This window comes from Ruegeria sp. CK2, assembly GCF_056536585.1.
In genome coordinates this window covers 57,672-170,046 of sequence record NZ_JBQFPW010000010.1, presented here as the reverse complement: position 1 = coordinate 170,046, position 112,375 = coordinate 57,672, and the positions used below count along the sequence as shown (strand labels likewise).

General features: G+C 55.4%; 114 protein-coding genes (2 of these 114 only partly in view). 43 read left to right on the top strand and 71 right to left on the bottom strand.

Going from position 1 to position 112,375, the window contains the following annotated elements; genetic code table 11:
- The 3 genes from ACR0BU_RS16105 to ACR0BU_RS16095 form a co-directional block, all read right to left on the bottom strand.
- Positions 1–956, bottom strand: partial view of a TRAP transporter large permease gene (locus ACR0BU_RS16105; RefSeq protein WP_298936335.1) — the 5' portion only. The gene continues 385 nt to the left of window position 1, outside the view; only the first 956 of its 1,341 coding nucleotides appear in the window; it begins with the start codon at positions 954–956; the stop codon falls past the left edge of the window.
- The gene (locus ACR0BU_RS16100) at positions 956–1,522 is read right to left on the bottom strand and encodes a TRAP transporter small permease (RefSeq protein WP_299081428.1); all 567 of its coding nucleotides are present in this window, start codon (positions 1,520–1,522) and stop codon (positions 956–958) included. Before ACR0BU_RS16100 ends, ACR0BU_RS16105 begins: the two co-directional genes overlap by 1 nt.
- A 68-nt stretch (positions 1,523–1,590) precedes the next feature.
- Positions 1,591–2,607: a TRAP transporter substrate-binding protein gene (locus ACR0BU_RS16095; protein ID WP_298936333.1), complete on the bottom strand. Its 1,017-nt coding sequence runs from the start codon at positions 2,605–2,607 to the stop codon at positions 1,591–1,593.
- Positions 2,608–2,762: 155 nt separating this feature from the next.
- On the opposite strand from ACR0BU_RS16095, the gene ACR0BU_RS16090 reads away from it, so the two are divergent.
- Entirely contained in the window at positions 2,763–3,719 is a 957-nt protein-coding gene (locus ACR0BU_RS16090) for a LysR family transcriptional regulator (RefSeq protein WP_299081431.1), read from the top strand.
- Positions 3,720–3,867: 148 nt separating this feature from the next.
- Here ACR0BU_RS16090 and ACR0BU_RS16085 read toward each other — a convergent pair whose 3' ends face one another.
- From ACR0BU_RS16085 to ACR0BU_RS16065, 5 genes are all read right to left on the bottom strand, one after another.
- A complete protein-coding gene (locus ACR0BU_RS16085; protein WP_480738055.1) occupies positions 3,868–6,660 on the bottom strand; it encodes a bifunctional aconitate hydratase 2/2-methylisocitrate dehydratase in 2,793 nt (930 codons plus the stop codon).
- Between the two features lie 149 nt (positions 6,661–6,809).
- Complete coding sequence (locus ACR0BU_RS16080; RefSeq protein WP_480738054.1) at positions 6,810–8,342, bottom strand: alkaline phosphatase family protein; 1,533 nt, start codon at positions 8,340–8,342, stop codon at positions 6,810–6,812.
- A gap of 71 nt (positions 8,343–8,413) precedes the next feature.
- On the bottom strand, positions 8,414–10,249 hold the full coding sequence (locus ACR0BU_RS16075) for a carbamoyltransferase family protein (RefSeq protein WP_298936328.1): 1,836 nt from the start codon (positions 10,247–10,249) through the stop codon (positions 8,414–8,416).
- 4 nt (positions 10,250–10,253) lie between these two features.
- A complete protein-coding gene (locus ACR0BU_RS16070; protein ID WP_298936327.1) occupies positions 10,254–10,403 on the bottom strand; it encodes a DUF5989 family protein in 150 nt (49 codons plus the stop codon).
- Between the two features lie 17 nt (positions 10,404–10,420).
- Positions 10,421–10,825 carry an SxtJ family membrane protein gene (locus ACR0BU_RS16065; protein ID WP_298936326.1) on the bottom strand — a complete coding sequence of 135 codons (405 nt, stop codon included), beginning with the start codon at positions 10,823–10,825 and terminating at the stop codon, positions 10,421–10,423.
- A 207-nt stretch (positions 10,826–11,032) separates the two neighbouring features.
- Here ACR0BU_RS16065 and ACR0BU_RS16060 point away from each other — a divergent pair, with 207 nt between their 5' ends.
- The 4 genes from ACR0BU_RS16060 to ACR0BU_RS16045 are packed head-to-tail and all read left to right on the top strand — an operon-like array spanning position 11,033 to position 14,949.
- Entirely contained in the window at positions 11,033–12,157 is a 1,125-nt protein-coding gene (locus ACR0BU_RS16060) for an ABC transporter permease (RefSeq protein ID WP_480738053.1), read from the top strand.
- A 1-nt stretch (position 12,158) separates the two neighbouring features.
- The gene (locus tag ACR0BU_RS16055; RefSeq protein ID WP_298936324.1) at positions 12,159–12,974 is read left to right on the top strand and encodes an ABC transporter ATP-binding protein; all 816 of its coding nucleotides are present in this window, start codon (positions 12,159–12,161) and stop codon (positions 12,972–12,974) included.
- Positions 12,975–12,979: 5 nt separating this feature from the next.
- The gene (locus ACR0BU_RS16050; RefSeq protein WP_480738052.1) at positions 12,980–14,296 is read left to right on the top strand and encodes an MlaD family protein; all 1,317 of its coding nucleotides are present in this window, start codon (positions 12,980–12,982) and stop codon (positions 14,294–14,296) included.
- A complete protein-coding gene (locus ACR0BU_RS16045; RefSeq protein ID WP_298936322.1) occupies positions 14,293–14,949 on the top strand; it encodes an ABC-type transport auxiliary lipoprotein family protein in 657 nt (218 codons plus the stop codon). The genes ACR0BU_RS16050 and ACR0BU_RS16045 overlap by 4 nt, the downstream gene beginning before the upstream one ends.
- 39 nt (positions 14,950–14,988) lie before the next feature.
- On the opposite strand, the gene ACR0BU_RS16040 is transcribed toward ACR0BU_RS16045, so the two are convergent.
- From ACR0BU_RS16040 to ACR0BU_RS16030, 3 genes are read right to left on the bottom strand one after another with little or no spacing between them, the layout of a single operon-like run.
- Entirely contained in the window at positions 14,989–16,971 is a 1,983-nt protein-coding gene (locus ACR0BU_RS16040) for a vWA domain-containing protein (protein WP_480738051.1), read from the bottom strand.
- Positions 16,968–17,507, bottom strand: coding sequence for an RNA polymerase sigma factor (locus ACR0BU_RS16035; RefSeq protein WP_480738050.1), 540 nt, complete (start codon positions 17,505–17,507; stop codon positions 16,968–16,970). Before ACR0BU_RS16035 ends, ACR0BU_RS16040 begins: the two co-directional genes overlap by 4 nt.
- Before the next feature lie 60 nt (positions 17,508–17,567).
- Positions 17,568–19,148: an FMN-binding glutamate synthase family protein gene (locus tag ACR0BU_RS16030; RefSeq protein ID WP_480738049.1), complete on the bottom strand. Its 1,581-nt coding sequence runs from the start codon at positions 19,146–19,148 to the stop codon at positions 17,568–17,570.
- A 228-nt stretch (positions 19,149–19,376) separates the two neighbouring features.
- Between ACR0BU_RS16030 and ACR0BU_RS16025 the strand changes: the two genes are divergently transcribed.
- Both ACR0BU_RS16025 and crcB read left to right on the top strand, forming a co-directional pair.
- Positions 19,377–19,790: a fluoride efflux transporter FluC gene (locus ACR0BU_RS16025; RefSeq protein ID WP_480738048.1), complete on the top strand. Its 414-nt coding sequence runs from the start codon at positions 19,377–19,379 to the stop codon at positions 19,788–19,790.
- Positions 19,787–20,149, top strand: coding sequence for a fluoride efflux transporter CrcB (gene crcB, locus ACR0BU_RS16020; protein ID WP_480738047.1), 363 nt, complete (start codon positions 19,787–19,789; stop codon positions 20,147–20,149). The genes ACR0BU_RS16025 and crcB overlap by 4 nt, the downstream gene beginning before the upstream one ends.
- Here crcB and ACR0BU_RS16015 read toward each other — a convergent pair.
- From ACR0BU_RS16015 to ACR0BU_RS15990, 6 genes are read right to left on the bottom strand one after another with little or no spacing between them, the layout of a single operon-like run.
- Positions 20,146–21,669, bottom strand: a complete 1,524-nt coding sequence (locus ACR0BU_RS16015; RefSeq protein WP_480738046.1) for a DHA2 family efflux MFS transporter permease subunit — start codon at positions 21,667–21,669, stop codon at positions 20,146–20,148. The two genes, crcB and ACR0BU_RS16015, sit on opposite strands and share 4 nt — an antisense overlap.
- Positions 21,666–22,649 (bottom strand): HlyD family secretion protein, encoded by a 984-nt coding sequence (locus ACR0BU_RS16010; RefSeq protein ID WP_480738045.1) that lies wholly within the window; start codon positions 22,647–22,649, stop codon positions 21,666–21,668. Before ACR0BU_RS16010 ends, ACR0BU_RS16015 begins: the two co-directional genes overlap by 4 nt.
- Positions 22,650–22,682: 33 nt before the next feature.
- Positions 22,683–23,009 carry a cytochrome o ubiquinol oxidase subunit IV gene (locus tag ACR0BU_RS16005; protein WP_298936312.1) on the bottom strand — a complete coding sequence of 109 codons (327 nt, stop codon included), beginning with the start codon at positions 23,007–23,009 and terminating at the stop codon, positions 22,683–22,685.
- The gene (locus tag ACR0BU_RS16000; protein ID WP_480738044.1) at positions 23,002–23,634 is read right to left on the bottom strand and encodes a cytochrome c oxidase subunit 3; all 633 of its coding nucleotides are present in this window, start codon (positions 23,632–23,634) and stop codon (positions 23,002–23,004) included. Before ACR0BU_RS16000 ends, ACR0BU_RS16005 begins: the two co-directional genes overlap by 8 nt.
- Positions 23,631–25,721: a cbb3-type cytochrome c oxidase subunit I gene (locus tag ACR0BU_RS15995; protein ID WP_480738043.1), complete on the bottom strand. Its 2,091-nt coding sequence runs from the start codon at positions 25,719–25,721 to the stop codon at positions 23,631–23,633. Before ACR0BU_RS15995 ends, ACR0BU_RS16000 begins: the two co-directional genes overlap by 4 nt.
- On the bottom strand, positions 25,718–26,680 hold the full coding sequence (locus ACR0BU_RS15990) for a cytochrome ubiquinol oxidase subunit II family protein (RefSeq protein ID WP_480738042.1): 963 nt from the start codon (positions 26,678–26,680) through the stop codon (positions 25,718–25,720). Before ACR0BU_RS15990 ends, ACR0BU_RS15995 begins: the two co-directional genes overlap by 4 nt.
- 183 nt (positions 26,681–26,863) lie before the next feature.
- Between ACR0BU_RS15990 and ACR0BU_RS15985 the strand changes: the two genes are divergently transcribed.
- The 9 genes from ACR0BU_RS15985 (at position 26,864) to ACR0BU_RS15945 (ending at position 39,606) form a co-directional block, all read left to right on the top strand.
- Positions 26,864–28,099 carry a lytic murein transglycosylase gene (locus tag ACR0BU_RS15985; protein WP_480738041.1) on the top strand — a complete coding sequence of 412 codons (1,236 nt, stop codon included), beginning with the start codon at positions 26,864–26,866 and terminating at the stop codon, positions 28,097–28,099.
- 464 nt (positions 28,100–28,563) lie between these two features.
- The gene (locus ACR0BU_RS15980) at positions 28,564–30,192 is read left to right on the top strand and encodes a peptide ABC transporter substrate-binding protein (protein WP_480738040.1); all 1,629 of its coding nucleotides are present in this window, start codon (positions 28,564–28,566) and stop codon (positions 30,190–30,192) included.
- A 65-nt stretch (positions 30,193–30,257) separates the two neighbouring features.
- Positions 30,258–31,181 (top strand): oligopeptide ABC transporter permease OppB, encoded by a 924-nt coding sequence (gene oppB, locus ACR0BU_RS15975; protein WP_298936305.1) that lies wholly within the window; start codon positions 30,258–30,260, stop codon positions 31,179–31,181.
- A 10-nt stretch (positions 31,182–31,191) separates the two neighbouring features.
- Positions 31,192–32,121, top strand: a complete 930-nt coding sequence (locus ACR0BU_RS15970) for an ABC transporter permease subunit (protein ID WP_480738039.1) — start codon at positions 31,192–31,194, stop codon at positions 32,119–32,121.
- A gap of 1 nt (position 32,122) precedes the next feature.
- Entirely contained in the window at positions 32,123–33,928 is a 1,806-nt protein-coding gene (locus ACR0BU_RS15965) for an ABC transporter ATP-binding protein (protein ID WP_298936303.1), read from the top strand.
- A gap of 292 nt (positions 33,929–34,220) precedes the next feature.
- The gene (gene galU, locus ACR0BU_RS15960; RefSeq protein ID WP_298936302.1) at positions 34,221–35,114 is read left to right on the top strand and encodes a UTP--glucose-1-phosphate uridylyltransferase GalU; all 894 of its coding nucleotides are present in this window, start codon (positions 34,221–34,223) and stop codon (positions 35,112–35,114) included.
- A 71-nt stretch (positions 35,115–35,185) separates the two neighbouring features.
- Positions 35,186–36,622 (top strand): mannose-1-phosphate guanylyltransferase/mannose-6-phosphate isomerase, encoded by a 1,437-nt coding sequence (locus ACR0BU_RS15955; protein WP_480738038.1) that lies wholly within the window; start codon positions 35,186–35,188, stop codon positions 36,620–36,622.
- 256 nt (positions 36,623–36,878) lie between these two features.
- Positions 36,879–37,949, top strand: a complete 1,071-nt coding sequence (locus tag ACR0BU_RS15950) for a DUF2793 domain-containing protein (protein WP_480738037.1) — start codon at positions 36,879–36,881, stop codon at positions 37,947–37,949.
- A gap of 352 nt (positions 37,950–38,301) precedes the next feature.
- Positions 38,302–39,606, top strand: a complete 1,305-nt coding sequence (locus tag ACR0BU_RS15945; RefSeq protein WP_298936299.1) for a UDP-glucose dehydrogenase family protein — start codon at positions 38,302–38,304, stop codon at positions 39,604–39,606.
- 72 nt (positions 39,607–39,678) lie between these two features.
- Here ACR0BU_RS15945 and ACR0BU_RS15940 read toward each other — a convergent pair whose 3' ends face one another.
- From ACR0BU_RS15940 to ACR0BU_RS15930, 3 genes are read right to left on the bottom strand one after another with little or no spacing between them, the layout of a single operon-like run.
- The gene (locus ACR0BU_RS15940) at positions 39,679–40,758 is read right to left on the bottom strand and encodes a helix-turn-helix domain-containing protein (RefSeq protein ID WP_480738036.1); all 1,080 of its coding nucleotides are present in this window, start codon (positions 40,756–40,758) and stop codon (positions 39,679–39,681) included.
- A gap of 47 nt (positions 40,759–40,805) precedes the next feature.
- Positions 40,806–41,549, bottom strand: a complete 744-nt coding sequence (locus ACR0BU_RS15935) for a hypothetical protein (protein ID WP_480738035.1) — start codon at positions 41,547–41,549, stop codon at positions 40,806–40,808.
- Complete coding sequence (locus ACR0BU_RS15930) at positions 41,546–42,070, bottom strand: RNA polymerase sigma factor (RefSeq protein ID WP_480738034.1); 525 nt, start codon at positions 42,068–42,070, stop codon at positions 41,546–41,548. Before ACR0BU_RS15930 ends, ACR0BU_RS15935 begins: the two co-directional genes overlap by 4 nt.
- 96 nt (positions 42,071–42,166) lie before the next feature.
- Between ACR0BU_RS15930 and ACR0BU_RS15925 the strand changes: the two genes are divergently transcribed.
- From ACR0BU_RS15925 to ACR0BU_RS15905, 5 genes are all read left to right on the top strand, one after another.
- Positions 42,167–43,111, top strand: a complete 945-nt coding sequence (locus ACR0BU_RS15925; protein ID WP_480738033.1) for a c-type cytochrome — start codon at positions 42,167–42,169, stop codon at positions 43,109–43,111.
- A gap of 265 nt (positions 43,112–43,376) precedes the next feature.
- Complete coding sequence (locus ACR0BU_RS15920) at positions 43,377–44,069, top strand: phosphatidylserine decarboxylase (RefSeq protein ID WP_298936294.1); 693 nt, start codon at positions 43,377–43,379, stop codon at positions 44,067–44,069.
- 3 nt (positions 44,070–44,072) lie between these two features.
- The gene (gene pssA / locus ACR0BU_RS15915) at positions 44,073–44,810 is read left to right on the top strand and encodes a CDP-diacylglycerol--serine O-phosphatidyltransferase (protein WP_299890902.1); all 738 of its coding nucleotides are present in this window, start codon (positions 44,073–44,075) and stop codon (positions 44,808–44,810) included.
- A gap of 15 nt (positions 44,811–44,825) precedes the next feature.
- On the top strand, positions 44,826–45,461 hold the full coding sequence (locus tag ACR0BU_RS15910) for a class I SAM-dependent methyltransferase (protein ID WP_480738032.1): 636 nt from the start codon (positions 44,826–44,828) through the stop codon (positions 45,459–45,461).
- A gap of 293 nt (positions 45,462–45,754) precedes the next feature.
- Positions 45,755–47,740 (top strand): DEAD/DEAH box helicase, encoded by a 1,986-nt coding sequence (locus tag ACR0BU_RS15905; protein WP_480738031.1) that lies wholly within the window; start codon positions 45,755–45,757, stop codon positions 47,738–47,740.
- 73 nt (positions 47,741–47,813) lie between these two features.
- Here ACR0BU_RS15905 and ACR0BU_RS15900 read toward each other — a convergent pair whose 3' ends face one another.
- The 5 genes from ACR0BU_RS15900 to ACR0BU_RS15880 all read right to left on the bottom strand — a co-directional run bounded on the left by ACR0BU_RS15900 (position 47,814) and on the right by ACR0BU_RS15880 (position 54,755).
- Entirely contained in the window at positions 47,814–48,905 is a 1,092-nt protein-coding gene (locus tag ACR0BU_RS15900) for a TIGR03032 family protein (protein ID WP_480738030.1), read from the bottom strand.
- A gap of 15 nt (positions 48,906–48,920) precedes the next feature.
- Positions 48,921–49,418: an invasion associated locus B family protein gene (locus ACR0BU_RS15895; protein ID WP_298936288.1), complete on the bottom strand. Its 498-nt coding sequence runs from the start codon at positions 49,416–49,418 to the stop codon at positions 48,921–48,923.
- Positions 49,419–51,986 (bottom strand): autotransporter family protein, encoded by a 2,568-nt coding sequence (locus ACR0BU_RS15890; protein WP_480738029.1) that lies wholly within the window; start codon positions 51,984–51,986, stop codon positions 49,419–49,421. It lies immediately after the preceding gene.
- Between the two features lie 362 nt (positions 51,987–52,348).
- Positions 52,349–53,632 (bottom strand): adenylate/guanylate cyclase domain-containing protein, encoded by a 1,284-nt coding sequence (locus tag ACR0BU_RS15885; protein WP_299890892.1) that lies wholly within the window; start codon positions 53,630–53,632, stop codon positions 52,349–52,351.
- Positions 53,633–53,864: 232 nt separating this feature from the next.
- Positions 53,865–54,755, bottom strand: a complete 891-nt coding sequence (locus ACR0BU_RS15880; RefSeq protein ID WP_300069765.1) for a LysR family transcriptional regulator — start codon at positions 54,753–54,755, stop codon at positions 53,865–53,867.
- A gap of 109 nt (positions 54,756–54,864) precedes the next feature.
- Here ACR0BU_RS15880 and gstA point away from each other — a divergent pair, with 109 nt between their 5' ends.
- The 3 genes from gstA to ACR0BU_RS15865 are packed head-to-tail and all read left to right on the top strand — an operon-like array spanning position 54,865 to position 56,079.
- On the top strand, positions 54,865–55,476 hold the full coding sequence (gene gstA, locus ACR0BU_RS15875) for a glutathione transferase GstA (RefSeq protein ID WP_299081533.1): 612 nt from the start codon (positions 54,865–54,867) through the stop codon (positions 55,474–55,476).
- The gene (locus ACR0BU_RS15870) at positions 55,473–55,853 is read left to right on the top strand and encodes a nuclear transport factor 2 family protein (RefSeq protein WP_298936282.1); all 381 of its coding nucleotides are present in this window, start codon (positions 55,473–55,475) and stop codon (positions 55,851–55,853) included. Before gstA ends, ACR0BU_RS15870 begins: the two co-directional genes overlap by 4 nt.
- Positions 55,854–55,857: 4 nt before the next feature.
- Positions 55,858–56,079, top strand: a complete 222-nt coding sequence (locus ACR0BU_RS15865; protein WP_299890886.1) for a tautomerase family protein — start codon at positions 55,858–55,860, stop codon at positions 56,077–56,079.
- Between the two features lie 16 nt (positions 56,080–56,095).
- Here ACR0BU_RS15865 and ACR0BU_RS15860 read toward each other — a convergent pair whose 3' ends face one another.
- From ACR0BU_RS15860 to pobA, 10 genes are all read right to left on the bottom strand, one after another.
- A complete protein-coding gene (locus ACR0BU_RS15860) occupies positions 56,096–57,487 on the bottom strand; it encodes a TRAP transporter large permease (RefSeq protein WP_480738028.1) in 1,392 nt (463 codons plus the stop codon).
- Positions 57,480–57,977 carry a TRAP transporter small permease gene (locus ACR0BU_RS15855; RefSeq protein WP_299081545.1) on the bottom strand — a complete coding sequence of 166 codons (498 nt, stop codon included), beginning with the start codon at positions 57,975–57,977 and terminating at the stop codon, positions 57,480–57,482. The genes ACR0BU_RS15860 and ACR0BU_RS15855 overlap by 8 nt, the downstream gene beginning before the upstream one ends.
- 54 nt (positions 57,978–58,031) lie before the next feature.
- Positions 58,032–59,066 carry a TRAP transporter substrate-binding protein gene (locus ACR0BU_RS15850; protein ID WP_299890880.1) on the bottom strand — a complete coding sequence of 345 codons (1,035 nt, stop codon included), beginning with the start codon at positions 59,064–59,066 and terminating at the stop codon, positions 58,032–58,034.
- Between the two features lie 74 nt (positions 59,067–59,140).
- Positions 59,141–60,202 carry a 3-carboxy-cis,cis-muconate cycloisomerase gene (locus tag ACR0BU_RS15845; protein WP_298936277.1) on the bottom strand — a complete coding sequence of 354 codons (1,062 nt, stop codon included), beginning with the start codon at positions 60,200–60,202 and terminating at the stop codon, positions 59,141–59,143.
- Positions 60,199–60,984, bottom strand: a complete 786-nt coding sequence (pcaD, locus tag ACR0BU_RS15840; RefSeq protein ID WP_299081550.1) for a 3-oxoadipate enol-lactonase — start codon at positions 60,982–60,984, stop codon at positions 60,199–60,201. Before pcaD ends, ACR0BU_RS15845 begins: the two co-directional genes overlap by 4 nt.
- On the bottom strand, positions 60,984–61,817 hold the full coding sequence (locus tag ACR0BU_RS15835) for a 3-oxoadipate:acetyl-CoA acetyltransferase (RefSeq protein ID WP_480738057.1): 834 nt from the start codon (positions 61,815–61,817) through the stop codon (positions 60,984–60,986). The genes pcaD and ACR0BU_RS15835 overlap by 1 nt, the downstream gene beginning before the upstream one ends.
- 7 nt (positions 61,818–61,824) lie before the next feature.
- The gene (gene pcaG / locus ACR0BU_RS15830) at positions 61,825–62,424 is read right to left on the bottom strand and encodes a protocatechuate 3,4-dioxygenase subunit alpha (protein ID WP_480738027.1); all 600 of its coding nucleotides are present in this window, start codon (positions 62,422–62,424) and stop codon (positions 61,825–61,827) included.
- A gap of 2 nt (positions 62,425–62,426) precedes the next feature.
- Positions 62,427–63,152 (bottom strand): protocatechuate 3,4-dioxygenase subunit beta, encoded by a 726-nt coding sequence (gene pcaH, locus ACR0BU_RS15825; RefSeq protein ID WP_299890874.1) that lies wholly within the window; start codon positions 63,150–63,152, stop codon positions 62,427–62,429.
- On the bottom strand, positions 63,149–63,532 hold the full coding sequence (gene pcaC, locus ACR0BU_RS15820; protein WP_298936273.1) for a 4-carboxymuconolactone decarboxylase: 384 nt from the start codon (positions 63,530–63,532) through the stop codon (positions 63,149–63,151). Before pcaC ends, pcaH begins: the two co-directional genes overlap by 4 nt.
- 23 nt (positions 63,533–63,555) lie before the next feature.
- Positions 63,556–64,725: a 4-hydroxybenzoate 3-monooxygenase gene (pobA, locus tag ACR0BU_RS15815; RefSeq protein ID WP_480738026.1), complete on the bottom strand. Its 1,170-nt coding sequence runs from the start codon at positions 64,723–64,725 to the stop codon at positions 63,556–63,558.
- Positions 64,726–64,821: 96 nt separating this feature from the next.
- Here pobA and pcaQ point away from each other — a divergent pair, with 96 nt between their 5' ends.
- The 3 genes from pcaQ to ACR0BU_RS15800 all read left to right on the top strand — a co-directional run bounded on the left by pcaQ (position 64,822) and on the right by ACR0BU_RS15800 (position 68,223).
- On the top strand, positions 64,822–65,739 hold the full coding sequence (gene pcaQ / locus ACR0BU_RS15810; RefSeq protein WP_480738025.1) for a pca operon transcription factor PcaQ: 918 nt from the start codon (positions 64,822–64,824) through the stop codon (positions 65,737–65,739).
- 158 nt (positions 65,740–65,897) lie between these two features.
- Positions 65,898–67,064: a helix-turn-helix domain-containing protein gene (locus ACR0BU_RS15805; protein ID WP_480738024.1), complete on the top strand. Its 1,167-nt coding sequence runs from the start codon at positions 65,898–65,900 to the stop codon at positions 67,062–67,064.
- A 298-nt stretch (positions 67,065–67,362) separates the two neighbouring features.
- Positions 67,363–68,223, top strand: coding sequence for a MipA/OmpV family protein (locus ACR0BU_RS15800; protein WP_480738023.1), 861 nt, complete (start codon positions 67,363–67,365; stop codon positions 68,221–68,223).
- A 501-nt stretch (positions 68,224–68,724) separates the two neighbouring features.
- On the opposite strand, the gene soxZ is transcribed toward ACR0BU_RS15800, so the two are convergent.
- Positions 68,725–69,054 carry a thiosulfate oxidation carrier complex protein SoxZ gene (soxZ, locus tag ACR0BU_RS15795; protein WP_480738022.1) on the bottom strand — a complete coding sequence of 110 codons (330 nt, stop codon included), beginning with the start codon at positions 69,052–69,054 and terminating at the stop codon, positions 68,725–68,727.
- A 16-nt stretch (positions 69,055–69,070) separates the two neighbouring features.
- Positions 69,071–69,508 (bottom strand): thiosulfate oxidation carrier protein SoxY, encoded by a 438-nt coding sequence (locus ACR0BU_RS15790; protein WP_480738021.1) that lies wholly within the window; start codon positions 69,506–69,508, stop codon positions 69,071–69,073.
- A gap of 179 nt (positions 69,509–69,687) precedes the next feature.
- Between ACR0BU_RS15790 and ACR0BU_RS15785 the strand changes: the two genes are divergently transcribed.
- The 9 genes from ACR0BU_RS15785 (at position 69,688) to pqqE (ending at position 76,769) form a co-directional block, all read left to right on the top strand.
- Positions 69,688–70,434, top strand: coding sequence for an ABC transporter ATP-binding protein (locus ACR0BU_RS15785; RefSeq protein WP_480738020.1), 747 nt, complete (start codon positions 69,688–69,690; stop codon positions 70,432–70,434).
- A complete protein-coding gene (locus tag ACR0BU_RS15780) occupies positions 70,431–71,222 on the top strand; it encodes an ABC transporter permease (RefSeq protein ID WP_299890855.1) in 792 nt (263 codons plus the stop codon). The genes ACR0BU_RS15785 and ACR0BU_RS15780 overlap by 4 nt, the downstream gene beginning before the upstream one ends.
- Complete coding sequence (locus tag ACR0BU_RS15775) at positions 71,219–72,820, top strand: sensor histidine kinase (RefSeq protein ID WP_480738019.1); 1,602 nt, start codon at positions 71,219–71,221, stop codon at positions 72,818–72,820. The genes ACR0BU_RS15780 and ACR0BU_RS15775 overlap by 4 nt, the downstream gene beginning before the upstream one ends.
- A 9-nt stretch (positions 72,821–72,829) precedes the next feature.
- Positions 72,830–73,513, top strand: coding sequence for a response regulator transcription factor (locus ACR0BU_RS15770; RefSeq protein ID WP_300069710.1), 684 nt, complete (start codon positions 72,830–72,832; stop codon positions 73,511–73,513).
- A gap of 102 nt (positions 73,514–73,615) precedes the next feature.
- Positions 73,616–73,717: a pyrroloquinoline quinone precursor peptide PqqA gene (pqqA, locus tag ACR0BU_RS15765; protein WP_120634970.1), complete on the top strand. Its 102-nt coding sequence runs from the start codon at positions 73,616–73,618 to the stop codon at positions 73,715–73,717.
- Positions 73,718–73,742: 25 nt separating this feature from the next.
- Positions 73,743–74,639, top strand: a complete 897-nt coding sequence (gene pqqB / locus ACR0BU_RS15760) for a pyrroloquinoline quinone biosynthesis protein PqqB (RefSeq protein ID WP_480738018.1) — start codon at positions 73,743–73,745, stop codon at positions 74,637–74,639.
- Positions 74,636–75,385: a pyrroloquinoline-quinone synthase PqqC gene (gene pqqC / locus ACR0BU_RS15755; protein WP_299081588.1), complete on the top strand. Its 750-nt coding sequence runs from the start codon at positions 74,636–74,638 to the stop codon at positions 75,383–75,385. Before pqqB ends, pqqC begins: the two co-directional genes overlap by 4 nt.
- A complete protein-coding gene (gene pqqD / locus ACR0BU_RS15750) occupies positions 75,385–75,657 on the top strand; it encodes a pyrroloquinoline quinone biosynthesis peptide chaperone PqqD (RefSeq protein ID WP_299081591.1) in 273 nt (90 codons plus the stop codon). The genes pqqC and pqqD overlap by 1 nt, the downstream gene beginning before the upstream one ends.
- Positions 75,657–76,769, top strand: coding sequence for a pyrroloquinoline quinone biosynthesis protein PqqE (pqqE, locus tag ACR0BU_RS15745; protein WP_480738017.1), 1,113 nt, complete (start codon positions 75,657–75,659; stop codon positions 76,767–76,769). The genes pqqD and pqqE overlap by 1 nt, the downstream gene beginning before the upstream one ends.
- A gap of 3 nt (positions 76,770–76,772) precedes the next feature.
- Here the strand turns inward: pqqE and ACR0BU_RS15740 are convergent, their stop codons facing one another.
- The 7 genes from ACR0BU_RS15740 to ACR0BU_RS15710 are packed head-to-tail and all read right to left on the bottom strand — an operon-like array spanning position 76,773 to position 82,009.
- Positions 76,773–77,375: an ABC transporter ATP-binding protein gene (locus ACR0BU_RS15740; protein ID WP_480738016.1), complete on the bottom strand. Its 603-nt coding sequence runs from the start codon at positions 77,373–77,375 to the stop codon at positions 76,773–76,775.
- Positions 77,372–78,121 (bottom strand): ABC transporter permease, encoded by a 750-nt coding sequence (locus ACR0BU_RS15735; protein WP_480738015.1) that lies wholly within the window; start codon positions 78,119–78,121, stop codon positions 77,372–77,374. Before ACR0BU_RS15735 ends, ACR0BU_RS15740 begins: the two co-directional genes overlap by 4 nt.
- A gap of 6 nt (positions 78,122–78,127) precedes the next feature.
- Positions 78,128–79,093 (bottom strand): ABC transporter substrate-binding protein, encoded by a 966-nt coding sequence (locus ACR0BU_RS15730; RefSeq protein ID WP_299081603.1) that lies wholly within the window; start codon positions 79,091–79,093, stop codon positions 78,128–78,130.
- A 25-nt stretch (positions 79,094–79,118) separates the two neighbouring features.
- A complete protein-coding gene (locus tag ACR0BU_RS15725; protein WP_480738014.1) occupies positions 79,119–79,367 on the bottom strand; it encodes a PepSY domain-containing protein in 249 nt (82 codons plus the stop codon).
- Between the two features lie 14 nt (positions 79,368–79,381).
- Positions 79,382–79,819 (bottom strand): cupredoxin domain-containing protein, encoded by a 438-nt coding sequence (locus tag ACR0BU_RS15720; RefSeq protein WP_298936253.1) that lies wholly within the window; start codon positions 79,817–79,819, stop codon positions 79,382–79,384.
- 19 nt (positions 79,820–79,838) lie between these two features.
- A complete protein-coding gene (locus ACR0BU_RS15715) occupies positions 79,839–80,810 on the bottom strand; it encodes a YVTN family beta-propeller repeat protein (RefSeq protein ID WP_480738013.1) in 972 nt (323 codons plus the stop codon).
- Between the two features lie 11 nt (positions 80,811–80,821).
- The gene (locus tag ACR0BU_RS15710; RefSeq protein WP_480738012.1) at positions 80,822–82,009 is read right to left on the bottom strand and encodes an ABC transporter substrate-binding protein; all 1,188 of its coding nucleotides are present in this window, start codon (positions 82,007–82,009) and stop codon (positions 80,822–80,824) included.
- Between the two features lie 306 nt (positions 82,010–82,315).
- Between ACR0BU_RS15710 and ACR0BU_RS15705 the strand changes: the two genes are divergently transcribed.
- From ACR0BU_RS15705 to ACR0BU_RS15695, 3 genes are read left to right on the top strand one after another with little or no spacing between them, the layout of a single operon-like run.
- Positions 82,316–82,855 (top strand): SRPBCC family protein, encoded by a 540-nt coding sequence (locus ACR0BU_RS15705; RefSeq protein ID WP_300069685.1) that lies wholly within the window; start codon positions 82,316–82,318, stop codon positions 82,853–82,855.
- A complete protein-coding gene (locus tag ACR0BU_RS15700; protein WP_480738011.1) occupies positions 82,821–83,786 on the top strand; it encodes a YncE family protein in 966 nt (321 codons plus the stop codon). Before ACR0BU_RS15705 ends, ACR0BU_RS15700 begins: the two co-directional genes overlap by 35 nt.
- Entirely contained in the window at positions 83,783–84,601 is an 819-nt protein-coding gene (locus ACR0BU_RS15695) for a quinoprotein dehydrogenase-associated SoxYZ-like carrier (RefSeq protein WP_480738010.1), read from the top strand. Before ACR0BU_RS15700 ends, ACR0BU_RS15695 begins: the two co-directional genes overlap by 4 nt.
- A gap of 1 nt (position 84,602) precedes the next feature.
- Here ACR0BU_RS15695 and ACR0BU_RS15690 read toward each other — a convergent pair whose 3' ends face one another.
- The 7 genes from ACR0BU_RS15690 to ACR0BU_RS15660 form a co-directional block, all read right to left on the bottom strand.
- Positions 84,603–85,157: a PQQ-dependent catabolism-associated CXXCW motif protein gene (locus tag ACR0BU_RS15690; protein WP_480738009.1), complete on the bottom strand. Its 555-nt coding sequence runs from the start codon at positions 85,155–85,157 to the stop codon at positions 84,603–84,605.
- Positions 85,154–85,996, bottom strand: coding sequence for a substrate-binding domain-containing protein (locus tag ACR0BU_RS15685; protein WP_480738008.1), 843 nt, complete (start codon positions 85,994–85,996; stop codon positions 85,154–85,156). Before ACR0BU_RS15685 ends, ACR0BU_RS15690 begins: the two co-directional genes overlap by 4 nt.
- On the bottom strand, positions 85,980–86,483 hold the full coding sequence (locus ACR0BU_RS15680) for a c-type cytochrome, methanol metabolism-related (protein WP_298936247.1): 504 nt from the start codon (positions 86,481–86,483) through the stop codon (positions 85,980–85,982). Before ACR0BU_RS15680 ends, ACR0BU_RS15685 begins: the two co-directional genes overlap by 17 nt.
- A gap of 68 nt (positions 86,484–86,551) precedes the next feature.
- Positions 86,552–88,354: a lanthanide-dependent methanol dehydrogenase XoxF5 gene (xoxF5, locus tag ACR0BU_RS15675; protein ID WP_299081632.1), complete on the bottom strand. Its 1,803-nt coding sequence runs from the start codon at positions 88,352–88,354 to the stop codon at positions 86,552–86,554.
- Positions 88,355–88,485: 131 nt separating this feature from the next.
- The gene (locus tag ACR0BU_RS15670; RefSeq protein ID WP_298936245.1) at positions 88,486–88,842 is read right to left on the bottom strand and encodes a c-type cytochrome; all 357 of its coding nucleotides are present in this window, start codon (positions 88,840–88,842) and stop codon (positions 88,486–88,488) included.
- A 58-nt stretch (positions 88,843–88,900) separates the two neighbouring features.
- Complete coding sequence (gene fghA / locus ACR0BU_RS15665; RefSeq protein WP_298936244.1) at positions 88,901–89,731, bottom strand: S-formylglutathione hydrolase; 831 nt, start codon at positions 89,729–89,731, stop codon at positions 88,901–88,903.
- A gap of 1 nt (position 89,732) precedes the next feature.
- The gene (locus ACR0BU_RS15660) at positions 89,733–90,845 is read right to left on the bottom strand and encodes an S-(hydroxymethyl)glutathione dehydrogenase/class III alcohol dehydrogenase (RefSeq protein WP_480738007.1); all 1,113 of its coding nucleotides are present in this window, start codon (positions 90,843–90,845) and stop codon (positions 89,733–89,735) included.
- Between the two features lie 163 nt (positions 90,846–91,008).
- On the opposite strand from ACR0BU_RS15660, the gene ACR0BU_RS15655 reads away from it, so the two are divergent.
- Both ACR0BU_RS15655 and ACR0BU_RS15650 read left to right on the top strand, forming a co-directional pair.
- The gene (locus ACR0BU_RS15655) at positions 91,009–91,623 is read left to right on the top strand and encodes a hypothetical protein (protein WP_480738006.1); all 615 of its coding nucleotides are present in this window, start codon (positions 91,009–91,011) and stop codon (positions 91,621–91,623) included.
- A gap of 31 nt (positions 91,624–91,654) precedes the next feature.
- Positions 91,655–92,443, top strand: coding sequence for a pentapeptide repeat-containing protein (locus ACR0BU_RS15650; protein WP_480738005.1), 789 nt, complete (start codon positions 91,655–91,657; stop codon positions 92,441–92,443).
- 10 nt (positions 92,444–92,453) lie between these two features.
- On the opposite strand, the gene ACR0BU_RS15645 is transcribed toward ACR0BU_RS15650, so the two are convergent.
- On the bottom strand, positions 92,454–93,488 hold the full coding sequence (locus tag ACR0BU_RS15645) for a quinoprotein relay system zinc metallohydrolase 2 (protein WP_480738004.1): 1,035 nt from the start codon (positions 93,486–93,488) through the stop codon (positions 92,454–92,456).
- Positions 93,489–93,610: 122 nt separating this feature from the next.
- Here ACR0BU_RS15645 and ACR0BU_RS15640 point away from each other — a divergent pair, with 122 nt between their 5' ends.
- Positions 93,611–94,423, top strand: a complete 813-nt coding sequence (locus ACR0BU_RS15640; protein WP_480738003.1) for a quinoprotein dehydrogenase-associated SoxYZ-like carrier — start codon at positions 93,611–93,613, stop codon at positions 94,421–94,423.
- A 20-nt stretch (positions 94,424–94,443) separates the two neighbouring features.
- Here the strand turns inward: ACR0BU_RS15640 and ACR0BU_RS15635 are convergent, their stop codons facing one another.
- The 14 genes from ACR0BU_RS15635 to ACR0BU_RS15570 all read right to left on the bottom strand — a co-directional run bounded on the left by ACR0BU_RS15635 (position 94,444) and on the right by ACR0BU_RS15570 (position 107,419).
- Complete coding sequence (locus ACR0BU_RS15635; RefSeq protein WP_298936342.1) at positions 94,444–94,770, bottom strand: hypothetical protein; 327 nt, start codon at positions 94,768–94,770, stop codon at positions 94,444–94,446.
- 116 nt (positions 94,771–94,886) lie between these two features.
- A complete protein-coding gene (locus ACR0BU_RS15630; RefSeq protein ID WP_480738002.1) occupies positions 94,887–95,561 on the bottom strand; it encodes a hypothetical protein in 675 nt (224 codons plus the stop codon).
- Positions 95,562–95,594: 33 nt separating this feature from the next.
- Complete coding sequence (locus ACR0BU_RS15625) at positions 95,595–97,862, bottom strand: hybrid sensor histidine kinase/response regulator (protein WP_480738001.1); 2,268 nt, start codon at positions 97,860–97,862, stop codon at positions 95,595–95,597.
- A 2-nt stretch (positions 97,863–97,864) separates the two neighbouring features.
- Complete coding sequence (locus tag ACR0BU_RS15620) at positions 97,865–99,022, bottom strand: FIST N-terminal domain-containing protein (protein ID WP_480738000.1); 1,158 nt, start codon at positions 99,020–99,022, stop codon at positions 97,865–97,867.
- A 9-nt stretch (positions 99,023–99,031) separates the two neighbouring features.
- Complete coding sequence (locus ACR0BU_RS15615; protein ID WP_298936234.1) at positions 99,032–99,751, bottom strand: response regulator; 720 nt, start codon at positions 99,749–99,751, stop codon at positions 99,032–99,034.
- A gap of 100 nt (positions 99,752–99,851) precedes the next feature.
- Entirely contained in the window at positions 99,852–101,051 is a 1,200-nt protein-coding gene (locus ACR0BU_RS15610) for a hypothetical protein (protein WP_480737999.1), read from the bottom strand.
- Positions 101,048–101,722 (bottom strand): hypothetical protein, encoded by a 675-nt coding sequence (locus ACR0BU_RS15605; protein ID WP_480737998.1) that lies wholly within the window; start codon positions 101,720–101,722, stop codon positions 101,048–101,050. Before ACR0BU_RS15605 ends, ACR0BU_RS15610 begins: the two co-directional genes overlap by 4 nt.
- Positions 101,719–102,618 carry a vWA domain-containing protein gene (locus ACR0BU_RS15600; RefSeq protein ID WP_480737997.1) on the bottom strand — a complete coding sequence of 300 codons (900 nt, stop codon included), beginning with the start codon at positions 102,616–102,618 and terminating at the stop codon, positions 101,719–101,721. Before ACR0BU_RS15600 ends, ACR0BU_RS15605 begins: the two co-directional genes overlap by 4 nt.
- On the bottom strand, positions 102,615–103,577 hold the full coding sequence (locus ACR0BU_RS15595; protein ID WP_480737996.1) for a VWA domain-containing protein: 963 nt from the start codon (positions 103,575–103,577) through the stop codon (positions 102,615–102,617). The genes ACR0BU_RS15600 and ACR0BU_RS15595 overlap by 4 nt, the downstream gene beginning before the upstream one ends.
- Positions 103,570–103,941 (bottom strand): hypothetical protein, encoded by a 372-nt coding sequence (locus tag ACR0BU_RS15590; protein ID WP_299890798.1) that lies wholly within the window; start codon positions 103,939–103,941, stop codon positions 103,570–103,572. Before ACR0BU_RS15590 ends, ACR0BU_RS15595 begins: the two co-directional genes overlap by 8 nt.
- Entirely contained in the window at positions 103,938–104,915 is a 978-nt protein-coding gene (locus ACR0BU_RS15585; RefSeq protein ID WP_480737995.1) for a DUF58 domain-containing protein, read from the bottom strand. Before ACR0BU_RS15585 ends, ACR0BU_RS15590 begins: the two co-directional genes overlap by 4 nt.
- Positions 104,840–105,796, bottom strand: a complete 957-nt coding sequence (locus ACR0BU_RS15580; protein ID WP_480737994.1) for an AAA family ATPase — start codon at positions 105,794–105,796, stop codon at positions 104,840–104,842. Before ACR0BU_RS15580 ends, ACR0BU_RS15585 begins: the two co-directional genes overlap by 76 nt.
- Positions 105,797–105,881: 85 nt before the next feature.
- Entirely contained in the window at positions 105,882–106,808 is a 927-nt protein-coding gene (locus ACR0BU_RS15575; RefSeq protein ID WP_298936224.1) for a hypothetical protein, read from the bottom strand.
- Between the two features lie 104 nt (positions 106,809–106,912).
- Complete coding sequence (locus tag ACR0BU_RS15570; RefSeq protein WP_298936223.1) at positions 106,913–107,419, bottom strand: hypothetical protein; 507 nt, start codon at positions 107,417–107,419, stop codon at positions 106,913–106,915.
- A gap of 335 nt (positions 107,420–107,754) precedes the next feature.
- Between ACR0BU_RS15570 and ACR0BU_RS15565 the strand changes: the two genes are divergently transcribed.
- Positions 107,755–108,444 carry a GntR family transcriptional regulator gene (locus ACR0BU_RS15565; RefSeq protein ID WP_480737993.1) on the top strand — a complete coding sequence of 230 codons (690 nt, stop codon included), beginning with the start codon at positions 107,755–107,757 and terminating at the stop codon, positions 108,442–108,444.
- Here the strand turns inward: ACR0BU_RS15565 and ACR0BU_RS15560 are convergent.
- The 5 genes in view from ACR0BU_RS15560 to ACR0BU_RS15540 are tightly spaced (at most 4 nt apart) and all read right to left on the bottom strand, a layout consistent with a single transcriptional unit that may run on beyond the window.
- Positions 108,439–109,395, bottom strand: coding sequence for an ABC transporter ATP-binding protein (locus ACR0BU_RS15560; RefSeq protein WP_480737992.1), 957 nt, complete (start codon positions 109,393–109,395; stop codon positions 108,439–108,441). The two genes, ACR0BU_RS15565 and ACR0BU_RS15560, sit on opposite strands and share 6 nt — an antisense overlap.
- Positions 109,392–110,369: an ABC transporter ATP-binding protein gene (locus ACR0BU_RS15555; protein WP_299081681.1), complete on the bottom strand. Its 978-nt coding sequence runs from the start codon at positions 110,367–110,369 to the stop codon at positions 109,392–109,394. The genes ACR0BU_RS15560 and ACR0BU_RS15555 overlap by 4 nt, the downstream gene beginning before the upstream one ends.
- A gap of 4 nt (positions 110,370–110,373) precedes the next feature.
- Positions 110,374–111,276 (bottom strand): ABC transporter permease subunit, encoded by a 903-nt coding sequence (locus ACR0BU_RS15550; protein ID WP_298936220.1) that lies wholly within the window; start codon positions 111,274–111,276, stop codon positions 110,374–110,376.
- A complete protein-coding gene (locus ACR0BU_RS15545) occupies positions 111,276–112,283 on the bottom strand; it encodes an ABC transporter permease subunit (protein ID WP_298936219.1) in 1,008 nt (335 codons plus the stop codon). Before ACR0BU_RS15545 ends, ACR0BU_RS15550 begins: the two co-directional genes overlap by 1 nt.
- Positions 112,283–112,375, bottom strand: the end of a protein-coding gene (locus ACR0BU_RS15540) for a M24 family metallopeptidase (protein ID WP_480737991.1). Its footprint extends 1,002 nt past the window's final position; the window shows 93 of its 1,095 coding nt (coding positions 1,003–1,095); the start codon falls outside the window, past its right edge; its stop codon occupies positions 112,283–112,285. Before ACR0BU_RS15540 ends, ACR0BU_RS15545 begins: the two co-directional genes overlap by 1 nt.

Genomic DNA, 112,375 nt, shown 5'->3' with positions numbered 1-112,375 from the left:
GCCGGAACCTGATTTTCAACCAGAAGTCGCCCGAACACCGTTGCAGTGAACATGATCAACAGAACCCGGCCGGTCAGCCAAGTGGTAGTTTCCAGAGCACCAAACAGGCTGCTCCACGACAGCTCCCGATAGATGAACGCGCCTACGATCAGCGTGTAGAAGATCGCAACGATGGCGGCTTCGGTTGGAGTGAAATAGCCCGAATAGATCCCGCCCAGGATCACCACCGGTGCCATCAGCGCCCAGAAGCCGCGATACATCTCGCACCACATATGGCGTGGTGACCAGCCATCGGTGCTGCCAGTATAGTTGTTCTTTTTCGCGAGAACGTAGTTCATCAGCAGCAAACTGCCTGCGATCAGGAAGGCGGGCATAAACCCGGCAATGAAGAGTTTCGGGATCGAAACGGTCTGGAACTGGCCGAACTCTTCCACAGCTTCGGGTGGGGGCGGCATGCCCAATGCCGCGATGCCGAAAATGATCAGCGGGATGGAAGGCGGGATAACGATGCCAAGGCCACCTGATGAGGCGGTGATTGCCGATGCAAAACCCTTGGAATAGCCGCGATCAATCATGGCCGGGATCATCAACATGCCAACGGCGGCAGTCGTCGCCGGGCCAGAGCCCGAGATAGCGCCAAAAAACAAACACGCCATGACGGTTGCAGCCGACATACCGCCGGTGAACGGACCAGCGAAGCTTTCGGCGACATTGATAAGCCGTCGCGACAGCCCCGATGCTTCCATCAGCGCACCCGCCAGAATGAAAGCGGGCAACGCCATCAGTGGGAAGGACCCGACCGAGGTAAAGGCGATCTGCACGAATTTGATTGGGTTTTCACCCAGATAAAGGAAGGTGATCAGGGTCGAGACGCCAAGCGCCACAGTGATCGGAGCACCGATGAACAGCAGAAACAGGAATCCGCCAAACAGCAGTGGGATAATTTCTGCGCCCATTACTTGTCTCCCTCAGAACTGGAACTGCCATGGCTATGGCTTTCGGCTTCGGCTTTGACAGCGTCGAGATCGATCGAGTCTGGATCGATCATCTCTTCATCCAGCACGAGTTTGCGATAGTTCACCTGGATCACACGGATGGTCATCAGCGTGAAGGCGATGGGCAGAACGATATAAACCCAGCTAAGATGGAACCCGAGAGTTTGCGACGACTGGAACTTGTTCATCTTGTTGAAGATGAAGTCGATTGCCAGATAGACGAAAACGACGTTGAAGAAGATCCAGAAGAGATCCGCGAAGGCCTCAATGTATTTGATCGCGCGGGGCGACAGGAACTTGAACTGAAATGTCACCCGGTTATGGGCGCCCATCTTTGCAGCATAACTGGCGCCAAAGAAGACAAACCAGACGAACATGTAGATCGACAGTTCTTCGACCCAGGAAAACGAGAATGCAAATAGCGTTCTCACGATAACCTGAAGAAACAACAGACAAACGAACATCGCCAACAATGTGCGGCAGATATAGCTTTCGATGTTGTCGACAAATCCCCAAAACTTCGACATCTGACCCTCCCTTTTTTGTAGGGGGCACCGTCAGGCACCCCCCATTTCATTGACCTTTTGGCCTTAGCTTATTGCGAAACCGGTTCGCGGCCGATTTCAGCCAGCACGGCGTTGAGCTTTTCGACGCCACCGATGCTTTCATAGAACTTCGGCCACACGGCGGTGGTTGCAAGTTCGATGAATTCAGCTTCGTCGTTCTCAGGATCGACGATTTCCATGCCTTTTTCGATCAGGATCTCTTTGATCTCGGCCTCTTTCGCGCGCAGGAAGTCTGCAGAAGCCTGTGTTGCGGCCTTGCCAGCCTCAAGCACGATTTCCTGATCCTCGGGGGACAGTTCCTGGAACACCTGCTCGGAAATGATGAGCGGCTCGATCGAGAAGATGTAACGGATGTTGGTCACATACTTCTGAACTTCGTAGAACTTCATCGCGTTGATGGTGGTGTAAGGGTTGTCCTGACCGTCGACAACTTTGGTCTGCAGACCGGCAAAGGTTTCCGACCACGCCATCGGCGTCGGGCTGATGCCCCAAGATTTATACGTGTCGATCATGATCTCGTTCTTGGGAACGCGAATGACCAAACCTTCAAGATCCGCTACCGACTTGACCGGTTTTTTCGAGTTGGTCAGACGACGGAAACCAGTATAGGTCCAGGCGATGATGCGAACACCGGCATCATTGATGGTGTTCTCGGTCAGTTCCTGGCCAATCGGGCCCTGGGTCAGTTTCTCGGCGTCCTCGAGGCTGAGGATCACGTAAGGCAGGGTGAACACGCCAACGGTCGGCGAGAACGGAGTGATGTTGTTGATCGCCAGCAGCGACATATCAAGCGTGCCAATGGCCGCGTCGTTTACGGTATCCTGCTCGGAACCGAGCTGACCGTTCAGGAAGAGAGTTGCCGTATGATTGCCACCCGATAACTCTTCGAGTGCGGCTTTGAAGCCTAGTCCCGTTGCCTCCTGGCTTGAACCCCCGCTGTCGCCAACCGCGATCTTGAAGTTTTTGGCATCTGCTGCGCCGGCAACCATAAGCGCCGCCACGGATACCGCAGCGGTAAAGGCGCCAACCTTCTTGATGAATGACATGGATTTCCTCCCAGTTGTCAGATTTTGAGGTGCGCGCCGACCTTGGGGAGATGTGGCCAGTCCGATTCTGCCTCAGCAGATCAACACTAGCTTGCATGAAATGTTTCTTAGTTGTTAATCTTTGCGCAATAGGTTTCACAAATATCGAACTTAAAATGAATCGCGATACGCTTGCCACGCGAATAGGCGACACGGACATCCGGTTGCTTAGGATATTCAGAACCGTCGTGGAAAGCGGCGGGCTGACAGCGGCCGAGATCGAACTAAACATCGGTAAATCGACTATTTCAAAGCATATCTCGGACCTTGAGTTGCGTTTGAAACTGAAGCTTTGCAATCGCGGTCCGGCCGGGTTTTCCCTGACGGAAGACGGAGAACAGGTATTGGCTGCGGCAGAGGAGTTGTTGATCGCCGTATCGCATTTCCGAACCGAGGTTAACGAGATAAAAGAACAACTTGCAGGAACTATCCGTGTTTCGCTGTTCGATCAATGTGCCTCAAATCCCGAGTCTCAACTTGCCTCGGCGATCCACAATTTCAACGAGGCCGCCCCCGCGGTTCAGATTGAATTGTCACTGGAACCCCCAAACGTGATCGAGAAAATGGTCATTTCAGGCCAGCTGGATTTGGGTATCATTGCGTTGCACCGACCGTCAACGAGCCTTAACTACGTTCCACTCTATGGCGAAGACATGTTTCTTTATTGCGGGGTAGATCATCCGTTATTCGCGACCCCAGACGCCCAACTCAGCACCAGTGACCTGCGCAGATACAACTATGCCGGTGTAAGCGTGAATTCGCCAAATCTGATCGTAGGCCAACAACTTGGGTTCAAGCGCGCAGCAAAAGTCCAGAACGAACAAGCCCTGGCCATCCTCATTCTGTCGGGCCGTTATATCGGATTCTTACCGGACCATTTGGCCCAGGGGTTTGTTGGTCGTGGGTTAATGAGGAAGATTTTGCCAGAAGAAACCCAGTATCGCACACGATTTGCTGCGGTTACACGAAAGCAGCCCGCCCCTACTCGTGTCACCAAACTGTTCCTTGATGCATTGAAGAGCGCGCATTTGCGAAAAGAACCAACTGTCGTTTCAAGCTTTGCGGAACGCTAACTGTATTTGGTTGTTTTTGGGCAGTCACCAACACTTAGATACCGGGGCTCCAAATGGGGATGGAGGCGCTCAACGACATCAATATGTGCCCGGCTTCCATCACGGATACCGAGCACGGGTATTGGAGATAGGGCGTTACCCCTGCGCTTTAGAAATGCACCGACTTTGCAGCAGCAGTGTTTTCCATTGGCGGTGCAAATTTCGTCAGGTCGATACCTTCTACGGCAGATTTGTACTCTTCAATTTTCGGAGTTCGGCCAAGGATCGCTGCAAGGACTACAACCGGCGTAGAAGCCAGCAGGGATTCGCCCTTCTTCTCACTTGAATCCTCGACAACACGACCCTGGAACAGGCGCGTGGACGTCGCCAACACCGTGTCACCCTTGGCCGCCTTTTCCTGGTTGCCCATGCACAGGTTACAGCCAGGGCGTTCGAGATACAAAATGTTCTCGTATTCGGTGCGGGCCGCGCCTTTAGGGAACAAATCATCAAACTCGAAGCCCGAGTATTTTTGCAGGATGCTCCAGTCGCCTTCCTCTTTCAGCTCATCAACGATGTTGTAAGTCGGCGCGGCAACAACCAATGGCGCCTTGAATTCGACTTTGCCGTTCTTCTTTTCCAGGTTTCTGAGCATTTGTGAAACGATGACCAGATCGCCCTTGTGGACCATACACGAACCCACAAAACCCAGATCGACCTTTTTCTCACCCTGATAGTAGGACACCGGCCGGATTGTGTCGTGGGTATATCGCTTGGACACATCCGCGTTGTTCACATCCGGGTCCGCGATCATTGGCTCGTCAATTTCGTTCAGGTCAACGACCAGTTCGGCAAAGTATCTGGCGTTGTCATCCGGCGTCAAAGCGGGTTTCTCGCCCGATTGGATCTCAGCGATGCGCGTGTTTGCCTTGTTGATCAATCCCTGAAGGGTGCCAGCGGCATTATCCATGCCTTTATCGATCATGATCTGAATGCGATTTTTCGCGATCTCAAGCGACTCAATCAGTGTTTCGTCCTGAGAAATACAGATCGAGGCTTTGGCCTTCATCTCGGCGGTCCAGTCGGTGAACGTAAATGCCTGATCCGCCAGCAAAGTCCCTATATGAACCTCGATAATCCGGCCCTGAAAAACGTTGTCACCAAACTTCCGCAGCATTTGCGCCTGGGTTGCGTGAACCACGTCGCGGAAGTCCATGTGATCCGCCATTTGGCCCTTGAAGGTCACCTTGACGGATTCAGGGATTGGCATCGTCGCTTCGCCCGTGGCCAATGCCAGAGCAACTGTCCCAGAATCCGCGCCGAATGCAACGCCTTTGGACATGCGCGTATGGGAGTCTCCGCCAATAATGATGGCCCAGTCATCCACCGTAATGTCATTCAGAACCTTGTGAATCACGTCCGTCATCGCATGGTATTCGCCCTTGGGATCCCGTGCTGTGATCAGGCCGAATTTGTTCATGAACGACATCAGCTTAGGGATATTCGCCTGCGCCTTGGAATCCCAAACCGAAGCCGTATGGCACCCGGATTGATACGCACCGTCAACGATTGGGGAAATGACCGTTGCCGCCATGGACTCCAGCTCTTGCGACGTCATCAGGCCTGTCGTGTCCTGAGAACCGACGATATTGACGCTGACGCGGGCATCCGATCCGGCGTGCAGAACCTTGCCATCGGTGACGCCAACCGCGTTCTTGTTGAAAATCTTCTCGACAGCCGTCAGGCCCTGCCCCTCGTGCGAGATTTCTCTGGACGGCGCAAAGGCTGACTTCAGCTCAATACCCAAAGTCTCTGCTGCAAATGTCTGAAGCTTTTTGCCAAACACAATCGCATATGATCCGCCCGCCTTGATGAACTCGACCTTCTGCGGCGAGAATGACGAGGACACGTCAACCAATTCTTCATCACCGGCCGCGTTGCACAGCGTTTTGTCTTTTGTGTTGATGGTCAGAACCGTCCCGGTGTCGACCGAATAGGTCTGTTCGAGAATTGGGTTGCCATCATTGTTCAGGATCGGGTTGCCGTCGGAATCCACTTTCTTGACCCAGTTTTTGAGATCAATACCGATCCCGCCGGTCACGCCAACCGTCGTCAGGAAAATCGGTGAAATACCGTTTGTTCCGGCGACAATCGGGGCAATGTTGACGAAAGGCACGTAAGGGCTGGCCTGTTTTCCCGTCCAAAGTGCCACGTTGTTCACACCGGACATGCGCGAGGACCCAACGCCCATAGTGCCCTTCTCGGCGACCAACATGACACGCTTGTCTGGATGCTGTCTTTGAAGCTCCTGAATTTCAGCCTGAGCTTCGTGTGAAATCAAACATTTACCATGCAATTCACGATCCGAGCGTGAATGGGCCTGATTGCCAGGCGACAACAAGTCGGTCGAGATATCACCTTCGGCCGCGACGTAAGTGACGACCTTGATCTCATCTTCTATTTCAGGAAGCTTGGTGAAGAATTCAGCCTGCGCATAACTTTCCAGAATACTCTTGGCAGTTTGATTTCCTGCCTCGAAAGCCGCCCTGAGCCGATCCGTGTCAGCGTCATATAGAAAGACTTGGGTTTTCAGAACATCTGCGGCTTGGTCGGCGATCGAAGGGTCATCACCCAATGCCAGATCAAGAAGAACTTCGACCGAAGGGCCCCCTTTCATATGTGACAACAGCTCGAACGCGAAAGGCTGAGGAATCCCTTGAACGTCGGCCTCGCCAAGAATGATCTCTTTGAGAAATCTGGCCTTTTCTCCTGCTGCGCTGGTTGTGCCCGGCAGCGTGTTGTAGATGAAATGGTCCAACGACTCGGCTTTGTGCGTGTTTCCAGCGTCTCTGATTTGACCAATGATCTCTCGTGTCAGCGCGCCATCTTCGATTGGCTTGGGGTTCAGCCCCTGTGCCTTGCGGGTTTCGATCTCGTTCAGGTAATCTGTGTAAAGGCTCATGGCTGCTTCCGGCGAATTTGATTGGGCACCAAGCGGTTAAACGCCCGGCGAGTAACATTGTATGCGGCGGTATACTAAATAAACCTGAGTTGCAAGATCGACGCCACACTACTTTTTGACGAGCCAAAGACCTGCCGTTGTGAATGACGTCAGTACCGAAGCTGAACTTTTGGGCCGTTGGGCGTGATCGAGTGCAGCGACAATGTATGATCCATGTTGCGCATCCGATGTCTTAGCATCTGCCGCCCAAGACGGGCGAGATCGTCGGCAAATTCGGCGTTTGCGGCTACATTCTCGAACTCTCCCCGGCCCTGATGATCAAACAGGATCGGTGGCAGGTCGGCCGCGAACTCAACCAGCGTAAACCGCTCGTCCCGCAAAATAGAAAGACAAGACTCGCTGTTGCTGGTTCCCAATTGCCGTTGCCATTGGGTCGGGTTTTCAGGTTCAGAAAAATCAAGCTCGCTGAACGAGTAGTTGCGCCAATCGTGGGGCATGTCGCCATACAACAAGGGAAGCAAAGACCGGCCATCCATCGCATTGGGTGCTTTTTGACCAACCCAATCCAGAATTGTGGGCGTCACATCAATCGACTCGGTTGGGACCGTGACCGTTGATCCTGCTCGCGCTTGATTGCCGGGATCACGGATGATCAAGGGCGTATGATATGCAGCGTCATAGGCCGTCATTTTGCCCCAGCTATGGCGATCCCCCAACATCTCTCCATGGTCGGCGGTGATGACAACCAGTGTATCATCGTATTGACCGCTCTGTTTCAGATACTCAACCACGCGCCCAACATGGTGATCGACCTCTGTCGCCAAGCCCATGTAGATGGCCCTCAATGTGCAGATGCTCTCATCCGTTGGCTCAACTTCATCGAACCCGTGCACAAATCGCATTGGGGTGTAAGCGTCGAGAGTTGGCCCGAAGAACGGATGCAATCCCTTTTCGTCGGCAATAGTGGCAAGGCGTTGGGGCACAGGAATGCCCGCCGGATCATACATGTCGTTGTACGGTGCCGGGGCCACCAAGGGCGGATGCGGGCGAATGTAAGTAAGGTGGGCAAACCAGTTCTTGCCTCGATGCGGCGCGATACCATCCAGAAACGCATCGGTCAGAAAAGCTGTATCACTGTCTTCCGCCCGATAAAGAGCGGGATCATTCAGCTTTGGCTTACGTCCATCCGCCGAAACGGGCTTATAAACATCCCAATAAGTGTCAAACTGATAGCCCTTTTTCATCAAATGCGATTGCCAGGAAAAAGACTCCTCAAGGCGCATTTCAACAACCTCATGGAACCCATCCATGCACTGCTCATAGGATTTCAGTATCGGATCATTGGGATCATGCACCCGAGGATCTGCCGATGTGTCGGTATAGCCAAACAACATCGGCAGATATCCGGCCTTGCGCATTTCGGTCGCAATGTTCGGTGTATCGTGTCGCAACGGCGTTCCGTTGCGCACGGACCGATGGTTCATCGCATATTGCCCAGTCAAAAGTGACACGCGCGATGGTCCACAGGGATTAGTGACCGAGTAGTGACGCGTAAATGTCACCGCCTCGTCCATAAAAGCCTGCAGGTTAGGCAGATCAACGTGATCGGCCAACGCTCCGGACAGGCAATCGGCCCGGAGCTGATCGATGATAACGAACAAGACATTTCCAGCCTGACCCATACCACGGACCCCTATTCCGCACCCTTTTTCAGATACGGACTTTGTCGTGGTTCAATCGGTCATGCAACTGGTTAGTCCAGCTCGTATTTGGTCTCGTAGTTCTCCCGAAGGGCCGGATCCTGTTCTTCCTTGCGCAGCAAGCAATTCCCGATGGACAGCACTTCGATATCCGTGCCCATGAAACACCGGAACGCATCGGTTGGCGTACACACGATCGGTTCACCCCGCACGTTAAACGATGTGTTGACCACCAGTGAACAGCCGGTCAGATCCTTAAACTTCGAGATCAGCGCGTGATAGGCCGGATTGGTTTCTTTGTGCACGGTCTGGATGCGGGCGGAATAGTCGACATGGGTCACTGCCGGAATGTCGGACCGCTTTACATTTAGCTTATCAATGCCAAACAGAGCGTTTTCCTCATCCGTCATCTTGCGCCGGATGCGATCCTGAACGTCAGCAACGATCAGCATGTAGGGGCTGTCCCCATCCAGTTCGAACCAGTCAGACACATCTTCGCTTAGAACGGATGGTGCGAATGGCCTGAAACTCTCGCGGTACTTGACCTTGAGGTTGAGGGTCTTTTGCATCGACTCGGATCTCGGATCGCCCAGGATCGAGCGGGCACCCAAGGCACGAGGACCGAACTCCATACGCCCCTGGAACCAGCCAACCGCTTTGCCATCTGCCAACGCCTGTGCGGTTTGATCGACCAGCTCTCCGTTCGCATAGGTGGAGAATTTTGCACCCGCTTGGGTCAGTTCTTTGGCAATTGCATCATCCTCATACAGTGGGCCAAGATAAGACCCCTGCATTTGATCGCCAGAAGGCACTTCACGCGGTTGCTGCATCTCTTGATGCCAGGCGGCATAGGCAGCGCCCAATGCACCACCTGCATCGCCGGCGGCGGGTTGTACCCAAACATTGTCAAAGGCACCGTCGCGGAGGATCTTGCCGTTGGCGACGCAGTTCAAGGCCACCCCTCCTGCCATACACAGATTGCGTATGCCATGCTCGCGCGCCAGATCACGGGTGATGCGCAGCATGATTTCCTCGGTCACGGCCTGCACCGAAGCCGCAATGTCCATATGGAATTGCGACAACTGTTCCGTTTCAGGCTTGCGCACAGGATGGCCAAACAAGTCTTCCAACGCCTTGTTGGTCATCGTCAGACCGGCGGTGTAGTTGAAATACTTCTGGTTCAGACGGAACGAACCGTCCTCTTTCAGGTCCACCAGATGTTCGAGGATAAGGTCCTTGTATTGCGGCACCCCGTAGGGTGCCAAACCCATGACCTTGTATTCACCGGAATTGACCTTGAAGCCTGTGTAGTAGGTGAAAGCCGAATAGAGCAGACCCAGTGAATGCGGGAAGTGCAATTCCTTGACCATAGTTAGGTCATTGCCGCGCCCGATACCCACAGTTGTTGTTGCCCATTCCCCGACACCGTCCACGGTCAGCACGATCGCCTCTTCAAACGGAGAGGGATAGAATGCGCTGGCCGCATGGCTGACGTGGTGTTCCGTGAACAGAATTTTTTCGACCGAGAAATCCGGGTCGATCCTACGCAGCTGTTTGTTCAGCAGATCCTTGAGAAACAACTTCTCTCTCAACCAGACCGGCATCGCCATTCGGAACGAGTTAAAACCACGCGGTGCTACTGCGATATAGGTTTCGATCAGGCGTTCGAACTTCAGAAACGGTTTGTCGTAAAAGACAACATTGTCCACATCGGCAAGGGTAACTCCTGATTCGGCCAACACATATTCGATGGCCTTTTCAGGAAAACCCGGGTCGTGTTTGCGACGGGTAAAGCGTTCTTCCTGCGCGGCGGCAATGATCTTGCCGTCGCACAGCAAAGCTGCTGCGCTGTCATGATACAGCGCTGATATGCCTAAAATATAAGTCATAGGATCAGAACAGCGTATAGATGAACGGCGCAATCGCCGAACCTTGGCTAAGTACAATCAGACCGCCGAACAAACCCAACACAATCAGGATGGGCAACAGCCAAAACTTTTTTCTGACCCTCATAAATGACCAGAGCTCGGAAACGAATGACACGCCTGGTTCTCCCTTCTTTAAAACTGCTGTTTCATGCTGCCGGGCTGATCCGTGCGATCAACCCAATAGCTTTTTGCTGAACTGTCTAGTTTTTCAGACAAAAGATCTTTGCCAAACAGGCGTACGACGACGCCAAACGGCACAAATGTGGTTATGAAAACAAGGAACATCACGACTGGTGCAACGATGGCGCCCAGCAACATACCAAACTTGAACCAAAGCCGGTTGGGCTTGGTCAGCGTTTTCGGGGCAATAAAGGTCAAAGCCAGAATAATCGCAGCGATGACCAGCGGAATCCAGCGCACTGTACCACCGCCCCACAGCGGCCACAGGGCAATGATCAGGAAGACTACAGTGAAGACGATCCCAAAGCCCCGCTCGGACCCGATTTCGACATCAACATTTGCTTGATGGTCAGACATGAAACACAACCGAATAACAAAAACACAATAACAGGGCCAAAGATAACATCGCCACCCAGCGACACAAGGGAATAGATCACAGAGCGCGCTGGAAAATCGTTAATTTCTGTCGCCCGGTGTCGCACGAACGCCATTCTGAGCACTCAATTCCAGATTGGGTGGCACAAACCCGTTGCAGCCCATGTGCGTTTCACTTCACATATGGCCATGACGCCGCCTAACATAACATCCGAGCAAGACAGCGACGGCACGTTGGTACGGATTGCAGGTGACATGCTAACGCAATCACTGGAAACCGTTGAAAACGACTTTGCCGCAATCCGTCCTTCTGATGGCCCGGTGACGCTGGATTTGACAGACGTCGAAGCATTGGACACCGGCGGTGCATGGTTGGTCGCTGATCTGGCCGGGCGATTCACGTCCAAAGGTGCGACACTTCAGTTCAAGGGGGTTCAGCCAGCCCATGCAGCCCTGATCGATACTGTCTCTCACAATATCCCCGATGACCCTGGCAAGCTGCCCCAACCACGTGGTTTCACAGATTGGGTCGAACATATTGGGCAAGGTACTTACGGGACCTGGCAGGACACTCTGTCCATATTGGGGTTCCTCGGGCTGACACTCGACCGGCTGGTGCGTACGCTTCTGCGACCTTGGCGCCTGCGTCGCGCCGCGTTGGTCACGCATATGGAAGAAACCGGATTCAAGGCCCTGCCCATTGTCGCGCTCATGGGGTTTCTGATTGGCGTCGTTCTGGCCTTTCAGGGCGCAACCCAGCTTAAACAGTTTGGCGCGGAGATTTTCGTGGTCGAGCTGATCTCAATCTCGATTCTGCGTGAACTTGGCATTCTGCTCACGGCAATTATTGTTGCGGGCCGGTCTGGTTCGGCCTTTACGGCCTCGATTGGCTCAATGAAAGTGCAGGAAGAGATTGATGCCATGCGCACATTGGGGCTGGACCCGATCGAAGTGCTGGTCATCCCCCGTGTGCTTGCCCTTTTGATCATGCTGCCAATTCTAGGATTTGTCGCTGACATGGCTGGCCTTTTTGGCGGCGCCTTGATGAGCTGGATTGATCTTGGCGTCAGCCCCGGCATGTTCGTGACTCGTCTGAAAGAAAACACCGATGTATGGCAACTGGCCGTTGGTCTGATCAAAGCGCCGTTTTTTGCCCTTGTCATAGGCGTCATAGCCTGCTGGCAGGCCATGCAGGTCAAGGGCTCGTCCCAAAGTGTTGGTCAGCGTACAACGGCGTCGGTGGTACAATCCATCTTTATGGTGATCGCAATCGATGCGCTTTTCTCGATCTTCTTTTCTCAGATCGGGGTCTGACATGGACGGCACGGTTCAACAGCAGGAAACGAAGTCAGACGCTCAACGTGATGCCGTGATCCGCGTCCGGGGTCTGCGAAATCAGTTCGGTCCGCAAGTGGTACATGATGATCTGAACCTTGATGTTTGGCGGGGCGAGGTTTTGGGCATTGTCGGCGGTTCGGGCACTGGTAAGTCCGTTCTGTTGCGCACGATTGTAGGGCTGAACAAACCTGCGGCAGGCAGTATAGAGGTTCTGGGGGTAGACGTTCTGAACGGGCCGGAAGAAGACCGACGTCGGATCGAACGGCATTGGGGTGTTGCCTTTCAGGACGGCGCGTTGTTCTCCTCATTGACGGTTTTGCAAAACGTCATGGCTCCCCTGCGCGAACACACCGGCATCAGCGAAAGCCTGATGGAGGCGCTTGGAGCGCTCAAAATCAGCCTCGTTGGCTTGCCACAATTAAGCTGCGGCAAGTTTCCGTCCGAACTGTCGGGCGGCATGCGTAAACGTGCCGCTTTGGCGCGCGCGCTGGCTTTGGACCCGGAAATTGTGTTCTTGGACGAACCTACGGCCGGCTTGGACCCGATTGGTGCCGCCGCCTATGATGACCTGATTGGCGAATTGCAGCAGGCGCTTGGACTAACGGTTTTTATGGTAACTCACGATCTGGACAGTCTTTACGCCATCTGTGACCGTATCGCAGTGCTTGCAGAAAAACGCGTGCTGGTCGAAGGTCCGATAGAAGACATGACCAAGGTCGACCATCCTTGGGTGAAAGAGTACTTCACAGGCCCCCGTGCCCGCGCGGCACAACAGAAGGGGCAGGACAGGTAGAGGCGATGGAAACCCGAGCAAACTATATCCTGATCGGAGCGTTCACCCTTGCGGGGATTCTGGGCGCGTTCGGCTTTTTCCTGTGGCTCGCCAAATTCGAGGTTACCCGCCAATACGCTTACTACGATGTGTTGTTCGACAATGTCTCTGGCTTGTCGGCCGCCGGAGGCGTTAACTACAACGGCCTACCGGTCGGGCAGGTGATCTCGCTTAATCTGGACAACGACGACCCATCCAAAGTTCGGGTTCGGATCGAAGTGGATGCCGATATCCCCATCACCTCGGAGACAATAGCGCAGCTACAGTCCCTTGGCGTCACAGGCGTCGGTTACGTCGAACTTACCGGAGGATCCGCAACCGCAGAGCGATTGGCACAGGACAGCGTGATCAAAAGCAAACGCAGCACGATCCAATCCTTGTTTGAAGGTGCGCCAAAAGTTCTGGACGAGGCGGTAACTTTGCTGGAAAGCCTTAACAAGGTGGTTGATGACAAGAACCGCGACGCCGTCAGCAGCATTCTGGACAACCTAGCCTCTGCCACCGGGAAACTGGATAAAACGCTGACCAGCTTCGAGTCGGTGGCTAGCGATGTTGGCCAGGTCGCCAAAGATATCGGTGAGTTTTCAAAGCGCTTGGATCCGTTGATCGACACAGCGGAAACAACACTAAAAACAGGTACAGATACTCTCAAGTCTGTTAAAACGGCGTCGGATTCAGCCAAGCTGGCCCTCGATGAGGCAAAGACCACTTTAACGACGGCGGACCGGGTCCTTCAGGAAGACATCCGGCCCTTTATCGAACGTGGCTCGCAGCTGGCTGAACGCCTGACACGCCTGTCAGACGAAGGCAGTGTGACGCTGGAGGTTGTCACCGAAACCGTGCTGAACGCAAACAAGACGCTGGGGTCGATCACCTCGGCTATGGACACGGCGAAAAGCACGCTTACATCGGCTGAACGCGCATTCGACTCGGCAAACCGGGTGATGGATGAAAACGTGGCCCCGGTCGCGGAAGACATCCGCAAGGCGGCAAATCAGGTCACAGAAACCGTGTCGAACATCACGGACAAGATCGACAAGATTTCAGACGACATTCTCAGCGCCTCAAATTCCGCGTCGGAGTTGCTGGGAACAATTGATGGCATTGTCCAGACCAACCGCCGACAGGTATCAGATTTTCTACGTGTGGGCCTGCCCCAATTCGTACGGTTCGTCGAAGAATCTCAACGGCTGGTCATCAGCCTTGATCGTCTTGTAGACAAGATCGAACGCGACCCAGCACGTTTCCTTCTGGGCACCCAAGCATCGGAGTTTCGTCAATGATTAGGCCTTTTGTTCTGACCCTGATGATAGCGACGCTTGGTGGATGCGCCGGTTTGGGAACATTGCAGCAAGCCGCCAAACCCAATGATCTGTATCTGTTGACCCCCAAAAGCACCTTTTCTTCGTCGCTGCCGAAAGTGCAAAAACAGATTGTGGTCCAAGAACCAACCGCAACAGCTGCGGTGAACACGGATCAGATTGCAGTTCAGCCGACCCCACTGCAGGTGCAGTATTTGCCTCGCGCCCGTTGGGTTGACCGGGCTCCGCTCATCGTTCAGGCGCTGATGGTTGAAAGCTACGAAAACTCTGGCAAAGTGGCCGCCGTTGGGCGCTCGACCGTTGGACTGCGCGCGGACTACGTCATAGTACCCGACCTGCGCGAGTTTCAGGGCGTTGTGGTTTCCGAGACTGAAGAGGCAAAAACCGTACGTGTTGAAGTGCGTATGAACATTAAGATCGTCGACGAGTTTGAAGACAAAATCATCGCATCAAGCTCGTTTCAGGAAAACGTGGTGTCAGAAAGTGACGCGACCCCGGATCTGGTCAATGCTTTCGACGTTGCGTTGGGAAGAACCATGCGAGATGCCGTGGAATGGAGCGTTCGCAAGATCAATTCTCATGCAGCCAACAACCCACGTGCATCCGTAAACTGAGTGTGCAGCGGGTCACTGCACCGCGACCCGCCACCCGATTTAACGGGAAAGGGCTTCGGCCAGACGCATCAGTGTGATGGCCTCGACCCGGTATCCAAACGAATCCTCGCCCTTGGCCGTATTCGCCAGTGCTATTGCATCTTCGTACGACCAGTCACCCAGATAGCTACCCCCGCGCAGCAGCTGGCCGAACCCGGCAATCGCATACGAAAATTTGACGTCATCATTCGCCGGGGCCTGAGCAGGCAAGATCGGTTGTTGGATCAACTGGCTATCTCCAGCTTCGGGTGTCTTGTAGCGCAGCTTAAAGTATCCGATCTCATCAGACCCCGATGGTTCCGGATCCGAGGCGTATCGCAAAGAGCTATTGCGAATGGCATCTGACCCAACCGGGGTGACCTCATAAATGGCGGTCACACTGTGACCCGCTCCGATATCGCCCGCATCGACCTTATCATTCGAGAAATCCTCGCGTCGCAGGGCGCGGGTTTCATACCCGATCAGACGATATTCGGCGATCTGTGCCGGGTTGAATTCCACCTGAATCTTCACGTCGTTGGCAATTGGGAACAACGCACCTGTCAACTGGTCCACCAGCACCTTGCGTGCCTCACTAAGCGTGTCGACATAGGCCGCCTGCCCGTTTCCGTTCTGGGCCAGCGCCTGCATCGTCGCGTCATCCAGGTTGCCCCGACCAAAGCCCAGAACGCTTAGAAACGTGCCGCTGTCGCGTTTGCTTGCGATGAAATTCTTCAACGCATCTGGGTCGGACAGACCAACGTTGAAATCCCCATCCGTGGCAAGGATCACGCGCGTAACATCGCCTTCCTCAGCCATACCTTCAGCCACCTGATAGGCTTGCTGCAACCCTGCCTGCCCGGCGGTCGACCCTCCTGCTTCCAGCTGCTCCAATGCGTTCAGGATCTTCGTACGCTCAGAAGCTGCCGTTGGTTCAAGGACCTGCCCGGCGCTGCCTGCATAGGTTACGATAGACACCTGATCCTCTGGCCGAAGTTCGGACAGCAGCAGGCGGAAAGATTGCTTGAGCAACGGCAGTTTGTTGGCGTCCTGCATGGACCCGGATGTATCAATCAGGAACACAAGGTTGAGCGGTGGACGATCTTCGATCTCAGGCAATGCGCCCTGAATTCCGATATGGACAAGCTGTGTACCTTTATTCCAAGGCGTCGGAGACACGGTGATCGTTGACCGGAAGGGCGTGTCTCCATCAGGAGCGGGATAGGCGTACGGGAAATAGTTCACCATTTCTTCCACCCGCACTGCATCCTTGGGTGGCAGATAACCGTTCATCAGCGAAGACCGGACGATCGAGTAAGACGCGGTATCAACGTCGATCGAGAAGGTCGAGACCGGTTCATTAGCAGTGATTTTCAGCGGGTTTGTGTCAACGTTTGCATAGGCTTCAGTGTTTTGATGCGGAACCAAACCGGGTAGCGACCGAAGATCCGCAGCGTCCGCCGACTCATAAAGCGTGCTACTGCTGATACCGGCAGTCTGGCCATTTTGAACCTCGGGCACCGCAGCACTCAACTTCTGTCGCCTCGGCGAAGGTGCCAAAACCGGCTTTGTTTCGGTCACCAGCGGAGCTTGTGCATCCGAATCTTCTGCGCTTTCGCCAAGCCTGTCAGTCGACATGTCGGCTTGTTCACTTGTCTTTACTGCTTCTGATTTTGGTACTGCGCCCCGGCTTTCGGTCCACGTGGTTGGATCAACCACATAGTCCCGCGTCTGCGGCACGATCATAACCAAAGCCACGGCTGCGATTGCAGTGGTTGCGGTCAACACACCGCGATGTGAGAGGGTATTCAACATGGATTTTGCTCCTTCTGTCATGCGGACCATCAAGCCTCGCTTAACAGTGGGACGCATCCCGGCACGCGATCCTTGGGCACGCATAAAATTTTCCTGTGCCAATTCCAGATTTTCTGCACGGCGACGGGCATCGGGTGCTGGCGTCGCTGCATCCATCAAAGCTTTCAGATCGTCAAATTCGTCAGTCATTGCGCCAGCTCCTCTTGTCGCATGGCTCGCAAGCGTTTGCGTATCTCGGACATCCGCCACGACACTGTTCCTTCCGAGATGCCCAGAATGTCTGCCGCGTCCGCATGGGTCATTTCTTCGTCGAGTGTCAGGGCCAACGTGTCTTGCAGTTCGTCAGGCAAGGACCGCATTGCATGGTGTAACCAGTCCATTGCCTCGGCCGTTTCTGCTGCCTCGGCCCGGCGCAGGCGTTCGACGTCCCCCCACCCGGCGGCGGCACGGTCATGGCTGGCATGGCGGCGGCGGGCGTCTTCTGCGTCGTTGACGACGACGCGATAAAGCCAGGTGGTGAATCTCGCCTGAGCTCGGAATCCGCTGATTTTAACCGGGAGTGCTGCGCAAATGTCCTGCGTCAGATCCTCGGCCCGCTCCGCGCGCCCGGTCAACCGGAACGCCAGGCGAAACACCCGGTCGTAATGCCGCGCCAAAAGCGTGGCAAACGCATCCGTATCGCCACCAGCAGCCGCCAAGGCCAGATCTTCGTCCGAAGTTTTCATCCGCATCACGTTTGTAAGACGGATCGAAAAGGTCAATCCTTGGCGATGTCAGAAAAATATTTAAAAACGTTCGGCAGAGGCGCGTTTCCAATCCGCTGCGAACTCCTCAGGGACCACATCTGTCAACAATGCCCCATCCTCGATGAACGAATAAAGCTCGGCATAAGAACGTTCGCGTTCATCTGCCGTGCGCCGTCGAATATCACCCGGTTGAAGGTCCGAAACTTTCGCTTTTCCCATCGCGCCCAACAGCTCTCGGAAGCTTTCCAGCGTGGCGTCATGAAAACGATGCACCCGCTGGCGCTTTTGCGGCACATTCACGGCGCGACCCCGGATTGGATCTTGGGTTGCCACACCTGACGGGCAGCGGTTTGTGTTGCAATGCAAAGCCTGAATGCAGCCCACCGCAAACATCATGGCGCGCGCCGCGTTGCACATATCGGCCCCCAGCGCGCATTTTTCGATCATGTCATACCCGGTGGCAACCTTGCCGGAACAGATGATCCGGATCTTGTCGCGCAGGCCAACACCTCGCAGGCTGTTGTTTACAAAAATCAGCGCCTCGTTCAGCGGCATCCCCAGCCGATTGGTAAATTCAACCGGGGCAGCGCCCGTGCCACCTTCGGCCCCATCAACGGTGATGAAATCGGGCAGAATACCCTTCTCAAGCATGGCCTTACAGATCGCCAGAAACTCGGACCGGTTGCCGATGCAGAGTTTGAACCCGATGGGCTTCCCCCCGGACATCTCTCGCAAATGCTGGACAAAGTTCATCAGACCCGTTGGGCCGTCAAAGGCTGAGTGTATGGGTGGCGAGATGACGTCCTGATGCTCCGGCACGCCTCTGATTTCGGCAATTTCCTTGTCGACCTTCGCGGCAGGCAATACACCACCATGTGAGGGCTTTGCACCTTGCGACAGCTTGATCTCGATCGCCTTAACCACGTCCTTCTTGGCCTTTTCGGCAAAGGCATCTTTGTCAAAACCACCCTCGGGTGTACGGCAGCCAAAATAGCCGGTCCCGATCTGCCAGATAATGTCCCCACCCTCGGCCAGATGATGCGGCGACAACCCACCCTCACCCGTGTTGTGGGCAAACCCCCCATCTTTGGCGCCGCCATTCAGGGCGCGGATGGCATTTGCGCTCAGTGCTCCAAAGCTCATCGCCGAAACGTTCAGGCGCGATGCGCTGTACGGCTTGTCGCATTGCGGCCCGCCCAGCGTGACGCGTTCTTCGCTTTTCGGGACGTCCTTTGGTGCCATCGAGTGGCTGGCGCGGTGGTACCCGACGGTCATGATGTCGTATTGAGTGCCGAAGGCTTGTGTATCCACCTGGCCTTTGGCACGCGAATAGACCAGACCGCGGATGATACGGTTATACGGTCGACCGCTTTCGTTGGTTTCCACGAAGTATTGACGGATCTCCGGGCTGACAAACTCCAGCATATAGCGGAAATGCCCCAGAACCGGATAATTGTTCAGGACGTTGTGTTTGGTCGTCAGCATGTCGTAGAGGCCAACCACCGCATACGGCACAAGGAAAAGCAGCAACCAATGGGCCGGAGGCCAGTAAAACCCCCAAATTGCCACCAGTGGCAGACACACATAACTCAGAAAATAATAGAGCCTGCGTATAATCATTCCTGAACTCCCTGGGTGGCGCCTAAAAGGCGTGGCCTTAATGGATTGGAGATGCTGAACTCACAGCAACAAATCCAACGTGGAACAGTTATGCGTTGAATTGCAAGCGTTTGGTAAAACCGGTTGCCCTTTCGGGTGTGGCAGAAAACGGGTTATCTGGCTCAGCAGCTGTTGATCCGATCCCGGGCAATCTGTATGCGGAACAGATCACGGAACGAGGCCACACGCTTGGCAAAGACTGAACCCCCAGCAGCGACCAACAGTCGGATCCTGATGTTTCTGGCCGTCTTTGCCGGGGGCGCGCTCGGGTCCTTGCTCCGCGAGGCGTTTTCGTTAGAAATCCCCGGGGCATCGTTTCTGACCGCAACTTTTGGCATCAATGTTGCTGCGTGTTTCATTCTGGGCTGGCTGTACTCAATACGCCATCGGGTCCATGCCCATGTTCTGCATTTGGGTGGGGTGGGGTTTTGCGGGGGGTTGTCGACATTCTCGTCCTTCGTGGCCGAGCTTGAAAGACTGGCAACCACCAACATCTGGACGATCCCTGCCGCCGCAGGGCTGGAGATTTTCTTTGGCCTTGCTGCCGCCATTTTGGGCGAGGCTCTGGGGCGACGTTTTGGTTCAGAAAGCCGCCCTGGATGACAGACCTGTTTCTTCACGCAGTGTTTGGTTTGGGCGGTGGCCTGGGCGCAGTATTGCGGCATTGGCTGGCTTTGCGGATCAGTCATGATCTGCCGTTGTCTACCCTAATCGTTAATGTGCTTGGCAGCCTACTTCTGGGCCTTTGGATTGGCTATCTGGGTGGGCCGGTCTCGATGGGCGAAGAAGAAAAACGGCTGGTCTTTGGATTTTGCGGTGGCTTCACGACGTTCTCCAGCTTTGCTTACCAATCCCTTGAGCTGCGCCGGGAACGCACGATTGCACTGGCCGCAGGAAACATCGTGATCAGTTTGATCCTGTGTTGGTTTGCGCTGTGGTTAGGCCTTGCCCTGATGCGCTAATGAGCATGCACCGTAGGCTGGGTGCCCGGTTTCGATGCGCGGCAGAAGAAGAGTAGCGGTATCGTAGCAAGTGCCAACAGACCCAGATTGTTGAACACTGTCAGATACGAAATAAGCTCTGCCTGACGCGCAATTTCCTGGCCTAGGATTGCCGCGCCCTCGGCGCTATCGGGGGTCAGACCCAGGGGCTGCAGATAGGCCTGAGCCGCCGGGTTGTAGGGTGTCACATTCTGGCTCAGTACTGCGGTATTGGTTTGCAAGCCCCGGACCACCCATGTGCCGACCAAGGATATCCCGATTGACGATCCCAGCTGACGGGTGACATTGAACAAACCCGAAGCTTCATCCTGCCGGGTTTGGCTGATGCTCTCGAACGCCAGTATCGACATTGGCACAAACACCAAACCCATGCCCAGCCCGCTGACTGCCCCCGGCCAGGCAAGTTGCCAAAACCCTGCATTCATGTTGAGCGCGCCCAGCATGAAGTTCCCGAGGGCTGTTAACAGCAACCCGACACCAGCCAAGACGCGTGGGTCAAACCGGGTGACCAGAACAGCACCAGTCAGCACCATCGAAAGCCCCGCTGCTATACCGCGGGGAATGAACAGATGGCCCGAGACGATAACAGGGTAGTCCAAAAGGTTTTGCACAAAGGTCGGCAAGATGGCGATGCCGCCAAAGAGAGAGATAGCAAAACCGGCGATGATCAGGTTGCACAACGCAAAGTTGCGATCCGCGAAGAGGCGAAGGTCTACGACCGAAGTCTTGGCCGTCAGGCCGTGGGCAATGAAACCCAAGGCACCGAGAACCGATGCAATCGCTGCGACTTGTATAACCCGCGACGATAGCCAATCCTTGGTCTCTCCCTGGTCGAGAACGAACTGCAGGCAGCCAATGCCAAGCGCCAGCAGCGCCAAACCCTTCCAATCGATCTTAATCTCTTCGGTTTCGTCATCCGGGAGCTCTCCGGCCAGTAGAAGCAATGCCATCGCTGCGACGGGTAGATTGACGAAAAAAACCATCCGCCATGTGAAATACTCAGTCAGGATCGCACCCACGGTCGGCCCGAGCACCGGGGCAACGACAACTCCAAGACCAAACACCGCCATGGCCTGGCCGCGTTTCTCGCGCGGGAAGGCGTCAAACAGGATGGATTGCGACAGAGGGATCAGGAAGGCACCAAACATGCCTTGCGCCAGCCTGAACACCACAATGGTCTCAAGACTCCAGGACAGGCCACACATGATCGACATCACTGCAAACCCGGTGACCGCTGTCAGGATCAAACGACGTCGTCCAACGCGCCGTGCCACAAAACCGGTCAGCGGCATCACGACGACGGCCGAGACGATATAGCTAGTTAAGATCCATGTTGCCTGATCAGACGTCGCACCAAAGGCCGCCTGAATATGAGGCAACGCCACATTAACGATCGTGCTGTCCAATACTTCGAGCACGGCGCTGAGCACGACGGCAACCACGATCACCTTATTAATGGCGCTGGTCGCGGACGGCGTCATTTTCCGTCCGAAGACCCGGTTGTGTCGACAATAACCTTGCTGCTGCCGCCAACACGCAATGGGGCATCGGTCGGATCAAGATCGATCCTCACTGGGAAGCGCCGGGTTACTTTAACCCAGTTTCCACTGGAATTCTCGGATGGCAGCAGGGAAAAGGTGTCGCCCGATCCCCTACCGATGGATGCGACTTTGCCGGTCAGAGCCACGCCCGGCAACATGTCGACGTGAACCGTCACGGGTTGACCGGGACGAATACGGGGCAGCGAGGTTTCCTTGAAATTGGCATCCACCCACCAATCCGTTGATTCAACAATCGAAAACTGAGGCGCGTTGGCAGACACGGATGATCCGGGGCGCAGACTCAGATTGGCAATCCAGCCATCAGCTGTTGCAAATACCTTGGTCCACGCTTGGTTGGCTTTGGCGATCTCAAGCTGCGCTTGCGAAGACAGTATATCATCCTGCTTCGCCGCCAAGCCGCTCTGCAATGCCAACAGACTGGATTGGCTGGTGGTCAACCGCGCCGACGCCTGCGCAAATGCCGAAGTTGTCTGATCCAGCGAGGCTTGTGCCAAGTCTCCGCTGGCGTGCAACGCCTTGGCGCGTTCCAGGCTTTTATCTGCCGTCTCATATGCGGATTGCGCACTTGCGACCGATGCCTCGGCGGCTGTGATTTGCGTTGAATAGGATTTGGCCTGTTGTACCGAACTGTCCAGATCCGCCTTGGCCTGATCCACTGACGCCTTGAATTGCGTGTCATCTATCGAGAACAAGAGATCACCAGTCTTGATCGGCTGGTTTTCGACGACATGCACGTCTGCCACCTGCCCTGTCACCTGTGCCGCCACATAAATGATATTGGCACCGATATATGCGTCTTTGGTCGACGGGTATCTTTCGTCGTAGCGCCAATACAGCACCAGCCCAACGGTGATGGCACCCAGCATGACAACAACAGCAACAGATTTGAGGGATTTCAAGCGCGCTTCCTTCCGTCTCATGACGCGGAGTTTTTACATCATGTCCATATGCATGCGGATCGACAGATTGCCCAAGATCCAGATTGTCCCGAGGATGATGATCAGCAGGACAAGTGTCGAAAACAGGATCAGGTCCAAATCTTCCCGGCTGCTGCGACGCCGGTCGATATGCAGAAAATAGACGAGCTGCACGATCAATTGGGCAAGGCCCAGTAGGCCAATGGTCAGGTAGACCCCCACCGTTTCGATGCCATACTGATAGGCGACGCCAAACATGAGCAGTGTCAGTAGAAGCGAACCGCCATATCCAATGACATAGCGCCGCCGTTCGCGCCGGTGCATTTCGGTCCGGTTATCCATACGTCAGCCCTCCGAAATACACGATCGTGATGATGCCGATCCAGATCAGGTCCAAGAAGTGCCAGAACAGCGCCAACCGAACCACGCGAGAGATGACCAGATCGGTCATGCCCATCACACGCAACTGAATGCCGAGCACAATCAGCCATAGGCATCCTGCCGCCACATGCAGCCCATGTAGCGGCACCAATCCGAAGAAGGCCGAAAGAAAGCCACTATGTTGAGGGATGCCACCTTTTTCGGCCATTGCAATGAAATCTCGGATTTCCAGTGCCAGAAAACTAAGGCCAAGCAGCAATGTGACGCCAAACCACAGGACGATGCGCGATCTTGGCAGGTTGTATTTCAACGCCAACATGGCAAGACCAACCGTAAGGCTGCTTGTCAGCAGGATCAGCGTTTGTGCAAACACGCTTTTCAGGTCGAACAGTTCATGCGGGCCGGGACCGCCCGCCTGCGCATCAATCATCGTGATGTAGATGGCGAACATCAGGCCGAAATAGACCAGATCGCTCATCAAAAAGACCCAGAAACCAAACGTCACCACCTCGGCGGCTTTATCGGCGCTGGCGTGGCGACGGCCCAGATTAATGCCAGGATAGCTGTGAGTGGGTGCGCGCTTCATGTCACCGCCTCCAGATCAGGGCGGGCAAGGCCGCGGTTCTCAGGTGCGGTTTCGTGGTCACGGTTCACAGCGGCCGAGGCATGAACCAGATCCAACCAAGCCTCATGCTCTTTGCGAACCTCTTCGGCCGGGATCACAAGTTCGGTGTTGGTATCAAAGCTCCAGGCAATTATGGCCAAGACAATCAGCGCCGTTATCAATATGGCCAGCCACCAGATCCACCAGACCAATGCAAACATCCAGATGCCGCTAAGGACGCAAAGGATGAAACCAATGCCCGTGTTCCGCGGCATCTCGATATCCTCGTAGGCTTCGGGTTTTGGATAGGCCCTGGCCTGTTCTTTGGCGGCCGCAAAGTCATCGCGATCAGTGACCTGCGGAATGATTGCAAAGTTGTAAGGTGGCGGTGGGGACGGAATAGACCATTCCAAAGTGCGCCCGTCCCACGGATCGCCAACGGGCGCTGTAGTCTTATCCCGGTCGCGGATGCTAACCCAAAGCTGAACCAGTACCGAAAGCAGCGCCGCCAGGATGACCAACGCTCCGATCACGGCGACGATCATGTAGGGATGAAAGCTGGGGTCTTCCCAACTGAAGGACCGGCGCGGCATGCCCATCAGGCCTACAAAGTAAAGCGGCAGGAAAGTCAGCATGAAACCAACAGTCCAAAGTGCAACGGTCACACGGCCCCAGAACTCATTCAGGCGGAAACCGAATGCCTTGGGAAACCAGTAGTTGTAAGCTGCCAGCAATCCGAACAGAACACCCGGAAGCAGCACATTGTGGAAATGGGCGACAAGAAACAGGGTGTTGTGAACCTGATAGTCGACAGTTGGATTGGCCAGGATCACGCCGCTAAGCCCACCAATGACGAAAAGCATCAGAAACGCCAACCCGTAAAGCATCGGAACCGTGAAACGAATTCGCCCACGCCATAGCGTTGCCATCCAATCATAGACTTTTACGCCAGTCGGGATGGCAATCAGCATAGTGGCAATTCCAAACACCGCGTTGATCAGCGCGCTTTGACCCATCGTAAAGAAGTGGTGCAGCCAGACCGTGAAGGACATGATCGCAATCGACATAGTCGCGATGACCAATGAGTTGTAACCATAAAGCCGCTTGGCCGAGAAGGTCGCAAAGATCTCGGAATAGATACCGTAGGCGGGCAGGACCAGCAAATACACTTCGGGGTGACCAAACAACCAGAACAGGTTGGCGTAATTCATCATGTTGCCACCAAGGTCGTTGGTGAAAAAATGGAAATCCAAGTATCTGTCTGCTGCCAGTAACAGCGCGGCAACGCCCAGAGGCGGCATCGCAAAGATAAGCAGGATCGAACTGCAGATGATCGTCCAGCAATACATCGGCAGCCGCATGAACTTCATCCCCGGTGCGCGCAGCTTGTAGATGGTCACCGCAAAGTTAAGCCCCGTCAGCGTCGTACCGACGCCTGAAACCACAATCGCCCAAATCCAGTAATCCGGACCCACACCGGGATTAAACGCAGCGCCGGTGTAGGGCGGATAAGCGGTCCAGCCCCCAGTCGAGAATTCTCCGACCACCAGCGATACCATAAGCATCATGCCAGCGGAAACTGTCAGGCCAAGACTGATCTGGTTCAAGACCGGAAAGGCAACGTCCCGCGCGCCGATCATCAGCGGCACCACAAAGTTCGCGATGCCAAAAACAAAAGGAACCGCGACAAAGAATATCATGATCGTGCCGTGGGTACTGAACAGTTCCGCAAAGTGTTCAGCCTCCAGAAACCCATCTCCTGGACCGGCGGCCTGCTGGGCGCGCATCACGACACCTTCGAGTACCCCGCGCGCAAGCATCACGATCGCAAACACGATGTACATAATTCCAATTTTTTTGTGGTCAGCGCTGGTGAGCCAATCGCGCCAGAGCGGACGCCACAATCGAAACCATGTGAGCAGGCTGACCACCGCAATAACACCAACAATCACGATGCCGGCGGCAGTATTGGCAACGATCTCATTTGCGTTGGGGTCTTGAATCAGACCAACAATGGGCAACGCATCCCAGTTCAGACGGCCAAAGAACCCAGACTCAGTCGCTGTCATTGGCTTGCCTCCTGCCCATATTCGACGGTTCCGGGTTGTTGATCCACCGAGAGCGGCTCTCCGCTGTGATATCGGTGCAGGATTGAGTGGAACAGATCGCCGTCTTCGAGATTGAAGTACAAAGCGTTGGTCGGCATCTGGGCGGTCCCAAGCGCTTTTTGAACCTCATCCCGGTCCGTTCGCATCGACAGTATCTGATACGTCTGTTGATCAAGTACTATGCCGTTCTTTCGAACTTCCTCTACCCATGCACTGAAATCATCTGGTTGCATGGCAAGTGTTTCAAATTTCTGCTTGGTAAACCCGCGGCCATTATATTGCGTGTTTTCGCCTTGCATCTGTTTTGGCCTATCCGCCACCAGATGCAACTGCGTCGTCATTCCCGGCATGGCGTAAATCTGACCGGCCAGCGCCGGGATCATGAAGGACTGCATGACCGTATCCGTTGTCAGTGTCACAGCAACTTGCTGCTTGACCGGAATTCCCAGCTCACCCACGCTTGCGATACCCAGATCGGGATAAATGAACAGCCATTTCCAATCCAAACCAACAACCTGAACCTTCAGCGCGGGTTCCTCACCAAACGAGGCGGCGTAGGGATCCAGCCGATGCGTGGATTTCCACAAAGAAACGGACAGAATGATCACGATAAGTACAGGCACACCCCACATCAGAAACTCAAGCTTTGCCGAGAAATCCCAATTGGGAGTATAGGATGCGTTACCACCCTTACGGCGGCGATACCGCAGCGCAATTAATGGCACCAGAACCAGCACAGGGACGACCGCGACCAGAATCAAAACGGTCGCCCGCAACATATGGGTTCTTTGCGCAGCTGCGATTGGCCCTTGCGGATCCATAAAACTATCACTGGCCGCGGCCATCTGTGCCGAGATCACCAAAAATGCAAGGGCCAACAGTATGGGAACTGGTGCAGGGGACGTTTTGGTGGTGGCCATGACTGACAGTCCTCTCCTGCACTCAACTTGGTACAACTATCGGCAGAGACTGCCATTTTCTCAAGGCTTTTCCTGACCATCGGTTGTCAAACTTCAGTATTCCCGCCAGGAAACCCTACCTTAGCATCAGAGGATTGACCTTCCCGTTGACTTAGTGCCGTGGCCGCGACACATATTGCAGGCATGCGCACGCTTCTTTTTTCAGTCGGTCTTGCACTGTTGGCCCACAGCGCCTTGGCCCAGGACCGCGCAGCTGTTGAACGGCAGTTTCAATCCTGGCTACAAGACACAATCTGGCCGCAAGCGCGCGCACAAGGCGTGTCGCGGCACACGATGACACAGGCCTTTTCCGGGGTTTCACTGAACTGGGATCTGCCGGATCTTGTAGCACCTGGCAGCAAGGCCAAAACGCCCAAAACACAAAGACAGGCCGAGTTCGGCTCACCCGGGAAGTATTTCAACGCGGGGTCGGTTCAGGGCGCCACTTCGATGGGACGGAAAATGGCGAACCGCCACGCTACAGCGCTTGCGCGCGCCGAAGCCAAAACCGGCGTCCCAGCCCGCATCATATTGGCGATCTGGGGACGAGAAAGCGGTTATGGCCAGGTCCCTATCCGTCACGACGCCTTTCAGGTCCTCGCCACCAAGGGCTTCATGAGCACGCGTGCAGAGTATTTCACTGAAGAATTGATTGCCGCGCTTCAGATAGCTGATGCTGGTCACATAAAAGGCCGCGCGATGAAAAGCAGCTGGGCGGGTGCGCTGGGGCAGCCGCAATTCATGCCCTCAAGCTTTCTGGCATTCGCCGCAGACGGCAATGGCGATGGGCGCGCTGACATTTGGGAATCCCAAGACGACACGATCGCCTCAATCGCCAATTATCTGGCACAACACGGCTGGGTCGCGGGACGCGATTGGGGGTTCGAAGTCACAGTCCCTCAGGCCGTCTCATGTGCATTGGAAGGACTGGATCAGGGGCGCCTTATTCGCGACTGGGAAGCAATGGGAGTTACGCGTGTCTCGGGCAAGGCCTTTCCCGCACATGAGCGAACCGGAGAGGGGTATCTGATGATGCCTGCAGGGCGCAATGGACCGGCCTTTCTGGTTACACCAAATTTTTACGTGCTCAAGGAATACAACAAGAGCGACCTCTATGCGTTGTTCGTCGGCCACGTGGGTGACCGGATTCAATATGGCGTCGGCGATTTCCGCGGCGCATGGGGGCAAGTCGGTGGGCTCTATCGATCCGATGTTGCCAGGATGCAGAAAGCCCTGGAGCGGCAGGGGCACGACGTCGGAGGCGCAGATGGTTTGCCGGGTTTCAAAACCCGCCGATCCGTCGGGCGCTGGCAAGAGGCGACCGGTCGCAAACCCACGTGCTTTCCCGAAAAGAAGATGAAGACCACATTGATTCCCTGACATCTGTGGGAAACTATCTACCGGCTTTCGGACCGCCCTACCCCAGCTTCTACCGGTGATTCGCTAGATTTCGGACGCCACATGACCGTTGGCGCATGGGAAATTTCGATGCCCGAAGCAGCCCTGACAGCTCACCTTTAACAGATGTGTCAAAGCAAGGCGCTGATTGATCACAAAGTTTCAGAGCTGCCCGGCGAAACCGAAATTTTCAGCCTTCGGTTGATCAACCTCCACACCAAGGCTTTTACCTTTACTAAAAAAATGTCACGTTTCCGCGCAGTGAAAGAAAGCTTTCGCAGTTACGTTCCTGACAGCAAATGGAAGGCCGCGACGCAGTGCTCATTGCGACTTGGCAAAGCCAAATTCAATCAAGACTGTATCCCGGCCCATGTCGGACAAAACCGGTTGCCGGATGTCATCCCTGCGGGTGGCGGCTATCTGGCTCCAAAAATGGGAGAAAAATCATGAACAAAGTTATCCGAACGTCGCTGGCTGGTCTTTTGACCTCAACCTTTATGACAGGCGCTGCATTTGCAGCTGGCACCCACCCGGAAACGGGCGAGGCACTGGCAGATGATCAGACCTTTATTTATCGAATTCTGGATGAACACAGCTCGGTCGATCCTCAGGTTGTCGAAGATGTGTCAGGTGCCGAGATTGTTCGCGACCTGTTTGAAGGTCTCATGAATCAGGACGAAGACGGAAATCTGGTCCCTGGCGTTTCCACGGGCTACACAACGAATGAATCAAAAGATGTCTATACATTTGCGCTGCGGGACGACGCCAAATGGTCCAACGGCGATCCTGTTACCGCAGGCGATTTCGTCTATGCTTGGAAACGCGCTGTCGATCCCGCATTGTCGTCACCCTACGCATGGTTCATGGAGCTGATGTCGATCGAAAACGCCGCATCAATCATCGCGGGTGAGACACCCGTTGATGAACTGGGCGTCAAAGCCATAGACGACAAGACGCTAGAGGTCACCCTTAGTGCCCCTTTGCCTTACTTCCCGCAAATGACCACGCATTCGACTACATTCCCCGCCCCGCAGAAAGTCATCGAAGAGTTTGGTGACGCATGGACCAAGCCAGAAAACATTGTCTCGAACGGTGCTTATGTTCTGACCGAGCATTTACCGCAGGAACGTTCAGTCCGTGAACGCAACGAGATGTACTGGGACAACGACAACACAATCATCGATACAGTTGTGTCGCTGGTCATCAATGATGAAAACGTTGCCCTAACCCGTTATCTGGCAGGTGAGCTTGATCGCACTGAGATTCCCGCAGGTCAGTATCCGCGTCTTAAGCAAGAACACCCTGTAGAGGCCATCAGTTTCCCGCGGCTTTGTAACTACTACTACACGTTTAACGTGTCTGATGGCGGCCCCGAAGCTTTCAAAGATCCGAACGTTCGTCAGGCGCTTTCCCTCGCTGTAGACCGGAAAATTATCACTGAGAAAGTATTGGCCGGCGGCCAGCCTCAAGCTTACACTTTCGCCCCGGAAGCGACCGCTGGGTTTACCGTGCCAGCAGTTGAAATGGCATCAATGAGCCAGGCCGAGCGGGATGAGCTCGCTAAAGAACTGTTGGCCGAGGCGGGCTACGGCCCCGACAATCCGTTGAGCTTCGAAATGGTCTACAACACGGCAGAGAACCACAAGAAAGTCGCCGTGGCGCTGAGCCAGATGTGGAAGCAGAAGCTGGGTGTCCAGGCGGAACTCGCCAATATGGAATGGAAAGTGTTCCTGGAAGAGCGCGGCAACCAGAACTTTGATCTTGCCCGTGGCGCATGGTGTGGCGACTACAACGAAGCCTCGACCTTCCTGGATCTGTTACAGTCCGATTCTGGCTACAATGACGGGAAATTCGCCAATGCCCGCGTTGACGAGCTGCTGGCCGAGGCCAAAACGTCAGACGATCCGGCGCCCCTGTACACCGAGGTCGAGCGTATCATCGCTCAGGAAACCCCAGTGATCCCGATCTACCACTATGCTGGTGTCTACATGATGGACAGCGATGTCGGGAACTGGCCGGTGAACAATGTCGAGCAGAACTGGTACTCGAAGAACCTGTACAAGCTCGCCGAATAATCATCCTTTGATCACGCTCTGCCCCGGAACACTTTCCGGGGCAGCGCCAATAATGGGGGCATGAAATGCTTGCCTATAGTTTGCGGCGACTGCTGGTTGCCATTCCGACGATTCTATTGCTGATCGTCGCTTGTTTCTTTCTTATGCACTTTGCGCCTGGTGGGCCCTTTACCTCGGAACGGCCTCTGCCACCCGCAGTTTTGGCCAATATCGAGGCGCGATACGGGTTGGACCAACCGCTGTGGAAGCAGCTTTGGGATTATCTGTACAACATCGTCGTGCATTTCGATTTCGGCCCGTCTTTTAAGTTCAAGGACCGGGACGTGAATGACATCATCGCACAGGGCTTTCCAATCTCTCTGACCTACGGGTCATTGTCGTTTCTCGTCGCGACCGCCGTGGGCGTCAGCCTCGGCATTGCTGCAGCCATAAAACACAACAGCTGGATCGACTATTTCGCCGTGGGTCTGGGGATTGCGGCGCAAGCGCTGCCAAACTTTATCATGGGTCCAATCCTGATCCTGACCTTCACTTTGTGGCTGGGATGGCTGCCAGGTGGTGGCTGGAACGGAGGACAGTGGCAGTACCTGATCATGCCGGTGATCGCATTGGCGACATCTTACATGGGATCCATAGCACGGATCACCCGGTCTTCGATGTTGGAGGTTTTGAATTCGAACTTCATTCGCACCGCCCGCGCCAAGGGCCTGCCGACCAGAACGGTAATCTGGCGCCATGCGCTGAAACCCACGTTGTTGCCCGTTGTGTCCTATTTGGGACCGGTCTTTGTCTACGTGCTGACCGGTTCGGTTTTCGTCGACATCTATTTCTCAACCGGTGGTCTGGGTCAGGCCTATGTCGGCTCGGCCCTGTCGCGAGACTATGCGGTGCTGTTGGGCGTCACGATCCTGTATGGCGCGTTGACTGTCGTGGTGAACCTGCTGACCGACCTGGCTTATGCCTGGTTCGATCCAAAAATCCGCTACTGAGGGGCTGGCAATGCTTGGAAAATCACAAAAAGCCGCCCATCTGGCCGAAGAAATCACCGATTTCACGGTCGTTCAGGGGCGCTCACTCTGGCAGGACGCGCGCATGCGGTTCGTCCGCAACAAAGCCGCGATGGCGAGTGTCTTTGTTCTGGGCCTGATCGTCCTGTTCACGATCATCGGTCCCTATTTCGCCGTTTGGGACAACGAAGAAATCGACTGGAACGTTATGGGGGACGTGCGCGGTATGGGCATGCCCTCGCTCGAAACCGGACACTATTTTGGCGTCGATGATCTGGGGCGCGACCTGTATAGCCGGGTCATCCAGGCGACGACCACATCTCTGTTGGTGGGTCTGATAGGGGCTGCAACGGCACTGATCGTCGGCACTTGCTATGGCATCGCCGCAGGTTACATCGGTGGTCGCGTTGATGGTGCGATGATGCGCTTTGTCGACATTCTGTTGGCGATCCCAGCCACACTTATCATCATTTTGCTGCTGGTTGTGGCGGGTCGGTCGTTCTTTATGTTGTTCATTGCGCTTGGGGCCGTGGGTTGGCTGACCATGGCGCGAATTGTAAGGGGGCAAACTCTGACCCTGAAGAACCGCGAGTTTATCGAGGCCGCCCGCGCGGCGGGTGTCAGCGAGTTCACCATCATGTACCGCCATATCCTGCCCAATCTTCTGGGAGTGGTAATCGTGTACGCCTCGCTGCTGGTGCCAGAAATGATCCTCACCGAAAGCTTCATCTCATTCCTCGGTCTTGGGATTTCGGAACCTTATACGTCGCTGGGGCGTCTGATCGCCGAAGGGGCCGGAACCATGGGATACGGCACTCTGTGGCAACTGATGTACCCGCTGACATTCTACGTCGCCATTATCATCACGATGTTCTTCATCGGGGATGGATTGCGTGATGCTCTGGACCCAAAGGATCGCTGATATGTCACTGTTTTCTGTAAAGGACCTGAGCGTCAAATTCGACACCGCCGATGGTGTTGTCGAGGCTGTCAAAAACATCAGCTTTGACATCAATCCAGGTGAATGTCTGGGCATCGTCGGTGAAAGCGGGTCAGGCAAAAGCCAAACCTTCATGGCAGCCATGGGCCTGCTACCGCCGGCTGGTCTTGCGACTGGGTCAGCACTGCTGAATGGTGAGGAAATTCTGAACCTGCCCGTCAACAAGCTGAACCAGATCCGTGGTGATGATGTGGGCATGATCTTTCAGGATCCACTGACGGCACTGACTCCGCATCTGCGGATTGGTCAACAAATGCGAGAAGTGTTGCAGGTTCATGAAGGTATGCAAGGCGCAGCGGCGCGCGCGCGTTGTCTGGACTGGCTGGATCGCGTCCGTATCCCGGAAGCCAAGCGGCGACTGGATCAGTATCCACACGAATTGTCCGGCGGAATGCGCCAGCGCGTCATGATTGCCATGTCGATGCTGTGCAATCCAAAACTGCTGATCGCCGATGAACCTACGACAGCGCTTGATGTCACCGTACAGGCGGACATTCTGGACCTGATGGTTCGGCTGCAGAAGGACGAAGGTACCGCGATTGCCCTGATCACACATGATATGGGCGTTGTGGCACGCATGTGTGATCGCATTCAGGTGATGCGTTTGGGTGAGTTTGTCGAAGCTGGCGACACGCGCGAAATCTTCCAGGCACCAAAACATGACTACACCCGGACCCTGCTTGAGGCGATGCCTCGGATCGACGCGGGAGATGCGCCTAAAGCCCTAGCCAATGTCGAAGAACCAATGCTTAAGGTTGACGACGTCAAGGTTCACTTCCCAATCCACGTCTCAGGTGGGCTGTTTGGGCACAAGGTTCCGCTCAAGGCGGTTGACGGTGTCAGCTTTGACATCCGTAAAGGCGAAACACTGGGTGTTGTTGGCGAGTCCGGCTGCGGGAAATCCACTTTGGCACGGGCTGTTTTGCAGCTAATTGAACCCAGCGCAGGCAACGTAAGTTGGTTGGGTCATCCGATCGTGGGATTGAGACGGGCCGAGTTGAACAAGTACCGCAAGGACTTGCAGATCGTGTTCCAGGATCCGCTTGCCAGTCTCGATCCGCGGATGACGATTTCGGCATCGATTGCCGAGCCGCTAAAAACTTATCGCCCCGACCTGACTGAACGGGAACGCAAAGAGATGGTCGCAGAGATGATGGAGCGTGTTGGCTTGAAGGCCAACATGATCAACCGGTACCCGCATGAGCTGTCCGGTGGTCAAAACCAGCGGGTCGGCATTGCCCGGGCGATGATCAACAAGCCCAAACTGATCATCTGCGACGAAGCAGTCTCGGCCCTGGACGTCTCGATTCAGGCCCAGATCGTAGCATTGCTGCGCGAATTGCAGCAAGAGTTCGGGCTGTCGATGATCTTCATCAGTCATGACTTGTCTGTTGTGCGAGCTATTTCGAACCGGATCATGGTTCTTTATTTGGGCCGGATCGTCGAGCTGGGCGATGGAGAGGTGGTCTGTTCCGAACCCGTCCACCCCTACACCCAGTCGCTGATATCGGCTGTTCCAATCCCAGACCCAGATGTGGAACGCAGCCGCACGCGGCTGAAGCTGCCGGGCGAATTGCCCTCACCCATGGATCCGAAGGCCGCGCTGCGGTTCCTGCCCAGCCGACTTTCCGCCGGTGAAACAGACTACGTCCCAAAGCTTAGCGAGGTTGCTCCGGATCATTTCGTGGCAGAACACGATTCGCTGGACGTCATCATGGCAAAAGCCTGATCACCTGCCCCGGGGCCAGCTTTTTTGGCTTCGGGGAGTACCCCCGCCAATGACCCCGCCTTGTGTGCAAACACTCGCGAGTCTCGCTCAATGATCTCCAGCATTCGGCAAACATGGGTGCATCATTTAAGCCAAACTGTTGGTTCATTTTGACTCCGCCTGCCCAAGGTGGCACGATTTGACTGATTGGCGCCCGGTTTTCCGGGTATGATTGATTGATCTGACCTCAAAGCTTATGAGGGCATTCCGGAGGGGTTCAAATCTTCCGGCTAATTTGAATTCGAGAGGCACCATGGCACGCAAGGTCACCAAAGCGATTTTTCCCGTAGCAGGGCTGGGCACGCGGTTTTTGCCTGCAACCAAGTCTGTCCCAAAAGAGATCATGACCCTGGTCGACCGTCCCTTGGTGCAATACGCCATCGACGAAGCGCGTGCTGCAGGGATCAAGGAATTCATTTTTGTCACTTCGCGTGGGAAATCCGCGCTTGAGGATTACTTTGACCACAATCTTGTTTTGGAACAAGAGTTGAAGGCAAAGGGCAAGGACGAACTGCTTGAGACACTGAATGCGACCAACATGGAAAGTGGAGCGATTGCCTATATTCGTCAGCACAAGGCGTTGGGTCTTGGTCATGCCGTGTGGTGCGCCCGCCGCTTGATTGGGGACGAACCCTTTGCTGTGATGCTACCAGACGATGTGATCGCGGCAGATAAGCCCTGCCTACAACAGATGATTGAGGCCTACGAAGAAACCGGCGGCAACATGGTTGCAGCAATGGAAGTCCCGCCCGAAAAAACCAGCTCTTATGGTGTTCTGGACGTAGGCTCAAACGTTGGGACCGTTGTCCGGGCCAAGGGGATGATTGAAAAGCCAAAGCCCGAAGAAGCCCCGTCCAACCTTGCCGTGATCGGACGCTACGTTCTTGGCCCCTCGGTCTTGTACAATTTGAACAAACTGAAAGCAGGTAGCGGCGGAGAAATTCAACTGACCGACGCGATTGCTGAAGACATTATTAATGGCGTACCGGTTTTTGGGTACAAATTCAAAGGTCAACGCTTTGACTGCGGCTCGAAATCAGGGTTCTTGCAAGCCACAGTGGCCTTTGCGTTGGCACGTGATGACCTGAGCGGCGATCTGAGCGAATATCTGCATGACATCGTTGCCACGGGAAAAGCGGCACAGTAATTACAGGCCTTTCCCTTGATCGCAATTAAAGCGATACCGTTTGGCAATAGCAGTTCAAAGGCACCAAAGTTATGAATTCCGTCTATCCCGTCATTCTGTGCGGTGGGTCAGGGACCCGTTTGTGGCCCCTGTCCCGGAAAAGCTATCCCAAGCAGTTTGTACCACTGATTGGTGAGACAAGCCTGCTGCAGGATTGTGCTGAACGGATGCGGGGACCTAAGACGGCACCTTATGCCAAGCCTTTGATCTTAACCAACGAAGCGTTTCGTTTTGTTGTGCCTGAGCAGCTTACTGCAATCAGCGTAGACCCCGGACCGATCGTCATCGAGCCCGAAGGGCGCAACACCGCTCCTGCTGTTTTGGCGGCAGCCTTGTATCTGGAGTCGACTGACCCAGACGCTGTCATGCTGGTAGCACCTTCTGACCACGTTGTGCCTGACAAACCTGCGTTCCATCGCGCCGTTGACGAAGGTGTACGGGTCATCAAGGACCGCGGCGACCTTGTTACCTTTGGTATCACTCCGGATCGTCCGGAAACGGGTTATGGTTACCTGAAACTCAGCGACGCACCGGATGCATCGGGCGCCGCGGTGCCTCTGGATCGCTTCGTCGAAAAGCCTGATCTGGACAATGCCAACACTATGCTGGCGGATGGCAGCTACCTTTGGAATTCAGGTATTTTCCTGTTTGCTGTGCGCGACATCATCGCGGCTTTTGAGCAGCATGCAACGGCTCTGATCGAGCCTGTGAAACAAGCCGTTGCAGATGCCCAAACGGATTTGGGTTTTCTGCGGTTAGATGCCGCGGCGTGGTCGAAGGTTGACGATATCTCGATCGACTATGCTGTCATGGAAAAGGCATCGAACCTCAGCGTTGTTCCTTATGCTGCGGGTTGGTCGGATGTGGGCAGCTGGACGGCTGTACAGGAACTGACCCATCCCGATGACGACGGCGTTGCCACAACCGGCGAAGTGACCACAATCGACTGCAAAAACGTTCTGATCCGGTCCGAGTCGCCTTCACAAGAAGTCGTGGCACTGGGTTTGGAAAACATAGTGGCGGTCGCCATGCCGGACGCTGTTTTGGTCGCCAGCATGGACAGGTCGCAAGATGTCAAACTGGCTGTGTCGGCATTGAAAGCCAAAGGTGCGAAACAGGCAGAGTTGCTGCCGGTTGATCATCGCCCCTGGGGTTGGTTCGAAAGCCTGGTGGTTGGCGACAGATTCCAAGTCAAACGCATCCATGTTCACCCCGGGGCAGCGCTCAGCCTGCAATCGCATCACCATCGGTCTGAACATTGGATTGTTGTGGAAGGCACCGCGAAGATCACCATCGACGATGACGTTCAGCTCCTCTCCGAAAACCAATCGGTCTACATTCCTTTGGGCGCGGTTCACCGAATGGAAAACCCAGGCAAAGTTCCCATGGTGCTGATCGAAGTTCAAACCGGCAGCTACCTGGGTGAGGATGACATCATTCGGTACGAAGACATCTACGCCCGGCGCTGAGATCTGCGGTCGCGTAGACGGCGTGTTGCCCTCCGATCTTCCTGGGAATCCAGCCTCAACAGAATCACTTGCGTGTGCAGATGACCATCCCGCGTGGGGACGAAGCTGATCTCTAGTCGGAATTGTTTCCGATCTGGAACTCCAGAGTTATCAAAACGTTTTCTAGGCGTTCGGCCCGGTCAGACAGGATTTACGCGCGTGACGGCAAGTTGGCGCGCAACAGTAATGTCGGACCGACAGCCACAGGAGGACGCCCGTGTCTCAGATTTCACCGCGATTGAGCCTGCCTTTTTTGCAACCATCACAAGCGCAGAAACACGTCACCCACAATGAGGCGCTGCGTCAGCTGGACCTGACTGTACAACTGACCGTCCTGGCGACCAACGCATCAAACCCGCCAGCCGTCCCTGAACAAGGCGAGATCCACGCCCTGGCAGCTGCTCCAACCGGGGATTGGGCAGGTCACGGCGGTGAGCTTGCAGCGTGGCTGGACAACGCCTGGTATTTCGTGACGCCAAACACCGGGTGGCGCGCCTGGGATCTTGCAAGCAACTTGGTGAAGGTTTGGGACGGCACAGGATGGATCACGCCGCCCGTAGCAGCCCAAAATCTGAACGGAGTCGGCGTTGCCACTAGCTATGATAGTACCAATCGTCTGTCGGTGCGCAGTCCGGCAACCCTGCTGAGCCACGAAGGTGGTGGGCATCAGCTAAAGATCAATAAGGCCAGTGCGGGTGACACGGCATCACTGCTATTCCAATCAAACTGGACAGGCCACGCTGAGATGGGTTTGTCGGGAAGCACAGGATTCTCTATCAAAGTGTCCCCTGATGGTGGTAGCTGGACCGAAGCCCTGGCATTTGATCCGACGACCGGTATCCCAAGCGGTGCAGCTGTTCAGGCCAGTGCCGACGACACCACAACAGGGCGATTGATGCGGGCCGATTACGGCTATGGGCCGGGCAATCTGTTGGGATCCGTTTCAGAAAGTTCGGGCACACCTACAGGAGCCGTGATCGAACGCGGCAGCACATCAGATGGCGATTACGTTCGCTTTGCAGACGGCACACAAGTCTGCACAGCTACTTTGAACGCTGTCAGCTGTACCACCGCTGAGGGCGCGCTTTTCTCAAGTAATTCTGAGAGCTGGACCTTTCCTGCAGCCTTCTCATCCGCTCCGATGGTTAGCGGCAGCGGTGGAGCAATGAGCCGATTCATGGGATTTGATGAATCGTCCAGTTCGCATGTAAATTACCAGGTTCTTTCTGCAGTTTCCGATGCGGCAACACACCGACCTTCCGCCATCGCAATTGGCCGCTGGTATTGAAGCGTTGCTCGCCCGGATCTTATGTCCGGGCAGTCACTGCTTGCAAAGAGCTTCCGCCGCCTTATCCAAAACACCCAGCACTGGTTGCGCGGCACTGGAGAACGTGAAACTCGTGCCTCTTCAGATAGCGTTTTGTTGTAATGCTGACCTGATCCTGACTTGTAACGCCGGTAATCAGTGCCGTTTAGATCATAGCTTTACCTCGCAGACCAAATCCGCCTGTTTCTTGTCTCAAAAACAGCAAGAATCTGTTGAATGCAGGCTAACGCGAAGGTCAGGCATTGAAACCCTCGGCAGTTTCTTTGAATGTATGCGCGCCGCAGGCGGTAATTGGTAAGAAGGATTTTGATGAATGCGTATTGCAATGATTGGCACTGGCTATGTGGGTTTGGTGTCAGGTGTGTGTTTCTCGGATTTCGGTCACGATGTGATCTGCGTCGACAAGGCAGAAAACAAGATTGAAATGCTCAAGGCCGGAGATGTGCCGATTTACGAGCCAGGTCTTGATGTGCTGATGGCCAAGAACGTCGCGGCTGGACGACTTAGCTTTACGACCGATTTGGAGGCAGCCGTTGATGGTGCGGATGCGGTATTTATAGCTGTTGGTACGCCAACTCGCCGTGGTGACGGGCATGCAGACCTGACCTATGTCATGGCCGCAGCGGAAGAAATCGCGCGCGCTGTGACCGGCTACACTGTGATTGTCACGAAATCGACCGTACCCGTAGGCACCAACCGCCAAGTTCATCAGGTTGTCGCGGCCGCCAATCCGGATGCCGATTTCGACGTCGCTTCGAACCCTGAATTCCTGCGCGAAGGTGCCGCCATCGACGATTTCATGCGCCCTGACCGCGTTGTGGTAGGTGTGGAAAGTGACCGCGCTGCCGAGGTCATGGCCGAGATTTACCGCCCACTTTATCTACGTGACTTTCCGATCCTAACCACGGATCTGGAAAGCGCTGAGATGATCAAATACGCCGCTAACGCATTCCTGGCGACCAAGATCACCTTTATCAATGAGATAGCCGGGCTGTGCGAACGCGTCGGCGGGGACGTCAAGGAAGTGGCGCGCGGAATTGGGCTGGACGGTCGGATCGGCAACAAATTCCTGCATGCGGGCCCCGGTTACGGTGGCTCGTGCTTTCCAAAGGATACTGCTGCACTGGCTCGGATCGGTCAGGAACACGCGCATCCGATGCAGATTACCGAAACTGTCATTCGCGTGAATGACGAGGTCAAGAAACGGATGACCGAGAAAATTCGCGAGGCCTGCGATGACCGGTTCAATGGCAAGACCGTGGCCATACTCGGCGTCACCTTCAAACCCAACACCGACGATATGCGTGACGCACCCTCACTGACCATCGTTCCGGCGCTAATCGGAAGTGGGGCCAAAGTCCGCGTTGTCGACCCGCAAGGCAAATCCGAAGGCGAAGCGCTGCTGCCGGGCGTGGAATGGTCTGATGACCCATATGCGGCCGCCAAAGATGCGGACGTCGTTGTGTTGCTGACCGAATGGAACGAATTCCGTGCGCTCAATCTGACTGAGTTGGCCGGAACTATGAATACAGCCCGGATGGTCGATCTGCGAAATATCTATTCCGAAAGCACAGTTCTGAAATCTGGCTTTGAAACTTATGTTGGTGTCGGGCGCTAGCGCCCGATAAACGCGTCTGGCTCGGGCTGTTAAGCCAGCCAAACTCGGTGGATATTTGCAATTGCAGTAGGGCTATAGCGCGGCGGTCCAAACCCGGTATCGCCCCTGCCCCGTCACTTCGCGGACCAAACCGCGCCGCGCGAAACGGTCAATGTTGCGTTGTGCCGCCGCCCGTGACGATTGTGTCAGTTCCTCGGCCAATGGGGCGGAGACCATAGGCCACGCTGTCAAAACTTCGATCAACAGCGGCGGTGTGCGTCCGCTCAGGTCGGCCGTCGCTTCACGCGCCCGCGCGTCCCATGCGCTGATCCGATCCAGATGCAACAAAGCCGCCAACACCGCCTGCCCTGTCCCACGTATCCACGCCGAGAGTTTTTCCAGCGGCTCGCCGACCCCGCGCAAAGCACCCGGTCCTGATAAAGCAAGCGGCATGAACAGCGCACCGCCCCGTCCTATCGACGCCGCGTGACGGGCGGCGACAATGGCAGCTTCGGTGTCCTGCCCGATGCCTTGCGACAAAGCACGCCATGCGTGAAAGGCAATTGCAGCTTGGGTCACGGGATGCAGCCCCTCCGCATTGCGCATCACTTCGGCCAGGTCCGCAACTGCTTCGGGGACATCTTCCATGCCTTGCGCCATTCGGTCCAGAAACGCGGTCAGGCCAGTCTCCCATCCGCCAGTCGACGGTGCTGCGCCCGAAGTGAGGCGGCGCACGGCCCATCCAGCCCGGAACAGGGCCTGCACATCATCGCCGGTCGCGCCGATCCTAAGCCCGGTCCACAAAGCCAGACGATCCACGCTGATCCGATCCCCGGTCCACCAGCCCAGATCGGACACATCCATCAACGCCAGGCGGTGGGTCCAACCTTCTGGTCCGGACCGCAAACGTTCATCCAAAGCACCGAATGTCACCGCCAGTTCAGCAAGTTCGGATGACAGTTCCGACTGTGCTGCACGCCAGTCCCGCGGGTCGAACAACAACCGCTGATCAACACGAGGCCCGGGTGGCAGAAAAACATCCTGGGATTCTTCATCCTCGGGCGGTAGAAACCAAAGATCGTCATCTTCAGGCGGGTCAGTGTCATAAATACTGCGAGGCCCCAGATCTGCAGCCTCGTCATCCGGATCGGGCATGACCTTTTTTGACTTCATGTTGGGTATTCTTTGGGCATTCTCAGACGGGCACAAGAGGTTTTATGCTAACCTGAAAACGTCTGTGTCAGAACATCCAGCTCACCGCCAAGATCGGTTTGCGCATCACTGCCCAAAAGCATGTAGCCATATCCGTCCTGCGCCCATATCGCTGTGGCCAATCCACTCAGGACAGCTTGCTTAACCTCTTTGTTTGGCGCAGCAGGACCTTGCCGGATAACGCAGAACGCAAAGGGGCGACCTTGTTCGTCGGCAAACACAACCTGAATCAGTGGTTTACCTTTGAATGACAGTATCTGCGCCCGTTTCAGATCCAGACCCGGCAGCGCCTCTAATGCGTCGCGGTTCAGCGAGCGACCCAACTGTTCCTCAGCCATAGCGAATTGGTCATCCAGAGATTCGGGTGAGCTGTCCAACGATGAAATCGTCTCGGGCACGTACAAAGATTGATAGAGCGCCGCTTGTTGCGCCCAACCCAATTCGGCAGGGCGTGTTGCCCAGAATGTCGCTGAAACCGCAACTATGGCCACGGAAGCGGCAACGGCAAGCAATCGCAACGGACTGCCAGAGTTGGACGGAACGGGCACTATAGCTTCGGGTAGATCGACCTGTGGCGCCTGTGCGGGCAACCCTTCGAAGACGCCCTGGACGACGGGTGCAAATGGATCCAGCGCCATCATGCGGCGCTCAAGCTCCGTATCGACTTCGACCGCAGCCTCAATGGCACGGCACTGGGTTTCATCCAGGCTGCCTTCCAGATACGCCATCAGCGTCTCGTCGGAAAACTTCATTTGCCACTCCGTTGTGCGACGTCAGCCGCATCATGCTGCATTACGGCTTTCAATTTCTGCCGGGCATTCGATAGCCGGCTCATGATGGTACCGATGGGAACCTCCAGCAACGCAGCGGCTTCGCGGTAGCTATACCCTTCGACAAAAACAAGCATGACCGTTTCCCGCTGCGCCTCTGGCAGGTGCATCACTTGGGTAAACACTTCAGACGCGAAAATATTCGTTTCTGAATCCGGCCCGATTGCGACCAAATCCGCCTCGGGCGTGACCGACAGAGCCTGAGCGCGACGAACGGACCGCGATCGTACTTCGTTTAGCCAGATCGAACGGCAAATTGTCATCAGCCAGGAATCCAACCGCTCATGCGACGTCACTTGATGATGTCGCTCCAGCGCGCGCAGGCAGGTCGCTTGCAACAGATCATCCGCAACGTCCGGCGCACCCGACAGCGCCAGCGCAAACCGCCACACACGTTTCGAATGTGTCTGCACGGCGCCGCGTACGGCTTGTTCGGAACTCATTTCGGCACTCATCGAATAAAACGCGACCTGTGTGTGTTTGCCTTAAACGGACCGGGCCCGCGGGGTCAGGACTGACATATACCGTGGAGGAACAAAATGAAACTTCTGATGAAAGCAGTCACAATCGCGTCGGCAATTGTTGCAAGCCCGGCCCTGGCCACAAGCTGGACGCTGGATCCCGAGGGCTCGCACCTGGCATACGGCTCAATCAAGAAAGACGTTGTGGGCGAGGTGAACAGCTTTACCAATCTCAGCGGACATGTCGGCCCGGACGGCAAGGTTGAAATCGAAATTGATCTGTCGTCGGTGGAAACCAATATCGACATCCGAAACGAGAGGATGATCGAGTATGTCTTCCGCAAAGCCGGGACCGCGATCTTGTCAGCCGAGTTTGACATGAAGGACGTTGCTGACCTGGCGGTTGGTGGAACGACAATTGTTGATGCCGAAGCCGTCCTGTCGCTTGTTGGCACGGATGTCGAATTCGACGCCGAAATGTTCGTTGCCAGATTGTCCGAAACCTCGGTGTTGGTATCGACCAATGACATGGTGTTCCTGAGCACCGAAGATGCGGGGCTAAATGCGGGTGTAGACAAGCTGATGGAACTGGCCGATCTGCCGGGCATCACCCGTACCGTACCAGTCACCGCGCGGTTGATCTTCACCATGGATGACAAAAAGGCCGGAGCGGCCGCCGATAGCCCAACGACCATCGCCGCCGCAGCCATTGATGGAGATGCAACGGCCGGCAAAAAAGTTTTTCGCAAATGTCGAGCGTGCCATCAGTTGAAAGAGGGCCGCCACGGGGTTGGCCCCTCGCTGCATGGAATCCTCGGTATGACAGCTGGAACGGTGGACGGGTTCAAATTCTCATCCGCGCTGCGGGAGTCAGGGGTCACTTGGACCGCTGAGACTTTGACCCGGTTCCTGACCGACCCCAAGGGAACAGTTCCAGACAATAAAATGCAGTTTCCGGGGCTGAAGAAGGACGAGGATATCGAGAATCTGATCGCTTATCTTAACGAAGAATCGACCGAATGAGGCGTTTGTTCTGACGCCACTTTCTGCGCCTCCAATCCCACGAAAAAACCTAAGAATCCGTAATAACCCGCGGGAAGACCCCTCGTAATGCGCCATGTCAGGTGCCCAACAATGGTCTTGTCCGCCACCACTTCCTCAACAACCGCAATCTCAATACGACAAGTCTGCTACTTAGGCACAATATCACCACGCTGAATATACCAAGTTGTAGACCAAGCCCGAACCGGGTTAGGAAGCGTCCAGTTACTATTGAAGGGCGACACAAATGAGGATGCGTGACACTTTTTTAAAGCCGATGCACCCTGAAGGACGCAAGTTTGTCGCGATCTTTGGCGTCGTCACTGTCCTGCTCTTTCTGATCTCGTCGATTTTGGGGTGGATCGGTGTCGGAGCAACAATCTGGTGTTACTATTTTTTCCGAGACCCAAAGCGGGCGACACCGACACCAGAAGGGCTTATCGTTAGCCCCGCAGACGGTGTTGTATCGCTGATTGAAAAGGCAGTGCCACCACCAGAGCTTGGAATGCCCGAGGACGAACTCACCCGCATCAGCGTGTTCATGAGCGTTTTCAACTGCCACGTGAACCGCGCTCCGATTGCCGGAGAAATCACTCAAATCGCGTATCGCCCTGGCAAGTTTTTCAACGCGTCGCTTGATAAAGCTAGCGCAGACAACGAACGCAATAGCTTGTGTATTCAAATGGATGACGGTCGCCAGATTGCTGTGGTGCAGATTGCGGGTCTCGTAGCCCGGCGCATTGTTTGTTTCGTTGCGAAAGGGGACAAAATAGCCACTGGAGAGCGGTTCGGGTTGATCCGCTTTGGATCCCGATTGGATGTCTACCTGCCAGATGGCGTGCATCCCATGGTCAGCTTAGGGCAAACCATGATCGCAGGCGAAACTGTGCTGGCTGACCTGGCTTCAAACGAACCCGCCCGAATGGCCCGGACTGACTGATAGATGTCAGACCCTGCGCCAGATAATAAACGTGATATGCCGGTCGTTCATCTACTGCCCAACCTGCTGACGATCACTGCAATCTGCGCTGGGTTGACCGCCATTCGGTTTGGGTTTCAGGGTGACTTCGAGACGGCCGTCAGGTTAGTGCTTTTGGCTATGGTGCTCGATGGGCTGGACGGAAGGCTGGCTCGTTTGATGAACTGCCAAAGCCCATTTGGCGCTGAGCTGGATTCCTTGGCTGACTTCCTCAATTTCGGAGTGGCACCGGGATTAATACTATATTTCTGGGCCTTACAGGACTTCAGCGCGGGTTGGCTTGCAGTTCTGGGCTATACGATTTGTTGCGTCTTGCGGCTTGCCCGCTTCAACGTGACCAGCAAATCGGATGCAGGAGAAACCGAGAGCAACTTTTTTGAAGGCGTACCCTCCCCCGCCGGCGCATTGCTTGCAATGCTGCCGATGTATGTGTCTTTCTTGTTCTCGGACATGCCTTCGGCGTCGCCTCTGTTTGTGACCATCTATCTGTTGGTGATTGGGTATTTGATGATCAGCCGGGTTCCAACATTTTCATTCAAAAACGTCTCGGTCTCGCCCGGATATGCCAAATTTTTGATGTTGGGGTTCGTTCTTTTGTTGTCTGCATTGCTTATCTATCTTTGGGCGACGCTCACACTCATGTCGATCATCTACATCGTGAGCCTCGCGCTGGCATTCAGAACTGCACGCAAATCCAACTAAAAAGAGGACAGTCCTTTGGATATTCATGCCGTTAAATCCTCATATGCCCGGTGGGCGCCGGTTTATGACAAAACGTTTGGCGCCGCGACGAAAGCAGGGCGACGGGCAGCGGTCGATTACATCAACGCGCAAACGGGTACGAAGGTCCTAGAAGTCGGGGTCGGAACCGGGTTGGCCCTACGGCACTATCGTTCCGATCTTCAGATCACCGGAGTTGATTTCAGCGCCGAAATGTTAGCAAAAGCGAAGAAGAAGGTGCAAGATCTCGGTTTGACCCAGGTTGAAGCCCTTCTGCAGATGGACGCCCGCGATCTGTCTTTTCCCGACAATAGTTTCGACGCTGTCACTGCTATGCACATTGTCTCGGTCGTTCCGGAACCAGAGCGTGTGGTCGCCGAGATGGCACGGGTGTGCAAACCGGGTGGAAAGATCATCATTACCAACCATTTTGCTCGCGAAACCGGGGTTTTGTCGGTTGTGGAAAAGCTCTCAGCCCCTTTTGCCAACGTGCTGGGCTGGCATTCTGATTTCAAGATCAATACGGTCCTGAAAGAGCCCAGCCTTGAAGTCGTCAAGAAAGACGCGCTGCCGCCCATGAAGATGATGACGTTTCTTGTTCTGCGAAAAAAGGCGACTCACCACGCTGAATGATCTGGTCTGGCTCGCACAGCGCCAAAACCTCGTGCTGAAAAACTGTTGGAAGGCAATGCTTTAGGCTTCGCGGCGGTGGATTTGCGATTTCACAATGATGAAACCTGTTCGTCGTTGCGAAGGCAAGACGGGAGATTTCGGTTTAGCGAAACCAGCCAGGCTCGCCAGCAATCAGAAAACCTTGCCTATACAAACCCTGTGCCAACCGTTAGAGGACTGTCTTTAACCTTGGATGATGCGCCTTTTGCCATGCTGCACGGCCCACCACCTGTCTTATACAAAGAACTTCCGTCGTGAAAAAAACCATCGCCGACGCACTTGCCCGCAAGGGCTATGATGCTTTGACCCCTGTTCAACAAGCAGTCACTCAACCAGAGCTGGAAGGCCGAGATCTTTTGGTGTCCGCCCAAACCGGATCGGGTAAGACGATCGGTTTTGGACTGGCCATTGCCCCTACTTTGCTGGGTGATGGTGACACATTCGGCGCGGCGGGCGCACCCTTTGCACTGGTCATCGCACCAACGCGGGAACTGGCCTTGCAGGTGAAGCGTGAACTTGGCTGGCTGTATGCGGATGCAGGGGCCTTTCTGGCATCTTGCGTTGGTGGCATGGATATGCGTGATGAACGGCGCGCGTTGGCTCGTGGTTCGCATATCGTCGTTGCTACGCCGGGACGGTTGCGCGACCATATCATGCGCGGATCGATCGATCTGACCCAAGTGCGCGCTGTTGTTTTGGACGAAGCAGATGAAATGCTGGATCTGGGCTTTCGCGAAGATCTGGAATTCATCCTGGATGAAACGCCAAAAGACCGGCAGACCCTGCTGTTTTCTGCAACGGTTCCCGCCGCAATTGCCAAGCTCGCCAAAAGCTATCAGCGCGATGCGGAACGCATATCGACCGTAAGTGAACAGACCCAGCATGCCGATATCGAATATCGCGCGATGCAGGTGGCCGCGCGTGACGGTGAAAACGCCATAATCAATGTGCTGCGTTTTTACGAAGCGCCAAACGCAATTGTTTTTTGTAACACCCGCGCGATGGTATCGCGCCTGACAGCCCGCCTTTCGAACCGCGGCTTTTCGGTTGTGGCCCTGTCCGGTGAGTTGACCCAAAGCGAACGATCCAATGCCTTGCAGGCGATGCGCGACGGACGCGCACGGGTTTGTGTGGCGACCGACGTGGCCGCTCGCGGCATTGACCTGCCCAACCTCGATCTGGTGGTTCACGCAGAATTGCCCAACAGCCACGAGACCCTTTTGCACCGCTCTGGTCGGACAGGGCGCGCTGGGCGTAAAGGCGTAAGTGCATTGGTTGTTGTGCCGTCCTCCCGCAAGAAGGCGGAGCGGATCCTAAAATTTGCCAAGCTAAGCGCCGATTGGGGATCTGCACCTTCCGCTGATGACGTGAACGAGCGTGACCAAGTCCGTATGCTTGAAGCTGAGGATTGGCAGACCGATATTGCCGAAAGTGAACGTTCGACAATCGACCAACTGGTTGAAAAATTCACTTCGGAGCAGATTGCGGCAGCCTATTTGCGGCAATACAAAAAACGCCACTCGGCTCCGGAAGAACTTGGTGCGGTTCAGGTCGAAAAACCCAAACCGCGGGCGGAATTTGGTCCCAGTGTTTGGTTTTCGCTTTCAGAAGGGCGCAACCAGAACGCCTCCCCTCGCCATTTGCTGCCGATGGTGTGCAAAGCAGGGAACGTTACCAAAGACGATATCGGTGCGATCCGCATTGTCGATGATTTGTCTTATGTCGAAATCAAAGCCTCTATTGTCGACCGTTTTCTAACGGCGATTGGTCCTGACATGAAGATCGAAGGGACCAAGAGCATCGCGCAGCTGGATAAGGCACCAGACCTGCCTGCATTTAGCCGATCAAAACCTGATCGTGCGCCGTCTGGAAAACCGCTTCATCGCAAAGGTAGCACCCCTCCGATTGATTGGAACGATGCACCCGAACCACGGCGTCGCAAACCCAAACCCGAGGATCGCAAACCTAAGAAGCCGCTCGCGCAAAAGCCTAAGGCGAAAGAAACAGACACGGTCGCACCGACACCTTTGAAGGGTCGGAAACCATCAGCGGTAAGCGCCAAAAGCAAACCTAAGAGCGCCAAAAAAGAAGCAGTCAAGGACAGCTATTCCAAACCCCGCAGCAGTGACGCCAAAGGCCCTCCGCCCCCAAAAGGCAAAGCCAGCAGCAAGAAAAATCGCGCCCGCGCGGCTGCAGCAAGAAGCGCCAAGGGCGGGAACGCTGTTCCAAAACGCCGCTAGCGGTTGAGCCATGTTTTAGCCCCGCCTATTTGATTGGATCACTTAGGTGGCGCTGCGCACACTCTTTGCGACTTCAGCCTTCTTCGTAGGTCACCAAGGACTTGATGTGGTCTGTCACAAAGCTGAGTGACATGCCACAACCCACGTTTGGCAAAGTCGCTACATCATACAGTTCTTGTACTGCGCCATCGATGCGAAACCATGCGACGACTTCTTTCTTTTGCAAATCAATGATTTGAACACCGCACCAAGGTTCGCTATCCGCCTCGCGAAGCTTTTTATCCAGCGGAAGGCCTTCGAACCGTTCGTAGCGCGGCTTTGACAGGCCCACGATTGCGAAGTTGTTATGGAAAGCCAATCCACGCACGAAACCAGGGCAGAACGCGATCTTTTCAAAACTGCCTTTGTCTGACCCCGTATCCCGAACAACTTCCCCAAGACGTCCTGAACCAGAATCCAGCACATAAAGCCTGTCGTTATGCACCCTAGGGGAATGCGGCATCGACAGGCCATCACAAACAATCTCGTCCGTTCTGGCGTCGATCACAACTCCACCATGGTTGCGGCGGTCTCGCCAACCGTCAATCGTGTCCGATTTACTGACAGCGGTGACATAGGCCAGCACGCCGTTTTCAAGCGCCATCCCGTTCAAATGACATCGATCTTCGTCTGCTATTTTTGAGATAAACGAAGGTTTCCAAACCACCTCGAAACTGTGTTTGTCAGAAACGGTCGCAACACAATTGAACCGTGTGTTCACAAACAGTATCCGACCGGCATCTGTGACCGCCACATCATGGGCATCAAGCTCACCCGTCGTGAAACTCTGACGGGGTACAAAACAAGCATCAAAAAGGGCGTCGATCCTTTGATCGTCGCGCAGAACGTTTTCGAACCGGTGAATCTGAAACAAGGTCGCCAGCGTGATCGAGCCATTCTTGACGTCAATTCCCATGGCTTTCTCAAAAACCTGCTCATTGATCATAATCCCACCATTGGGGTTTCTCCCAATCAGATAAAATCGACCGGATTGGTAGGAGCTTAAGCAGATTGAAAGGTCATGTTTGTCCAGAAACCCGAGCAAGCCCGGTGAGACAGAATAAGCGACCTGCGTGTCAGTTGGGCTTTGGGTCGGGCTTTCCGATTGTAGAATGTCTTGGGTCATGGTCCCGTCATAGGCTCAAAGCGCATCGAATGCAGCCGTAAACCCTGCGAGAGAAACCGGAACCTCAAGGGTCTTTCCGCCATCCAGCGTGTAAAGTGAGATTTGAATTGTACTGCTTTCTTTCATCTCCTGGACAATCGCCGGCCCCATTGTCACAGGGATAACACAGCCGAAGTTCTGGCACGTCCTCATCGGAAGATTCCAGCGCGGCCCTCCATCGATCGACAGTGAAACACCTTTGGCAATATCAAGACCAAATGGAACGATAATAATGCCAGATGCGCCATCCTCTTCGCCACGCTGCAGCTCCATCCGCAACAAAAGACCGGATTGGTTTTGCAAATTGAGGCTTTGGCTCATCGCGCACTGCTTTTGCCCTGCCTCTTGGGCACAGTTCACCGTCCAGCTTTGAAACTGGGTCGATGTCGTTTCTTTCGTTTGTGCGAAGGCGGCATTCAGTGTGACGCCAAGGGCGACTGCACCCAGTGCCAGCGACTTAACTTTTGTGATCATTCAAAACCGGACCTGCAGACCCAATACCGCCTCCAGTTCATAGCTTTCCCCAAGGTCCTCAAGACCCGTAAGGTAGTTTAGCGAACCGGAAAGCTCGTACCTATCGTTCAGGATCATACGCGCGCCAAATCCCAATTCAATGGCGGTGTCATCAATTTCCTCGTCAAAATTCATCCCGCCAACCGAGACCCGCGTGTCTGGATCAAATTCGTGATACAGGTTGATCAGACCAAAGTAGCTGCCGGAACCGTGACTATTCGTAAACCACTTGTTGGCAGACAGTCCCACCCGCGCCAGAACGCTTTCGGCATCTTCGAACGCGACCTGATTGCCAGAACTGTCGGTGAAGTCATCAACGTCCAACGTGGTGTATGAAAGCTGCGCCTGAGGAACTAGAACCAGTCCGGGGTTAACTTCGATCGGGCGACCAACCTCCAATGACACTGCAAATTGATCCGAGTCGATGTCATCTTGTGCCAAACCGGTTGTCGGGTCTGTGATGTCGCTAGAGTTGTTGTTGTATTGAAGCTGCGTATCCAGATAGAAGCCGCGGGCATCCAGCCAGGTGGCGCTTAGGTTCACCCCGAGTGAATCGGTGTCGATATCACTGGAGCCCTGATCCGTTCTGACGGTGCTTGATGCATCGCCGTAAATCAGGCCCACGCCGCCGTACAATGTGCCGTTAGACAGTTCAGTCAGAATTGTGTCGACCCCGACCGAGATGGTGTAGGTGTTGGTCTGGACACTGGTGATACCAGCTTCGGACTGGACCGGCGTTATGTCGCTGCGCTTGCCGCTCAGTTCGATCCACACCGGGCTATTAGGATAGGCCAACACGTCGCCAGTTGTGCCATAGGGGGCCGTCAATCTGGTAACCGTACCGCCGTCAGAAGGCCCTGCCGGTAAACGCGACGCAATGCGAGCCTGATAGCCGCGCAGCCGGTTCATCGACAGCAGGACAGATGGCAACGTTTCGAAGGCCGCAGCACCGGCCCCGACAAGGATCGGGTTTCCTGATGCATCCAGGCTAGATAACGCAAAGTTGCCACTACTGGTCTCAACCAAACGATAGCCAAACGGGCCGGCGACGACGATCTGTTCGCCGCTGGCCGTCTGGGCGGTGCCGTTCAGGGTAAAACTTCCGCCTGAAACACCGCTGACTTGAATGATCTCAATACCATTGATGGTCTGCGCACCCGCCCCGCCGATATTATTGACCGAAACGAACGTCGAACCAGAGCTATCCCCGGAAATTTGGAGGATGTCAGTGGCTGATCCATCACCGCCAAGCTGAACATCCAGCATTACCGTTCCGCCATTTCCGACAAAATCCCCACTGACCGTGATCATGTCCCCGACCGACCCGTTCTGTGCCGAAATCGTTCCGCCATTGCTGACATTGCCATTCAGAGTTGTTGCGCCTGAGTTCAGCCGCAGGACGCCACCCGATTGCGTGAAAATACCGGTTCCGGCACCGCCGTCACCTGCTGTCAGGGTGTTATCGGTCAGCGTCACAACCGCGCTGTTTACAACTTCGAACCTTTCGAAATTGGTCACGTTCGCGCCATTCAAAGAACCGCTGCTGCCGAACCGCAGGGTATCGACAAAGCCATCGCCGCCCGAGTTGTCGTCCCCACCGTCGAACAGGGTGACACCGCTGAAATCGCCTCCGGAAAAGTCCAGAAGATCGCTGCCATCGCCCAGACTGATCGCGCCGTTGACTGCAGAGCCGGAATTTACTGAGACAGATGCGTTGGAATCGTCGTTTGTGATCGCCGTGCCTGAAGTCGCACCAACAGTGCTACCTGAATTTAAATTGATCTGGACCACCGCGCCCGCGTTACCCTGAGTCGCAATACCCGCGCCCGTGCCGCCGTTCACAGCGCCGGAAGTTGTGATCGAAATCGATCCTGACCCTGTATTTTCGGCAAAGATCGCCGTTCTGCCGCCGCTGACCGCAGCTGCCGTGATGGTCAGATCGGTTCCTGAATTTCGCGCGTTTATCCCATCCTGCGAAGTTCCGGAAACAGTGCCTGTCGATGTTATTGACAAAGCACCAGTCCCAGTATTGCGCCCACTGATCCCGGTAACTCCCCCGTTCACATCGACCGTCGATATCGTCAGGTCGGTCGAGGTCGCACCGTTTAGCGAATAGATTGCAGTGTTCGCAACTCCGGTGACTACACCAGTGACAGTAATCGCTGTCGCTCCGGTTCCGGTGTTTCGTGAGTAGATTCCGATAGTCGACCCGGAAATCGCCGAACTGTTGTTATCGGTGAAAGAAATACTATCGGTCGAACGCAGATTGAATGCGAGACCCGTTGAAACCGTCTGACCAAACCCCGGCTGTGTCGTAACCGTTAGCGGTGCAGCCCCAGAATTAAGTGTAATCGTAGTGTCGCCCGCTGATGCGGGACCCGAGCATTGGTACGTTCCCCCGCCAGACGGTGTGCAGCTGCCACCATAGGCTACCCGCCCGTATCCGCTTACAAAAGCAAGCGCCATCGACGAGGTAAGGAGAAGTTGAGCTTTGCTCAGCGAAACGGTTTGTGTACAGGTTTTTGGCACGAGTTAACAATTCTCTAACAGTTTACTGCCACCAAGCGTAGCGACTCCTTGCCGGTTTTCCAAGAAACATCCGGCTGTCGCATCGAGTTATTAACGGAAATTACAAGAATTAGCGCGGTGACGCTGCCAACAGAAAGTCATCTCACCTGTGCGCCGGGTTAGCGCGTCACGGGTTATTGTGCCGTATTTGCGAACAATAAGCTAAAAATTATCACAAGTGTTTCTATGTGCTGATCGCAGTGACCTAGCACGTCATGCGTCCTGGAACATGACGCAAAATTCAGACGCAACTTGAAAGACCCAGACACATGCCGATCTCATCTACGCATAACCGCCCACCTGCAGGCATTTTAGCGACTGAGCTATTGCGGCGCCCGCGTAGTAGCGCCAGTCAAGTAGTATGCCTGAACTTCACCTTTACCCTTGATATCAATGATCCCGCGTTCTTCGAACGTATAGTGGCCGGACAAGATCTCGTAGGTCTCTTTGCTCACCTGAATCCGGCCAGGCGATCCATAGGATTCCAGTCTTGAAGCCGTGTTCACGGTGTCGCCCCACACGTCATAGAAGAACTTGCGCGTCCCGATCACGCCGGCGACGGCCGGACCTGTGTGAATCCCGATCCGCACGGCCAGTGTCTCTCCCATCTCGTCACTGATTTGTTTTGTAACGGCCAACATTTCCAAAGCCATATCAGCAACAGCCGATGCGTGGTCCGGACGGGGTTCAGGCATACCGCCTGCGATCATATAAGCATCGCCAATGGTTTTGATCTTTTCCAACTGGTGCCTGTCCGCGAGATCATCAAAATGTGTAAAAACACGATTCAAAAAAGACACCAGCTCGGGCGCGCGCATAAGTGTCGCCCTCGGTGTAAAATCCACGATGTCCGCAAACAGGATCGTAACCTGCAAAAGATCGTCGGCGATTATCTTGTCAGGCTCCTGCTTCAACCGCTCAGCAATGGGCGCGGGCAAGATATTCTCCAGCAGCCGTTCTGATCGCTGATACTCGTGTTCGATCTGCGCCTTTTGCACAAGAATGAGCTCGCGTGCCGCTTCAAGCTGTCTATAGCCAGAAAAAATTAGGAAATAGACAAAGAAAACACCAAGTGTCATCGCCAGACCTTCGCCTGTCTCCATCGGCTGTTTAAGGGGTGATTGAAACAATGATCCACTAGGATTGGCCGATGTTTGATTTATGGGCAGGTCGATCTCTGGCAGGGCCCCATCGAAGATCGGCAGAAGCAGCATGACAAGGAAACATAGGCCAAACCACGGGCGTGACCGCTTTGGCCCAAGCACAACCACTGCGGCAGCTGGCGTTACGAGAAATGGCAACACATCGCCTTCCCGGTTTCCATTGAGCAGCATGAAAATCAGTTGAACAGTCAGAAAGGCCGGAGCAAAAAAATAGAATACTGTTTCGACGTCTCGCGTGCGATGCAACAAATACAGGCCGATCAAAATGGTGACGACAACGGTCACATCAAGCGCGCGGTATATAATTGACCGTTCTGGTTCGAGGAAAAAGGCGGAGGCCATGCACATAATGACAGTCAGGATGACCACCGACATGGATTTCAAACGCCTGGTACTCAGGCTGTCATCCGCCGCATGGCCAATGCGGATATAGTCGACAATCATATTGGCGCGCCCCGTTCCCAAGAACCCCTGTCCCAAGGTTTATATACGACCAAACGAATTGATCGAAGAATTTGGCCTGTTTAAGTTCGCCCCGTTTCTCGGCGCTCCAACCTCTGCAAGTCTGGCTGGCTTTCCAAATGATCCGACACCCGCATCGAAATCAATCCATTCATTCAAGCAGCGCAGCTGCGGCCAACTGCGCCTGACCACCCATATCCATTGCTCATAGCGCTCAATGGCTGCTTGACGATTGCGCATCAAGAGACGCCCAAATCTGCGACATGACTTTGCCCACAGGCTGGTCACGTCGCCTGATCGCAAAAATTTCCGTGTGTCGCGTTGGAAAACCCTCAACGTTCAGCGGTACCAGCGTGCCATTCGAAAGCTCTGTCGCCATCATATGGTCAGGGACACCGCCCCACCCCAGACCAGCCTTGATGACAGACTTCTTTGCTTCAAAATCAGAGACAGTCCAGCGCTGCCCACCTCTTAGCAGATCCCGGCTTTGGTCAAACTCCCGACCGCCTGTGCCGGACACGATGACCTGGGTGTAAGATTGCATCTCACGTCTTGATTTCACTCCCGGGCGTTGCGACGCCGGAAAGTCAGGGCTTGCAACCGGCCGGATTGTTACCGTTCCGACCGGCAGGGCTTCGACCTCATCTATCGGTACACCGTCCAGACCAGCCACGATCAGATCTGCCTCACCCGCCATCAGTCGCGCCAGAGGTCCACCCATCATTTCGGTTGCAACCTGAATATGGGTTCCGGGATAGGTTCGCCCGATGTCGCCTAGCACATCCAGTATAGGGTCTAATGACATAGTGGCGGTTATAGCGATAGAGATCCTGGGCTCTTGCGCGCTTTGCAGTCCTGCGGCCACCGATCTTAATCCGCGCACCTGTTCCAGCACCCGCGCTGTTTCGCGAAAAAAAACTTCGCCTTCAGATGTCAGGCTGGGGCGATACGCATCCCTGGAAAACAGATCAAAACCCAGCTCAGCTTCCAGTTTTCGAATTTGATGGCTGACCGCAGACTGCGCCTTGTTCAGACGTTCTGCGGCAGCGCGAAACGTTCCAGTGGCGACAATTGCGTCCAAGGCGTTGAGTTGGTCAAGGGTCATTGGTGACTCATATGATCTGTTTTCAAGATCATAATCATGAAAACTCGATATTATCAAATGCTCGATCTCGTTGTTACGAAAGGCGCGCAACAAGAAAAAGGATACTGATATGAAACTCTACTACAAACCGGGCGCGTGCTCGCTCGCCAGCCACATCATGCTGTATGAAATCGGTGCAGATTTTGAGATCGAGGCTGTAGACACGGTCGCTGGTCAGACCGAAAGAGGACAAAACTACCGGGACATCAATGCAAACGGCTATGTCCCGTCTCTGGAAACTGACGGCGGAGAGCATCTGAGCGAAGGCGTCGCAATCCTGCAGTTCCTTGCAGATAGCAATCCTGAGCGGGCCTACTCTCCTGCACCCGGTAGCATCGAACGTGCCCGGCTGCAGCAATTCCTGAATTTCGCCGCGGCCGAGTTACACAAAGCGTGGGGCCCGCTGTTTGCCGACGGCTCCTCTGATGCAGAAAAACAGGCGGCGCAGACAAAAGTGGCAACAAAACTCGACTATCTTGAAACCGTTCTTGCGGATAATCGGGGTTTTCTGGTTGGCAATCAATTTTCGGTCGCCGATGCGTATGTTTTCGTTTTGGTCAACTGGGCCAACTTCAAGGCGATTGACCTTGCGGCCTGGCCCAAACTCGCGGCTTACACGGCGCGGATTGCAAACCGCCCATCTACCAAATCTGCCTTTGCCGCCGAAGGGCTTGCGCAATGACGCGGCCGGATCAAACCGAGATAGAAGACCTGATGAGACGGTACTTTGGGGGCCTTTATCACTCGGACAGCCAAACTCTTCGCACAGTGTTTCACGCGGATCTTTCCTATGTGAACGGGACCTCTGGCACCTACGAGGTCATGGGGTTGGACGACTATATGGCACGCATTGACGCACGCACACCGCCATCGTCACGTGGCGACCCACGTGACGATGTAATCGAACGCATTGCGCTTAAAGGAGATCGGATTGGCATCGTCGAGGCGCGCATGACGATGATCGGCCGTAACTATCAGGATCTGCTGACAGTGATCAACACGGATGAGGGATGGCGCATCCTGACCAAAGTCTTCTCATTCGTCGAACGAAAGGACTGACGTCATGCCTTATGTGAACATCAAAGTAACCAAAGAAGGCGGACCGGATGGAACCGGTCCAACATCCGAGGAAAAGCAGCAGCTTATCACAGGGGTCACCGACCTTTTGCAAAAGGTTCTGAACAAGAACCCGGCCACCACGTTTGTGGTGATTGATGAGGTGCCATTGGACAACTGGGGCATGGAGGGCCGTCAGGTCAGCCACATTCGCGCCGCGCAAACCTAAGGCCGTTAAGGTTCCGTCAGCCGCCGATCAGCTTAGGAACCGCAAGCGTCAGGGCTGGTATCATCAGTATCAGCCCTACGCGTACGGCTTCTGCACCCAAAAACGGAATGACGCCTCTGAAAACTGTTCCCATCGGCGTATCGCGCGCAAGCGAAGAGATTATGAACACATTCAGCCCGACCGGAGGCGTAATAAGCCCCAGTTCCACGACGATGAGGGCCAAAATCCCGAACCAGATTTTCAGACTGTCCGGCTCCATGCCAAAAGCCGCTGTTTCCGCAGTGACATAGTCACCTCCATTCAACGCAATCAGTGTGGGCCAAAAGAACGGAACAACGACAAGGATCATCGCCAGACTTTCCATAAAGCAGCCCAACACAACAAAAATGCAAAGCATGATTACGAGGATCAACATTGGATCCATGCCGCTTGTCGCCGCCCACTCGGACAGGGCCTGGGGCAGCTGGGTGCGCGCGAAAAAACCCTTCAAGACTTCGGCACCGAACAGAATCAGGTAAATCATCCCGCTGGTGATCGCAGTCGCCCGGATGGCCTTCAGAACGCCTGAGACCGTCAATCCCTCACCAGTCAGCGCGCGCAGCAAGAAGCCATATGCCGTGATCGCAAACACGCCGATGCTGGCTGCTGGCGTTGGTGTAAACAAACCAAACCCCAGCCCCAATATGATGGCACCAAAAATCAGGATGACGGGCCATAGCCTGCGGACCGCCTGTCTCTTTTTATCCGGATCCATCTGAGTGGGCTCCGGTGCCAAGGACGGGTTAAGCCGCACCTGAATCGCAATCACAGCAATAAAGCCAAAGACAGCCAGAAGTCCCGGCACGATTGCCGCCTGAAACATCCTCAGGATCGATCCTTCGACGATGATCGCGTAGATCACCAGAGCAACGGATGGTGGGATCAAAATCCCCAACGTTCCGCCGGCGGCCAAAGACCCTGATGCCAGACTGGGTGCATATCCAAGCTTCTTAAGTTCTGGCAAGGAAACCCGCCCCATAGTGGCCGCAGTTGCCAGAGACGATCCGCAAACGGCCCCAAACCCACCGCAGGCTGCGACCGCCGCCATTGCGACTCCGCCCCGCAACCGGGACATCAGGGCCTCTAACCCCTTGAACAGGTCAGTGGACAACCTCGCCTCGGCGGCGACGTATCCCATCAGGACAAACAAAGGCACAACGGACAGATCGTAGTTGGCTACATTCTCCCAAAGAAGACTTTTGAACTGCTTCAGATAGGGAACGAACCGGATATAGCTGACAGAGTGGCTCAGTACCCATGTGCCACCTATCCCGACCACGATCATAGCGATTCCAACGGGCATACGCAGCAATAGCAAAACAAACAATACGGCCAGACCGATTACGCCAATGGTCATAGGATCAAGCATCAGCCACATCCCCAAACGCCTGAGAGGCGGCAATCAAAGCCCAGAGGATCATGGACAATAGGCCAGGGATGTAGAAGGGCCAGGTTGGCCAGCCAAGGACGCTGGTGACAACCTGATCCGAGCGCACCTCTAACATGCCGAAGACCATCCAATAGGCCAGAAACAGCGCGACTGCGACTGTCACAGCCAACCAAAGAAAATCAATTGCCCGCTGCAACGCACCCGGCATGCGATCCATCAGCAGCTCGACCGACACATGGCCACGATTGGCTTGACAATAAGGAAAAAACATCAACGCAGCACAGCTGATTGCAAGTTGAACGAAATCCTCGTAGCCGGGCAAACCGGCCACATCCGCCCCGAATATCCCGGCCACACGGTCGAGGATAAAGGCAAAGGTATTCGTCGTGGTAACCGCAACGATTGCCAGAAGAATGAGACCGCCAAGCAATGCAAAACCATCAGCGAGGCGCCTGAGAACCATGCTCATCGTTGTTTCCCTAAGAAGTTGAGAGGGGCAAAGGTACCCCTCTCCTAAAGCCGATCAGTTGCCAGCGTTGGCTGCCGCAATAGCCGCCCTGGCGCTTTCAACAAGGGCAACCCCATCAATACCTTTGTCATTGACCTCATCAATCCAACGTTGAACAATTTTCTCATTCGCGGCGTTGAACTTGGCCGTTTCTTCTTCAGACAGGACGATACGCTCGACGCCAGCCGCCTCAAGCGCCTTTTCACCGCCCGCTTCAAAGCCTTCCCACATCGCACCAACATTCGCGGCGACATTCGCACCCGAATTGGCATCAATCACGGCCTTCAGGTCGTCGGGCAATGCGTCATACGCATCCTGGTTCATAGCCACCATGAAGACGGCCGTTCCAAAGCGATCACCATTAGGCAATTCGGTGACGGATTTATCCAGTTCCTGCAGCTTCAGTGGCGGAACAATCTCGAGCGGGATCAAAGCGCCATCAACAACCCCTTTTGACATGGCCTCGGGCAAGGCCGGGACCGGCATACCAACAGGCTCGGCCCCCATTCCTTCGATGATCCAGGCACCGGTACGGCTGGGCGTCCTGAGCTTCATGCCTTTCGCATCTTCAAAGCTGCGAATTGGATCTGTCGCAGAGTGGATCACGTTGCCATCATGGCTATGCAGGAAGATGACATGGACATCATCGAAGTCCTCGGCCAGCAGATCCATAGAGGCGTTCATAGCGATGGTTGTGTCGGTGGCAGAACCCGCATGAACCAACGGCAGTTCGAACACTTCGCTGCGCGGGAATACCCCGGGTGTGTAGCCCAATACCGTCCAGACAATATCGGCCGAGCCATCGCGAACCTGGCTGTATAGCTCGGGCGGCTTCCCTCCCATTGACATGGCGGGGAATATTTCGATCGCAATGCGACCATCACTATCTGCAGTGACCTTGTCCGCCCATGGCTGCAACATGCCTTTATGAGCGGCTGCAACGGGTGGCAGAAAATGATGCATTGTGAGCGTCACGTCCTGAGCCAGACCGGCCGTTGCCGAAAGGGCCATGGCGGCCAGTGAACCCAGCAGGGATTTCCTGATAGACATAGATTTTCCTCCTCCGATGTATCGCACCGAAACTGTTTGGGTTTCAGCGTTTTTGGACAGTGAGAGCGGCCTGATCATGTCCGCGCCTCACCTATTGATTCAATTTGGGTGCACAGGGTGATGGCCGCCGACAGTGATCTTGCCGTTGCCTTTGCCATGCTTGGCAAAATCATCCATTCTAGTGACCAGGCGCTGCCCGACCTTTCCTGTTCATGCACAAGCGCCTGATGCATCCCGGAAACGCGTGTCGCGTTAAAGCGGGCAAGCGTGATCAGCAGCTCGGCCAAAACAGGGTTTTTCTTGTGAGGCATTGCCGATGATCCGCCACCGCCAGACAGCTTGATCTCATCCACGCCCTGCTGCGCCATCAAGCAGATGTCCTGGCCCATTTTGCCCAATGAGCCCGAGATCAGAGACAGAAAGCTGGCATATTCGGTGATGCCCTCGCGGGTGGCGTGCCAGCTTCGGTTCGGCAGATGCAGCTCTAGTGCACTGGCCAGAAACTCGGCCAATTCGCGATACTTTATGCCGATGGCCTGACCATCGCCGACGGCACCGCCAAGCTGGACACATTCGGCACGCGGACGCATCTGCTCCAGCCGGCGCAGATGTTCTGCCAAGGGTGCGCTCCATGTCTCAAGCCGGTGCCCAACCGTGACCGGCAGGGCCGCCTGCATTCGTGTGCGCCCCATGATCATGTTTGACCCAAATCTTTTTGAGACCTGGCCCAACATATCGACCACTTCGGACAAGCGATCCGCCAACAAATCCGAGTTTTCGCGTAACGTGAGCGCCAGCGCAGTGTCCATCACATCCTGTGAGGTCGCTCCGGTGTGGATCGCATTTTTGAATTGCCCGGCTTCCAACTTCAGAAACCGAACCAGCGCGGGCACAGGTAGCCCGTCCTGCACTGTTCCGGATCGCAAAATCTCAAGATCGGGGTTTGCGGACTCTATGCGCTGTGCCGCCATTTGCGCATCTCGCAACGATACGATGCCAATTGCCCCCAACCCGCGGGAATAGGCGGCTTCGAATGTCAGCATATGAGCCAGTGATTGCGGTGCCGACCAGATCGCGTCAGCGTCACAGTCGCCAAACAAACCGGATAACCAGGGATGTTCGAATACGTCGCTCATGACAGCGCATCCTGCAAGGACCGGATTTGCGAAGCAACAAACTCCGGAGCTTCAATGCACGGCAGGTGCCCGACGCCAGGCAGAACGTGGCACTGCGATTGTTCAATGAGGGCTGACAGCGCATGTATACATGCAGGCGGCGTCGACAAATCGTCCGTACCTCCAATACAGATGGCGGGTACCCGAATGTGTTTCGTTGTGTCGGTTAAATCTGTATCGCGAATGGCCGCGCATGTGGCCGCGTAACCTTGGGCAGGTGTCCGCGTCAGCATATTGCGGTACCCGGCAACCGTGATCGGCATTTTGGTACGGAAGTTGTTCGAAAACCAGCGCTCAATCACGGTATCCGCTATAGCCTCAATCCCAGTGTCAGACACCATGTCGATCCGTTGGTTCCAAGCCTGCGCGTTCCCAATTTTAGACCCTGTATTGCAAAGAACCAGACCCGCCACGAGGTCGGGTCGTCGATGAGCCAGCGATTGCGCGATCATACCTCCGACCGATACCCCACCGATGACCGACCTTTGCCATCCCAAATGGTCCATCAGGCCCGAAACATCGTCGGCAAGCGAGGCGATAGATGTCGCACCACAATCCGATAGACCGTGCCCGCGTTTGTCAATCAACAAACAAGTCGTAGCCTCAAGCGCATCGGCGACCTCTTGCCAAATCCGCAGATCCGTCCCCAGTGAATTCAGGAACACGACAGGTGTTTTGCCAGTGCTGCCGGACTTAACCTCGTAGTGAATGAGGGTCTCATTGATGCTGGCAAAGCGTGGCATCAGGCGGCTTTCCGCAGTCCGAGGATCGAGCGCGCATCGGCGACGGTGGCCACCGGACGGCTATGCCTGTTGCAAACCTCGACGGCGCGCTTGACCAGAGCTGCATTGGATGGGGCCAGCGTGTCGCGATCCAGACGCACATTGTCCTCAAGACCTGTCCGGACATGCCCCCCTGCTGTAACCGACCATTCGTTCAAAACGATCTGGTTTGCGCCAATCCCTGCCGCACACCAAGGCACATCCCCCAGCAGTCTTTGAACCGTATGCACGTAGAAATCAAAAACCTCGCGATCAACCGGCATCGCATTCTTCACACCCATAACGAACTGAACGTATGGAGTATCCTTAATCTGCCCGTTGCGATACATGTCAGCTGCCCGGAAGATATGGGACAGATCGAAGGCCTCGATCTCGGGTTTCACATCGTATTTAACCATCTCGCTGGCCAGCCAATCGATCAACTCGGGGGGGTTTTCATAGACGCGGGTCGGAAAATTGTTCGACCCCACCGACAAAGACGCCATATCCGGTGTCAAGGGCAACATGCCGCCGCGCGCCAACCCAGCGCCGGAACGCCCTCCGGTCGACAATTGAACGATCATGCCAGGGCAATGAGTTTCAATGCCTTGTTTCAGATTGGCGAACCGTGTCGGATCCGAAGTTGGTTTCCCGTCGTCGTCGCGCACATGGCAGTGGGCAATCGTCGCTCCGGCCTCAAATGCCTCGTGCGTGCTTTCTACCTGTTCAGAGACACTGATCGGAACAGCCGAGTTGTCGGCTTTGGTCGGGACCGACCCGGTGATGGCCACGCAAATGATGCAGGGCGTAGTCATTGTTTGCTCAGACATCGAAGAACACCGTTTCTTTGTCGCCCTGTAACCGAATGTCAAAGCGGTACACGTCCCCATCCCGACGGGCGACAAGAGTGTCTCGCCGGTCCGCCTGCTCGATCAGGTTCAAGATCGGGTCTGTTTTGTTGGCCTCGGCTTCATCAGAAAAATATAGGCGCGTGTTCAAGCCGACATTGATCCCGCGCGCAACCATCCAAAAACTGATGTGAGGCGCCATCAGACTTGGTCCGCGACCTTTCACACGTCCGGGTTTCACGGTTGAAAACGACCATTCACCCGTTTCGAAGTCAGGAATGACCCGACCCCAACCGCGAAATCCGGGTTCGACATCGCCACAGCCCGGATAAGTGCCTGCTGCATTCGCTTGCCAAGCTTCGATCAAAACGTCTTTTATAGGTGCGCCTGCCCCATCCGATACCTGACCCTGAATTTCGATCCGCTCGCCTTGCGCCCTTGGACCTGCAATATCCCGGCCAAGCTCCTGTCGGTAGATGTCGAACCCAGCATCCCCCGGTGCGAGACCAATATGCACATAAGGTCCGGCGGTCTGGGATGGGGTTTCTTTCCGGTAGTCGAGTTTTTGAACCATGATCAGTTCCCCTCGGGCCGGTTTTCGAAGTAAGTCGAGCGATGTCCGCGAAGGACGATGTCGAACTTGTACGCAATACTGTCCAGCGGAACCGTCGCGTTCAGATCAAGCGCAGCGACCAGTTGGTCGATCGCGCGCTGATCCGGGATGGTGTTGACGATCGGGCATTTGGCAATCAGTGGATCCCCTTCGAAATATAGCTGTGTGATCAGCCGTTGTGCAAAGCTAGGCCCGAAAACCGATACGTGGATATGGGCAGGCCGCCAACTGTTGATCCAGTTGCGCCAGGGGTATGCTCCGGGCTTGATCGTTCTGAACCTGTAACAGCCGTGCTCATCCGTTAGCGTACGCCCACAGCCCCCGAAATTTGGATCGATGGCCGCCAGATAGGTGTCTTTCTTATGGCGGTATCGGCCCCCGGCATTGGCCTGCCAAATCTCTACCAGTGTATTGGGCACCGGCTTGCCGTTTTCATCCAGCACCCGGCCATGCAAAATAATACGTTCGCCAATCGGATCGCCTGTTTTTGCATAGTTTCGGATCAGGTCATTATCTAACGGGTCGACATCACTGTGGCCGAAGGTTGGGCCAGACAGCTCGCTGAGTGTGGATTCAAGAGACAGCAGAGCATTCTTTGGTGACCGCGATACGCTGGTTTTATAGTTCTGCGTATAGGCTGGCGGATGCCAGTCGCGGTCCCGCTGATACAGATCCGGTGGCTGAGTCATTCGGCCTCGCCTTCCATTTCCGCATATGTCTGTTTGGCCAGTTTCACAGCATGATTTGCACAAGGGACACCAGCATAAACCGCCGCATGCATGAATGCCTGCATGACATCCTCCTTTGATGTTCCCGTGTTGGCGCAGGCTTTCAGGTGCATCGGGATTTCATCGAAGTTCCGGGTGGCCGCCAACAAAGCCAACGTGATCATCGACCGTTCCCGTGGCGTGATCGCGTCGCTTGCCCACAAGGTGCCCCATGCGGTTTCTGTGATCATCTCCTGAAATGGCGCATCGAATGCGGATTTCTGCGCTTCGGCACGATCCACATGGGCGTCACCCAAAACGCGGCGCCGGACTGACATTCCCGTCGCATGACGATCAATCATCGGTATCTCCTTGGTTCCACCCATCAATACGGCAATCCTACATAGTTTTCAGCCATCGCTTTTTGTGCAGCCTTGTTCGTGCGCAAAAAGTCGATCTCGGCGCGTTGCATCTTTAGATCAAAGTCGGACTGATCCGGAAACCGATGCAGCAAAGACGAAAACCACCAACTAAATCGTTCGGCTTTCCAGATTCGGGCGAGAGCGTTTTGTGAATAGCTATCGATCCCTTCACTTGATCCCGTTTCGTAAAATTCGCGCAATGCGTTGTGAAGGTAATGCACATCAGAGGCGGCCGTATTCAGCCCCTTGGCCCCGGTCGGTGGGACAATATGCGCAGCATCACCACACAAAAAGAGCCTCCCCCAACGCATCGGTTCGGTCACAAATGACCGAAGCGGCGCGATCGATTTTTCGATAGATGGCCCGGTTACGATGCGATCTGCAAACTCCTGTGGAATTCTGCGCTTCAATTCATTCCAAAATGCACTGTCGGTCCAGTCGTCAGGATTATCCGACAGCGAACACTGGATATAGTAACGGCTAAGGTTCTCGTTGCGCATCGAACACAGAGCAAATCCACGTCGCGACAACGAATAGATCAGTTCCTCATGAACCGGAGGCGTCTCGGACAGCAGCCCGAGCCAGCCAAAGGGGTACACTTTTTCGTATTCTCGCCTCACGCTCAGGGGAATGGTTTGACGGCTGATCCCATGAAACCCATCGCATCCGGCCACAAAATCGGTATCGATGCGCTGTTGCTGTCCGTCCACGGTAAAGGTCACACAGGGTGTATCGGTATCCGCGTCATGGATTGCGACGTCATCCGTGTTGAAGATGATCTTACCATCTGTAGCCTCTCGCGCCTCGTACAGATCACGGGTGACTTCTGTCTGGCCATAAACCAAGACCGGCGTACCGGTGTGTTCGCGAAAATCAATGCGAAAACTCTCGTCTTCGAACGCGATCAGCGTCCCGTCATGTTTGAACCCTTCCGAGTGCAGACGGTTCGCGACCCCTGCCTGCTCCATCAGGTTCACAAAACCCTGTTCCAGAACACCGGCGCGAATGCGGCTAAGAACATAGTCTTTGGTTTTTCTCTCTAGAACAACGCTGTCAATTCCATGGACGTGAAGCAGCTGCGACAAAAGCAAACCTGACGGCCCACCGCCGATCACGACGACTTGTGTTCGCATCTGATCCTCCTTCCGTGTTGCGCCGCATGATTGCATTGTCAATTCCGTTATGTAAAATGATGTTTTTCGCTGGTTAGTTTCCGAAAATGGAAAGTAATGATTGATCGCAGACTAAAAGTTCGACATGTCGAAGCCTTTGTCGAAATCGCGCGACAGAAAAGCCTGAAGCGTGCGGCTGAGGCCTTGAATCTGACTCAGCCCGCGATTTCCAAAACCCTGAAAGAGTTGGAAGAGATTGCCGGAGCCACTCTGCTGGAACGCAACCGGGGCGGCGTGACCATGACCGTAGCCGGAGACGTGTTTCTGAGACACGCCACCAGCGGCATGAACGCCCTGGATATGGCCATGAACAGCGTGGCTGCTGTTCGCAAAGGCGAGGTCGGATCAGTTTCCATAGGTGCATTGCCAAGTGTCGCCGCGCGCATTTTACCGCGCGCCGTTGCGATATTTTCGGACCTTGCACCCGACACCATTACACGGGTCGAGGATGGCCCGCATGGGTATCTGATCGATCGGCTACAATCGGGTCAGCTGGACCTTGTGATAGGTCGGCTGGGCAAACCCGACACGATGCAAGATGTTTCTTTCACACAGCTCTACATCGAAAACGTTGCTATCGTATGTGCCCCCGGCCATCCGCTGGCTGACGCGTCAAACCTGTCCGAGGTGGCAAGTTATCCGGTCATTTATCCACCACAGGAATCCGCCATACGCCCGCTGGTTGATCGCATGATGATTGCCAATGGCATGACCAGCTTCCCAAGACAGATCGAGTCGGTCTCGGCCACGTTCGGGCGTGGTCTGGCATTGGCAAGTGACGCACTTTGGGTGATCTCGACAGGTGTTGTCGCCGGAGATATCGCGAGCGGGCAGTTAAAAGCGTTGCCAATAGATACAGGTCTGACGGCAGGCCCGATTGGCATCATGGCCCGGTCGGAAAGCGAGCTTTCGCCAATGGCCAACTTGTTTCGGCAGGCGTCTGTTCGGGCGGTAGAGCACTTGCAGCTCACCTGAACTCTCAAGCCAAAAAACGTCCGGGCCTGTCTTTCCTAGACGGAAAGGACACTGAAACAAGCCTTCGCTCGTTCCCGCTGGAGTTTTCCTGTTAAGCCCTCTAGTTCAGAACCCAACTCGGAGACGCCGCATTGCCCGAAAACTCGTTTGAAATCTCGTTGACGCTGTTTCAGCTCGGGGTCACGATGTTTTGCGCAAATCTCTTGCTGCTCAACCGAAACCACCGAGCTCTGTTTTTACCACTCGCCTTGTTTTTTGTTGCTGAATCCATCGTCGGCGCGACCGATCTGCTGATTGAATTTACCGGCAGCGACCAGTTAACGAAGCGCGAATTACTATGGATCGGCCTCGCTGCCTCAGCATCGGTTTGCGAGCCGTTTCTGTTTTGGAGCTACGTGAAGGTTTTGACATCTGAAAACGGCGTTGAAAAATTAAGACCGCGTGGGTGGCACTACTTGCCGTTCATTCTTGCTGTTCTAACGGTTTTATCAGTTTTTTCTCTTCCCAACGTGCTGTTTGAAACGCCCGACATTGATATCGAGTCGCTGAACCTGCTTCAGCTTCTTCCAATTCTGTTTCTGGAGCTCTTGGATTTTTTCTTTCAAATCATGGTGTTGATCTACCTTTGGCTGATTATCAATCAACTCAGAACATACACCAACCGCCTCAAGGATCTTTTCGCCACAACTGAAGACCGGGAACTGCTGTGGGTCTGGTGGATTGCTTTCGTCGTCGGAATTTACCTTGTTCTGGGTGTGGTTGGAACACTCGCGTCATTTTTTGACCTCGAGAACTCGATCCATCCGATCTTTGAAAGCGACTACGCAAATAGTCTGGCAAGTTTTGCGATTGTCTGGGTCATCGCACTGTGGGGCCTGCGTCAGCAACCTGGGCTGATCCGAGAACAGCCGACTTTTGAAGCCATTGCTGAAAAAGAAGAAGCCTCGGGCCCAAAGTATGAACGCTCGGCGTTGACGGAAGATCGCGCAAAAAGGATCGCCTCCAAGATCGAGCGTGCGATGTCCAACGATCTTGTTTACCGGGATCCAAATCTGTCGCTTTGGGATCTGGCAAAACATATTGGCGTCACTTCCGCCTATGTCTCGCAAACACTGAACACGACGATTGGGTCAAACTTCTTTGACTATATCAACAGTTGGCGCGTTCGCGATGCCGTCGAGCAACTGCAGAATTCCGACGAGACGATACTGGTGATCACTTATGATGTCGGCTTCAACTCTCGATCATCTTTCTACAAGGCCTTCAAACGGGAAATGGCTACAACTCCGTCAGAGCTGCGGACGAAGCTGCGTGCTCAAAGTTGAAAGACGCTTTGTCAATGTTGTTTTGCTGGTGGGTCAGAGAACCCTTGGAACCCGGCTGCCTCAGCACAAGGGCTTCAAGACCGCCCGAGGCGTCTCTTCCAATCGGCGACAACAGCAAACGGCTGTCCGCGACGGCCAGCTAGGAACATTACAGCAAAATACGCCACTAGATTGCGCAGGGTTTGCTCAGGCGTTTCAGGCAGAACATTTCTGCCGCCGAGGATCCAAACAGACAGATTTGGCAGCAAGAAACTGGCCCAAGGCGGCTACGAAAATAACGAAAGAACCGAGGACTTTTATGAAATCGAAATCTCTCAATCACTCGGCTTTGGCCGTTGTTGGAACATGTCTGGCGGTTTTTGCCGGTCAGGCAGCAGCCCAGAGCGCAGGCAATGGCGCCAGCGGCACAGGAGGATGGAACGACTGGGATTTCTACCTAGGTGCTGGTGTCGCATACGCGCCAGAATACGAAGGGTCAGACAAACAAGAAACGTCCGCGTTCCCTGCGTTCGAAGCCGTATGGCGCGACACTTTAGTTGTTTCCGGCGAAGGAATAGGTGCATTTGTCTATGACAGAAACGGCCTTCGGGTTTCAGCCGCCCTTGGATACGGTGGTGGCCGCGAAGAAAGTGACAGCGTCCATCTTCGAGGGCTGGGAGATATAGATGACGGCGCCGTTGTCTCGCTGGGCGCACAGCTCGATCTGGCCCCACGCGTCACTGCCACAGCAGATGTGAACACCTTTCTCAAAGGTTCCAAGGGCACGGTCGTATCGCTTGGATTGCAAAGCCAGGTGCCGTTCGGGGTCGTACGCGGCGCATTGTCGCCAACGGGCAACCGATATGATGATGTGGCCAGTCAACAAGGGTTGGCATTGATCGGCGGCGTGTCGATTGACTGGGCCAACGACAACTACAACCAGAGCTTCTTCGGTGTGTCGGCTGCCCAATCCGCCTCGTCAGGCTTGCGGCAATACAGTGCCGGTTCTGGCTTGAAATCCGTTAACGCCGAGATCGGGTTCAGCCAAACACTTGGCGACAACTGGGGTCTGACGGGAATCGTGCAGTATTCCAGATTGCTCGGCGATGCCAAAGATAGCCCGGTCGTGAAATCCGAAGGGAACTATGCGGCGGTGCTTGCGGTAGGTTACAGGTTCTAGCTTACACTGGTCGATCTTTGCCATCGCAGCGCTGTTTCTAGTGAACGAGCCCGGCCTATTCAATGGCCGGGTACCGTACAATGCACTTGGCTTTTCCGTATATAATACGAAATTGGCCAGCGACAGAATTACAAGGAAAATACATCGTGGGCACACTTCGTGTGCAAAATTTATGCTTGTAGCTACTGCCATATCCTTGCCAATTAGGAGGGCTACCCAATGAATGCCCAATCCAACAAAGCCAACAAACTTGTCGCTGGGCGGCGCCCTACTTTCTAAAGCTAAAGCGCTGAAATCGATCTTTCCCGTGCGGCCGAAGATAGGGCTCATCTGGCCTTAGCTTCAGCAAAAGTGGAACAGTGGGCGGCAGAAATGCGGCCGCTCTCAGGAACTCCAACTCATATGTTGAGAGACATGGCTTTCCGCTGGAAGGCTCTTTGAGTAGGTGATGAACTGGGGCGATGTTGACGTAAGACTTCCCCTATCACTTTCGGGACTCGCCTAGGCAACGACGACCGTCTTGCTGTCAGTGTAAATCGCGCCGTCGTCGTCGAACCATGCAAAGGTGAACACCCCAGAGCCTGGGATGGTTGCCTCAAACTCGAAAAACGGGTTCGTCGAAATTCCGGGTCCGATCTCAAGATCGACAACAGTTTCGCCGTCAAATGTACAAAGAAATCGGTGGATGATCGAGCGCGGTATCGGCACGCCAACGGGATCGATCCGCTGCCCGGATTCCATGCGATGTGTGATCAGGGTTTTGATCGTGATCGTATCACCTGCCCTGACCTCTCTGGGCAGTTTGATCCGGGTTTTGACACCTGTCGCCATCTTCCCCTCCTTTGGATCAGGCGCATCCGCCTACGATAACCGACACAGGTTTAAGACCTTTTTGAATGCTTCCATCCGGCATTCGCGCCAATACCAGAACGTCCTGAGTTTGGGCCAACCGCATACGAGTAGACACTCTTGCTGCACCCGCCATTGGGCCAAATTTGGCCCTGAGCACCGGCATCACCGGGTTGCCTGGCGCCACAAGTAGGACTTCCTTGGCCTCTGGCGCGGCGACCTGCACCGAAACGCGATACCCATCTTCCGCGATTTCAGGCAACGTCACAGTTACGCTTCCATCACGGATCGAGCTTCCATCAGAGAAAGCCGCAATCACATCCTCCAACGTCGCAGAGTTTGGTGGTGCCAAAATATCCTGCGCCCGCAGCGGTGTTGCCATACACAACAACGCCCCCAGGCTGACTTGCATGGCGCCACGTCGGCCGATGCTCATGGCGGACCTCTCCATCCTAGACATGAGGACCATAGCCCCGCTTTATCGTGTTCTCCGCATAACAAATCTGCGAGGTTACGTAGACTTAAGTCGCAGTCGAGCGATTTTCTGCATGGTTGAGAAACGCGCGCCGAACGGGCAAGCTGACCGTCAGTACGGGAATCCGGGCGGAGGAATAGATGCCTGATGCGCAGTTGCAGGACGAGACCAAGCGGGGCCTGACCGTCCGCAATCTGAGCTTTCACTACGGTCCTAAAATGGCACTGGATTCCGTCTCATTCGACGTTGGACCCGGGACTTTCTGCGCATTGCTTGGGCCCAACGGGGCCGGGAAATCCACTTTGGTTTCGCTGCTGACGCGCCTCTTGGTTGCCCCAGATGGCGAGATCGCCGTTGCCGGCCACACTCTCAGGAAATCGCCACGCAAAGCGCTTGGGGATCTTGGCGTCGTGTTTCAGCAACCAACTTTGGACCTCAGCCTGACTGTCAAGCAGAACATGGCCTATTTTGCAGCGCTGCACGGGCTGCCCAGGAAGGAAACACCTCATCGCATTGATGCGGCGCTGGACCGGCTGGGGATGAGAGAACGCGCTGGCGAAAAGGTCCGGGCGTTAAATGGCGGGCACCGCCGCCGGATGGAGCTGGCCCGCGCCTTGCTGCACGACCCAAAGGTTTTGCTATTGGACGAACCGACCGTCGGCTTGGACGCTGCCGCACGGCACTCGATCACCGATCATGTTCACGATCTGGCCGACCAAGGGCTTTGCATATTATGGGCGACACATCTGACCGATGAAGTGCGCGACAACGACCAAATGCTGGTGCTGCATCATGGTAAGATTCTCGCAGCAGGGCAGACCGGAGTGTTGCGCGGCAACGAAACGCTGTCCAATTGGTTCCTGTCGCAGACCGAGGTTTCGGCATGACTGGTTTTTGGGGTGTCGCACGAGCCATCATCGGACGCGAGTTTCTGCGCTTTATTCATCAACGCGAACGCTTTCTGGCGGCACTCGTGCGCCCGATGGTCTGGTTGCTGATCTTTGCTGCGGGGTTCCGGGCAGCGCTTGGCTTGTCCATCATCCCGCCCTATCAAACCTACATCACCTATGAGACCTATATCGTGCCAGGTCTGTGCGCGATGGTCCTTCTTTTCAACGGGATGCAGAGCTCTCTCAGCCTCGTATACGACCGCGAAATGGGATCTATGCGCCTGCTGCTAACCAGTTCGTTCCCGCGTTGGTGGCTTTTGTTTTGCAGGTTGCTCGGCTCAACCGCGATTTCCATCCTGCAGGTCTATACATTCCTGGCGCTGGCGGCATTGTTCGGGATTGTGTTACCGATGCCTGGCTATTTTGCGGTTCTTCCGGGGCTGGTTCTGGGTGGGCTGATGTTGGGTGCTTTGGGATTGGTCCTATCCAGTTTTATCAAACAGCTGGAAAATTTTGCGGGGGTGATGAACTTTGTCATCTTCCCGATGTTCTTTCTGTCTTCGGCCCTCTACCCGCTATGGAAAATGGCCGAAAGCTCACCGCTCTTGCGTGACATCTGCGCCGTGAACCCGTTTACCCACGTAGTCGAACTGATCCGGTTTCTGCTGTATCTGCAGATCAACTGGATCGCGCTGTTCTGGGTGCTGGTGTGGACGGCCGCGTTGTGTGGCGCCGCGGTCTGGGGATACGATCCGGCGCGCGGCCTGATGAAACGAAAAACATGAACATATCCGCCGACAAACCAAAGCGCCATTTGCTACTGAAAACCCGTCTGGGTCTGGGGGCTGTTGTCTTGGGGTCGGGCACGTTGTTGACGGCAGCGATCCTTTATCTGGGGATGCAAATGGTTGCCTCGCGGTTGGAAACTGCGCTGGCATCGGAAATGCGCATGGCGCGATATGCGACACTGTCCACTCAGATAGCCACGTTTCTGGTGATAGCGACTGAGTCCGTACAGACGGGACAGACTGCGGCCATTCGGATCGACCGCCTCGCCCCGATACAGGGGCAAATCGGCGACACTTTCGGCAAGCTGCACGCCGACGTCGCTGATGCAGTCACGGCGGCAAAGGGCTTCGGGATAGACGAGCAGTCGCGCTATGGCACACAGTCACTTGGCCTTGCCCGGATGGAGGCGTTGCTGGGAAACACGCTGCACGGGCTTGCAAATCCCGAAGCGGATCAAGCGCGGTTAAGGGCCCATATCGACAGTTTCGCCTCGGGGTTTGATCCCTTGCTTAGCCAAGCCGTGAATACTGAAATCTTGTTTCGCAACACCATTCTGTCGGGGATCGAGGAAACGCGTCTTACCCTGACGTGGATTGCGTTAGGATTCGCGGCCTTCGCGATCCTCAGTACCATCTGGTTCTATTTCTGGCTAATCCGCCCACAATTCGAACGGCTGGATCGTTTGCGAGGGGCCGCTTTGCAGATTGGACAGGCGGAATTCTCGCTCGAACTGCCGACCACCCAAAGGGATGAGATAGGTCAGCTCTATAGCGAAACAAATCGCATGGCAGCGGCCCTGAAACAGCGCCAGTCGCAGGTCGAGGCTGAGTGGGCGAGACTCAATGAAACAATTGCCCGGCGAACAAAGGAACTAAGCGCGGCCAACAAAACCCTGTCTAAAATTGATGAAAACAGGCGTCGCTTTTTTGCGGATATCAGTCACGAGCTTCGCACGCCGCTCACCGTGATCATGATGGAATCTCAAATCGGACAGCAAGACAATCAAAGCGCACCTGAGGCGTTACAGGCCATCGAAACCAGCGCGATCAAACTGAATCAGCGCATCGACGACCTGCTTCGTGTGGCGCGTTCGGAAAACGGCGAACTGGCGTTGGAACCGCAACCGGTTAAGCTGGCTAATCTATTGAACACCGTGGCACGAGACATCCAACCGGACATCGACAGTGCGAATATGACGCTGACCATCGGGCCAATCCCCGATTGTGAACTGAATTGCGATCCGAACTGGATCCGGCAGGTGCTGCTAAGCCTGATCCGGAACGCAATCCGCCACGCCCGTGACGGTAAGACGGTCGCCATGACGACCAAACTGACCGCCGACACAATCGAAATCTCAATTGTTGATAATGGGCCCGGTGTCCCGGTTGACGCGCAGGGCGATATCTTTGGACGGTTTGTTCAGGGCGGATCGGACAACAGCCAAGGCTTTGGTGTCGGTCTGGCATTGGCGCGCTGGGTGATCGAAGCGCATCGCGGCGCAATCTCATTGACCAGCCCCGTTCCAAAGGATCAGGCAATCGGGCTGTCAAACGGTACAAATGTCTGCATTCGTTTACCCGTTGCACAGGCTTAGAGTGAACGTATGACCTCCCGATTGTTGATCATAGATGACGACCCAAAGATTGCTTCGGCCCTTGTGCGCGGGCTGTCGTTGCATGGCTATGTGGCCGAGGCCGAGAACCGCGCGGATCTGGGGTTGGAGCGGTTGCAAAGCGGTGCGTTTTCAGGCGCAATTGTAGACGTCATGCTGGGGGCTGACAGTGGTATCGAACTGGTCAGATCCGCCCGGTCGATCGGTGTTACCATCCCTATTCTGATGCTTTCGGCCCTATCAGATGTAGATCATCGCGCCGCAGGGCTTGAGGCCGGGGCCGATGACTATGTCGTCAAACCCTTCAGCTTTGACGAACTTGTCGCGCGGCTGCAGGTTCAGGAACAACGGGCCCAGGCACAACATCCCGAACCCGCTCGACTTTCACACGAAGACCGAACCATCAGCATCCGCGATACAGCCGTTGCCCTGACCGAGCGGGAATTTGATTTGCTGGTCTTGCTTAACAGCAGCGTCGGAACACCAATCTCGCGCGGCGATCTATTTGACACGCTGTGGTCGCAGGAAGGCTCTAGTAACGAGAATGTGGTCGATGTCTATATAGGTTATCTGCGGAAGAAACTTAGCGAAGACGATTTTGGTTTTGAAATCAAAACATTGCGCAACCAAGGCTTCTGCTTGCAGGGCCGTGCGCCGCAATCCGATGACAACTGACTACCGACCAAAGTCTAAGACGCTCTTATAAATTAAGATTCGCTCTGGTGCCGGATACCTGCCAAATTGAAGCCGAGGACACTTTTGGAGGAGGACCCCGATATGGCATGGAACAAACCGGTGATCCGCGAGATTGAATGCGGCATGGAAATCAACATGTATGGCCCCGATCATGATGATGAGCGCGGCGGCGGCCTGATCTGATCACGGCCCGCGCGCCAACTTTCAAATGACGTTGCGCGCAATCATACTAGGGGCTGCTGCTGGAGGCGGCCTGCCGCAATGGAATTGCGGGTGTGAAAATTGCAATCTAGCACGTTGCGGAGACATTCCTGCTCAGACGCAGTCTTCGCTTGCTATCTCCCCGGACGGCCTGAACTGGGCCGTCCTAAACGCGTCTCCGGACATACGCGCGCAGCTGTCGAACACTCACGCCCTGTTCCCCACAGGGCTTCGACAGATGCCAATTCAGTCCGTTCTGGTGACCAACGGCGATATCGATCATGTGGCCGGATTGCTGACATTGCGGGAAATGCAGCCCTTTACCCTGTTTGCAACCGGCAGCATACATGACGTGCTTGCCCAGAACCCGATTTTCGATGCATTGAATGCGTCCGTGGTGACCCGATCTTCGATTTCTTTGGACCAGCCGTTCGAGTTGGTTCCTGGTCTTCAGGCGACGCTGTTCCCCGTGCCGGGGAAAGTCCCATTGTATCTGGAAGGCGAAACCGTTCAAACCGATCTGATCGGTGAGCAAACAGTGGGCGTTGCGCTGAGCGCCGATGGGAAAACGGCCTACTACATTCCCGGTTGCGCGGCTTTGACGCCCGATTTGCGGACGCAGCTAGAGGGCGCAGATCTGGTGTTTTTTGACGGCACGCTTTGGCAAGATGATGAGATGGTGCGCGCCGGTCTAGGTCAGAAGACCGGAAAACGAATGGGACATATGTCAATGGACGGGCCCGACGGTTCTATCGCGAGTTTTGCTGATATGAGTATCGGGCAAAAAGTCTTTGTTCACATGAACAATACCAACCCTGTCTTACGTCCCGACAGCGCCGAAAAGTCCCAGGCGCAGGCCGCGGGATGGACAATCGGACAAGACGGAATGGAGATCACGTTATGACCCAAAGCCGCGACGCCTTCGAAGCCCGCCTGCGCCAGATCGGTGCCGAACGCTATCATGATCTCCACCCGTTTCACCACCGCCTGCACGGCGGCGAATGCACTGCAGACGAAGTTCGCGCCTGGGTCATCAACCGTTACTATTACCAGCACTCGATCCCCATGAAAGACGCAGCCTTCATGTCGCGCGTCGAAGACCCCGCGCTGCGTCGGCAATGGCGATCGCGCATTGAAGACCATGACGGAACAGACAACAACGAAGGCGGGATCCGCCGTTGGTTGCGGCTGGCCGAGGCCGTTGGGCTTGACCCCGATTATGTAGCCTCGTGCGAAGGTGTGCTGCCCGCTACAAAGTTTGCCGTTGATGCATATGTGCGGTTCGTGCGCGAAAAGACTCTGCTTGAGGCGGTGGCCGCATCTCTGACCGAACTCTTTGCACCCAAGATTCACGCAAATCGGATCGAAGGGCTGCTTCAACACTATGACTTCGCCGATGACAGTTCCTTGTCTTATTTCAAAAACCGGTTGAAAGAGGCGCCAAAGGATGTGGCTTTTGGCCTTGCCTGGGTTCTGGACAATGCTGACACCGCAGAAAAGCAGGATGCGGCCGCTAAAGCTCTGATTTTCAAAACCGATGTTCTGTGGTCGCAGCTGGACGCCTTGTGGGCCGCTTATGTCGACCCTGCACGGATTCCACCCGGTGCCTGGCAGCCCGGCATCGGCGTTCTGATGCGGCAGGCATCGTGATGTTGGCCCAAGAGATCCCCACACTGCCCCGGGGTGTGCGCCTGCACTATGACAAAGTGCGTGGCAAATGGGTGTTGCTTGCACCTGAACGCGCGGTGACTTTGGACCAGATCGGACACGCCATTCTAAACGAGGTGGACGGCCAGCGCAGTTTTGGACAGATCACCACCGCACTGTCCGAAAAATACAACGCCCCTCAGGATCAGATCGCCGAAGACAGTGGCGGTTTCCTGGACGCCCTGCGCGCCCGGCGATTTTTGGATGTGACTTAATGAATAGAGGTGTTCCTCCCCCTATCGCCATGTTGGCGGAGCTGACGCATCGCTGTCCTCTGTCCTGCCCATACTGTTCAAATCCGGTCGAAATGGCCAAACAGGATAGCGAAATGGACACCGACATCTGGACCCGCGTGTTCGAAGAAGCTGCTGCGCTGGGTATCTTACAACTTCATCTATCCGGCGGTGAACCGGCATCGCGGCGCGATCTGGTCACGCTTGTGAAAGCTGCCCGGCAAGCTGGGCTTTACACCAACCTGATCACATCTGCCATTGGGCTGTCCGAGCGTCGTTTGCACGAGCTGGATGAGGCCGGTCTTGATCATATCCAACTGTCTCTTCAGGGGACCGATGCTGTGATGGCCGACAAAGTCGGCGGCTATCGGGGTGGTTTTGATCGCAAGATGAAAGCGGTTGAGTGGATCAAGGCTATCGGCTTTCCTTTAACGCTTAACTTCGTCCTGCACCGTCACAATGCCCACCAACTGCCGCGCGCACTTGAGTTGGCGCAAGAAATGGGCGCCAGACGGATTGAGGTGGCGACGGTGCAGTTCCATGGTTGGGCCCTGCAAAACCGTGATGCCTTGATGCCGACGCGGGACCAGGCCCAGCAAGTCACCCAACATGTCATCGAGGCGCGGCAGGCTCTGAAGGGTGAGCTGGTCATCGACTATGTTCCTGCGGACTATCACGATGACTATCCAAAACGCTGTATGGGCGGTTGGGGGACAACGGGTTTGAATGTGACACCCGACGGGCAGGTTTTACCGTGCCACGCCGCGCAGTCCATTCCGCACCTTCAGTTTGACCGTGTGCAAGACAAACCTCTGGCCGAGATCTGGTACAACAATTCCGCCTTCAACGCCTATCGCGGAACGGAATGGATGTCTGAGCCATGCCAAAGCTGCGACCGCAAGACAATCGATTTTGGCGGATGTCGCTGTCAGGCGATGGCCATTGTTGGCGACGCAAACGCCACAGACCCGGTTTGCATCAAATCTCCGCATCACAAGGACTTGCAATCGCAGGCGAACCAGCATGCCGCAAGTATAGACGCGCCGTTTGTCTATCGCACGGCCCCCGGCAAAACACGCGAACCAGCCGAATAAAGACTAAACCTGGTCCAATACGGCCCCACCCGGCCCCGCTTGCAAGCTCAGGATGCGATCTGCGAGGCGTTCCGCCTCGGACGCAGAATGTGTGACGAAAAGCGTAGAAGGCCGGTGCTGCGAGATCAAATCTTCGGTCAACGCCAACATGGTTTCGGCCGTGTCGCGATCCAGCGAAACAAACGGCTCATCCATAATCAAAAATTCAGGTCGTCCGGCAAAGGCCCGCGCCAGAGACAATCGCCTTTGTTGGCCCAGCGACAGCTGGCCTGGAAACAACTCTCCTTTGCCTGACAACCCAACGGAATTGAGGGCTGCTTCAGCCTCGGCACTCTTTAGTCCCGGATGCACTAGCGTCAAATTTTCGAGCGCAGACCGCCAGGGTAGCAATGTCGGCTCTTGAAATACAATCGCCAGTCGCTCGGGGCGTGTAATCTGCCCGTCAAACGCATCATCGATCCCTGCTACCAAACGCAACAAGGTGGTTTTTCCAACTCCCGAAGGCCCGGTCAGGGCGACCGTTTCACCCTGGGCAATATCAAACACAATTGGACCCAGAACAGACACGTCCCCGAATTGCTTTTGCCGGATGTGAATGTGGATCATGCAGCCCTCCACCGGCGGGCCTTGCGTTCTGAGGGTTGCAGGATCAGCCATTCGACCATCAGCATCACTGCGATGAACGAAAACGCATAAACCAGTACCATTGCAACATCAAACAGCTGGAAATAAAGGTGAATTTGAAATCCAACACCCGACGAACGCCCAAGGAATTCGACCACCAGAACGATTTTCCAAATCAATGATATGCCAGACCTTGATGCTGCGGCGATGAATGGTGCCAACTGGGGAATGATGACGTGGCGCATACGGGTAAACCACGGGATCCGATAGACATGCGCCATGGCATCCAAATCAGGGTTCAGCGCCCTGCCCCCCTCCCGCAGGATCGTAGCAACATTGGGGATTTTGTTCAGTGTGACGGCCGTAATCGCGGCGGCCTCTGTCAAGCCGATCCACAGATAGCACAGCACAATCAGGACCAGCGCCGGCAGGTTCAGAAAGATTACAAGCCACGGGTCCAACCATCGATTGACGGCTGGCGAACGCCCCATGGCGAGGCCGATAATCGTGCCCAACGTCATCGCCAAAGCAAACGCCCAGATCACGCGCAGCAGCGTCGCGCCAAGGTTGCGCAGCAATTCGCCTGAGGCCAGCTCTTGCTGAAACCGCGGCACCAGATCCCATGGCTGCGGCAGGATTTGCGGATCATCGGTTAGAAAGCCCGCAACGATCCACAAAATCACGAGGCCGCCGATGGACAGAACAGGCGTTAGGCGCGTGTCTTGCATCCAGACCTATTCCACGTCCGCAAACAGACCCTGCGGAACCGTTGTGGCCTGACCAACCAGCTCGGCGCCACCTAATTCTGCCATCAACGCCAGCATCGTGTTGGCGGCATCTTCGTCAACCGGACCCCGATCAGGGATGCCCGCAATCCAGTCGGATTTAAGCTGTTCAAACTGCGCATCAGTCTTTGCGTTCATCCTTGGCCTGATCGCCTCCCACGCGTCTGGTGAGGTTGCCAAAAGCTGCTTGGCGTCTCGGCTTGCCGCGAACAAGCCCTGCGCCAGATCGGGATTGTCGTTCAGAAAGCTCTCTTTCAGATAATACCCCAGCAAGGGTGTGTCTGTGTCCAATCCCAACGCCTCCCCTGCCTGCTCGACCGAGATCAGCTCTTTCATACCAGACGCTTTCATTTTGGCCAGAAAATGCCAGAAATTGATTGCCCCGGCATAATCGCCGCCCAATGCTGATTTGAAGATCAGCGGCGGTGCCCCGAACACCTGTTCGGTGTCTGCCTTGAGGTCCATATCGTATTCCTGCGCCGCATAGGCCCTCAGGATCAGCCAGGATTTGTCCAGCGGTCCGCCCGCTATGCCAATCTTCCCACCAGCCAGATCTTTCAGGCTGCTGGCAGCGCTGTCAGCTGGCACCACAACACCGCCGACCGCCTTGGAATATGGAATGAACACATAGTCTTTGCCAGCCGCCCTTTGGCGCGCCACCCAGATCCAATCCGCCACTGCCAGATCAGCCTCGCCGCCTTCGACCGCGATACGTGTCGCGCCGTTGTCGGCAAAGGGCTGAACCTCAAGCGTAAACCCGTGTTTCTTGTCCAACCCGTTCAGCCGGATGGTCTCCAATTCCCAATTCACAGTGCCAATCTTCAGCACAGCGGCGCGAATTGTTGGCAGTGTGTCGGCTGACACAACGCCCGCCGCAAAGACGAGCGCTGTGCAAAAGGCGTATAGTGCTTTCATTGCCTTATCCTGATTTCAAATCACGCTATTCGGCCTTGCGGCTGACTTCATTGAGGTCTTTGTCCAACTTGATATCGAACTGATTGCCGCCTTTGCAGATCACGTCATCAAGGTCATAACCGTCGTCTTCCACCTCAATATCATCGGGGTCCATCTGGCACTCGACAGCCGCCAGATATGCCTCGATCTTGCCGACAGTTTCCGCGTCTACCTCATCCGCCAGCGCCGGCGAGGCAACACAAGCCACAAGGGCCAATACACCAATCTTTTTCATACTTTGTCCTTTCATCATTGAATACTGATGGTCACTTTCTGAGTTTCGCCAGTGGACCCAGGGATACGAATTTCGTGACTGCCGGGTTTGATCGCTATGAACGACAACTCGGCAACGCCGGCCTTATCAAACTCGATACTGTCCACGGCCATGGGGCGAATTTCGATCTTGTTGATGACAATCTCATTCATCCAGATTGCCCGAAAGAACGAAGGGCCTTCGATGGCCAGCTCAGCCGATCCGTCTGCGGTGATCTCCAGCTTGTAATAGGCACCGGATTGCAGCACGACATCCTCACCCAACGGTTGCCCCGAGGCGAGCGTCAGCTGGATGGTTTCCCCGCGATTGCACTTTGCCAGGAGCCCTGCAAACCCCAGATCATCGCAAAGCGGCGCAGCCGATACCGGCCCGCCCAGTGTTGCAACCAGTGCTGCGGTCAATAGCTTCTTCATTCCCGTTCCTCCCAGAACATCAGTCAATCGTCACAACACCCCAAGGCTGTTGGCCGACCTGTATGGATTTAATCGCTTTTTCTGTCGCGACATCGATTATGGTTATGTCGTTGGAATTGCCGTTCGTTGTCAGCAGGTACTTCTCGTCGGGCGTGAAATCCAACTGCCAGACGCGCTGCCCCACTAGGATGTAGTCCAGAACCTCAAGGCTTTGCGCGTCGACAACGGCTACGCGGTTTGCCGGACCCAACGCAACAAATAGACGCTTGCCATCTGACGTGACTTTGGCACCGACAGGCTGCAACCATTCGGGCTGAACACCTGCCACTTCAAAGCTGATCTTGCCGACAACCGTGGGTGTCCCGTCTTCAGCGATGTCCATGACGGACACCGTTCCGCCAATCTCTGACGTTACAAACAAACGCGACCCATCTGCCGAGTATTGCGCGTAGCGCGGGCGCTGATCGACCAGAATATTGTGTTTGATTGTATAATCCTCGGTCGAGATGAAATGCGCCATATTGGTGGTCTCAGACGTGTTCACCACGAATTTCGCATCCGGGCTCATCCCCATGCCTTCGGGTTCGACACCAACCGGGACCTCGGCCAGAACAGTACGCGTTTCCGTGTCTGTGACCGTCACAAGGTTGTCGTCCTCATTGGCGATGTACAGCCGTTTTCCCGACGGTTCGAGGATGAACAGCTCAGGGTCAGGCCCTGATGGCAGGCTCGGTAGCTCTTCGTATGTCTCGGTATCGAACACCCGAATGATATTGTCATCCGAGGCGCAGACATACAGCTTGCTTCCATCCGGGCTGACCGTGATGCCGCGGGGTCTGTTCCCGCCCGGAAACTCGGTAATGACCTCCCACGTATCGGTATCGACGACGGTGATTGTGTTGCCTCGTTCATTCGAGACAAAGGCCTTCCCGGCGAAAACCGGACCCGCAATCAATGCGGCAAGAGCAGTGGATAACAATACGTGTTTCATAGCATCTCCGGTTAATCAAAAGCCGTGCATTTGGATTCCGCCCGATCCAGTCCCATCGTATCGAGCGGGGAGCTCTGGTGCAGAAACCCGTCCTGAGGACTGACGCTGACAGTGATTGACCCATCATACAGCAGGATTGGCTGGCGCAATTGTCCGTTCCAATCGCGAAACGTTACCTTTTGCCCCTTGAAGGCCGCCAATTCGAACTCATCCGACACTGCATAGTCGCGCACACCGTCCGGGTCTGACGTATTCGCACGTGTCACCGCCTCGCCAATCACGCGCAATGCCAACCATACACTGTAGTCTTCAGGTCTGACATATCGTCCAGTCAACTCTTCGAACCGGGTTTGATACTGCGTTGCGCCCCAAGCCTCATGCGCGCCATGGAATGTCACAGGGCGCAAGCCACCGGACCCCATAACCGGGCGCGGTGTCCAAAGGTGATAGGACAGGTATCGGCCGAAATAGTCGCTTTCGTCGGCCGCTATCACCACATCATGGTCACGCGCACCTTGCGTATCAATGGGCAACTGACGCTGCACCAATACGTGGCCAGAATCTGTCCGTCGCGATCCACCGGTGTCTTCAAAAGTACGATCTTCGGCGATTTTTGCACCAAACTTGGTTGCTGAGCGGCGATAGGCATCCGCCAGCTTCACATCATCCGGGTTCGATCCCGCCAGCAAGAACCAATCGTCCCATTTCTTCCAGACCGCAAACTGCGCGACAGCATCCGTGTTCATCGCGCGCGACGGCGCAATGTGCAGCAGGTTGCGCCGACAATTTGCGTCGCGCAGGTCAACTTCAGGCGCGGATGCGTTGAATACCAGCGCTCCAGCTTCGGCCGCCTTATCTGTCAGGCGCAAGACATCCGGGGCGTCGGCCAAAACAACAAACAGGCGAACCCCTTCGGCCAATAGCTGATCCATCGCGTCATCTGCCTGCTCAGGCGGAACAGCAAGATGAGCCGTTTCATATGTGTGGCCCAGAAAGCTACCGGTTGTGCCGTTATCCTCATCGCCCAGAACGGCCCCTGCAAAACCCAAGTCATCTGGTTTCAGGTCATATCGCGAAATCGGAAGTAGCGTTGGATAGTCGATCCTCAGAACCGCAGCCTTAACGTCAATCGCCACAGCCGAAACTGCCGAGACGCACCAGATCAATGCCGCGAAAAGCGGTATCAAGCGATTGTTCAAGATCTCCTCCCATGGCCCGCGTGGTTGAGAGCGGGTCCCTAACAAAGGCGGACCGCCTTGCAAAACGGAACCGATACTTTTGGCCGTGTTGTAAATCCAAGCCTATCAGCTTCATCATGAAGCTCGATTCTTATTTTTTAAGAATGTGCGTAGACAATTGATCTTGCTTCTGTTTCTCGCAGCTTTCGCCTGATCGCGAAGACTGGCCTTAAAGGTCTGCACCGACGGACCCCCGCGGCAACGTCAGAGGATCACGTATCAGTGAAAGAAGCGGGTCAGCGTTAGCGCTTTCTGGGAGGAAACAGAATGAATCGACGAACCTTTGTTGCAACCATCGCGGCGGCTTCGGCGCCTGGCGCTGTCTGGGCACATGGCCCGACCCGCCAAAAAGTTACCCTGACGGCCGAAGTCGCAGCCCCCCCAGAAGACGTCTGGGCAGCCATCGGAAATTTTGACGACATGTCCTGGCACCCTGCGGTGTTTTCTACGGAAGGCGAAGGTGGGAACGAGATTGACGCGACACGGTTACTGACGCTTGGGCAAGACGGCGGACCCACGATTGCAGAGGTTCTGTATAAACACAGCGCCGAGAAGATGAGCTATTCCTACCGGATAACGGCGGTCGAGGTCGAAGTTCTGCCGGTAACCAACTACTCGTCACATCTGACCGTAAAGCCCCGTGACGGAGGCGGATCAATCATCGAATGGCGCGGCGCGTTTTATCGTGGATACCCCAACAACGATCCACCCGCCGAACTGAATGACGAAGCAGCTGTGGCTGCCGTGACCGGCGTCTATCAGGCCGGTCTGGATGCTTTGGTCGAACGCTTTGGCGCCGCAAGCTGAGCTCGGTTTGGCATTGTTTCTAGCTGCGACCGCTAGCGCTGCGCCGGCAGACACTGCCTTTGTGACTTGCCAGAACGGTGAGGAACTAAGCCGTATCGACGTGACCGAGATGCACGAAACCGACCGCTGGCCCCTGCCCGGCAAACCAGCCGGTGTAGCGGTCGGTGCACATGGCGACCTGTTCACGGTGTCGGCCGGCAGCAAGACGATCCAGCGCCTTTCAACGAAAACCGGCGAGATATTGTCGCAGATCGTGCTGGACGGCGGCCCGATCGGCATCGCGCAGGACCCTCGGCAGGGACGACTGTTCGTGTCGGATTGGTACAACGCCCGGCTGTGGGTCTTGGATGACAAGACTTTGGAAACACAAACGGAAATGATTACGGGAGAGGCTCCGGCTGGCATAGCCCTTTCGGGCGATGGGCGCTTTGTGGCCTCGGCTGACAAAGATGCCGATCAGGTATCGGTTTTCGATGCTGGAACCCTACAGCCGCTGCACCGTATTCCCGTAGGAACCCGTCCCTTTGGGTTGGGCTTTGCTCCGGATGGACGGCTGTTTGTGGGCAATGTGGGCAGCAATGACGTCAGTGTCCTGGATGCCGAAAGCGGTAAAAGACTTGCTACCGTTCCAGTTGGGGAACGGCCCTATGGCATTGCCTTCGCCAACAACCACGCTTTTGTGACCAACCAGTATTCCAACACGCTCACCGTGATCTCGCTGGACACGCTCGAACCCGAGGCAACGATTGATGTCGGAGAGTATCCCGAAGGCATCGATGTCACAGCTAAAGGTGACCTGTTGGTCATCGCCAACTGGTTCGACAACACCGTCAGTTTCGTGGACCCGGATACTATGTCCGTGGTAAGAACATTGGAAACCTGCGATGGGCCCCGCGCTTTCGGCAGATTTTTGGAAGGAGGAAGACAATGAGAACTTCTTGCCTGATCGCGTCCCTGCTTTGCCTATTGGCTCTGCCAGCCTGGGCGTCGAACGAAGCATGGGAGAATGTGCGGGCGTTGCTATACGGCGACCGGGCCATGCTGAACGGCGATGATCTGATCGCCATTGATGCCCCCTATCGCACGCCGGATGATGCCCGTGCTGAATTGGCAGCGCAGATTGTAGCCCCCAAGGGGGTAAATGTCGCCAAAGTAACTCTGGTCTTGGATGAAAACCCGATGCCGGTCTCGGCCGTGTTCGAGTTGGAAAAGCCGCTGCCCAGTTTCTACTTTGACGTGACGATGCGGGTAAACGGCCCAACACCCATGCATGTCATTGCGGAAACCACAGACGGGCGGCTTTGGGTTTCGGAAACCTTTGTCAAAACATCCGGTTTGGGTGCGTGTTCTGCACCTCCGGGAACCGATCCGGAACTGGCCATAGCGAACTTGGGTACGATGGAGGCTGAACTGGTCGGACGTGTCCCCGCGTTGGATACACGCACCCGGCTTTCGAACCTTGGTGCGAACCGAGCCAACAAGATGGATCTGAACATCGACCACCCCTCGCATTCCGGAATGCAAATGGATCAGATTTCCCTGCTGTTCATTCCAATGCGCTACGTGGAAACCGTGGATATCGACCTTGATGGTGCCGGCTATATCGAGATGACCGGATCGATTTCCCTGTCCGAGAACCCACGTGTCAGCATTTCGGTGCCAAGCAAAGCGCAGTCGGTGGATGTTACCATGACAGATACAGACGGCACGGTCAGTCACCTGCATAAGGATCTGGCGGGGTTCTAGACTATCCGCCTTCGGCCACTGGCTGACCCGGTTCCGGTTTCACCCGTTCGAGAGGGTAGCCCCACAAAGCCCAACCATCGGTGCCTTCGGGCAGCCAATAGACGCTGCCATAGCCCCATTCGATGGCGCGCCGGGCAGCGTTCCAGCTCATCCAGCAATCCTCCAGGCAGAAGAAGACAACCGCTCGGCTGGTGTCACCGTCGGTCGCCTCTTCCAAACCCTTGCGGAAATAGTCGGCGGTGACATCGGCGATGGCCCCGTAGCCTACGTTCGGCAACCAGATTGCACCGGGAATACTGTTACGGGGCTTGTCCCGCCAGATCGTGCCCTTGGGCAGGTTGGCCGGTTTCGGGGCTTGCGGCAGGACGTCGATAAAGACAGCGCTTTGCTCCTGCCACAAAGCATGCGCCTCTTCCGGGCCGATGGCTGCACCGCCGGTTATCTGGTCGGGCACCGGCGCCCGATAGTGATCCATTCGATAATCTGACGGTTCCGGGACAGTTTGCGCGGTCGCAGCGGTGGCCATTAGAACAAACGCCGCAAGGGCGCGGATCATTGTGACAGCTCCAAAACCTCGGTTCCAAGATCGTTGACCAGCGGAACACCCGCCTCGGCCAGCACCCCGTTGATTTCGTCCTGATTGCGACGGATCAGGGAATTCAACTGCCGCTGCCACACTTTCTCACCCTGACGCACACCCATGGTAATACGATAGAACAGGCGCGGCGGGAGCTCTTCCTTAACCAAGGGGACCACTTTGAAGTCCGGATAGTCGCTTTTGACTAGCGGTCCGCCCAAAGGCCCCCATAGAACAGCAGCTTCGATTTCACCGGATTGCAAGTCATTCAACATGTCAATTGCAGGGCTTTCGACACGACGATCTACGAACAGATTATAAGGTTTGGCCTGTCCGATCAAACCATTGCGCGCCATGTGGGCAGCCGGGGGTGTACCCGCAATGATCCCGATCCGCCGCCCCTTGAGCGCGGGATCGTTCAGAGTGTCGACCTCTGCAAGTTCACCGTTTTTAGGGACGATCAACGAATAGGCTGACGTGTAATAATGGTTGGTGTTTTGTACCAACTCGTGCCCTTGCGCGTATCCGATCACAACATCACAGCGCTTGGCAGCCAAGGTGTTCCGAATGAAGCCGGTGGCCTGAGGAAACCATGTGTATTGTACCGGAAGCTCCAGTTTTGCTGCGATCAGCTCGGCTAGTTTGTTTTCATATCCTGACCCATCTTTGGAGGAGACGGGGAAATTTGCCGGGTCTGCGCAGACGCGAAACGCGTTTTTTGAAACCAGATCGGATGTTTGCGCGATACCGGGCTGCGCCTGGCTGATCCAGACCGCGAGCCCCAGCATTGTCAGAAAGGCGTTAGCCCATGCACGCATCTTCGTCCTCGCGGATCACATCCGATTTTGCTTCTTTCTTCGGGGGCCGACCGCGTGGGATCGTACCGGAACCATGGGCTTTCAGATAAACATAAATGTCGTCCAGAAAACACATCACATTCGGGTTGTCGCCAAATCCGGGCATCACCGAATTTTCGGCCGCATTGATCACCTGCCGACCATTGGTGACGACATCAACGAAGTCGTAATAATCCATATCCAGCGCGGATTGCTTCAGCGCAGGCGCGTAGGTCGAGCCTTCTCCGTCTGGACCATGACACACATGGCATTCCGCATGATAGCGGCGAAATCCTGAAAACGTCGGCCAGTCCACCGTTCCATCTTCTGCGACATTGAACGTAGGGACATCGTCATCCGTGAAAGATCGACCGTCCTCGGTGTACTCGACGGCTAGATTGTCGGCCGCTGCGGCCAGAGGAAGACAGATAATCGCAAAAGGGGCCAAAAGACGTACTGCTAGGATCATGAAATTCTCGTTTGCTGTAGCTGAAAGTCTGGCGCGACAATCACGGGCCGCGCCAGACACTATTTGGCTTAGTTCGGCAGTGCGAACACAGTTAGCTGACCACCAAGCGCGGTGTAGTCGCTAAGAGCGGCATAGCCACCCACGGCGCCCAGACCGTCATTCGGATTGGTCAGACCAGCCGCAAGACCAATGCCGGCCCAGCCACCAACACCTGACAGGATGCCAATGTACTGCTTACCGCCATGTTCATAGGTCATCACGTTGCCGATGATACCCGATGGTGTCTTGAACTTGTAGAGTTCTTCACCAGTCTCGGCATGAACAGCCTTCAGATACCCTTCGAGCGTGCCGTAGAACACAACATCACCTGCAGTCGCCAGAGCACCCGACCAAACCGAGAACTGCTCGGGGATCGACCACTTGATGGAACCGTCGGTGTTATCCCAGGCTATGAAGTTCCCCATACCGCCATGGCTATCCGGTGCCGGATACATTGCCAGCGTCGCACCCACATAGGGCTGACCGGCGGTGTAAGACACGCGGAACGGCTCATAGTCCATGCAGACGTGGTTTGTCGGCACGTACATAAGCTCGGTCTTAGGCGAATAGGCAGCAGGCTGTTGGTCTTTGGTACCCAAAGCCGCCGGGCAGATACCGGTCGAGTTTACGTCCTCGCCGTTCTGTTCCGTTGAGTACTGAGCGACCACCGCCGGACGACCATAGGTTTCGCTGTTGGGGTCCATATCGACACCCGTGGTCCAGTTGACCACCGGATCGAATTTCTCGGCTACAAGCAGTTCACCCGTGACACGGTCCATGGTGTACCCAAGACCATTCCGGTCAAAATGGGTCAGCAACTTGCGCTGCTCGCCATCAATTTCCTGTTCCGTTAGGATCATTTCATTGATGCCGTCATAGTCCCATTCATCATGCGGCGTCATTTGATAGAACCACTTGGCCATACCGGTGTCGATATCGCGCGCCATGACAGTCATCGACCAGCGATTGTCGCCGGGCCGCTGCGCCGGGTTCCATGTCGATGGGTTCCCGGTGCCATAGTACATCAGGTTTTCGTCCAGATCGGCTGAATACCAGCCCCAAGTGGTGCCGCCACCGATCTTCCACTGGTCGCCTTCCCATGTGTTGGTTCCGGAATCCGTACCCACTGGTGTACCTAGATGGGTGGTGTTTTCCGGATCAACCAGGATGTCTGAATCCGGACCCATGGAATAGGCACGCCAGACCTGCTCGCCCGAGCTCATGTCGTAGGCTGTAACCGACCCACGCACACCGAACTCACCACCAGAGATACCGACGATGACCTTATCTTTAATAGGCAGCACGGTTGCAGTGTTGGTTTCCCCAATTGCCGGGTCACCATTTTGCACTTCCCAAACGACGTCGCCGGTATTGGCATCCAGAGCAACAAGCTTGGTGTCAGCCTGATGCAGGAAAATCTTACCATCTGCATACGCCACACCGCGGTTCACGGTGTCACAGCACATCACCGGGATAACGTCCGGGTCCTGCTTTGGTTCATACTTCCAAACGATCTTGCCGTCATTGGCCAGATCCAACGCATAGACGATGTTCGGGAACGGTGTATGGACATACATCATGTCACCGATCACCAGCGGAGAACCTTCGTGCCCGCGCAGAACACCGGTCGAGAATGTCCACGCAACCTGCAGATCCCCGACGTTATCGGATGTAATCTGATCCAGTGCGGAATAGCGTTGGTTCTTGTAGTCACCGGTCTGGATCGCCCATTGTTTTGAGTTCTCCATCTGGGAAACCAGGTCGTCATTTGCAAAAGCCGCAGAGGCCAGACAGATGGCGATCCCGGAGGTCAAAAGCGATAGCTTTTTCATTCATTTTCCTCCCTTTGGTGCGGCGTCTTCGCCGCTATGACACACCTCACCCTTGCCGGATTGCGGTGTCTTTACTTGCTCGTCCGTCAAGCCCCTCCTTGGGCTACACGACGGGCGAGCAACTCAGTGTCTCACGAGCCTTCGTCTTCAAAGGTCGCAAGATATGCGATTATGTTGACCCGGTCGTCTTCCTTGCGCAGACCAGCAAAGGTCATCTTGATGCCTTTGGCATAGTCGCGCGGCTTGGTCAGAAACACGTCCAGTTCTTCCGGCGTCCAGACAAGCCCTTCCTCGGACAGCGTCATCAACACCGGAGAGTACCCAAAGCCTTCGACGGTGGCCGCCTGACGGCCCACAATCCCGTTCAGCATAGGCCCAACCTTGTTTTCGGCACCCTCACCAACGGCGTGGCAAGCTTTGCACTTGCGAAACACCTTTTTGCCTGCCTCGACATCTCCTTCGGCGCTTGCAATTACCGGTGCAAGCATCAGACATGCTGCTGATATTACTGTTCTTAACACTCTCGATCTTTCCTTGCTGTTTTCATTAGCTGAGACGCTCGGCGTGCCATGCGACATGGTCCCGCGCAAAACTGTTCACGAAGAAGTACGAATGGTCATAGCCCTGTTGAATTCTGATCTGTCCGGGCTGGCGGCGCTTGGCCATCATATTAGCCAACGCTTCGGGTTTAAGCAGATCCAGGAATTGGTCGTCCGCACCCTGGTCGATTAACAAGTCACCTTTCCACCCGTGCTCTTCCAGCAACAAGGTCGAGTCGTGCTCGGACCAGGTGCTTTCATCATCCCCGAGATAACTACTGAGTTGCTTTCGGCCCCAATCAGATTGCGTCGGATGCGCGATTGGAGCAAAGGCCGAAAGCGATCCGAACAAATCCGCGTTGCGCATGGCGATCGTCAACGCACCGTGCCCGCCCATGGAATGACCAGTGATGCCTTGCTGATCCTGTACAGGAAAGGTCTTCAGAACAATCTCACGCAATTCCTCGACAATGTAATCATACATCCGGAAATGCGACTTCCAGGGTTCACGCGTCGCATTGACATAGAACCCGGCCCCTTGCCCAAGGTCATAGGCGTCATCATCCGCCACGGTGCTTCCGCGCGGGGACGTGTCCGGGAAGATCACCGCAACGCCGTAATCTGCAGCTGCCTCTTGGAAACCACCTTTGGTCATGGCGTTTTCGTGGGTGCAGGTAAGACCAGACAAATACCACAACAGCGGAACAGGCCCTTGCTTGGCCTGCGGGGGCAGATAAATTGCAAAGGTCATCTCACAATCGCAGGTCTCCGACTGGTGGGAATAGACGGTCTGTTCCCCCCCGAAACTGCGATTCTGTGTGATGACCTTCAGATCCATATCAGTACTCCACGACCGCGCGGATCGATTTGCCCTCATGCATCAGGTCAAACCCGTGGTTGATCTCATCAAGACTCAGCTTGTGGGTGATCATCGGGTCGATCTCGATCTTGCCGTCCATGTACCAATCGACGATCTTTGGAACATCGGTACGACCCTTCGCCCCGCCAAAAGCTGTTCCGCGCCAAGAGCGCCCCGTCACCAGCTGAAATGGCCGGGTCGAGATTTCGGCACCAGCTGGTGCAACACCAATGATGATGCTTTCACCCCACCCTTTATGGGCGCATTCCAAGGCCGTCCGCATCACGCCGACATTGCCCGTCGCATCAAACGTGTAGTCCGCGCCGCCGCCTGTCAGCTCGACAAGATGCGCAACCAGATCACCGTCAATGGTCGAAGGGTTCACGAAATCGGTCATGCCGAAATGCTTCGCCATCTCAGCTTTGCCGTCGTTCAGGTCAACTCCGACGACCTGATCACTGCCAGCCATGCGGCAGCCCTGAATAACGTTCAGGCCAATTCCGCCTAAACCAAAGACCACACAGCGCGACCCGATTTCGACTTTTGCGGTGTTGATCACCGCGCCGATGCCGGTCGTGACGCCACACCCAATATAGCAAATTTTGTCAAACGGCGCATCCTTGCGCACCTTTGCCAACGCGATCTCGGGCACCACGGTGTGGTTGGCGAAGGTCGAACACCCCATGTAGTGATGGATCGGCGTTCCGTCCAACATGCTGAACCGGGTGGTTCCGTCCGGCAGCAGTCCCGCACCTTGTGTAGCGCGCACTTTCTGACACAGGTTTGTCTTTGGATTCAGACAGTATTCGCATTCCCGACACTCAGGCGTGTAAAGCGGAATGACATGATCGCCAACTTCAAGGCTGGTGACACCCTCGCCAACCTCAAGCACAACACCTGCGCCTTCATGGCCCAAAATCGCGGGAAAAATACCTTCGGGGTCATCGCCCGAACGGGTAAATTCGTCAGTATGACAAAGGCCAGTCGCCTTGACCTCGATCAGGACCTCACCGGCCTTGGGGCCTTGCAACTCAACCTCCATAATTTCAAGAGGTTGCCCTGCCGCCACAGCAACTGCCGCGCGTGTTCTCATGTTAATCTGTCCTCCCATTCCCGAACACAAATAGAATCCGGGTGTTTAAGCCGAGTATGGCGGCTGGCACGCCGTTCAAACAATTAAGACAATGGTGTGTATTGGGTTGAATGGACTAAACGCGCAGGTTTCGGGCATAGTGTCAGTGTGGAGGAGACCCGCGATGTCGATCGGCAAGCATATCGTGATGGCGTTGGCTTGGTTCAGCGTGGCAAATCCCGGCTTTGCCGCGGATTTTTCCGACCCAACCTGGCCCTGCGTGCAACGCAAGGTCGAGGATTTGTCGATGGGGCTGATGTGGCCGCACCCGGTCAACGGCACTAATACACCTGAGCTTCGGCCCGAGATTGACGAAATCGCTGGTCTACTGGCCCTGCGCCGCATTGAACTGGACGAGTTACAGCCGCAGGTGGCTGCGTTTGCGGCGCGCAATGAAGGTAATCCTGATGTTCTTGGGCTGGTGTTTCAACAGGTTTTCGACACCCTTTCGGACCGACGTAAACGGATCATCGGCGGAATAGGAGAGTTCTCGCTGAAGCAGATTGATCTGGCCAGCCAGATTGACCTGGCTCGCGCAGAAATGGATCAGGCGCTAACCGCTGAACCGCCCGATTACGACACGGTCGACGCGCTTGAGGAACAACTGGATTGGGATCAGCTGATCTACACGGACCGCCAACGATCAATAACCTATTTGTGCGAAACCCCCCAAATCATCGAACGCCGTCTGTTTTCCATTTCCCAGATGTTGCAACAACTTGCGGCGGATCAGGGGTAGAACATAGTCGGCCACAAGAAGGAGAACATAGATGAAATTCTTGATCGTTCTTCAGGCGGCCTTATTCGCGCTCTTGCCCTTACCAACCCTTGGCCAAAGCGTGCTGAGCGGCGTTGACATGACCCTGCCCAAAATGACGCAAGCGCAATTGACCCGCGCCGACGTAATCTCACAGCTGGACGCAGCAACACTGGATAGCCCCGCTGATTTCACCCGCATTTGGCTGAACAATCTGGATCTTTCCGAGTTGGATTTCGGCAATGCAGTTCTGCGCGCAACGTCGATGAACGGTACAAACCTGTCTGGGTCGAACTTTGATGGCGCGGTCCTTAGCCAGGCGTGGATGATCGGCGCAAACCTGACGGGTGCCTCACTTGTCGGGGCGGAACTGTTTCAGACACAGCTTGGCCGGGCAGATCTGAGCAACACGGATTTCACCAATGCCAGAACTGCCGCCGACTTTACCAAAGCCAACCTGACAGGTGCGATTTTTCGTGGGGCTGATTTCTCGGCTGATATGCGAAATCAATCAATGGGCCTGATGCGCGGCGTCCTGACATCGGCGCGTGGCAGTAATGTTGATTTCACCGGCGCCCTTATGTCTCGGGCCGATCTGGAATTTGCCAAACTGCCCGGAGCGAATTTTACCGACGCCGATATGTCGATGACCACGCTGGGCGGCGCTGACCTATCCGGCGCAATTCTGACAGGGGCCGATTTCACAGATGCGGACCTGACAGCCACCCAGCTAGTTGATGCGCAAGGCTTGGACCAAACCAATCTGGATGCCGCTAAGAATCTGGATCGCGCTTTGCAGTGAGAGCGGAGTGCTATTCCCACTCAAGTTCGGTAAACGCAACGGTCGCGTTGCGAGGGTTATAAGCGTCAAAAAGATCCCAGTGTTCCGCCTCGCTTTCGGCGATCGTTTCCACCGCGTCGCCCAGCCGTTGACCCTGATCAAGGGCAGCGCGGGTATCTGTTTCGAGCACGTTGAGGTAACGCAACATATCCGTTGCCCCGTCTGGCCAGTCCAAAACCGGGCCGCCATGTCCCGGAACAATCTGCTTCACCTGCATCTCGGTCATTTCGGTCAGAACCTCTTTCCAACCGATTAACCGCCCATCCAGTGCCGGGGTGTGTTCATGAAAAACCAGATCGCCAGTGAACAAAATGCCGGAACCTTGATCCAATACGGTCAGATCGGTTCCGGTATGCGCTGTGGGCCAAGTGCGGAGCGTCAAACTTCGATTCCCCAGATCAATCTCGTCTTCTGCGTCCACCGATTGGTCGACCGTGATTGATCCCACTCCGATCAATTCACTGGCGCCTATCAAACTGCTCAGGCTTTCAACATAGTTGAGACGCCGATCCAGTAATGCGCGTTCCAGCCCGGGATGGGCCACAACCAATGCCCCTGCTTGCGCCAAAGGTGCTGTGCCCAGCACATGATCGGGGTGCATATGCGTCAAGATCACGTGGCTGACTGGTTTTTCCGTTCTTTCCCGGATAGCGCGCCAGATCCCCTCGCCCATCCAGGGGGCGGTGCCCGTGTCAATCACCGCGACGCTGTCGTCGCCAATCACAAACCCTATATTTGAAACATCCCCAAGATTGGCTGTGTCCGGCTCTTCGATGCGCCCACGATGCACATAAACACCCGGAGCAACCTCAGAAAAATCCAAAGCTTTGCCAACGGGTTGGCACCGCGCAGTACCCTTAGTCTGATCCAGGTTTAACGAAGGCGGATCAGCCGCAAGGCCTTGTTCGCATATTGCCTGCGTTTCAGCCTCATAGCCCGGCAAAAGTTGCTCTCGACAGGGCCCGGCGGTGACCTCAAGACACACCGCAATCACGGCTTCAAACATGGCTCATCCTCCGCTTTGGACCTTGGCACACTCAATCGTGAACACCACACAGCCTTTGGTCGGCGTATATTTTATTGGGGTTTTGTGGCATATTCCTCGAACCGGTTGCCGGAGGAAACAACATGGCCAGACTTTTTGCACCCGCTGTGGTGCTTTCATTGACACTGTCCCTGCCCGTTTGGGCGGAGCAGTCGGTCAAGAACCCTCTCACAGAAAGCGAGACCTGGCAGGACCTGCAATATGACGTCGTAGGAGACGCGCAAATTGGCGAAGCCGACGCGCTTTTGACGCTGGACGCCCCCTACCGGGCCCATGATGCAGCCACCGTGCCAATTGTTCTGAAACAACTTGATCCCGATGCGCAGATCACTGCGGCAACGGTTGTGATCGACGAGAACCCGGCCCCCGTTGCTGGCGTGTTTTCATTTTCGCCAGCCATGGGCGAGTTGGATTTTGAAATGCGGGTCCGCGTAAACCAGTATTCCAACATTCGCGTCATCGCAGAAACGCCGGATGGTCTGCATATGACCGGCCGATTTGTCAAAGCGTCGGGCGGATGTTCAGCCCCGGCCAGCAAAGACCCCGAAGTTGCGCTGGCGTCGATGGGAAAGATGAAGTTGCGCAGTTTCGGCGAAGCAGCGCAAATCTCGACGCCCCGTCGTGAGGCTCAGATCATGATCCGCCACCCGAACTACTCGGGTTTGCAACGTGATCAGGTGACGCAGCTGTTTATTCCAGCGCATTTCATCGACCACATCGAAGTCTGGCAGGGTGAAGAGCTGCTGTTCACAATGGATGGTGGGATTTCGATTTCTGAAAACCCGGCGTTTCGCTTTGCCTATAACGACAACGGAACAACGATGTTCACGGTAAAGGCCACAGATACCGAAGGAAACAATTTCGAAACCGATTTGCCTAAATCAGCGTCTAGCTGACGCTACAGCCTAAGTCTTGTTCAGAAACAAACTACCTCGGCCTCGGCCTGCGCGCGGCGCAGGTCTGCCACCATGTTTTCGGCGAGAACCGCACTTTTGAAGAACGCCATGCGTTCACCGCCAACCCGCCGCATGGAAAGAACCGTTTCTGCTTGTTCATATCTTTCATAGGGCAGGATCGAGGCGATCAGATCAATTGAACAGGAACACCGGTCCAGCATTTCGCGGGTCTGACCATTGGTGACCATGCAGGCAAAAACGTAATCCGCGCGGGCGGCCGTTGGGTAATCGTTTAACCGTTCGGCCACACTTTGGGCTTGCGCCGCGATCGGCCATCCAGCGCACATAATCGCAAGGGCACATACACCTTTTTGAAACAGGTTGGAGACCAGCAGCGAGCTGGCATTACGCGATCTTTTACGGCGCGTCTCAAGTGTGTTCCGGCTGAAAGACGTTGCCTGAGTCATTCCTGACCCTCCTGCAAACCCTCAAATGTCATCTCCGAGCGGTAGACAGCATCGTCGGCACCCTCGGGCCCTGTTTCCGCCACCAGCCGCAGATACCAGCCGGGAACCTCCTCTGACACCGTCACGCTCAGCACCAGATCACCAAATCCCTGCATCCGATCCCGGTTTGGATCCTCTGCAAAGGGGCGCATGCGGATGGTTCGGACAGGCACGGTTTCCCCGTCAACAACTGCTTCACCAGCCTCCACTTCGGCGGGTTGGACCAACGCATCCTTCACACGGTTGCGAATGTAGAATGGGCTGCCTCCGGCCGCCTCGGCCATGTCGCGAATGGTGCTTTCATAAAACACCATGATCATCGGGTTGCCGACACTGGCCGGAAACACACCCATGGCGCGGTGCTTTTCATCCTGCCGAAACTCCAAGCGGGCCATCTCGCTGCCATCATCGGCAAAACTCAGCGCAATATCGCCGGTGTCCCGTTGGGCAGCTTCAGGTTTTAAGTTGTTTGTGACCGTGCGCTGATAAACCAGCTCTTTGTCCCGGTCTATCTTGTCCAGAACGCCTTCCTGAAACAACAAGTCATAAGCCTGCTCGCCATCTACCGAGGCCCCAAAGACCGGATAACAACTCAGGGCGGATGTGATCAGCCCAAATAGTAATGTCCTCATGAGTCTTCACCTCCCTGTTTTGAGAGTACGTCCTTAACCACCTGAGTCACCGCCGACTTTTGTCGGTGTCGAAGCCATGCCTGTCAGGTCACGATGCACTTTCCACACGATCAGCGACCGCAATCGCGACAGTTTAACCGGTTTGGTCATGACCGACACATCATGCCTTAGTCCCGCATGGCGCAGGCTTTCGCTCCGATCCGCAGTGATCAGAATGGCCGGAACGTGGGTCTGGGTCTTCTCTCGGATCTGACGAATAGCGTTGACGCCTGTATCACCATCATCAAGCTGATAATCGGCAAGAATAATATCCGGCGGCATACCCATGTCGGTCACAAATCGCATCGCTTCTTCAGTGGATCGGGCCGGCAGAACGCTTGCACCGTTTTGTTCCAGCCAGAGCGTGGTACCAAAAAGCACGTCTTTGTCATTTTCAATGACAAGAGCGATGTGATCCAGTGACATGTCATCTGTATGCGGCAGCAGATCCAGCGGCTCGATCGCGCCCCGATCCGCCTCTACCCTGTCCATTTCAATACTGAACACCGACCCAACGCCCGGTTTTGACCGCAGCGACAGTTTGTGACCCAGCAAGCGGCACGCCCGATCCACAACGGAAAGCCCAAGCCCCATACCGGACCCAAACGTTACGTTGTCGGCCCGGGTGAATTCTTCAAACACCCGGGCCTGATCTTTTCGGGCGATACCAATGCCAGTATCCCAAACCTGAACAACAATCTTGTCACCACGACGACGACACCCCACAAGCACCCTACCGCCGGGCTCGGTATACTGAATCGCGTTCACCACCAGATTCTGAATGGACCGCAGCAGATAAACGGAATCTGAATGCACAAATTCCGAGCACGACACCACATCCAGCCGCACGTTGTTTTTCTCGGCGACCAGCGCCTGGTCGCCATGAATGCCTGCGATTACCGATGCAAGGCTGACACTGGTTGGAGAAACCGTATCCGGATCGGCCGTTTCCAGACGCGAGATATCAAGCAGCGAATGCAATAGCTGTTCGGCCGATCCAAAGGCGCCATCCAGACGATCCATCATTTCATGCAGATCGGTGTCGCGTGTGATCTCCATAAGTGTCGAGATCATCAGCTTTGCGGCATTGATCGGCTGCAAAAGATCATGGCTGGCCGCCGCCAGAAACCTAGTTTTTGATGAAACCGCTGCCTCCGCTCGTTCTTTGGCGACCCTCAAAGCTTCCTCGACACGTGCCTTTTCTTCATACTCGCGGATCAGTTTTTCATTCGCCCGCGTCAACTCGGCTGTCCGTTCCATCACACGGTTTTCCAGTGTCTCGGTTGCCCGCGCTTCTAGTGTGACGTCCTTCAATTCAACAAGAAAACCACCATCCGGCAGCTGGTTGGCCTGAATGTCCAGAACGCGATCAGCCCCGTCGCGAACCCGTTTGCGCAACCAGCCTCTGCTTTTGAGCTCGTGCTGCCATTTCCCAACCTTCAGTTCGTCATCTGCCTTGATCAAGCCACGGGCCCGCATGAGATCCAGAAGGTTTTGCACCGGCATGCGAGGGCGGAGTAACGGGTGCGGCAAGTTCAAAATCTCGCGAAACCGCGCATTGTGCATCATGATCTCAGTGTCAGCAGAAAATGTGCAAAGGCCCGAACTCATGTTCTGAAAAACCGCCTGCAGATAGTCTTCCTGACGGTCGATCAGGGTTTCTTTTTCGTCGCGATTGCGACGTACAACCGAAGTAATATCGGTCAACAGAATAACAACGTTTTCGGTCGATGTGTATTGGGCGCTCAGCTTATACCAACGGTCGCCCAACAGCTCGATCACCTCGCTGGACACAAGGCCTGTGTGGCAATTGCTGAGCAACGTATCCAGCATGTCCGACACACCCCGGTCTGACGATACAAACTGCCCGCTGTTTTGAACCAAGGTGAAAAACTGCGCCAGATCCAGACCAGGTGACACAAGCTCGGGAACGTCGGGAAAGATTGTTTGGAACAGATCGTTGCACAGATTTAACTGACCGTCAGTGAACAGCGCAAACCCTTCTTCCATTGAAGACAGCGCTTTGACCAGGCTTTTGCGCGTCTGCTCCCGCTCATACCGCGCGCTTTCCAGCTCGGTCGTCGCCCGTTCCAGATCCCGGCTTTGCTCCATAACCCGTTGCCGCAATTCAATGGCGGACTGAAAGGCACGGAACGCTGACGGGCCGACATCTTTCTGGCGGTTGGCCCGTCGCACCAGCGCATCAATGATCTTGGCCTGCTTGGCAATTTGAAGTTCTGCAGGATCTTCCGGGTTCAGCATGGTCAACTCAGATCCCGCTTTTCCGGTTCGAAAAAGGCGACCCCGACAAATGTCTGGTTCATATGAACACCGGTTTGCTGTTCGCCATATGTGTTGAACCCGATCACGCGTCTGGACTGCAAGACGCCAGACACCTGCCTGCTCAGCTGTTTCTGTTCGATCTCCAGTTTGCGCAGCACACAATCGAAGCCCAGGATAAAATCAGGTGAGTTCCCGGCAGGATCATGAATGTTCAGCCCCGCCTCAAGCGTCTCAATAATCTCTTTGCCGCGCCCCAGTGTCATGATCAGACCGTCATCAATTGCGGCCATGAAGGACAGGGCGCACCCATCGGTCACTTCGCGGATCGCCCGCACGTAGTAGTTCAGGTTCTGACGCAGCAACATCGGGTTTTCCGCAAAGACCTGCGGCGACAACTGGTCCGCCGGACATCCAACAAGCCGCGCGTATTCCAATGCAGCGGGCGCACCGTTGATCTCATAGACCAGCCGCTCTTCCGGGTCGGCATCCGTAATGATGATCTCCGATCCGATTGGTAAGAAATGATCAAACCCAATGCCTTGAAAATGCAGATTTGTTTCGATCAGCAGGAGCACCGCAGCATTGGTACGCGCTTTGCCGCCATGCAACACAAACGTCTCTTCATATTGCAAGCCGTCACCGGCAGAGCCACCAAAAATCGGCAATCCGTCGAGAACGGTTTCCAGCGTGGATACAAGCAAATCCTCTTGTTTGGACAACCCGTCCGAAAACATCAGGGCCAGTCGGTTCCATCCAGCGGTATGGCGGAATTTTTCCGCTTGCCGCTGTGCCTGCGCTGCAATCTCGGTAGAGTTCAGGGGCTTAATGTTCTCAAAAAGAATTGATGAGCACCGAAAATTTGCCTTCGGAAAAGAAAGCAATAACAGTGCATCAGATTCATATCCGTTTTCCGTAATCTGGCCTGCGGTGGTGCACCCGAAAACCGGTACTCCGGCCAATTTTCGGGTCAAACACTGAGTTACTTCCGCCGGATCAAGCCCGTTGGGAATGAACGCCAGCACGAAACAGGACAAATCGCTGTTAAAATCTGCGCATGCTTCATTGACAGCAGCACTCGGATCCGAGGCCTGAGAGCGGCCGATTCCGATACTTTGTGGTCCATGCTTCAGATCTCGCATTGGCAGCCCTTAGTGTTGCAGAAAGGTTTTCACCTCCGGTTCATGTCGTGTCTGCCGTGCCAGAACCGAGTCGACTAAAACAGCAGCCTGAGTTCTGTTGCGAACACCAAGGCGGCGCAGCAACGCCGTGATATGCGCCTTTACGGTAGCTTCGGCCAGAGTCAGCTCATAAGCGATCTGTTTGTTCGATTTGCCAACGCAGATAAGCTTCAGGATACGCACCTGTTGCGGCGTCAGTGTCGAGAGTTCCGGGCTTGATTGATACACGTTGCTTTCAGGTGCCGGCACCTCATCCACGCGGCTGTATTCGGGAGGGACATATTTGCGCCCGGCTGCGATCTCGCCAACGACGAATTTTAACGTCTGCGCCGAAGCGTCCTTAGGCAAGAACCCCATCGCACCATGGTCAATCAGCGAACGCACCAGCTCGCTCGAAGCAAGGGAAGAGATCACCAAAACCGGTGCAGCAGGCCACCGTTCCCGCAATTGTTGAAACCCGGAAATGCCCGTCACGTCAGGCAGCTTCAGATCGAACATAATCAGGTCGGGTTTGAAACCGCTGCTTAGCACTTCGAAAGTTTGTTTTAGCGTTCTGGCTTTTTCGATGCGGCAATTCTCAAAACTCAACTGCAGCGCGGCCGCAAGGGCGTCGCCATAAAGTGGATGATCATCCACGATCAAAACGCTGGACACGTTGTCCACCGTTTTGGGGTCTCCCACCGTATACATTTCTTCTCCTCCGCAGGGAAAGGTACAGCAATTCTGTGCCGTTTCAACTGTTTCAGGAAGAAACCGGATGCCAACATGTCGTTGCAACTTCAAAACTTGTTTACTGTTTCAACCCAGCGCGCAGGAACAGCCGCGCAAAGCGCATCAGATTAGGTTCATCGGATTTAGGGTCGAAATAGCGACGGTCGAAATCCCTGATCAAATCCAGGCGCTGTTGTGTCAGGCCATCGCGCCGGGCCATCGCGGTCGCTGCCTGACGTAACCCAGCTGCCTGACCTTTTCTCGCAAATCGCCGCAAACGACGCGCGAGGGGATCGAACATGCCAAAGCGTTGCAACGCGCCTAAGCCAGTCAACCTGCGGCCAGACAAACCCAACCCAACAACCGCGACAAATACCACAACCGCCAGCACCGCGGCCGGCCAGCTGGGTAACCTGGCTGCGGACGGCAGAGGTGCCAGCTGAGACACCGCACTTTTCGCCTTTCCGCTGACCGACCCATAGGCAATCCGTTGCGCGGAAATGGTGACCGCCCTTTCTTCGCGCGCAACCGTGTCAAAGTAACTGAATTGCAAAGGCTCTACGATACCGGACACCTCATTGGTTGGCCGTATCGTCCACCGCCAGAAAGCGTAGGTAACAGGACCTTCCGGGGTCAACTCTACCAACCGTTTCTCGGGATGCGCAAAGATCATTGCAGAAGGCGACTGCAAGTCAGGCATGGGTGGGATCATCTCGGGCGTCGCGCCCAATGCCTCGAGCCGGATGACACGCAACACGCCTTCGCCGGGTGACAGCTGATCCGGCGCATTGGACCATTGATCCGAGATCTTCAGGTTGCGCACCGGAAACCACCAATCCGTTGTTGCCGGGGCTTCGGCCACGTCGATGGTTAAAGGTTCCGATTGGATTTCATGTTCGAACCAATCATCACTTTCATCTGTCAAAGTCAGCCGGTGCGTGAACCGCCCTATCGTCAGCGCTCCGGGCCGCACTGGATAGATTGCCATGCGTCTGGTGAGCACTTTGAACTTCCGACCATTGATACGTTCCTCGGACCAGTTGTCCGGACCTAGCTGCGCCCAGCTAAACCCATCAAAATCCGGCTGGATCAGCTGTTCTCTTGTGATGTGTCGGCGATAGACGCCGCGGATGGTCAACAAGATCATCTCATGCGTGAAACGGGCTTCTGTACCGTCTTCGACCGACACTTCAATCGAAAGATCCGATGGAAGCACCGTTTTTGACTGCGCCAGCACCTGCAAGGGCATCGTCAGACAGAGCAGGACCAGCCATTTCATAGCGGATCCTCCGGTTCAGGGGGTGTTAAACCCAGTTTCTCACGGCGCTTATGTTCCTGCGCAATCCTGGCGGCCATGAATTCGCCGGGCACGTCGGACAATTGATTAAGCCAACGCTCATCCGCGACCATGAATTTGTCATCAAAAATCCGGCGCACACCCAGGCGCCCACGACTGTCCAGTTCGGCCAGTCCCAGCATCGTGTTGGAGTTGGTCACATCGCTGCCCGTCCCCGCCGCGCGCGCATCCCCGCGCGCAATGAAACTGTCGGCTTTGGGGCCTTCCTTGCGCTCAGGAAACAACCCAAGTGCCGCCGGATCGATCTGCAGACCTGCAAAATATGCGGCCACCACGTCGAAATTTGCCTGCGCGTCAGGGTCACCTGATTGTATGGCCTGATCGTAAGCTTCAAGCCCGGCGGCAATACGACCGCCAAACACCTCGGCATTGCCGAAGTTGTACAGATCGCCTGCTTCTTTGAAAGCCAGCGCAGCAGCATTGAAGTCCTGGGCACGATACAACGCCACGCCTCGCCAGTCTGGGTCCTGAAACACCCGCGCAGAAAACGTGTTGAACCCAAGCGCCAGCGCAACCCGTCCGAAAGGCGCCGCGCCACCCAAAGCGTAGGCCAGCGAGATCAACGCAACGGCAAAGATGGCGCACCATTTCATGGCTGGTCCCTCCAGAACAAAAACAACAGCGGGAACAGTGCCAGTACAAGAAGATATCGCCCCAAATCGTACCAGAACAGAACCGGATAGTCGGCTTTCTCAAGCCGTATCGAAGCATCATCGGACAGCCACCACCCCAGATCATCCGTCTGATCTAAGGTGAAAACGGCTCCGCCACCCGCTTTGGAATGGGTATCTGCCTGCGCATCGTTTTCACTAAGAACGACCAAAGACACCCGTGCGCCGCGCTCAGCCAGCGCGGCTGTTTGTTGCAGCGATGCGGGCCCCAAACCTGCACCATCGGTGAACAGCACCACATCACCGGCCAGTATGCCTGCCTCTTCGATCCGTTGCCGGGCCAGGGCCAGGGCCCGCTCGGGGCGTGAGCCTTTGTCGGGCACCGTTTCCGCGCTGATCAGTGAAAAGGTCTGACCCAGTTGGCGGTGATCCGTTGTCATGTCGGTTGCTACATAGGCGTCACCACCGAAGACAATGATCCCACCGGGTCGGGACCCCAGTGCACCCACCCCAAACCGGCCCATGGTCAACATCTGCGGCCAGCGTTCGTCATCTGTCACACTTGCGGATGCGTCTACTAAAAACAAAACGCCATCCAGATTGCGATAGGTCTGAGCGTCGCGCCGCTCAAAAGCTGGCCCTGCAAGCGCGACCAGACAAATCCCTGCCGCCGCCAAAAAGGCAATCGGAGCCAATGATATCGAGGACCCTTCGACCCGACCGATAGCGACCATGGCCTTCATAAGCACCGGGTCTGTCACTTTATCCCAATTCCCAAAACCCGGGACGCGGGTCAGGACCCACCACGCCAAGACGGCCAGCCCAGGCAACAAGCCTAGCCACAATGGTCGCAGCAGAGTGACATCCCAATCGCTCATGCCACCTGCCTCCATGTCGCCAACAAAGCCAGTGCGGCGGCCAACGCCGCAGGCCAAACCCAATAGTCACGGTAGATTTCAGCAGACAGGCCAGCACTGTCGGTGGCTTCCAACCGATCCAGCGCTTGCGTTACCGCGACCAGATCGTCGGTTGTCTTCACCCTAAAACTCTCGCCGCCGGACACCTGGGCGATTGCCCGCAAGGTTGTGGCGTCCACAACGCCGCGTTCCCCGACCTCGGCGCTTTCCAAATCCTTTGGCCCCAGCGCGATGGTGTGAACGCGCACGCCCATATTGGCAGCCAATTCTGCCACGCCACGGGGGTTGGTCGCACCTGCATTGTTGACGCCGTCCGATAGCAGGATCACGACCCGAGACGCCGCTTGACTGTCGTCCAATCGTTTCAGTGCCAGACCCAGCCCATCCGAGATATTCGTTGCCCGCCCCGAGATGCCAATGCTGGCCTCTTCGATCCGGCGCGCGACGGCTTCGGTGTCAAAGGTGAATGGCGTGGCATAGTAAGCCTCGGAGCCGAACACGATCAGCGCTACCCGGTCGCCACCTCTGCGCCGGGCAAAATCAGCACCTACCGTTGTTACAGCCTCAAGCCGGGTAATCGGCTGCCCATCCAGGAAAAAGTCGTCTCGCACCATCGACCCGGACAAATCAAGCACGATGGCCAGATCCCGACCCGACACCTTCAGGGCGCTGACCGGCGTCAATTCACGCGGGCCGGACAAGGCGAACACAATCAGAGCCCAAATGCCCCAAAGCATCAACCTGTCCAGAACAACGGCGCGGCGCGGGTCTCGCCTTGGGCTGGCGTCCATCAGCATCCCGCCGATGCGATCAGGCACCGGGAAACCGCGTTCCAATACAGGGCGTCGTGTCAGAATACGCGCGATCAACCAAGGCAATGGCAGCAAGACCAGCATCAGCGGATCGGCAAGTTCATACACGGCGCGCGACCTCCTCCTCTAGCTGGTGCAGATTTGGTCCACCATCAGGGCGGTACAAGTCGCCTTTAAGCGCAGCATAACGCGCAGCATCCTGATGCCGCAACTGGTGCAAAAGGGCGACCCTGCGACGCGCCTGGGTCCATTCAGACATGTCCGGGCTTGCCTCATTGCTGTCAGCAGATCGGTCCCGGCTGCGCTGGACGCTCAGCAAACGCAATAAGGCCACGACACAAAAGGCGGCTAATGCTGCCACACCCGCTGACAAGGCCAGTTCAGCCAGAACCCCGCCGGCGGCGTCGGGAGGCAAGCGAATGTCCCTGAGGCTTGCCAGCATTGTGGCTTCGGACAGTGCTGTTTCGCTCATGCCGCATATCTTTCCGAGAACGCCGCCGAGATGCGACGCCCCGTTGTATCAATGGGATCGCTTGCATTCAGAACCAAGGCCGGATGTGCATCGATTTTTTGGTAGATGTCGCTGTCTTCCGGCTCGGTCCCATCCAGATAAACGCGTTTTTGCTGACCATCGGAAAACCGTATCGGATACCAACCCCGCGGCATTTCGCGGGTCTTGCGCTCGGTGATCAGAACAAGCCGCGGGCTGCGGCGATGCGCCAGCTGATCCAAACGGTCGGCCAGAGCGTCGCCAGGCTGATCAAACCCCGAAGCGATGATGATTTCGGAACCGGGTGGTGTTAGACGTTCGGCACTGGTCAGCGCCTGTGCTAGTGTGCGGCCTTCGTCCTGCCCGGCTTGTATGGCTGTCAGGCTGCTGGCATGGGCCTGAACCAAACCGCCTATTACGTCCAGCATGCCACGGGTTCTACCACGAGGTGGAATGATGACAGGCGTGTCCGCAGTGATTGCCAACAACCCGACACGCCCGCCGCTTTCGATCAGATGCCAGCCGATCAGAACTAACGCTTCGGCGGCCGCGACGGACAGAAAGGCGCGTTGCATCCCCCAAAGCATCGGCGCGCGAAAGTCCGCGACCAGCAGGGATACCCTGTCCCGCTCCTCTTGAAACTGGCGGATATGCAGGCGCCCGGTGCGCGCGGTGGTGCCACGATCGAGATGACGTATGTCGTCACCCGCCACGTATTCCCGCACATCTGCAACCTCGACACCCTGCCCGCGTTTGCGGGTCAGGAACCCTCCGGGCAAGGCCGCGACTGGCGGCTTTGCATAGGCCGACAACGCCACGCGCCGCAGCCCAATCAAGGCCTCAGACGACAGGCTCACTCCCGCGTGTGACAGTGCCTCGGTCACAACGGTTCGACCGTTTTCAGGATGTCCGCCACCAATTCTCGCGGTTTGCGACCATCCGCAACCGCCCGCCATGTCAGAACCATCCTGTGCGCCAACGCATCCGGTGCGACGGCCGCTACATCTTCGGGCAACGCAAAGTCACGGCCTCTTAGATACGCTCGTGCCCGTGCTGCTGAGGCCAGTGCCAGCGATCCACGCGGCGAAACAGCATGCTCGACATGAATGGCAAAGGAACCTTCTCGTGTCGCGGAGACAAGCCGCACGATATAGTCTCGCAACTCGGGTGCGAGATACACGGCGCGGGCTTCTGCCTGTGCCAGGCGAAGCTGGTCCAGCGTCATTCGCTGAATGTCCGGTGGGCCATCCTGAGTCTCGGCAATCACCAGATCCAGAATCTGACGCTCGGTCTCCAGATCCGGCAAGCTTAGGACCACGTGCAACAGGAACCTGTCCAGCTGCGCCTCTGGTAAGGGGAATGTTCCGTCATGCTCGATCGGATTCTGCGTGGCGATGACCAGAAAAGGATCTGGCAGCGGATGTGTTTGGTTGCCAACTGTAACCTGATGTTCAGCCATGGCCTCCAACAAGGCCGATTGCACCTTGGGCGGAGCCCGGTTGATCTCATCAACCAAAACCAGAGTGTGAAAGACCGGCCCCGAAACAAATTCAAACCGACCATCCTGCGGTTGATACACCGGCGTGCCGGTCACGTCGGACGGCATCAGATCGGGCGTACATTGGATACGGGCAAAGCTGCCCTCTACGGCATTTGACAACCACTTCACTGCTCGGGTCTTGGCCAGCCCCGGCGGGCCTTCGACCAGCAAATGGCCGCCTTCCAGCAAGGCGATCAGCAGGCATTCGACCAAATGTTCATGCCCGACGAGCCCTTGTGAAAGGTATCCGGACAACCCCGCGACGGCGCGCGGCGGGTTTTCTGGTCTGGTGTCCATTTGTCCTCCCTGCGGCCCGAAATGGGTCGCGTTCCCATGATCAGGCTAACCGGAGCGTCCATCCAGCAAAATATACCCGATGGTATTATCTTTGAACCTGAATGGACTTTGTGCAGCCCTCGTCGAGAAGAACAGAAAACTGAGGATCCGCCAGCGTTGCATCGGTCTGGGCCCACAAATGATCGTACTGGCGGTCGATGTACTCTATGAAGCCCGGTTCAATGGTCTGGTCTACGGGCGCCTGCGCGACAGCGTGCAACATGAACACGTCAAAGGCGCACAGACCTTCTGGGTTTGAATTCAACAAGGCCCGCATGAAATCATGCGAACTCCATGCAAATCTTTGCAGGTTCACCGGTGTTTCCTGCAATTTTGACAGATACACGGCGGCCTTGTCGTAAAGGAGTATGTCCATCCCAAACGTGTAGGACTGGAATAATTCTTCGATAAGGATCGACTTGTGAAACGCGGTCTCCAACAGGTTGGGACGACCTTGAGCAGGTTGTTTGACCACAATATGCGTTCCCTGCCCCCGGCGACCGAAAAAGGTCTGTGCCATGGCGGGTGACGTCACCACATAGCTGCGTCCGCTGGGCAGGCCGAGCTGATGAATTTCGCTGAGCCAGTCCAGATCCAACGACAACTCTCGGTTCGGTGGATATCCGGAATACAGACGCAGAACCACAGTTCTACCTGTTCCACAGTTTCGTGCTGTCTGACCCGCATATCGCATAGGCGCGGGGTATCCAAAGCTGTGTTTCAGCAACGCGCGAAATGCGTTCAGAATAGCCAATGTCTGCGGATGCGGCGGTTCACCCACTAGGCACAATGAGGCACCAGCAAGATCCCGGCCATTGATATGAACCGGAATTGCCATATCGCGACCCACCATGGTGGACCGAAGCTCGTACCCCCATCCGCGCTGCGCAAGCTCAATATAGTCGCGCTTTTCCGCGTGACCTGCCCCGGCCAGAGCGAGTGTGACGAACAACAAGACAATAATACGCCGCATGCAAATCCTCTTGGAGAGGCAAGCTAGCGCGCATGCTCGAGGACGTCCATTCACAAAGGCTGTACGGTTGATTTCGGCGCTGGCCCGAACAGGCATCCAATCCGCTACGGTCCGACCCGTTGATGCGTGATGTCGGCATCAATAACACAGGGCGTTGAGGTGCCCAACTGCTTGGCCAGTGCGCTTGAAAAAGACACTGTTACGATGGCTTTCTGCAGGATTTTCACTTCATTCAATACGAATGTTTCAACTTCCGTCGTGCTGGTCACGCTTCCGAACGGAGAGCGTTCTGTTTCGACCAAGGTTCCGGTCCAAAAGTTCAACCCCCGCCTGGCCCAGTTTACATCGGTTTCCCAGACGGTGTTGAATTGTCGAAGGTCGAACGGTGCCGTCAGCGCAACAGGCTGGGAATATAGGACTTCCTCCTGTGGCTCTGCTTCTATTTCAGCGCGAATTTCAGCGGTACAGCCGGAAACCCCGCGGACCTGAGAATGCCCTTGCCACGTGCCGGTCTGCGGTACGATGTCGGCAGCGGAAGCGCTTTGCGCCGACGCAATACCAAACGCCAGAAGCATCGCCAGAAACAACAACAACGCCTTTCTTGAAGTCATATCAAAGCTGGTGCGCAGCTTTCTGCGCCTAAAAATCAATTGTCTGTTGTTTTGACTCTGTAGCATTTGTTCAAAACCTTTTTGCTCAATTCAGTCTTTATGTCGTCACCTGCATGACCACTTCAGCACTACGCGTATTTCTGGAATTGACTGTCTCTTCCGGCCGGCAAGAACAAAAAAGTCATGTCCGCGACGGCCAGACGGGACACTGCCGCCGTAGACCGGAACGGAACCTACCCTGCAAACCGCCGGTCGACGTGTTGGCAAATGTCTTGGAAAACGAAGCTAAAATTTGTATTCTGGATATAAATTAAAGCAGGTCCCTGAACGTCAAAATGTTAAGTAAACGCGCAATTCCCAGACAAAGCCTGCCCGATGTCATTGCCAACGATCTTCGCGAACGGATTCTGGCCGGTGAATTGATCGAAGGCGAAACAATCAGGCAAGAAGCGCTGGCCGTTGACTACGATGTATCCCGCATGCCCATTCGCGAAGCGTTGAAACGGCTGGATGCGGAGGGTCTGGTACAACTGACCAACAATCGCGGCGCATCGGTGAGCAAAAGATCTTTGTCCGAGATCGGGGAGATTTTTGACCTGCGCGTTTTGTTGGAAGTGGATTTGTTCAAATACGCAATCCCAAACATGAGCACGCACGATTTCGACAGATGCGCGCATCTTTTGGACGAAATGGAACGCTCCTATGACGCTGACGATGTCGGGCGCTGGGGCGCTTTGAACTATGAATACCACTCGGCGCTTTATGCTGCCGCTGACCGAAGTTTGACCAACGAAATTCTGCAGCGGATCAACCTTCAATCCGACCGCTATGTCCGGATGCACCTCAGTGTGATGGAGCAACGAGAGCCCGCCAAAGCGGATCATCGTCAGCTTTTGTCACTGGCACAAGCCGGACGCGTCGAAGAAGCATGTGATCTGCTGACCCGGCACATCCAACGCACCAAAGATCAACTGCTGGAAATGGTTGTCGCAAAACGTGGCGTCCGGGAACCTGTTTCCCTATGACAAGGGATACAGGCAGGCAACCTGATGCGCCGTGCCACTTAGCTCGGGCGGTGCCGATCGGCACTCATCCGTGGCCAGCCAGCACCTTTGGGCAAAGGCACAGCCTTTTGGAACGTTCATCGGCGACGGCAATTCACCCTCCAGCTTGATCCGGTCTTTCTTAGCTTCGGGGTCAGCCCGTGGAGTGGTGGACAAAAGCGCCTTGGAATACGGATGTCGAGGGGTCGTAAACAGATCTTCTTTTGCGGCCTTTTCTACTGCGCGGCCCAGATACATGACGATCACATCGTCGGCGAAATGCTTTACCACAGACAGGTCGTGAGAAATGAACAGGTAGGCCAGGTTCAGCCGTTCCTGCAATTCCACCAACAAGTTCAGAATCTGAGACTGGATCGACACATCCAATGCCGAGACAGGTTCGTCCAGAACCAAAACTTTTGGATTCAGCATCAACGCGCGCGCGATGGCGATCCGCTGGCGCTGACCACCCGAGAACATATGTGGATAGCGGTCATAGTGTTCTGGGCGCAGGCCAACCAAATCCAACATCTCACGCGCGCGCGCCTCACGATCATCTGCTGTCATCTCTGGGCGGTTGATGATCAACGGTTCTTGCAGAATCTGCCCGATCCGTTGGCGCGGGTTCAGTGAACCATAAGGGTCCTGAAACACGATCTGCACGGTTTCGCGCATATCGCGCCACTTTGATGGCGTGATGTCGACGCCATCTATCGTCAGACTGCCCGAAGTCGGCTCTTCGATCATTGTCACCAACCGCGCAAGCGTGGATTTACCACAGCCGGATTCTCCAACGATCGCCAGTGTTTTGCCTGGCTGCAGATCGAAATCGACGCCTGACAACGCCTTTACGGTGGCCGGTTTCGACAACAACCCACCTTTGACCGTATAGAACCGCGCAAGGGCGGTCGCCTGTACGATGGGTGCAGTCATGCCAATTCTCCGGCTGCTATCTTTTCGACATGGTGGCAGCGCGCCTTGCCAAAGTCTTCGCCATGCGGAACAGGCGGCGTTTCTACACAGGTTTCGTCGGCGAACCTGCATCGTGGTCCGAACAGGCAGCCTTTGGGCCGGTCAAACTGACCCGGTACAACGCCCGGAATGGTCGGCAACAGCTTTGACGTGGCCCGTTCCGGCAATGCGCTGAGCAACGCGGATGTATAGGGATGGCGTGGCGTGCGGAACAAGTCGCTGACTGTCTGTTCCTCGACCTTTTGACCTGCATATTGGACCTGTACCCGTTCGGCCGTTTCAGCAACCACGCCCATGTCGTGGGTGATCAGAACCAACCCCATACCCTGTTCATCGCGCAGCCGAACCAGCAGGTCCAGAATCTGCGCCTGAATAGTCACATCCAGCGCTGTTGTCGGTTCATCCGCGATCAGCAACTTGGGCTTGCAGGCAATTGCCATGGCAATCATCACACGCTGGTTCATGCCGCCCGACATCTGATGCGGAAACGTGTTCAGGCGACTTTCCGGCGCCGGAATTCCCACCTGATCGAACAACTCAATGGCACGTTGATGCCGATCTTTTCGGTTCAGACCCAAATGAATGCGCAGAGCTTCCTTGATTTGGAACCCAACCGTGAAACAGGGATTGAGCGAGGACATCGGTTCCTGAAAGATCATCGCCATATCCTTGCCGATAATCTTGCGTCGTTCCTTCGCTGAGATTTGCGACAGGTCGCGCCCTTCAAAACTCATCTCATCTGCGGTGATGGTGGCGGTCCAGGGCAATAGACCCATCATAGCCAACATCGAAACGGATTTACCCGAGCCGCTTTCACCCACGATGGCCAGTAACTCGCCTTTGTTAACGGACAGGTCGACCCCATCCACTGCACGGAATTCCCCGGATGCGGTAGCAAACTCCACCGAAAGGTTTCGGATCTCCAAAAGGCTCATGCAATCAGCTCCGCTTCAGTTTCGGGTCCAGCGCATCGCGCAGCCCGTCGCCCATCAGATTGATGGCAAGCACCGTGACTAGAATGGCCAGACCGGGGAACGTTACCACCCACCAGGCGCGCAGAATAAACTCGCGTGCTTCGGCCAACATGGTGCCCCATTCAGGTGTGGGCGGTTGCGCGCCCATACCTAGAAAGCCAAGTGCGGCCGCATCCAGAATAGCCGTCGAAAAGGACAAAGCCGCCTGCACGATGATCGGCGCCAGACAATTCGGCAGAACCGTGATGAACATCAACCGCGATCTTCCGGCACCTGCAACCCGCGCAGAGGTGACATAGTCCTTCTGCCGTTCCGCCAAAACCGACGCGCGGGTCAGACGCACGTAATGCGGCTGAAACACGATCGCGATGGCGATCATCGCATTGGTCAGCGACGGGCCAAGAATGGCGACCAACACCAGCGCCAAAAGCAGCGATGGAAAGGCCAGAATGATGTCCATGACACGCATGATCAGTGTATCGACCCATTTGGGAGCAAAGCCGGACAGCAAGCCGATGATCACACCACCCGACACGGCCACAACCACCACGACGATCCCGACAAAGAAGGAATAGCGCGAGCCCATGATCAGACGAGACAGCATGTCCCGACCCAACGGATCGGTGCCCAACGGGAACGCCCAGCTGCCGCCTTCTTGCCACGCCGGGGGTTGCAGGATGTGGTTCCGGAATTGCTCGGTTGGGTCATATGGGGCCAGCAAAGGGGCAAAGGCAGCACAGAAAACAAAGGCCGCAAAGACCCACAGGCCAATCACGGCGCCACGGTTTTCGCTGAAGTAATACCAAAACTCGCGCAGCGCGCTGGGGCGGTTTTCGGTCTTGGTCGGGGTTGCGGAAAGCTCTGCCATCACCGCCTCCGGATTTTCGGGTTGATGATGCCGTAAAGAACATCGACCAGCAGGTTCACCAGCATGACGATCACCGCAATCATCAGCAGACCGCCCTGCACCACCGGATAGTCCCGGCGGAAAATACTGTCGACCATCCACTTGCCGATCCCCGGCCAGCTAAAGATGGTCTCGGTCAGGATTGCCCCGGCCAACAAAGTGCCGACCGAAAGGCCTATGACCGTAATCACAGGGATCAGGGCATTGCGAAGCGCGTGTAGCCCATTGATCCGCGTTGGCGACAGGCCCTTGGCACGGGCTGTTCGGATGTAATCCTCGCCCAAAACTTCAAGCATGGCGGATCGGGTCTGACGCGCAATGACGGCCAGAGGAATGGTGCCAAGAACAATCGTGGGCAAGATCAGGTGCCGAACGGCAGATTGAAATGCACCAGCCTGACCTGACAACAAACTGTCGATCAGCATAAAGCCGGTGACACTTGGAAAATAGTAAAGCAGATCAATGCGACCTGAGACCGGTGTCCAGCCCAGATTGCCGGAAAACACGATGATCAGCAGCAGCGCCCACCAGAAGATCGGCATAGAATATCCAACCAGCGCCGACGACATCAGCGCGCGGTCAAAAAACTTGCCGCGATTCACCGCCGCGATCACCCCGGCGGGCAACCCCAAAACCACCGCGAAAATCATCGCACAAATAGACAGTTCCAGTGTTGCCGGGAACAAAGCGAAGAATTCGTCCCAAACCGGTTTCTTGGTGACAAAGCTTTCGCCCAGATCACCCTGCATGATGCCGGTCAGATAGTCCCAGTATTGTTGCAAAACGGGTTTGTCGAAGCCCAGTTTCTCTACCATTTCCTGATAGCGTTCTTCGGTCATGCCACGTTCACCGGCCATCACGATGATCGGGTCACCGGGCAGCACACGGATGAACATGAAGGAAATCAAAGTCACCCCAAGGAAGGTTGGAATGAACATGCCCAATCGGGATATGAAATAGCCAAACATCAGCGACCTATGATTCTGAGGTCTTTGGGAAAGCTGGTCAGAGACCGGCAACCATCCTCAGTCACCAATACATCATCTTCGATGCGAACGCC

Coding starts and splice junctions, on each gene's coding strand:
- ACR0BU_RS16100 (WP_299081428.1), bottom strand. CDS start 1,522: ATGTCGAAGTTTTGGGGATTTGTCGACAACATCGAAAGCTATATCTGC.
- ACR0BU_RS16095 (WP_298936333.1), bottom strand. CDS start 2,607: ATGTCATTCATCAAGAAGGTTGGCGCCTTTACCGCTGCGGTATCCGTG.
- ACR0BU_RS16090 (WP_299081431.1), top strand. CDS start 2,763: ATGAATCGCGATACGCTTGCCACGCGAATAGGCGACACGGACATCCGG.
- ACR0BU_RS16085 (WP_480738055.1), bottom strand. CDS start 6,660: ATGAGCCTTTACACAGATTACCTGAACGAGATCGAAACCCGCAAGGCA.
- ACR0BU_RS16080 (WP_480738054.1), bottom strand. CDS start 8,342: ATGGGTCAGGCTGGAAATGTCTTGTTCGTTATCATCGATCAGCTCCGG.
- ACR0BU_RS16075 (WP_298936328.1), bottom strand. CDS start 10,249: ATGACTTATATTTTAGGCATATCAGCGCTGTATCATGACAGCGCAGCA.
- ACR0BU_RS16065 (WP_298936326.1), bottom strand. CDS start 10,825: ATGTCTGACCATCAAGCAAATGTTGATGTCGAAATCGGGTCCGAGCGG.
- ACR0BU_RS16060 (WP_480738053.1), top strand. CDS start 11,033: ATGACGCCGCCTAACATAACATCCGAGCAAGACAGCGACGGCACGTTG.
- ACR0BU_RS16055 (WP_298936324.1), top strand. CDS start 12,159: ATGGACGGCACGGTTCAACAGCAGGAAACGAAGTCAGACGCTCAACGT.
- ACR0BU_RS16050 (WP_480738052.1), top strand. CDS start 12,980: ATGGAAACCCGAGCAAACTATATCCTGATCGGAGCGTTCACCCTTGCG.
- ACR0BU_RS16045 (WP_298936322.1), top strand. CDS start 14,293: ATGATTAGGCCTTTTGTTCTGACCCTGATGATAGCGACGCTTGGTGGA.
- ACR0BU_RS16040 (WP_480738051.1), bottom strand. CDS start 16,971: ATGACTGACGAATTTGACGATCTGAAAGCTTTGATGGATGCAGCGACG.
- ACR0BU_RS16035 (WP_480738050.1), bottom strand. CDS start 17,507: ATGAAAACTTCGGACGAAGATCTGGCCTTGGCGGCTGCTGGTGGCGAT.
- ACR0BU_RS16030 (WP_480738049.1), bottom strand. CDS start 19,148: ATGATTATACGCAGGCTCTATTATTTTCTGAGTTATGTGTGTCTGCCA.
- crcB (WP_480738047.1), top strand. CDS start 19,787: ATGACAGACCTGTTTCTTCACGCAGTGTTTGGTTTGGGCGGTGGCCTG.
- ACR0BU_RS16015 (WP_480738046.1), bottom strand. CDS start 21,669: ATGACGCCGTCCGCGACCAGCGCCATTAATAAGGTGATCGTGGTTGCC.
- ACR0BU_RS16005 (WP_298936312.1), bottom strand. CDS start 23,009: ATGGATAACCGGACCGAAATGCACCGGCGCGAACGGCGGCGCTATGTC.
- ACR0BU_RS16000 (WP_480738044.1), bottom strand. CDS start 23,634: ATGAAGCGCGCACCCACTCACAGCTATCCTGGCATTAATCTGGGCCGT.
- ACR0BU_RS15995 (WP_480738043.1), bottom strand. CDS start 25,721: ATGACAGCGACTGAGTCTGGGTTCTTTGGCCGTCTGAACTGGGATGCG.
- ACR0BU_RS15990 (WP_480738042.1), bottom strand. CDS start 26,680: ATGGCCACCACCAAAACGTCCCCTGCACCAGTTCCCATACTGTTGGCC.
- ACR0BU_RS15985 (WP_480738041.1), top strand. CDS start 26,864: ATGCGCACGCTTCTTTTTTCAGTCGGTCTTGCACTGTTGGCCCACAGC.
- ACR0BU_RS15980 (WP_480738040.1), top strand. CDS start 28,564: ATGAACAAAGTTATCCGAACGTCGCTGGCTGGTCTTTTGACCTCAACC.
- oppB (WP_298936305.1), top strand. CDS start 30,258: ATGCTTGCCTATAGTTTGCGGCGACTGCTGGTTGCCATTCCGACGATT.
- ACR0BU_RS15970 (WP_480738039.1), top strand. CDS start 31,192: ATGCTTGGAAAATCACAAAAAGCCGCCCATCTGGCCGAAGAAATCACC.
- ACR0BU_RS15965 (WP_298936303.1), top strand. CDS start 32,123: ATGTCACTGTTTTCTGTAAAGGACCTGAGCGTCAAATTCGACACCGCC.
- galU (WP_298936302.1), top strand. CDS start 34,221: ATGGCACGCAAGGTCACCAAAGCGATTTTTCCCGTAGCAGGGCTGGGC.
- ACR0BU_RS15955 (WP_480738038.1), top strand. CDS start 35,186: ATGAATTCCGTCTATCCCGTCATTCTGTGCGGTGGGTCAGGGACCCGT.
- ACR0BU_RS15945 (WP_298936299.1), top strand. CDS start 38,302: ATGCGTATTGCAATGATTGGCACTGGCTATGTGGGTTTGGTGTCAGGT.
- ACR0BU_RS15940 (WP_480738036.1), bottom strand. CDS start 40,758: ATGAAGTCAAAAAAGGTCATGCCCGATCCGGATGACGAGGCTGCAGAT.
- ACR0BU_RS15935 (WP_480738035.1), bottom strand. CDS start 41,549: ATGAAGTTTTCCGACGAGACGCTGATGGCGTATCTGGAAGGCAGCCTG.
- ACR0BU_RS15930 (WP_480738034.1), bottom strand. CDS start 42,070: ATGAGTTCCGAACAAGCCGTACGCGGCGCCGTGCAGACACATTCGAAA.
- ACR0BU_RS15925 (WP_480738033.1), top strand. CDS start 42,167: ATGAAACTTCTGATGAAAGCAGTCACAATCGCGTCGGCAATTGTTGCA.
- ACR0BU_RS15920 (WP_298936294.1), top strand. CDS start 43,377: ATGAGGATGCGTGACACTTTTTTAAAGCCGATGCACCCTGAAGGACGC.
- pssA (WP_299890902.1), top strand. CDS start 44,073: ATGTCAGACCCTGCGCCAGATAATAAACGTGATATGCCGGTCGTTCAT.
- ACR0BU_RS15900 (WP_480738030.1), bottom strand. CDS start 48,905: ATGACCCAAGACATTCTACAATCGGAAAGCCCGACCCAAAGCCCAACT.
- ACR0BU_RS15895 (WP_298936288.1), bottom strand. CDS start 49,418: ATGATCACAAAAGTTAAGTCGCTGGCACTGGGTGCAGTCGCCCTTGGC.
- ACR0BU_RS15885 (WP_299890892.1), bottom strand. CDS start 53,632: ATGATTGTCGACTATATCCGCATTGGCCATGCGGCGGATGACAGCCTG.
- ACR0BU_RS15880 (WP_300069765.1), bottom strand. CDS start 54,755: ATGACCCTTGACCAACTCAACGCCTTGGACGCAATTGTCGCCACTGGA.
- gstA (WP_299081533.1), top strand. CDS start 54,865: ATGAAACTCTACTACAAACCGGGCGCGTGCTCGCTCGCCAGCCACATC.
- ACR0BU_RS15870 (WP_298936282.1), top strand. CDS start 55,473: ATGACGCGGCCGGATCAAACCGAGATAGAAGACCTGATGAGACGGTAC.
- ACR0BU_RS15865 (WP_299890886.1), top strand. CDS start 55,858: ATGCCTTATGTGAACATCAAAGTAACCAAAGAAGGCGGACCGGATGGA.
- ACR0BU_RS15860 (WP_480738028.1), bottom strand. CDS start 57,487: ATGCTTGATCCTATGACCATTGGCGTAATCGGTCTGGCCGTATTGTTT.
- ACR0BU_RS15855 (WP_299081545.1), bottom strand. CDS start 57,977: ATGAGCATGGTTCTCAGGCGCCTCGCTGATGGTTTTGCATTGCTTGGC.
- ACR0BU_RS15850 (WP_299890880.1), bottom strand. CDS start 59,066: ATGTCTATCAGGAAATCCCTGCTGGGTTCACTGGCCGCCATGGCCCTT.
- ACR0BU_RS15845 (WP_298936277.1), bottom strand. CDS start 60,202: ATGAGCGACGTATTCGAACATCCCTGGTTATCCGGTTTGTTTGGCGAC.
- pcaD (WP_299081550.1), bottom strand. CDS start 60,984: ATGCCACGCTTTGCCAGCATCAATGAGACCCTCATTCACTACGAGGTT.
- ACR0BU_RS15835 (WP_480738057.1), bottom strand. CDS start 61,817: ATGACTACGCCCTGCATCATTTGCGTGGCCATCACCGGGTCGGTCCCG.
- pcaG (WP_480738027.1), bottom strand. CDS start 62,424: ATGGTTCAAAAACTCGACTACCGGAAAGAAACCCCATCCCAGACCGCC.
- pcaH (WP_299890874.1), bottom strand. CDS start 63,152: ATGACTCAGCCACCGGATCTGTATCAGCGGGACCGCGACTGGCATCCG.
- pcaC (WP_298936273.1), bottom strand. CDS start 63,532: ATGATTGATCGTCATGCGACGGGAATGTCAGTCCGGCGCCGCGTTTTG.
- pobA (WP_480738026.1), bottom strand. CDS start 64,725: ATGCGAACACAAGTCGTCGTGATCGGCGGTGGGCCGTCAGGTTTGCTT.
- pcaQ (WP_480738025.1), top strand. CDS start 64,822: ATGATTGATCGCAGACTAAAAGTTCGACATGTCGAAGCCTTTGTCGAA.
- ACR0BU_RS15800 (WP_480738023.1), top strand. CDS start 67,363: ATGAAATCGAAATCTCTCAATCACTCGGCTTTGGCCGTTGTTGGAACA.
- soxZ (WP_480738022.1), bottom strand. CDS start 69,054: ATGGCGACAGGTGTCAAAACCCGGATCAAACTGCCCAGAGAGGTCAGG.
- ACR0BU_RS15790 (WP_480738021.1), bottom strand. CDS start 69,508: ATGAGCATCGGCCGACGTGGCGCCATGCAAGTCAGCCTGGGGGCGTTG.
- ACR0BU_RS15785 (WP_480738020.1), top strand. CDS start 69,688: ATGCCTGATGCGCAGTTGCAGGACGAGACCAAGCGGGGCCTGACCGTC.
- ACR0BU_RS15780 (WP_299890855.1), top strand. CDS start 70,431: ATGACTGGTTTTTGGGGTGTCGCACGAGCCATCATCGGACGCGAGTTT.
- ACR0BU_RS15775 (WP_480738019.1), top strand. CDS start 71,219: ATGAACATATCCGCCGACAAACCAAAGCGCCATTTGCTACTGAAAACC.
- ACR0BU_RS15770 (WP_300069710.1), top strand. CDS start 72,830: ATGACCTCCCGATTGTTGATCATAGATGACGACCCAAAGATTGCTTCG.
- pqqA (WP_120634970.1), top strand. CDS start 73,616: ATGGCATGGAACAAACCGGTGATCCGCGAGATTGAATGCGGCATGGAA.
- pqqB (WP_480738018.1), top strand. CDS start 73,743: ATGACGTTGCGCGCAATCATACTAGGGGCTGCTGCTGGAGGCGGCCTG.
- pqqC (WP_299081588.1), top strand. CDS start 74,636: ATGACCCAAAGCCGCGACGCCTTCGAAGCCCGCCTGCGCCAGATCGGT.
- pqqD (WP_299081591.1), top strand. CDS start 75,385: ATGTTGGCCCAAGAGATCCCCACACTGCCCCGGGGTGTGCGCCTGCAC.
- pqqE (WP_480738017.1), top strand. CDS start 75,657: ATGAATAGAGGTGTTCCTCCCCCTATCGCCATGTTGGCGGAGCTGACG.
- ACR0BU_RS15740 (WP_480738016.1), bottom strand. CDS start 77,375: ATGATCCACATTCACATCCGGCAAAAGCAATTCGGGGACGTGTCTGTT.
- ACR0BU_RS15735 (WP_480738015.1), bottom strand. CDS start 78,121: ATGCAAGACACGCGCCTAACGCCTGTTCTGTCCATCGGCGGCCTCGTG.
- ACR0BU_RS15730 (WP_299081603.1), bottom strand. CDS start 79,093: ATGAAAGCACTATACGCCTTTTGCACAGCGCTCGTCTTTGCGGCGGGC.
- ACR0BU_RS15725 (WP_480738014.1), bottom strand. CDS start 79,367: ATGAAAAAGATTGGTGTATTGGCCCTTGTGGCTTGTGTTGCCTCGCCG.
- ACR0BU_RS15720 (WP_298936253.1), bottom strand. CDS start 79,819: ATGAAGAAGCTATTGACCGCAGCACTGGTTGCAACACTGGGCGGGCCG.
- ACR0BU_RS15715 (WP_480738013.1), bottom strand. CDS start 80,810: ATGAAACACGTATTGTTATCCACTGCTCTTGCCGCATTGATTGCGGGT.
- ACR0BU_RS15705 (WP_300069685.1), top strand. CDS start 82,316: ATGAATCGACGAACCTTTGTTGCAACCATCGCGGCGGCTTCGGCGCCT.
- ACR0BU_RS15700 (WP_480738011.1), top strand. CDS start 82,821: ATGCTTTGGTCGAACGCTTTGGCGCCGCAAGCTGAGCTCGGTTTGGCA.
- ACR0BU_RS15695 (WP_480738010.1), top strand. CDS start 83,783: ATGAGAACTTCTTGCCTGATCGCGTCCCTGCTTTGCCTATTGGCTCTG.
- ACR0BU_RS15690 (WP_480738009.1), bottom strand. CDS start 85,157: ATGATCCGCGCCCTTGCGGCGTTTGTTCTAATGGCCACCGCTGCGACC.
- ACR0BU_RS15685 (WP_480738008.1), bottom strand. CDS start 85,996: ATGCGTGCATGGGCTAACGCCTTTCTGACAATGCTGGGGCTCGCGGTC.
- ACR0BU_RS15680 (WP_298936247.1), bottom strand. CDS start 86,483: ATGATCCTAGCAGTACGTCTTTTGGCCCCTTTTGCGATTATCTGTCTT.
- xoxF5 (WP_299081632.1), bottom strand. CDS start 88,354: ATGAAAAAGCTATCGCTTTTGACCTCCGGGATCGCCATCTGTCTGGCC.
- ACR0BU_RS15670 (WP_298936245.1), bottom strand. CDS start 88,842: ATGCTTGCACCGGTAATTGCAAGCGCCGAAGGAGATGTCGAGGCAGGC.
- fghA (WP_298936244.1), bottom strand. CDS start 89,731: ATGGATCTGAAGGTCATCACACAGAATCGCAGTTTCGGGGGGGAACAG.
- ACR0BU_RS15660 (WP_480738007.1), bottom strand. CDS start 90,845: ATGAGAACACGCGCGGCAGTTGCTGTGGCGGCAGGGCAACCTCTTGAA.
- ACR0BU_RS15655 (WP_480738006.1), top strand. CDS start 91,009: ATGTCGATCGGCAAGCATATCGTGATGGCGTTGGCTTGGTTCAGCGTG.
- ACR0BU_RS15650 (WP_480738005.1), top strand. CDS start 91,655: ATGAAATTCTTGATCGTTCTTCAGGCGGCCTTATTCGCGCTCTTGCCC.
- ACR0BU_RS15645 (WP_480738004.1), bottom strand. CDS start 93,488: ATGTTTGAAGCCGTGATTGCGGTGTGTCTTGAGGTCACCGCCGGGCCC.
- ACR0BU_RS15640 (WP_480738003.1), top strand. CDS start 93,611: ATGGCCAGACTTTTTGCACCCGCTGTGGTGCTTTCATTGACACTGTCC.
- ACR0BU_RS15635 (WP_298936342.1), bottom strand. CDS start 94,770: ATGTGCGCTGGATGGCCGATCGCGGCGCAAGCCCAAAGTGTGGCCGAA.
- ACR0BU_RS15630 (WP_480738002.1), bottom strand. CDS start 95,561: ATGAGGACATTACTATTTGGGCTGATCACATCCGCCCTGAGTTGTTAT.
- ACR0BU_RS15625 (WP_480738001.1), bottom strand. CDS start 97,862: ATGCTGAACCCGGAAGATCCTGCAGAACTTCAAATTGCCAAGCAGGCC.
- ACR0BU_RS15620 (WP_480738000.1), bottom strand. CDS start 99,022: ATGCGAGATCTGAAGCATGGACCACAAAGTATCGGAATCGGCCGCTCT.
- ACR0BU_RS15615 (WP_298936234.1), bottom strand. CDS start 99,751: ATGTATACGGTGGGAGACCCCAAAACGGTGGACAACGTGTCCAGCGTT.
- ACR0BU_RS15610 (WP_480737999.1), bottom strand. CDS start 101,051: ATGAAATGGCTGGTCCTGCTCTGTCTGACGATGCCCTTGCAGGTGCTG.
- ACR0BU_RS15605 (WP_480737998.1), bottom strand. CDS start 101,722: ATGAAATGGTGCGCCATCTTTGCCGTTGCGTTGATCTCGCTGGCCTAC.
- ACR0BU_RS15600 (WP_480737997.1), bottom strand. CDS start 102,618: ATGAGCGATTGGGATGTCACTCTGCTGCGACCATTGTGGCTAGGCTTG.
- ACR0BU_RS15590 (WP_299890798.1), bottom strand. CDS start 103,941: ATGAGCGAAACAGCACTGTCCGAAGCCACAATGCTGGCAAGCCTCAGG.
- ACR0BU_RS15585 (WP_480737995.1), bottom strand. CDS start 104,915: ATGGCGGGCGGTTGCGGATGGTCGCAAACCGCGAGAATTGGTGGCGGA.
- ACR0BU_RS15580 (WP_480737994.1), bottom strand. CDS start 105,796: ATGGACACCAGACCAGAAAACCCGCCGCGCGCCGTCGCGGGGTTGTCC.
- ACR0BU_RS15575 (WP_298936224.1), bottom strand. CDS start 106,808: ATGCGGCGTATTATTGTCTTGTTGTTCGTCACACTCGCTCTGGCCGGG.
- ACR0BU_RS15570 (WP_298936223.1), bottom strand. CDS start 107,419: ATGACTTCAAGAAAGGCGTTGTTGTTGTTTCTGGCGATGCTTCTGGCG.
- ACR0BU_RS15565 (WP_480737993.1), top strand. CDS start 107,755: ATGTTAAGTAAACGCGCAATTCCCAGACAAAGCCTGCCCGATGTCATT.
- ACR0BU_RS15560 (WP_480737992.1), bottom strand. CDS start 109,395: ATGACTGCACCCATCGTACAGGCGACCGCCCTTGCGCGGTTCTATACG.
- ACR0BU_RS15555 (WP_299081681.1), bottom strand. CDS start 110,369: ATGAGCCTTTTGGAGATCCGAAACCTTTCGGTGGAGTTTGCTACCGCA.
- ACR0BU_RS15550 (WP_298936220.1), bottom strand. CDS start 111,276: ATGGCAGAGCTTTCCGCAACCCCGACCAAGACCGAAAACCGCCCCAGC.
- ACR0BU_RS15545 (WP_298936219.1), bottom strand. CDS start 112,283: ATGTTTGGCTATTTCATATCCCGATTGGGCATGTTCATTCCAACCTTC.